Source organism: Glycomyces sp. NPDC047010, assembly GCF_040644205.1.
Classification (GTDB): domain Bacteria; phylum Actinomycetota; class Actinomycetes; order Mycobacteriales; family Micromonosporaceae; genus Glycomyces.
In genome coordinates this window covers 1-88600 of record NZ_JBEYVY010000016.1, presented here as the reverse complement: position 1 = coordinate 88600, position 88600 = coordinate 1, and the positions used below count along the sequence as shown (strand labels likewise).

70 protein-coding genes and 1 pseudogene are annotated in these 88600 nt (G+C 72.0%); 44 read left to right on the top strand and 27 right to left on the bottom strand.

All coding sequences use genetic code 11. The features are described from left to right. Positions 1–120: 120 nt before the first annotated feature. Entirely contained in the window at positions 121–270 is a 150-nt protein-coding gene (locus tag AB0A65_RS25190; protein ID WP_359955100.1) for a hypothetical protein, read from the bottom strand. 175 nt (positions 271–445) lie between these two features. On the opposite strand from AB0A65_RS25190, the gene AB0A65_RS25185 reads away from it, so the two are divergent. Both AB0A65_RS25185 and AB0A65_RS25180 read left to right on the top strand, forming a co-directional pair. After that, a complete protein-coding gene (locus AB0A65_RS25185) occupies positions 446–898 on the top strand; it encodes a carboxymuconolactone decarboxylase family protein (protein ID WP_359955098.1) in 453 nt (150 codons plus the stop codon). A 124-nt stretch (positions 899–1022) separates the two neighbouring features. Then, positions 1023–2468 carry a sugar porter family MFS transporter gene (locus AB0A65_RS25180; protein WP_359955095.1) on the top strand — a complete coding sequence of 482 codons (1446 nt, stop codon included), beginning with the start codon at positions 1023–1025 and terminating at the stop codon, positions 2466–2468. A 71-nt stretch (positions 2469–2539) separates the two neighbouring features. Here AB0A65_RS25180 and AB0A65_RS25175 read toward each other — a convergent pair whose 3' ends face one another. The 7 genes from AB0A65_RS25175 to AB0A65_RS25145 all read right to left on the bottom strand — a co-directional run bounded on the left by AB0A65_RS25175 (position 2540) and on the right by AB0A65_RS25145 (position 12497). Next, positions 2540–5086: an ABC transporter permease gene (locus tag AB0A65_RS25175; RefSeq protein WP_359955092.1), complete on the bottom strand. Its 2547-nt coding sequence runs from the start codon at positions 5084–5086 to the stop codon at positions 2540–2542. 4 nt (positions 5087–5090) lie between these two features. Then, positions 5091–5882, bottom strand: coding sequence for an ABC transporter ATP-binding protein (locus AB0A65_RS25170; protein WP_359955089.1), 792 nt, complete (start codon positions 5880–5882; stop codon positions 5091–5093). Between the two features lie 207 nt (positions 5883–6089). Next, complete coding sequence (locus tag AB0A65_RS25165; RefSeq protein ID WP_359955086.1) at positions 6090–8627, bottom strand: ABC transporter permease; 2538 nt, start codon at positions 8625–8627, stop codon at positions 6090–6092. Positions 8628–8629: 2 nt separating this feature from the next. Then, on the bottom strand, positions 8630–9340 hold the full coding sequence (locus tag AB0A65_RS25160; protein WP_359955116.1) for an ABC transporter ATP-binding protein: 711 nt from the start codon (positions 9338–9340) through the stop codon (positions 8630–8632). A gap of 351 nt (positions 9341–9691) precedes the next feature. Further along, entirely contained in the window at positions 9692–10369 is a 678-nt protein-coding gene (locus AB0A65_RS25155; RefSeq protein ID WP_359955083.1) for a response regulator transcription factor, read from the bottom strand. Continuing rightward, positions 10366–11601 carry a sensor histidine kinase gene (locus AB0A65_RS25150; RefSeq protein ID WP_359955080.1) on the bottom strand — a complete coding sequence of 412 codons (1236 nt, stop codon included), beginning with the start codon at positions 11599–11601 and terminating at the stop codon, positions 10366–10368. The genes AB0A65_RS25155 and AB0A65_RS25150 overlap by 4 nt, the downstream gene beginning before the upstream one ends. A gap of 65 nt (positions 11602–11666) precedes the next feature. Further along, positions 11667–12497 (bottom strand): RecB family exonuclease, encoded by an 831-nt coding sequence (locus AB0A65_RS25145; protein WP_359955077.1) that lies wholly within the window; start codon positions 12495–12497, stop codon positions 11667–11669. A 78-nt stretch (positions 12498–12575) separates the two neighbouring features. Between AB0A65_RS25145 and AB0A65_RS25140 the strand changes: the two genes are divergently transcribed. From AB0A65_RS25140 to AB0A65_RS25130, 3 genes are all read left to right on the top strand, one after another. Beyond that, on the top strand, positions 12576–13319 hold the full coding sequence (locus tag AB0A65_RS25140; RefSeq protein ID WP_359955074.1) for a class I SAM-dependent methyltransferase: 744 nt from the start codon (positions 12576–12578) through the stop codon (positions 13317–13319). 96 nt (positions 13320–13415) lie between these two features. Then, a complete protein-coding gene (locus tag AB0A65_RS25135; protein ID WP_359955071.1) occupies positions 13416–14519 on the top strand; it encodes a M50 family metallopeptidase in 1104 nt (367 codons plus the stop codon). A 38-nt stretch (positions 14520–14557) separates the two neighbouring features. Next, entirely contained in the window at positions 14558–15484 is a 927-nt protein-coding gene (locus AB0A65_RS25130) for a tRNA (adenine-N1)-methyltransferase (RefSeq protein ID WP_359955069.1), read from the top strand. Between the two features lie 98 nt (positions 15485–15582). Here the strand turns inward: AB0A65_RS25130 and AB0A65_RS25125 are convergent, their stop codons facing one another. Beyond that, positions 15583–15870: a ferredoxin gene (locus AB0A65_RS25125; RefSeq protein ID WP_359955066.1), complete on the bottom strand. Its 288-nt coding sequence runs from the start codon at positions 15868–15870 to the stop codon at positions 15583–15585. A 116-nt stretch (positions 15871–15986) separates the two neighbouring features. On the opposite strand from AB0A65_RS25125, the gene arc reads away from it, so the two are divergent. The 7 genes from arc (at position 15987) to AB0A65_RS25090 (ending at position 23361) form a co-directional block, all read left to right on the top strand. After that, positions 15987–17768: a proteasome ATPase gene (gene arc, locus AB0A65_RS25120; RefSeq protein ID WP_359955063.1), complete on the top strand. Its 1782-nt coding sequence runs from the start codon at positions 15987–15989 to the stop codon at positions 17766–17768. 201 nt (positions 17769–17969) lie between these two features. Beyond that, entirely contained in the window at positions 17970–19475 is a 1506-nt protein-coding gene (gene dop / locus AB0A65_RS25115; RefSeq protein WP_359955060.1) for a depupylase/deamidase Dop, read from the top strand. A 111-nt stretch (positions 19476–19586) separates the two neighbouring features. Continuing rightward, a complete protein-coding gene (locus AB0A65_RS25110; protein ID WP_091028433.1) occupies positions 19587–19802 on the top strand; it encodes a ubiquitin-like protein Pup in 216 nt (71 codons plus the stop codon). A gap of 159 nt (positions 19803–19961) precedes the next feature. Then, positions 19962–20756 carry a proteasome subunit beta gene (prcB, locus tag AB0A65_RS25105; RefSeq protein WP_359955056.1) on the top strand — a complete coding sequence of 265 codons (795 nt, stop codon included), beginning with the start codon at positions 19962–19964 and terminating at the stop codon, positions 20754–20756. Between the two features lie 15 nt (positions 20757–20771). Next, on the top strand, positions 20772–21575 hold the full coding sequence (prcA, locus tag AB0A65_RS25100; protein ID WP_359955053.1) for a proteasome subunit alpha: 804 nt from the start codon (positions 20772–20774) through the stop codon (positions 21573–21575). A gap of 172 nt (positions 21576–21747) precedes the next feature. Next, positions 21748–23106, top strand: a complete 1359-nt coding sequence (gene pafA / locus AB0A65_RS25095) for a Pup--protein ligase (RefSeq protein ID WP_359955050.1) — start codon at positions 21748–21750, stop codon at positions 23104–23106. A gap of 9 nt (positions 23107–23115) precedes the next feature. Continuing rightward, positions 23116–23361 (top strand): hypothetical protein, encoded by a 246-nt coding sequence (locus tag AB0A65_RS25090; RefSeq protein ID WP_359955119.1) that lies wholly within the window; start codon positions 23116–23118, stop codon positions 23359–23361. A gap of 79 nt (positions 23362–23440) precedes the next feature. On the opposite strand, the gene AB0A65_RS25085 is transcribed toward AB0A65_RS25090, so the two are convergent. Then, positions 23441–24532: a DUF3866 family protein gene (locus tag AB0A65_RS25085; RefSeq protein WP_359955047.1), complete on the bottom strand. Its 1092-nt coding sequence runs from the start codon at positions 24530–24532 to the stop codon at positions 23441–23443. Between the two features lie 121 nt (positions 24533–24653). Here AB0A65_RS25085 and AB0A65_RS25080 point away from each other — a divergent pair, with 121 nt between their 5' ends. The 5 genes from AB0A65_RS25080 to tatC all read left to right on the top strand — a co-directional run bounded on the left by AB0A65_RS25080 (position 24654) and on the right by tatC (position 28316). Continuing rightward, entirely contained in the window at positions 24654–25634 is a 981-nt protein-coding gene (locus tag AB0A65_RS25080) for a WYL domain-containing protein (RefSeq protein WP_359955044.1), read from the top strand. Continuing rightward, the gene (locus tag AB0A65_RS25075; RefSeq protein WP_359955041.1) at positions 25631–26569 is read left to right on the top strand and encodes a WYL domain-containing protein; all 939 of its coding nucleotides are present in this window, start codon (positions 25631–25633) and stop codon (positions 26567–26569) included. The genes AB0A65_RS25080 and AB0A65_RS25075 overlap by 4 nt, the downstream gene beginning before the upstream one ends. Before the next feature lie 30 nt (positions 26570–26599). Further along, entirely contained in the window at positions 26600–26809 is a 210-nt protein-coding gene (locus tag AB0A65_RS25070) for a hypothetical protein (protein ID WP_359955038.1), read from the top strand. A 228-nt stretch (positions 26810–27037) separates the two neighbouring features. Further along, complete coding sequence (gene tatA, locus AB0A65_RS25065; RefSeq protein ID WP_359955035.1) at positions 27038–27316, top strand: Sec-independent protein translocase subunit TatA; 279 nt, start codon at positions 27038–27040, stop codon at positions 27314–27316. A 22-nt stretch (positions 27317–27338) separates the two neighbouring features. After that, positions 27339–28316 (top strand): twin-arginine translocase subunit TatC, encoded by a 978-nt coding sequence (tatC, locus tag AB0A65_RS25060; protein WP_359955033.1) that lies wholly within the window; start codon positions 27339–27341, stop codon positions 28314–28316. Positions 28317–28399: 83 nt separating this feature from the next. Here the strand turns inward: tatC and AB0A65_RS25055 are convergent, their stop codons facing one another. Beyond that, positions 28400–29137, bottom strand: coding sequence for an HAD family hydrolase (locus tag AB0A65_RS25055; RefSeq protein ID WP_359955029.1), 738 nt, complete (start codon positions 29135–29137; stop codon positions 28400–28402). A gap of 100 nt (positions 29138–29237) precedes the next feature. On the opposite strand from AB0A65_RS25055, the gene AB0A65_RS25050 reads away from it, so the two are divergent. Both AB0A65_RS25050 and AB0A65_RS25045 read left to right on the top strand, forming a co-directional pair. Continuing rightward, on the top strand, positions 29238–31964 hold the full coding sequence (locus AB0A65_RS25050) for a DEAD/DEAH box helicase (RefSeq protein ID WP_359955027.1): 2727 nt from the start codon (positions 29238–29240) through the stop codon (positions 31962–31964). A 15-nt stretch (positions 31965–31979) separates the two neighbouring features. Next, positions 31980–32357, top strand: coding sequence for a VOC family protein (locus AB0A65_RS25045; protein ID WP_359955024.1), 378 nt, complete (start codon positions 31980–31982; stop codon positions 32355–32357). 147 nt (positions 32358–32504) lie between these two features. Here AB0A65_RS25045 and AB0A65_RS25040 read toward each other — a convergent pair whose 3' ends face one another. Beyond that, positions 32505–33410, bottom strand: a complete 906-nt coding sequence (locus AB0A65_RS25040; protein ID WP_359955021.1) for a 5'-3' exonuclease — start codon at positions 33408–33410, stop codon at positions 32505–32507. A gap of 154 nt (positions 33411–33564) precedes the next feature. Between AB0A65_RS25040 and AB0A65_RS25035 the strand changes: the two genes are divergently transcribed. From AB0A65_RS25035 to AB0A65_RS25005, 7 genes are all read left to right on the top strand, one after another. After that, a complete protein-coding gene (locus tag AB0A65_RS25035; protein WP_359955018.1) occupies positions 33565–34350 on the top strand; it encodes a transporter substrate-binding domain-containing protein in 786 nt (261 codons plus the stop codon). A gap of 41 nt (positions 34351–34391) precedes the next feature. Then, positions 34392–35174 (top strand): amino acid ABC transporter permease, encoded by a 783-nt coding sequence (locus AB0A65_RS25030; protein WP_359955114.1) that lies wholly within the window; start codon positions 34392–34394, stop codon positions 35172–35174. Further along, the gene (locus AB0A65_RS25025; RefSeq protein ID WP_359955015.1) at positions 35171–35917 is read left to right on the top strand and encodes an amino acid ABC transporter ATP-binding protein; all 747 of its coding nucleotides are present in this window, start codon (positions 35171–35173) and stop codon (positions 35915–35917) included. The genes AB0A65_RS25030 and AB0A65_RS25025 overlap by 4 nt, the downstream gene beginning before the upstream one ends. 13 nt (positions 35918–35930) lie before the next feature. Then, positions 35931–37490, top strand: coding sequence for an amidohydrolase family protein (locus tag AB0A65_RS25020; protein ID WP_359955012.1), 1560 nt, complete (start codon positions 35931–35933; stop codon positions 37488–37490). Positions 37491–38028: 538 nt separating this feature from the next. Continuing rightward, positions 38029–39687 (top strand): apolipoprotein N-acyltransferase, encoded by a 1659-nt coding sequence (gene lnt, locus AB0A65_RS25015; RefSeq protein ID WP_359955112.1) that lies wholly within the window; start codon positions 38029–38031, stop codon positions 39685–39687. Positions 39688–39699: 12 nt separating this feature from the next. After that, a complete protein-coding gene (locus AB0A65_RS25010) occupies positions 39700–40491 on the top strand; it encodes a polyprenol monophosphomannose synthase (protein ID WP_359955009.1) in 792 nt (263 codons plus the stop codon). Then, a complete protein-coding gene (locus tag AB0A65_RS25005) occupies positions 40488–41042 on the top strand; it encodes an FxsA family protein (protein ID WP_359955006.1) in 555 nt (184 codons plus the stop codon). Before AB0A65_RS25010 ends, AB0A65_RS25005 begins: the two co-directional genes overlap by 4 nt. Positions 41043–41053: 11 nt before the next feature. On the opposite strand, the gene AB0A65_RS25000 is transcribed toward AB0A65_RS25005, so the two are convergent. Beyond that, on the bottom strand, positions 41054–41395 hold the full coding sequence (locus AB0A65_RS25000; protein ID WP_091028371.1) for an RNA polymerase-binding protein RbpA: 342 nt from the start codon (positions 41393–41395) through the stop codon (positions 41054–41056). A 400-nt stretch (positions 41396–41795) separates the two neighbouring features. Here AB0A65_RS25000 and AB0A65_RS24995 point away from each other — a divergent pair, with 400 nt between their 5' ends. After that, the gene (locus tag AB0A65_RS24995; protein WP_359955003.1) at positions 41796–43163 is read left to right on the top strand and encodes an Hsp70 family protein; all 1368 of its coding nucleotides are present in this window, start codon (positions 41796–41798) and stop codon (positions 43161–43163) included. On the opposite strand, the gene AB0A65_RS24990 is transcribed toward AB0A65_RS24995, so the two are convergent. The 3 genes from AB0A65_RS24990 to AB0A65_RS24980 are packed head-to-tail and all read right to left on the bottom strand — an operon-like array spanning position 43129 to position 45320. After that, positions 43129–44307, bottom strand: a complete 1179-nt coding sequence (locus AB0A65_RS24990) for an aminotransferase class I/II-fold pyridoxal phosphate-dependent enzyme (RefSeq protein WP_359955000.1) — start codon at positions 44305–44307, stop codon at positions 43129–43131. The two genes, AB0A65_RS24995 and AB0A65_RS24990, sit on opposite strands and share 35 nt — an antisense overlap. Before the next feature lie 36 nt (positions 44308–44343). Further along, positions 44344–44916 (bottom strand): YdeI/OmpD-associated family protein, encoded by a 573-nt coding sequence (locus AB0A65_RS24985; protein WP_359955109.1) that lies wholly within the window; start codon positions 44914–44916, stop codon positions 44344–44346. Positions 44917–44924: 8 nt separating this feature from the next. Continuing rightward, on the bottom strand, positions 44925–45320 hold the full coding sequence (locus AB0A65_RS24980) for a VOC family protein (protein WP_359954997.1): 396 nt from the start codon (positions 45318–45320) through the stop codon (positions 44925–44927). A gap of 83 nt (positions 45321–45403) precedes the next feature. Between AB0A65_RS24980 and AB0A65_RS24975 the strand changes: the two genes are divergently transcribed. Continuing rightward, positions 45404–46348, top strand: coding sequence for a YafY family protein (locus AB0A65_RS24975; RefSeq protein ID WP_359954994.1), 945 nt, complete (start codon positions 45404–45406; stop codon positions 46346–46348). Positions 46349–46424: 76 nt separating this feature from the next. Here AB0A65_RS24975 and AB0A65_RS24970 read toward each other — a convergent pair whose 3' ends face one another. After that, positions 46425–46922 carry a MarR family transcriptional regulator gene (locus tag AB0A65_RS24970; RefSeq protein ID WP_359954991.1) on the bottom strand — a complete coding sequence of 166 codons (498 nt, stop codon included), beginning with the start codon at positions 46920–46922 and terminating at the stop codon, positions 46425–46427. A gap of 40 nt (positions 46923–46962) precedes the next feature. Between AB0A65_RS24970 and AB0A65_RS24965 the strand changes: the two genes are divergently transcribed. Next, entirely contained in the window at positions 46963–48210 is a 1248-nt protein-coding gene (locus AB0A65_RS24965) for an MFS transporter (RefSeq protein ID WP_359954988.1), read from the top strand. Between the two features lie 45 nt (positions 48211–48255). Next, the gene (locus tag AB0A65_RS24960) at positions 48256–50682 is read left to right on the top strand and encodes a S8 family serine peptidase (RefSeq protein WP_359954986.1); all 2427 of its coding nucleotides are present in this window, start codon (positions 48256–48258) and stop codon (positions 50680–50682) included. Here the strand turns inward: AB0A65_RS24960 and AB0A65_RS24955 are convergent. Further along, positions 50666–50998, bottom strand: a complete 333-nt coding sequence (locus AB0A65_RS24955) for a hypothetical protein (RefSeq protein WP_359954983.1) — start codon at positions 50996–50998, stop codon at positions 50666–50668. The genes AB0A65_RS24960 and AB0A65_RS24955 overlap by 17 nt on opposite strands. A 105-nt stretch (positions 50999–51103) precedes the next feature. Between AB0A65_RS24955 and AB0A65_RS24950 the strand changes: the two genes are divergently transcribed. Continuing rightward, positions 51104–51970: a serine hydrolase gene (locus tag AB0A65_RS24950; protein WP_359954980.1), complete on the top strand. Its 867-nt coding sequence runs from the start codon at positions 51104–51106 to the stop codon at positions 51968–51970. Here AB0A65_RS24950 and AB0A65_RS24945 read toward each other — a convergent pair. Continuing rightward, a complete protein-coding gene (locus tag AB0A65_RS24945; protein WP_359955106.1) occupies positions 51964–52263 on the bottom strand; it encodes a LysR family transcriptional regulator in 300 nt (99 codons plus the stop codon). The genes AB0A65_RS24950 and AB0A65_RS24945 overlap by 7 nt on opposite strands. Before the next feature lie 91 nt (positions 52264–52354). Between AB0A65_RS24945 and AB0A65_RS24940 the strand changes: the two genes are divergently transcribed. Further along, complete coding sequence (locus AB0A65_RS24940) at positions 52355–53299, top strand: MBL fold metallo-hydrolase (RefSeq protein ID WP_359954978.1); 945 nt, start codon at positions 52355–52357, stop codon at positions 53297–53299. Then, positions 53289–54122, top strand: a complete 834-nt coding sequence (locus tag AB0A65_RS24935; RefSeq protein WP_359954975.1) for an MBL fold metallo-hydrolase — start codon at positions 53289–53291, stop codon at positions 54120–54122. Before AB0A65_RS24940 ends, AB0A65_RS24935 begins: the two co-directional genes overlap by 11 nt. Here AB0A65_RS24935 and AB0A65_RS24930 read toward each other — a convergent pair. Further along, positions 54119–55312, bottom strand: coding sequence for a histidine kinase (locus tag AB0A65_RS24930; protein WP_359954972.1), 1194 nt, complete (start codon positions 55310–55312; stop codon positions 54119–54121). The two genes, AB0A65_RS24935 and AB0A65_RS24930, sit on opposite strands and share 4 nt — an antisense overlap. A gap of 472 nt (positions 55313–55784) precedes the next feature. Here AB0A65_RS24930 and AB0A65_RS24925 point away from each other — a divergent pair, with 472 nt between their 5' ends. Next, positions 55785–63410, top strand: a complete 7626-nt coding sequence (locus tag AB0A65_RS24925; protein WP_359954969.1) for a SpvB/TcaC N-terminal domain-containing protein — start codon at positions 55785–55787, stop codon at positions 63408–63410. A 33-nt stretch (positions 63411–63443) separates the two neighbouring features. Continuing rightward, positions 63444–73019 (top strand): neuraminidase-like domain-containing protein, encoded by a 9576-nt coding sequence (locus AB0A65_RS24920; protein ID WP_359954966.1) that lies wholly within the window; start codon positions 63444–63446, stop codon positions 73017–73019. A 282-nt stretch (positions 73020–73301) separates the two neighbouring features. Here AB0A65_RS24920 and AB0A65_RS24915 read toward each other — a convergent pair whose 3' ends face one another. Together AB0A65_RS24915 and AB0A65_RS24910 are read right to left on the bottom strand one after the other, a co-directional pair. Further along, entirely contained in the window at positions 73302–73580 is a 279-nt protein-coding gene (locus tag AB0A65_RS24915; protein ID WP_359955103.1) for a cellulose binding domain-containing protein, read from the bottom strand. An 84-nt stretch (positions 73581–73664) separates the two neighbouring features. Continuing rightward, a pseudogene (locus tag AB0A65_RS24910) lies at positions 73665–74618 on the bottom strand (non-reducing end alpha-L-arabinofuranosidase family hydrolase); the annotation flags it as partial. Positions 74619–74942: 324 nt separating this feature from the next. On the opposite strand from AB0A65_RS24910, the gene AB0A65_RS24905 reads away from it, so the two are divergent. Further along, positions 74943–75482 carry a DinB family protein gene (locus tag AB0A65_RS24905; protein ID WP_359954964.1) on the top strand — a complete coding sequence of 180 codons (540 nt, stop codon included), beginning with the start codon at positions 74943–74945 and terminating at the stop codon, positions 75480–75482. Positions 75483–75674: 192 nt separating this feature from the next. Continuing rightward, positions 75675–76892 carry a sulfotransferase gene (locus AB0A65_RS24900; protein ID WP_359954961.1) on the top strand — a complete coding sequence of 406 codons (1218 nt, stop codon included), beginning with the start codon at positions 75675–75677 and terminating at the stop codon, positions 76890–76892. A gap of 3 nt (positions 76893–76895) precedes the next feature. Here AB0A65_RS24900 and AB0A65_RS24895 read toward each other — a convergent pair whose 3' ends face one another. Beyond that, a complete protein-coding gene (locus AB0A65_RS24895) occupies positions 76896–77972 on the bottom strand; it encodes a winged helix DNA-binding domain-containing protein (RefSeq protein ID WP_359954958.1) in 1077 nt (358 codons plus the stop codon). A 124-nt stretch (positions 77973–78096) separates the two neighbouring features. Here AB0A65_RS24895 and AB0A65_RS24890 point away from each other — a divergent pair, with 124 nt between their 5' ends. Continuing rightward, entirely contained in the window at positions 78097–78528 is a 432-nt protein-coding gene (locus tag AB0A65_RS24890) for a DoxX family protein (protein ID WP_359954955.1), read from the top strand. A 114-nt stretch (positions 78529–78642) separates the two neighbouring features. Here the strand turns inward: AB0A65_RS24890 and AB0A65_RS24885 are convergent, their stop codons facing one another. Together AB0A65_RS24885 and AB0A65_RS24880 are read right to left on the bottom strand one after the other, a co-directional pair. Then, complete coding sequence (locus AB0A65_RS24885) at positions 78643–80013, bottom strand: HtaA domain-containing protein (protein ID WP_359954952.1); 1371 nt, start codon at positions 80011–80013, stop codon at positions 78643–78645. A gap of 3 nt (positions 80014–80016) precedes the next feature. Then, complete coding sequence (locus AB0A65_RS24880; protein ID WP_359954949.1) at positions 80017–81378, bottom strand: HtaA domain-containing protein; 1362 nt, start codon at positions 81376–81378, stop codon at positions 80017–80019. A gap of 139 nt (positions 81379–81517) precedes the next feature. Here AB0A65_RS24880 and AB0A65_RS24875 point away from each other — a divergent pair, with 139 nt between their 5' ends. The 5 genes from AB0A65_RS24875 (at position 81518) to leuE (ending at position 86299) form a co-directional block, all read left to right on the top strand. After that, a complete protein-coding gene (locus AB0A65_RS24875; protein ID WP_359954946.1) occupies positions 81518–82525 on the top strand; it encodes an ABC transporter substrate-binding protein in 1008 nt (335 codons plus the stop codon). Further along, positions 82522–83607, top strand: coding sequence for an iron ABC transporter permease (locus tag AB0A65_RS24870; protein WP_359954943.1), 1086 nt, complete (start codon positions 82522–82524; stop codon positions 83605–83607). The genes AB0A65_RS24875 and AB0A65_RS24870 overlap by 4 nt, the downstream gene beginning before the upstream one ends. Next, positions 83607–84419: a heme ABC transporter ATP-binding protein gene (locus tag AB0A65_RS24865; RefSeq protein WP_359954940.1), complete on the top strand. Its 813-nt coding sequence runs from the start codon at positions 83607–83609 to the stop codon at positions 84417–84419. Before AB0A65_RS24870 ends, AB0A65_RS24865 begins: the two co-directional genes overlap by 1 nt. 18 nt (positions 84420–84437) lie before the next feature. Further along, on the top strand, positions 84438–85496 hold the full coding sequence (locus AB0A65_RS24860) for an AI-2E family transporter (RefSeq protein ID WP_359954937.1): 1059 nt from the start codon (positions 84438–84440) through the stop codon (positions 85494–85496). Positions 85497–85648: 152 nt separating this feature from the next. After that, on the top strand, positions 85649–86299 hold the full coding sequence (gene leuE, locus AB0A65_RS24855) for a leucine efflux protein LeuE (protein WP_359954934.1): 651 nt from the start codon (positions 85649–85651) through the stop codon (positions 86297–86299). Here leuE and AB0A65_RS24850 read toward each other — a convergent pair. Continuing rightward, the gene (locus AB0A65_RS24850; RefSeq protein ID WP_359954932.1) at positions 86296–86955 is read right to left on the bottom strand and encodes a helix-turn-helix domain-containing protein; all 660 of its coding nucleotides are present in this window, start codon (positions 86953–86955) and stop codon (positions 86296–86298) included. The genes leuE and AB0A65_RS24850 overlap by 4 nt on opposite strands. 121 nt (positions 86956–87076) lie before the next feature. Here AB0A65_RS24850 and AB0A65_RS24845 point away from each other — a divergent pair, with 121 nt between their 5' ends. Next, positions 87077–87448, top strand: coding sequence for a DoxX family protein (locus AB0A65_RS24845; protein ID WP_359954930.1), 372 nt, complete (start codon positions 87077–87079; stop codon positions 87446–87448). On the opposite strand, the gene AB0A65_RS24840 is transcribed toward AB0A65_RS24845, so the two are convergent. Beyond that, a complete protein-coding gene (locus AB0A65_RS24840) occupies positions 87445–88587 on the bottom strand; it encodes an arabinogalactan endo-1,4-beta-galactosidase (protein WP_359954928.1) in 1143 nt (380 codons plus the stop codon). The two genes, AB0A65_RS24845 and AB0A65_RS24840, sit on opposite strands and share 4 nt — an antisense overlap. Positions 88588–88600 lie beyond the last annotated feature (13 nt).

Genomic DNA, 88600 nt, shown 5'->3' with positions numbered 1-88600 from the left:
GGTCGTTACGGCTTCCAGCGCCGATGGTACTGCACTCGAGAGGGTGTGGGAGAGCAGGACACCGCCAAACATGAAACACAGGGAAGGCCCCCACCGCAAGGTGGGGGCCTTTTCGCATGCCTACGAAGAAGTCGAGAGCGCGTCTCTGACCCTGGCTATCCCGACGCCGATCCCGAAGATCGCCCCGGTCACCAGGAATGTCAGTAGCGACACTGTCACGAGCGCGATCGCGATTCCGATAGCACCGACGACACTGAAGAATGTGCTCACGTTGGCCTCCTCCGTTGCAGGCTCTGGGTGTTTGCCCTTCAGGTATTGTCCCACATCGATAAATAGATCATGGTAGGCATCACAAGTTAGATAGGTCACAGTAGTGGACTCTGGTTCAATCTCGCGTCTTCCCGTAGCACCGCTACCGTCCTCGGCGTCGCGGCGGCTGGCCGCGGTGGGGCGGGATCCCATCAATCTGCACCGGGCCCTCGCCCATGCGCCGGCGCTGCTGGCGCCGGTACTGGACCTCATCCATGCACTGCGGTTCGACGCGGCGGTGTCACGGTCGCTGCGGGAGCTGATGATCTGCCGGATCGGACAGCTCGAAGGGTCGGAGTACGAGCTCGCGCACCATCTTCCGATGGCGAAGGAGTCCGGATTGGACGCGGAGCAGGTCGCCTCGATCGCCGAGTGGCAGCAGGCCGGCTGCTTCAGCGAGCCGCAGCGGGCGGTCCTCGGGTACGCGGAGCACCTGGGTGCCGGGGCCGAGCGGGACGACGAGGCGCTCGACAAGTGCTTCGGGCCCGTGGAGCAGACGGAGCTGACGGTCACCGGTGCCACGTACATCGCCCTGGCGCGGATGCTGCGGGCCCTTGACGTGCGGATCGATGAGCCGCTGCTGGGCTGATCGGGGTTGATCCACTCCCTCCGGGGTAGATCTCGGATTCCGGCAATTCGTGATCTTCAAGGCATTAGCGGCTTAGGATTCGGACACGTGTGGTATCGGTTCAAGTCGCCTACGGGAGTGAGTGATGACGACAGACAATGACGGTCTGCTGCGCGGCGATTCCGGGGCGGCGCCGACCGGGTCGGCGCTGTTCGTGTCGATCGCGGCCGCATTGGGCGGGTTCCTGTTCGGGTACGACACGGCCGTGATCAACGGGACCACCGGCGCCCTGGAGAAGCAGTGGGGGATCGGCTCGGTCGAGACCGGCATCGTGGTCTCCTCCGCGCTGCTGGGCTGCGCCGTCGGCGCCTGGTTCGCGGGGTCGCTCGCGAACCGGATCGGGCGGCCGAAGGTCATGATGATCGCGGCCGTCGTCTTCTTCATCACCTCGCTCGGCAGCGCCCTGGCGACCGGCCCGGTCGACCTGACCGTGTGGCGCGTCATCGGCGGCCTCGCGATCGGTGCGGCGAGCGTCATCGCCCCCGCGTACATCGCGGAGATCTCGCCCGCGCACCTACGCGGGCGGCTGGGTTCGTTGCAGCAGTTCGCGATCGTGCTCGGCATCTTCGGCGCCCTGATCGTCAACTACGGCATCCAGGCTTCGGCGGGCGGCGCGAGCGGCGAGGTGCCGTGGGGCGGCACCGCGTGGCGGTGGATGTTCGCCGCGGCCGCGATCCCGGCGTTCGTGTACTTCATGTTCTCGCTGAACATCCCCGAGTCGCCGCGCTACCTCGTGGCCAAGCAGCAGCTCGACAAGGCCCGCGTGATTCTGCTGAAGTACGTCGGCGGGAACGTCGACCACAAGATCATCGAGATCCAGGGGACGCTCGACAGCGACCACCCGCCGCGCATCTCCGACGTGCGCGGCCCGAGGTTCGGGCTCATGCCGATCGTGTGGGTCGGCATCTTCCTGTCGATGTTCCAGCAGTTCGTGGGCATCAACGTCATCTTCTACTACTCGACGTCGCTGTGGCAGTCCGTCGGGTTCAGCGAGAGCGACGCGTTCCTGACCTCGGTCATCAACTCGGTCGTGAACATCGCCGGTACGATCCTCGCGATCTACCTCGTCGACCGCATCGGCCGCAAGAAGCTGCTGCTCATGGGTTCCGCGCTCATGTTCGTCGCGCTCGGCACCATGGCCGTCATCTTCGCGTCGTCGCCCGTGGACGCCGACAACAACCCGGTCCTCAGCGACGCGGCCGGCGTCACCGCGCTCATCGCGGCGAACGTCTTCGTGTTCGGGTTCGCGTTCACCTGGGGCCCGGTCGTGTGGGTGCTGCTCGGGGAGATGTTCCCCAACCGCATCCGCGCCTCCGCGCTCGGCGTCGCGGCCGCCGCGCAGTGGATCTCCAACTGGCTCATCACGGTCACGTTCCCGGAGCTCGCGCAGACCGGCCTGTTCCTGGCGTACGGCCTGTACGCGCTGTTCGCGCTGATCTCCTTCGTCTTCGTGTGGAAGATGGTCCGCGAGACGAAGGGCATCGAGCTGGAGGACATGGAGGACCTGGAGCGCCACGGGCTCCCGACCTGACCGAAACGCACATGAAGCGGGGCGCCCGAAAGGGCGCCCCGCTTCTGTTTCCCCCGCTGCTGAGGGAGGTCCTACTCGTAGGAGATCGCGCCGAGGATGTCGACCTTGGAGGCCCGCACCGCCGGGGCGATGGCCGCGAGGAGTCCGACGAGGACGGCCGCGGCGAGGTATGCGGCGATGAGCGCGGTCGGGACCGCGAACGACTCGACGCCGGTGTCGGCGAGCGCCTGCTGGACGATCCAGCCGAGGAGCAGGCCCGTGCCGACGCCCAGGAGGGCGCCGAACAGGGCGATCGTGACGCTCTCGACGGTGACCATGCGGGTCGTCTGGCCGCGGGTCATGCCGATCGCGCGGAGCATCCCGAGCTCGCGGGTGCGTTCGAGGACCGACAGGACCAGGGTGTTGATGACACCGATGACCGCGACGATCATCGCCAGCGCCAGGAGCAGCTGGATCGCGATGATGGCGTAGTCGAAGAAGACCGTGACCTGCGCGAGGTACTCCTCGTGGTTCTGGACGCTGACCGCGGGCTGGTCGGCGAGGACGTCCTCCACACCGTCGGTGACCTGGTTGACGTCGGCGCCGTCGGCCACGTCGACCAGGGCCGTCGTGGGCTTCGGCGTGTAGAACTCGCCGACGTAGGCCGGGTCGACGTACCAGCCGTCGGTGTCCTCGTTGTCGGCGAGGATGCCCGTCACGGTGAACTCGCGGGCCTCGGTGCCGCGGCTGAACGTCATGGAGACGGTGTCGCCGATGCCGACGCCGAGCTGGTCCGCGGAGTACTGGTTGACGGCGGTCTCGCCCTCCTGGAGGTCCGCGAGCGAGCCTTCGAGCATCTCGCCGCCGAACAGGTCGAGGCCGCCTTCGAGGTCGGTGGTGGCGTTGACGTACTGCTCGGTGCCGTCGACCTGCGCGATGTCGTAGTACAGCTCGACCGCGGCGTCGACGCCCTCGACGGCGCGGATGTCGTCCATGACGGCCGGGTCGAAGGTCGCGGGCACCGACGAGGTGACGGGCCCGGTGATGAACAGCTCGGCCTTGATCGTGGTCTCGAACCGGTCGGCGAGGCTCTCCTTGACGCTGGTGAGGAGCGTCGCGGTGGCGGTCACGAGGGTCACGCCGATCATGAGCGCGGCCGCGGTGACGGCGGTGCGGCGCGGGTTGCGGGACGCGTTGAGGCGCCCGAGCCGTCCGGCGAAGGACCAGGACCAGACGGCGCCCAGGAGGGCGACGACGGGCTTGGACAGCCATGCGGTCAGGAGTGCGACGCCGATGAACACGACGCCGGCGCCGACGGCGGCGGCCACGAGGTTGGTCTTGTCGCCGTCGAAGGTCTCGTTGAGCCCGAGGACGATCCCGGCGATGCCGATGAGGGTGACCACGAGGCCGGTGACGGTGACGCCGGTGATCGGGCGGTCGGCCTTGGCCGCTTCGCGCATGGCCTCGACGGGCGGGGTCTTGGAGGCCCGCACGGCCGGGACGAGCGCGGAGAGGACGGTGGCGCCGAGGCCGACGGCGACGGCCGCGAGCGGGGCGGTCCAGGGGATCGCCACGGAGGTGGACGCGGTGTCGAGGAAGCCGTCGGCGACCACGGAGGTCAGGCCCGCGCCGGCGGCGACGCCGATGCCGGCGCCGACGACTGCGGCGGCGGCGCCGAGCAGGCCCGCTTCGGCGAGGACGGAGCGGATGATCTGGCCGCGGCCCGCGCCGATGGCGCGCATCATCGCGATCTCCTTGAGGCGGCCGGCGATCACGATGGAGAAGGTGTTCGCGATGAGGAACACCGACACGAACACGGCGATGAGGCCGAAGCCGAGGAGGAAGTAGCCGATGACGCTGGTGACTTCGGCGCTCTCGGCGTTCAGGTCGTCCACGTACGCCTGGCGGCTGATGGCCTCGGACTCGGCGCCGACGGCTGGTTCGAGGGCCTTGAGCAACTCGTCGGCGCCCACGCCGTCGGCGGCGGTGACGGCGACGGCCGTGTAGACGTCCTGGCCCTCGAAGACCAGGCGCTGGGCCTCGGTCGTGGTGAACGCGAGTTCCGTTGAGCCCGAGAGGGAGTCGCGGCCGCCGGAGTAGCCGTAGACGCCGACGATCTCGTACGCGGTCTCGTCGGTCGCCAGGGAGTACGCGGTGACGGTGTCGCCGAGGCCGAGCCCGGAGTCGGTGACGAACTGGGCGGACACGGCGGTCTCGCCGTCGGTCTCGGGGGCGCGGCCCTCGCGCATCTCGCGCTCGACGGACTCGTCGCCCCAGTTGACGGCCATGGTCGGCGCGAATCCGCCGACGATCTTGCCGTCGTCGCCGAGGGCGTTGACCATCCAGGTGACGGTGGTGCTGACCTCGGCGACGTCGCCGTTCGCCTCGATCGCGGCGAGGGTCTCGGCGGAGACGCCGTCGCGGACGAGCCGGTCGCCGCGGTTCTCGGGTTCGACGGGCTGCACGAGCACGTCGGCGCCGGTGTAGGCGTCGCCGCTGAGGTCGTCCACGGTGGCGCGGATCGACGCGGTGAGGACCAGCGCGGAGGCGATGAACGCGGCGCCGAGGACGACGGCGAGGCTGGTGAGGATCAGGCGGGCCTTGCGGGCCGCCATGCCCTTCAGGGTTGCGCGGAGCATGTGCTTAGCGGGCCTCTCCGGCGAGCGGGACGCGGTTCTCGAAGCCGCGCATGGTGTCGATGACGGCGTCGGCGGTGGGCTGGTGGAGGTCCTCGACGATCTGGCCGTCCGCGAGGAACACCACGCGGTCGGCGTGCGCGGCGGCGCTCGGGTCGTGGGTGACCATGACGATGGTCTGCCCGAAGTCGTCCACGGACCGGCGCAGGAACCGCAGGACCTCGCCGCTGGAGCGGGTGTCGAGGTTCCCGGTGGGCTCGTCGGCGAAGACCACCTCGGGGCGGGTCGCGAGGGCGCGGGCGCAGGCCACGCGCTGCTGCTGGCCGCCGGAGAGCTCGGTCGGCTTGTGCGACAGGCGGTCGGTGAGGTCGAGGGTCGTGATGATGCGGGCGATCCACTCCGGGTCGGCCTTCGCCCCGGCGATCGAGGCGGGCAGGAGGATGTTCTCCTCGGCCGTCAGGGTCGGGAGCAGGTTGAACTGCTGGAAGATGAAGCCGATCTTGTCGCGGCGGAGCCTGGTGAGCGCCTTGTCGTTCAGGCCCGTGATCGCGGTCTCGCCGATGTGGACGGTGCCGCGGTCGGTGGTGTCGAGGCCCGCGAGGCAGTGCATGAGCGTGGACTTGCCCGAGCCCGACGGGCCCATGATCGCGGTGAACGCACCGGAGGCGAACTGGACCGAGACGTCGCGCAGGGCCACGACCTGGGCCTCGCCGGAGCCGTAGGCGCGCCACAGGTTGCTCGCGGTGACGGCGGACCGGGTCCTGGTGAGCTGGGGGGCGGGGGGATTCGCGAGTGGCACGGGAGCGCCTTTCTGATCGGGTGACTGTCCTTTCCAGGCTATGGAGACCCGTGGAATCCCGCTTCGGCCCGCGGGCCGGAAACCGGCTCCTCCGCAGGTCGGAGCCGCGCCCGCGGCCTCCGTCTTTCGACCGAGGCGCCCCAGGGAAACGGGAGGGGCGGCGCCTTCCGGCGCCGCCCCTCTCCTGGTTTCCTTTGGGATGAAGTCTTACTCGTACGCGATGGCGTTGAGCACGTTCAGCTTCGCCGCGCGGGCGGCCGGGGCGATCGCGGCGAGCAGGCCCACCGCGACGGCCGCGACGAGGTACCCTACGATGAGGCCCCACGGGAGCGCGAAGCTCGTCAGGCCCTCCTCTTCGAGCGCCTGCTGGACCGTCCAGCCCAGGCCGATGCCGACGGCGATGCCCAGCACCGCGCCGAACAGGCAGATGATGACCGACTCGACGGTGATCATGCGCCGGGCCTGGCCGCGGGTCATGCCGATCGCGCGCAGGAGCCCCAGCTCCCTGGTGCGTTCGAGGACCGACAGGACCAGGGTGTTCACCACGCCGATGATCGCGATGATGATCGCCAGCGCGAGCAGGATCTGCACCGAGTTGAGCAGGACGTCGAGCTGCGAGGTCTGCTGCTCCACGAAGTCCGCGTTGTTGGTGACGCTCACTTCCGGCTCGTCGGCGAGGATGTCGTCCACCTCGTCCTGGACGGCGCCGACGTCGGCGCCGTCGGCGACCTGGATGTACGCCTGCATCGGCTTCGGCACGGTGAAGTGCTCGATCTGCGCGGGCGCGACCCACCAGCCGTCGGTGAGCAGGTCGTCCTCCAGGAGGGCGGTCACCTTGAGCTGCACGGCGGTGCCGTCGGCGAAGGTCACCGGGACGGTGTCGCCGAGGCTCAGGCCCCGGTCCTCGGCGGCGGACTCGTTGACGACGAGGCCGTCGTCGGGGAGGTCCGCAACGGAGCCCTCGGCGACGGTCCCGGAGAAGATCTCCAGGCTCGTGGCGAGGTCCTCGCTGGCGAGGAGGGCGGCCTGGTCGCCGTCGACCTGGGCGCCGAAGAACTCGCCGTAGACGTCGCCGACGGCGGAGACGTCCGGGAGCGCCTTGATCTCGGCGAGCGTCTCGGGTGCGAACGTGGGGATGTTGGCCCCCTGCTGGCCCATGACGATCAGGTCGGAGTCGAGGTTCTGCTCGGTCATCTCCGCGGTCGTCTCCTTGAAGCTGGAGACGATCGTGGCGATGCCGGTGACCAGCGCGACGGCGATCATGAGCGCCGAGGCGGTGATCGCGGTGCGCCGCGGGTTGCGCCCGGCGTTGAGCTTGCCGAGGCGGCCCGAGAACGACCACGACATGACCGCGCCGAGGAGCGCCACGAGCGGGCGCGACAGGATCGGCGTCAGCAGCGTGATGCCGACGAACGCGATGCCCACGCCGGTGAGGAACCCGGGGAGGCCGAGGTCGCCGAGGTTGTCGGTGAGCCCGAGCACGACCAGGACGCCGCCGACGAGGGTGACCGCGAGGCCCGCGATGGTGATGCCGCGCAGCGGCTTCGGCGGGTTGACCGCCTCGCGCATGGCGGCGACCGGCGGGACGCCGGAGGCTTTGACGGCGGGGATGATCGCGGACAGGACGGTGACGCCGATGCCGACCGCGAGCGACCACAGGGACGTCGCGGGGACCTGGAGCGCCACGGGCAGGCCGCCCATCGCGGAGGAGCTGACGAGCTGGGACAGGCCCCAGCCGAGCAGCACACCGAGGCCGAGGCCGGCGATGGAGGCGATGACGCCGATGACGGCGGCTTCGGCGAGGACCGAGCCGACGACCTGGTTGCGTGCGGCGCCGATGGCCCGCAGGAGCGCGAGTTCGCGCTGGCGCTGGGCGACGATGATCGTGAAGGTGTTGATGATGAGGAACACCGACACGAACACGGCGACGAGTCCGAAGCCGAGGAAGATGTAGCCCATGATGTCGGCGACGGCCGCGAAGCCCTCGGCGGCCTCGTCGGACGCCTCCTCGCCGGTCTGGACGCGGTAGTCGGCGCCGACCGCGTCGGCGATGTCGCCGGTGGAGGCGTCGCCGTCGACGTAGATCGTCATGTAGGCGTTCTCGCCCTGGGTGAGCAGCCGCTGGGCCTCGGTGGTGGTGAAGCCCATCTGGGTCTCGCCGGCGAGGGAGTCGCGGCCGCCGGGGAGGCCGAAGACGCCGACGATCTCGTAGTCGGCGCGGTCGGCGGAGTAGGAGTAGGCGGTGACGGTGTCGCCGACGGAGAGCCCGGCGTCGCTCACGAACTGGGCGGAGACGATGACCTCGTCGTCGGCTTGGGGGCCGCGGCCGTCGCGGATCTCGTTGTAGCCGTCGCCTTCGGCGCCCGCGTCGTTCCAGTTGAAGCCGATGGTGGGGGCGAAGGCGCCGACGAGCTTCCCGTTGTCGCCGATGGCGTTGACCTGGCCGGAGACGTCGCCGTCGGCCGAGTCGACGCCGTCGACGCCGCGGACGGTGTCGAGGACGGCGGCGGGGATGAGGGTCGCCGAAGGGGTGTTGCCCTGGGCGGCGGCGGGGTCCTCCGCGGAGGTGACGACCGCGTCGACGCCGGTGAAGGCGTCGGAGATGACCCCGGAGACGGACTTCTCCATGGTCGCGGTGAGGACCATCGCCGCGGCCACGAACATGGTGCCGAGGACGACGGCGAGGCTGGTGAGGACGAGGCGGGCCTTGCGGCTCGCCATGCCCTTGAGGGTGGCGCGGAGCATGGTCAGGCGGTCGCTTCCTGGGCGGCGGCGACGAGTTCCTCGAAGTGCTTCATCTTGTCGATGACCTTGTCGGCGGTCGGGTCGGCCATGTCCTCGACGATCTGGCCGTCCGCGAGGAACACCACGCGGTCGGCGTAGGCGGCGGCGCCGGGGTCGTGGGTGACCATGACGATCGTCTGACCGAAGTCGTCGACGCTGGTGCGGAGGAACCGCAGGACCTCGGCGCCCGAGCGGGTGTCGAGGTTCCCGGTGGGCTCGTCGGCGAACACGACGTCGGGCCGCGAGGCCAGCGCGCGGGCGCAGGCGACGCGCTGCTGCTGGCCGCCGGAGAGCTCGGTGGGCTTGTGCGACAGGCGGTCGGTCAGGTCGAGCGTGTGGATGATCTTCTTGATCCAGTCGGGGTCGGCCTTGGCGCCCGCGATGGCGGCGGGGAGCGTGATGTTCTCCTCGGCCGTGAGGGTCGGCAGCAGGTTGAACTGCTGGAAGATGAAGCCGATCTTGTCGCGGCGGAGCTTCGTGAGGGCCTTGTCGCTGAGGCCGGTGACGGGGGTGTCGCCGATGTGGACGGTGCCGCGGTCGGTGGTGTCGAGTCCGGCGAGGCAGTGCATGAGGGTGGACTTGCCGGACCCGGAGGGGCCCATAATGGCGGTGAAGGCGCCGGAGGCGAACTGGACCGAGACGTCGCGGAGGGCGACGACCTGGGCCTCGCCCATGCCGTACGCCTTCCAGACGCCTTCGGCCGATACGGCGGTGGTCTTGACGGGGGATGCGGTGGACACGACGCTCTCGCTTTCGGGTGAAGAAGTCGGGTTCCGAGGGATTCGGTGTGCTGGTTTCCTTCGCTCCGCGGGGCGGCGCCCCGGGAAGCCGTGGTGTTCGTGATGCGAACCGGTGACGTCGAAGCGCCGGTTTGTGACATCATACCTGATGTCAATCGGCATCGCGGTCCCCGTGATCACTTCCGACGATATGCGGTCCCCGGGCCGCCCGCATCCGCTTCGAGAACGGTCTTCGCCTACGTCCGCAGGCGGAGGGGGCGGCACCGGGGGAGGAGACGGGCCTGGTCAGTCGCCCGTGCCGGGCTTGACGAGGCCCGTCTCGTAGGCGAGGACGACGGCCTGGACGCGGTCGCGGACGCCGAGCTTGGTGAGCAGGTGGCCGACGTGCGTCTTGACGGTGGTCTCGCCGACGGTGAGGGAGTCGGCGATCTCGGCGTTGGTGAGGCCCTTCGCCAGGAGCATGAGGACCTCCTTCTCGCGGGCGGTGAGCGAGCCGAGGATCTTGGGGGAGCGGTCGTCGTCGGCGCCGCGGTGCTGCGCGAAGCGGCCCAGCAGCGTCGAGAGGATGTGCGGGGCGACGACGGCGCCGCCGCGGTGGACGGTGCGGATGGCCTCGACCAGGTCGGCGGCGGGCGCGTCCTTGGTGAGGAACCCGGCGGCCCCCGCCCGCAACGCGCCCACGACGTACTCGTCGAGGTCGAACGTGGTGAGCACCAGGACCCGCGTCGCCAGGTTCGCCTGCACGATGTCGGCGGTCGCCGCGACGCCGTCGCGGCGGGGCATGCGGATGTCCATGAGCACCACGTCCGGCACCAGCCTGCGGGTCAGCTCGAACGCCTCGACGCCGTCGCCGGCCTCCCCGACGATGTCGATGTCGGTCTCGGCTCCGAGCACCATCTTGAAGCCGGCGCGCAGCAGCTGCTGGTCGTCGGCCAGGAGGAGGCGGATCGGCCGGTCGCTCATGTGGTCACTCCCTGGAGGTGGGCGTTCTTGGGGAAGCGGGCCTCGACGAGGTACCCGCCGCCGGGCCGGGGCCCGACCTCAAGCGTGCCGCCGTACAGCGTGGCGCGCTCGCGCATCCCGATCAGGCCGTGGCCGCCCGAGAACCCGGCGGCGGCGGGCGCCCCGGTCCCGGAATCGCCCACGGAGATCCGGAACTCCTGGTCGCCGTAGTCGACGACGACGCCGGCCCTGGCCTGCGGCCCGGCGTGCTTGATCGTGTTCGTCAGGGCCTCCTGCGCGATCCGGTAGACCGCCAGGCTCACGCCCGTCGGCAGCGGGTACTCCTCGCCGCGGACGGTGTAGCGCACCGGCAGGCCGGCGTCCTTGGTCTGCGCCACCAGCGCCCGCAGCGAGTCCACTGTAGGCTGCGGTTCGAGGTCGGCGGGGTCGCTCTCGTCATGGCCGTTGCGCAGGACGGTGAGGATGTCGCGCATCTCGCGCAGCGCGGTGCGCGCGGTCTGGTTCACCGTGGTCAGGGCGTCCTCGGCCGCGTCGGGGTCGGTCCGCAGGACCCGCTTGGCGCCCTCCGACATCACGCCGATGACCGAGATGTGGTGCGCGACGACGTCGTGCAGCTCCCGGGCGATGCGCCGCTGCTCGTCCGCGACGGCCTGGGCCGCGAGGGCCTCCTGCCGCTCCTCGGCGAACCGGGCCCGGTCCGACAGCTCCTCGACCTTCTCGCGCCGGTTGCGCACGACCCACCCGATCCAGAACACCGTCGCGGCCATGACCAGGTTGACCATGACGAGGATCGTGGCGGTGACGTGGTCGATCTCGGCCCCCACGCCCGCGTAGATCACCGCCGCCACGGGGATCCAGATCGCGGCCGACGCGAGCAGCGCCGTCTTCGCGGGCCGCCACGCCGCCGCCGTGTACGTCAGCACGAAGAACCCGATGCCGCTGTCGGCGCCCATGACCTGCACGGGCTGCCAGAACACCGCGGCGAGCATGACCGCGATGCCGAGCACGACCCCGGCCCACAGGGCCCGGCGCCGCAGCGCGATGACCGTGAACGGCGCCAGGATGAGCAGCGACTGCGGCCATTCGAGCGTGAAGTCGGGGGAGAGCTGCGCCGTCGCGGCGAAGAACCCGGTGTAGCCCAGCCCGAGGACCACCGCCAGCAGGCAGTCGGCCATGAAGGGCCGCTCGTGGAGCCAGTAGCGGAAGCGGTGGAAGGCTGAGGCGGCGTGCACGCTCTATACCGTATCCGCCGGTCACTCCCGTTTCATCGAACGTGGGAATGATTCGCGGCTCCGCCTCAGGTAGGAGGCATCTCCAGTCCTGGAAGGACGGTGGTCAGCGGGTACGCCGGGGGCTCCCCGCCGAACTCCGGGCACAGCTTCTGGTGCGCGCACCAGCCGCACAGCTTCGACTTCTGCGGCCGGAACAGGCCCGTGGCGATCGCCTCCCGCATCGAGGCCCACAGGGCCTTCAGCGTGCGCTCGAACTGCTCCAGCTCCCGCTCGGTCGGCGAGTAGTCGAGCATCTGGCCGTCGCCGAGGTACATGAGCCGCAGCAGCGTCGGGACCTTCCCGCGGGTGCGCCACCACACCAGCGCGTAGAACTTCATCTGGAACAGCGCCTTGTCCGCGAACCGGTCCGGCGGGCGCTTCCCCGTCTTGTAGTCCACCAGGCGCACCAGCCCCGCCGGGTTCACGTCCGCCCGGTCGATGAACCCCTTCAGCTGCGTGCCGTCGTCCAGCGTCGTCGTCACCAGGCACTCCGTGCGGTGCGGCTGGAGGCGCTGCGGGTCCTCCATCGCGAAGTACGTCTCGACCAGGCCGCGCACCCCCCGCAGCCAGTCCGACTCGTCGCCGAGGTCGTCGAACAGCTCCGAGTACTCCTGGGACGCGTTCAGCCGCGTCCACTCCGGCTCGATGAGCGCCAGCGCCTCCTCCGGGGTGCGCCGGCCCGCCTCCAGCTCGTAGAGGCGCTCCAGCACCGCGTGGACGAGGGTGCCCTGCACCTGCGCCCGCGAGGACGGCTCGGGGAGGCGGTCCACCGCCCGGAACCGGTACAGCAGCGGGCACTGCTTGAAGTCCCCGGCGCGCGAAGGGGACAGCTGGGTCGGTCGGGTCGCAGACGACATCCCTTGAGCATAGGGCGGGGGACCGACACGCCTGCACGGCGCTGGACTTTTTAACATAACGAACGTACTGTTTAGGGCATGACGAACCAGCAGCAAGCGCGCTCCTTCGGCCAGGCCGCCGACCTCTACGACGCCGCCCGCCCCCAGTACCCGGCCGAGGCCCTCGCCTGGCTCGCCGGGGACGCCCCCGCCGACGTCCTCGACGTCGGCGCCGGGACCGGGCTCCTCACCCGCGGCCTCATCGCCCTCGGCCACCGCGTCACCGCCGTCGACCCCGACGAGCAGATGCTCGCCAAGCTCACCGCCGCCACCACCGGCCTTGTCGCCGCCCGCACCGGCGCCGCCGAAGCACTCCCGCTCCCCGACGCGAGCGCCGACGTCATCACCGCCGGACAGGCGTTCCACTGGTTCGACCGCCCCAAGGCCCTCCCCGAACTGCGCCGCGTCCTGCGCCCCGAAGGCGTCCTCGCCCCGATCTGGAACCTCCGCGACGAGTCCGTCGACTGGGTCGAGCGCCTCACCGAGATCGTCGGCTCCTCCAAGGGCGAGCAGATGGCCACCGGCGCCGCCGAGCCGGGCTACTTCGGCCCCGACTTCGGCGAGCCCGAGGTCCGCGTCTTCCGCCACGAGAAGCCCCTCGACCGCGACGCGCTCGTGCGCCTCGTCCAGTCCCGCTCCTACTACCTCACCGCCGACGACGCCCGCCGCCGCGAACTCGTCGCCGCCGTCGAGGACCTCGCCGCCACCCACCCCGACCTCGCCGGACGCGAGACCTTCGCGATGCCCTATCGGACCCACGCCTTCCGCGTCAGGCCCGCCTGACCGCACCGGAACCCCCCGGACCGCGCCCGGACCTCCGCGCCGGTGCACGGTCATGGCTCGCGAGCTCCGCCGAGGATGCGCGTAGCATTGCCGCCGATGTCGACCAACGTCCTGGCCTTCCGCCGCTCCGGTTTCACGCTCGTCCGCGTCAAGGGCATCCCCGTCACGCTCGGGTACACGTGGCTGATCCTCGCCGCGATGGTCGTCGCCGTATACGCGCCGATCGTCCAGCGCTCGGTCCCCGGCATCGGCGCGGGCGCCTCGCTCGCGGTCGCGGCCCTGTTCGCGCTGACCCTGCTCCTGTCGGTGTTCCTGCACGAGCTCGGGCACGCGCTGGTGAGCCTGCGCGCCGGGATCGGCGTGCGCCAGATCAACCTCGACGCCCTCGGCGGCTTCACCGAGATGGACCGCGAGGCCCCCAGGCCCGGGACGGCCGCCGCCATCGCGCTGGCGGGCCCGGCGGTCTCGCTGCTGCTCGGCCTCGCCGGGCTCGCGGGCGTGGCGGTCATCGACGTGGGGACGCTGGGCTGGCAGCTGAGCTTCCAGGTGTGCGTCGCGAACCTCCTCGTGGCCGCCTACAACCTGCTCCCGGGCCTGCCCCTGGACGGCGGCAAGGCGCTCCAGGCGGGCATCTGGGCCGCCACGGGCGACCGGTGGAGCGGCTACCGGGTCGCCGGGTGGGCCGGGCGCGTCGTCGCCGTCGGCACCGTCGGCGCGGGCCTGTGGCTGTTCTCCAACCGCATGTTCTCCTGGATCGGCCTGATCCTGCTGCTCATGGTCGCGTTCGAGCTGTGGCGCGGGGCGACCGGCGCGATCCGCGCCGCCCGCATGGGCCCGCGCGTCAAGGCCCTCGACGCGTCCCTGCTGGCCCGCCCGGTCGTCGTCGTGAGCGCCTCGGCGACCCTCGGCGAGGCCCTGGCCGCGGCGGGGGACAAGGAGGTCGTGGCCGTCGACGGGCGCCCGGTGGGCGTGCTCGACCGCGCCAGCGCCGAGGCCGTCCCGCCCGACCAGGTCGCCGCGATGCCCCTGGACGGGCTCCTGCGCTCGGCCCGGCAGATCCCCGGGCTCGGCGCCGAACTGCGGGGCCAGGCGCTCGTGGACGCGATCGGGAAGAGCGGCGCTGACCGGTTCTTCGTGGTCGATGAGGGGCGCCTGACAGGGCTGCTCTACACCGCCGACGTGGTGAAAGCCCTCCGTTAAGATGCTTCGGACCTGAACCGAAGGAGACACGAGGCAAAGTGGCATCTGACCTGCTGGCGCCGGGCGACCGCGTCCAACTGACCGACGCGAAGAACCGGAAGGCCACGATCACCCTCGCCGAGGGCGGCGCCTTCCACACCCACCGGGGCAGGCTGTTCCACGACGACCTCATCGGCAGGCCCGACGGCGTCACGGTCACCACCGAGGGCGGCACCGCCTACCTGGCGCTGCGCCCGCTGCTGCCGGACTACGGCCTGTCGATGCGCCGCGGCGCCCAGGTCATCTACCCCAAGGACATCGCGCAGATCCTCACGTTCGGCGACATCTACCCGGGCGCGCGCGTGGTCGAGGCCGGCGCGGGCTCCGGGGCGCTCACGAACTGGCTGCTGCGGGCCGTGGGCCCGACCGGGCGCGTGTTCTCGTGGGAGCTGCGCGAGGACTTCGCGAAGATCGCGCAGGAGAACGTCGCGGGCTACTACGGCGAGCTGCCCGAGCAGTGGACGCTGACGGTGGGGGACGTGGCCGAGGCCGACCTCGAACCGGTCGACCGGGTCGTGCTCGACATGCTCTCCCCGTGGGAGGTACTGGACACTGTAGAGCGAATCCTGCGGCCCGGCGGTGTCTTCATCGGATACGTCGCGACCACCACGCAGATGTCGGAACTGGTCGAGGCCCTGCGCGAGCGCAAGACCTTCACCGAGCCCGAGGCGTGGGAGTCGATGATCCGCGGCTGGCACCTGGAGGGCCTCGCGGTCCGCCCGGACCACCGCATGATCGCCCACACCGCGTTCCTCATCACCGCGCGCAAACTCGCGCCCGGGACGGTGGCCCCGGCGCGGAAGCTGAAGCCCTCGAAGGGCCAGCAGGCGCTGCGGGAGCGGAACGCGCGGATCGCCGCCGAAGCGGGGGAGAAGGCGGAGTCGAAGGCCGGCGCGGACGCCGCCGAAGAGGTCACGGAATCGTAACAATCTGCGATTTTCGAGAGTCGGATTCACGACTTCCCAAGTGCTGAAACAAGATAGCGCGGCCTCGCATTCGCGGGGCCGCGCTTCCGTCTTCGGTCCTAGTCGTCGGCGCCGGGCCCGGCGACCGGTTCCTTGCTCGCGCGGTCGCGGACGTAGATGCACTCGCCGGGGCAGTCGTGCGCGGCGTTCACAATGTCCAGTCGCAGGCGCTCGGGCACGTTGACTTGCGAACCCGCCGTAGTCAACAGCTCGCCCTGAGTGTCCTTCACGTACGCGAGACCATCGATGTCGAACTCGAACACGTCAGGGGCGTACTGCACGCAGAGCCCGTCCCCGGTGCACGCGTCCTGGTCGATCGAGACTTCGAGTTCACGTTCCACAGCCATGGCCCCCACATTAAATCGCATCGAGAATGTAGCGCAATGTCGGTGGCGAGCCTTACTATTGGCCTCCCCAGCCAGCTACGGTTGGAGTAGCAACACTCTCCTGGGAGGTGTGACCCGTGGCACGAAGCAACGATGACCGTCGACAGAACCTGGGCCAGGGCTCAGAGCGCGACGAACTGTCAGGACAGGTCGAAGAGCTCCAGGAAGAACTGGCCGCGGCGCGGCGCCGTCTCACCGAAACGCCCCGACACATGCACATCCTGGAGGAGCGGCTCGCCGCCGCCCAATCCCAGATCGACCGCCTGTCGGAGCAGAACGAGCGGCTCGTGTCGACCTTGAAAGAGGCCCGCGAGCAGATCGTCTCGCTGAAAGAGGAGATCGACCGGCTCGCCCAGCCGCCGTCGGGGTACGGCGTGTTCCTGGGCGCGCGCGAGGACGGCACCGTAGACGTCTTCACCTCCGGCCGCAAGTTCCGGGTGTCGCTCGCCCCCTCGATCGACCCCGAGGAGCTGGAGCGCGGCCAGGAGGTCCTCCTCAACGACGCCATGAACGTGGTCGAGGTCCTCGACTACGAGCGCATCGGCGAAGTGGTCACGCTCAAGGAGCTCATCGAGGTCCCCGGTGGCGGCCCGCCCGACCGGGCCCTGGTCACCAGCCACGCGGACGAGGAGCGGGTCGTGCTGCTCTCCGACGCGCTCATCAACGGGCCGCTGCGCGCCGGCGACTCCGTGATGATCGAGCCGCGCGCGGGCTACGCGTACGAGCGCATCCAGAAGAGCGAGGTCGAAGAACTCGTCCTCGAAGAGGTCCCCGACGTCGACTACTACGACATCGGCGGCCTCGACGGGCAGATCGAGATGATCCGCGACGCCGTGGAGCTCCCGTTCCTGCACGCCGACCTCTTCCGCGAGCACGAGCTGCGCCCGCCGAAGGGCATCCTGCTCTACGGCCCTCCCGGCTGCGGCAAGACGCTCATCGCCAAGGCCGTCGCCAACTCGCTGGCGAAGAAGGTCGCCGAGATGCGGGGAGAGGAAGCCTCCGGGCGCTCCTACTTCCTCAACATCAAGGGCCCCGAGCTGCTGAACAAGTACGTCGGCGAGACCGAGCGGCACATCCGCCTGGTCTTCCAGCGGGCCCGCGAGAAGGCCAGCGAGGGCATGCCGGTCATCGTGTTCTTCGACGAGATGGACTCGATCTTCCGCACCCGCGGCTCGGGCGTGTCCTCCGACGTGGAGAACACGATCGTCCCCCAGCTGCTCTCGGAGATCGACGGCGTCGAGGGCCTGGAGAACGTCATCGTCATCGGCGCCTCCAACCGCGAGGACATGATCGACCCGGCGATCCTGCGGCCCGGCCGCCTGGACGTCAAGATCAAGATCGAGCGGCCCGACGCCGAGTCCGCGAAGGACATCTTCTCGAAGTACATCACCACGTCCCTGCCGCTGCACGACGACGACCTGCGCGAGCACGACAAGGACCGCGACGCCACCGTCAACTCGATGATCCAGGCGGTCGTCGAGCGCATGTACTCCGAGGTCGACGAGAACCGCTTCCTCGAAGTGACCTACGCCGACGGCGACAAGGAGGTCCTGTACTTCAAGGACTTCAACTCCGGCGCCATGATCGAGAACATCGTGGCCCGCGCCAAGAAGATGGCCATCAAGGACTTCCTCACCAACCAGTCCAGGGGCATCCGCCTCACGCACCTCATCGACTCCACAGTCGACGAGTTCCGCGAGAACGAGGACCTGCCGAACACCACCAACCCGGACGACTGGGCCCGCATCTCCGGCAAGAAGGGCGAGCGGATCGTCTACATCCGCACGCTCGTCTCCGGCAAGGGCGCGGACTCCGGCCGCAGCATCGACACCGTGTCGAACACCGGTCAGTACCTCTAATAGCTGATCAGGAGGGATCGGTCGGCGGATTCGTCCGCCGGCCGATCCCTCCTGCGCTCGGCGTGTCGCACGCCCGCATCGGGGTAACCGGCGCCCATGAAGCCGCAGCCATTGAACAACGTGCGCATCGAGTCCGCGGAAATCCAGTCGACCGCACTCCGAGGGGGCGCGAACGGCCCCGGACGGACTAGGCTCGAAGGCATGACCGTTCGCCGCATCATGGGCACCGAGATCGAATACGGGATCTCCGTGCCGGGCCAGCCGGGGGCCAACCCGATGGTGACCTCCTCGCAGATCGTCAACGCCTACGCCGCCCGCCCCGAACTGTCCAAGGGCGGCCGCGCCAGGTGGGACTACGAGGAGGAGACCCCTCTGCGCGACGCCCGCGGCTTCACGTACACCGGGGCCCTCTACGACCCCGCCGAGAACCTCGCCGACGAGGACTCCGGGCTCGCCAACGTCATCCTCACCAACGGCGCCCGCCTCTACGTCGACCACGCGCACCCCGAGTACTCCACGCCCGAGGTCACCAACCCCCGCGAGATCGTGCTGTTCGACAAGGCCGGCGAGATGACCATGGCCGAGGCCGCCCTCCGGGCCGCCCACACGCCCGGCATCGGCCCGATCAACCTGTACAAGAACAACACCGACAACAAGGGCGCCTCCTACGGCGCGCACGAGAACTACCTCATGTCGCGCCAGACCCCCTTCGCCGACATCGTCGCCCACTTCACCCCGTTCCTGGTCACCCGCCAGATCTACGCGGGCGCCGGGCGCATCGGCATCGGCCAGGACGCCTCCGAGCACCGCTACCAGATCTCCCAGCGCGCCGACTTCTTCGAGGTCGAAGTGGGCCTGGAGACGACCCTGAAGCGCCCCATCATCAACACCCGCGACGAGCCGCATGCCGACGCCGAGCGGTACCGCCGCCTCCACGTCATCATCGGCGACGCCAACCTCGCCGAGCACTCCACGTTCCTCAAGGTCGGCACCGCCTCGATCGTTCTCGCCATGATCGAGTCCGGCGCCTTCGACGGCTCCCTCGGCATCGCCGAGCCCGTCGCCGAGCTCCGCGCGGTCTCCCACGACCCCACGCTCACCCACAAGATCGAGCTGCGCAACGGCAAGCGGCTCACCGCCATTGAACTCCAGATGTCCATCCTGGAGCAGGCCGAGGCGTACTGCGGCGCCGACGCCGACCCCGCCACCCGCGAGGTCCTCGACCTGTGGGCGTACGTCCTCGACGCGCTGGCCCGCGACCCCATGGAGCTGGCCGACATGCTCGACTGGCCCGCGAAGCTCTCCCTGCTCGACCGCTACCGCGAGCGCGAGAACCTCGACTGGGGCGCCGCGAAGCTCCACGCCATCGACCTCCAGTACCACGACGTGCGCCCCGAGAAGGGCCTCTACCACCGGCTGGTGGCCCGCGGCAAGATGAAGCGCCTGCTCACCGACACCGAGATCATCAACGCGATGACCGAGCCGCCGGCCGACACCCGCGCGTTCTTCCGCGGCAGGTGCCTCTCGCGGTACCCCTCCGAGGTCGTCGCCGCCTCGTGGGACTCCGTCATCTTCGACGTCGGCGCCGACTCGCTCGTGCGAGTGCCCATGATGGAGCCCGAGAAGGGCACCAAAGCCCATGTGGGAGAGCTGTTCGAGCGCTGCGAGGCCGCGAAGGACCTCCTCGACGTCATCACCGCCGACTAACCGACACCGCGCGGCCGCGGGAATATTACAGAGAGGTACAGCGTCGTATCTGGCGTGCTGTCGTACTCTCGCGGTACGGTTTATGCACCGTCGAGGTAGAAGGGAACAGCTATGGCAGCGAAGGACTCCGGCGGGCAGTCGCAGTCGCAGCGGTCACGGCAGGAAGCAGACGCCGAGACCACCGAGGCCGCTGTTGACCCCGAGATCGCCGAACGCCACGAAGCGATCACCGAAGAAGTCGACGACCTGCTCGACGAGATCGACGAGGTCCTGGAGACCAACTCCGAGGAGTTCGTGCGCTCGTTCGTGCAGAAGGGCGGCCAGTAGCCGCACCTGCGGGCGACAGGGCTCGGTGTGACGCACAGGCGCACCGGGACCCTGGCACCGTTCAGTCGGAATCTCGGCCGAGCGTCGAAAAGAATAGAGAATCAGGGAGGTCATGTCGTGACAGGTCAAGGATTCCCAGGCAAACTGCCCAACGCGTATATGACGGCTGGAACCTCCTCCTTCTCGGAGTTCCTCATGCAGACGGCGCCGGAGATGCTGCCGGGGCGCAGGCCCCTGCCCCCCGGCGACTTCGCCGAGATGAGCGCCCACGCCACCACGATCGTGGCGCTCAAGACCGCCGAAGGCGTCGTCATGGCGGGCGACCGGCGGGCCACGTCCGGCAACTACATCGCCAGCCGCGACATCGAGAAGGTCTTCCCCGCGGACGGCTACTCGCTCATCGGCATGGCCGGCACGGCCGGGCTCGGCATCGAGCTCATCAAGCTCTACCAGGTCGAACTCGAACACTACGAGAAGCTCGAAGGCGCACCGCTCACCTTGAACGGCAAGGCGAACCGCCTCGCCTCCATGCTGCGCGGCAACCTCGCCATGGCCATGCAGGGCCTCGCCGTCGTCCCCCTGTTCGCAGGGTTCGACAACGACGCGGCCTCCGTCGCCGAGGCCGGGAGGATCTACAGCTTCGACGTCATCGGCGGCGTCTACGCCGAACGCGACTACGACTCGATCGGCTCCGGCTCGATCTTCGCCAAGGGCTCGCTGAAGAAGCGCTACCGGCGCGGCCTCAGCACCGAGGACGCCGTCAAGGCCGCCGTCGAGGCGCTCTTCGACGCCGCGGACGACGACTCCGCCACCGGCGGACCCGACCCGATCCGCGACCTCTACCCCGTGGTCATGACCGCGACCGCCGAGGGCTCCAAGCGCATCGACGACGCCGTCGTCGCCGACCTCGCCCGCGCCGTCATCGCGGCCCGCACCGAGAACCCCTACGGATAAGGAGAGGAGCCTGCCATGGCCATGCAGTTCTACACCAGTCCCGAGCAGATCATGCGGGACCGGGCCGAGTTCGCCCGCAAGAACATCTCCCGCGGCCGCAACGTCGTGGTCCTCTCGTGCGCCGACGGGGTCCTCCTGGTCGCCGAGAACGTCTCCTCGGCGCTCCACAAGGTCTACGAGCTGTACGACCGCATCGGCTTCGCCGCCGTCGGCAAGTACAACGAGTTCGAGAACCTCCGCACCGCCGGGGTGAGGATGGCCGACCTGCGCGGCTACTCCTACGACCGGCGCGACGTCACCGCCGCCAGCCTCGCCAAGGCCTACGCGCAGACGCTCGGCGCGATCTTCTCGGAGCAGACCAAGCCCTTCGAGGTCGAGATCTGCGTCGCCGGCGTCGGGGCCGCACCCGAGGCCGACGAGCTCTACCGGCTCACCTTCGACGGCTCGATCAACGACGAGCCCGGCTACCTCGCCATGGGCGGCGCCGCCGAGCAGCTCGTCGAGGTCCTCTCCGAAGGCCACGACGCGGACGCCCCGCTCGCCGACGCGTTCGCGCTGGCCCTGCGGGCGCTCTCCTCGGACGGCGGCAACGGCACCCGCCGCGAGCTGACGACCGACGTCCTCGAAGTGGCCGTCCTCGAACGCGCCCGCCCCGGCCGCGCCTTCCGGCGCATCGAGGGCCTCGCCCTCGACGCGCTCATGCCGCGCGCCGAGGAGGAGCCGGACGAGGTCGACCCCGACGAGGTCATCGGGGACGACGAGCCCGAGGCCGACGCGGACACGCCCGACAAGGGCGCGAGGCCCGAGCCGAGCGAATAGCAACGGCCCGAGCCGCATTCACGGAAAACGAAACTCCCGCACGCAAGTGGACGGTCGCGGGGGCGGCAGCGCCCCCGCGACCCCGCCAACACCGTCAACACGCCCGTCGCGGAGCGAAACCGTTCGACCGCGAGGGGTGTTCTCCTCATAAGAATCGGGGTAGGGTTTCGACATGGACAGGCGCATTTTCGGACTGGAGACCGAATACGGGGTCACTTGCACCTTCAGGGGACAGCGCCGCCTGTCTCCGGACGAAGTGGCCCGATACCTCTTCAGGCGAGTGGTCTCCTGGGGCCGCTCCTCCAACGTGTTCCTCCGCAACGGCGCCCGCCTCTACCTCGACGTGGGCTCCCACCCCGAGTACGCCACCCCCGAGTGCGACTCCGTCGAGGACCTGGTCAAGCACGACCGGGCCGGCGAGCGGATTCTTGAGGGCCTGATGATCGACGCGGAGAAGCGCCTCCACGACGAGGGCATCGCCGGGGACATCTACCTGTTCAAGAACAACACCGACTCCGCCGGGAACTCCTACGGCTGCCACGAGAACTACCTCGTCAGCCGCCACGGCGAGTTCGGGCGCCTCGCCGAGGTCCTCATCCCGTTCCTCGTCACCCGCCAGCTCATCTGCGGCGCGGGCAAGGTCCTCCAGACCCCGCGCGGCGCGCGCTTCTGCCTGTCGCAGCGCGCCGAGCACATCTGGGAGGGCGTCTCCTCCGCGACGACCCGCTCCCGTCCGATCATCAACACCCGCGACGAGCCGCACGCCGACGCCGAGCGGTACCGCCGCCTCCACGTCATCGTCGGCGACTCCAACATCAACGAGATCACCACGCTGCTCAAGATCGGCTCCGCCGACCTGGTGCTGCGGATGATCGAGACCGGCGTGACGATGCGCGACCTCACCTTGGAGAACCCGATCCGGGCCATCCGCGAGATCAGCCACGACACGACCGGGAAGCGCCTGGTGCGCTTGGCGAGCGGCCGCGAGGCGTCCGCACTGGACATCCAGCGCGAGTACCTTGAGAAGGCCATGGACTTCGTCGACCAGCGCGGCGCGGACGCGACGACCAAGCGCGTCATCGAGCTGTGGGGCCGCGTCCTCCAGGCCGTCGAGGACGGCAACCTCGACACGATCTCGCGCGAGATCGACTGGGTCGCCAAGTACAAGCTCATCGAGCGGTACCGCGAGAAGCGCGGCCTGCCGCTGTCGAGCCCGCGCGTCGCCCAGCTCGACCTCGCGTACCACGACATCCGGCGCGGGCGCGGCCTGCACCACCTGATGGAGAAGCGCGGCGAGGCCGAGCGGATCACCCAGGACGTCGAGGTGTTCGAGGCCAAGGAGGTGCCGCCGCAGACCACGCGTGCACGCCTGCGCGGCGAGTTCATCCGCAAGGCGCAGGAGAAGCGCCGCGACTTCACCGTCGATTGGGTCCACCTGAAGCTCAACGACCAGGCGCAGCGCACCGTCCTGTGCAAGGACCCGTTCCGCTCGCGGGACGAGCGCGTGGACAAGCTCATCGCCAGCATGTGAGCATGGGGCATGTCCTCCGAGACCCCTGAGACCGACACGGCCGCCGAGCGGCGGCCCGACGAGCGCGAGCAGGCCGGCCGGTCCGGCCTGCTCTCCTCGCTCGACCCGATGGCCGCCTACGAGCGGCGCACCACCCGCATCCGCGAGGAGATCGCCCGCAACCGCCGCGGCGACTACACGGTCCCGACCTGGGTCCTGTCCCTCGCGCTGGCCGGCGTCGTCGGCATCTGGATCCTCGTGCTGTTCGTGCTTTAGCGGGCACGCCGCATCGCTGGCGGGCGCCAGCGCCCCCCGGCTTCGAAGATAGTCCGGGGTTCCTGAAGGGGAGCTGAAGTCAGTCGCGGCGCTTGGCGAGGTGGGCCGCGTGGCGGCCTGCGGCGGCTTCTGCGACGAAGTAGACGCGGTCCTTGTCGAGGCCGCGGCCCATCGTGGAGAGCTTGACCGGGAGGGACTCCATGGCCTCGACGAGGCCGGAGCAGTCGATCTCGATCTGGCGGTGGCGCTCGGGGAGCGCGGCGAGCTGGGCGCGGATCTTCGGTTCGAGGTCCGCGGGGAGCTCGTCGGGGACCGGGACGTCCGCCGATGCCAGGGCGACCCGCCCGTAGGCGGTCATCGAGTGGTGCGAGACGCCGCGGTGGCGCTCGCGGGCGTCGCCCTCGGAGATCCGCAGCGACGCGACCGGCCGCCCGCCGAGGACTGCCGCCGCGTTCACGGCCTCGCCCGCCGCGGTGCCGGAGAAGCCCCAGACCGTGCCCGTGCCGAGGTTCCCCGGGCCCTGGGCGACGATCGCGATGTCGGCGCCGCCGACCACGCGGGCCGCGATGAGCGCGTTGTGGATGTTCGTGGCCTCAAGGTCGCCGCCGAAGCACTGGCCCGCGGTCACGACCGTGCAGATCCGGTCCGAGAGCTGGTCGAGCTGGCGCGAGAACCACGCCGGGAGCGCCCCGCCGTCGGTCATCACATAGGCGACCTTCGCGCCGGGCGCGGTCGCGTGGATGCCCGCGAGGACCGGCGCCAGCGCCGAGTGCAGGTCCGCGACGACCACCGGCATGCCGCCGAGGTCGTCGCACGCCTCCACCGCAGCGCGGTGCGGCGAGTCGTCCTCGTCCACCGCCAGGCGCATCGCCTGCATGGGCGTGTAGCGGGCCTTGACGATGTGGCCGGGGACGTCCACGTCCGCGGGGAGCCGCTCGGGGACGGCGATGACCAGCGCGTACCCGCCGGTGCCGAGGCCCTTGGCGATGGCGTTGCAGTTGAGGAGGACCCGGTCGCCGACCTCGGGGACGCCGACGAGGCCGTCGTAGGCCAGGCCCCGGCACGAGAACGCGTCCTCGCCCTCGCGGGCCTCGACGTCGACCTCCAGCTCGGTGCAGCCGCGCCAGCCGCCGCGCACGCCGGTGACGGTCCCGTATCGCCATCTGATCACGCCCGGACACTATCAAGGAGGCACAGGCAAAGGAGGCGCGGAGCCCAAGGGCCCGTGCGCTGCGGCCCCGCAGGGCCGGGCGTGATGGCGGCCCGGAAGGGCGCTGGCATAGGCTGGGCGGGTGTCCAACGATCGCACTGAACGACTGGTGAACCTGGTGCTCTGCCTGCTGTCCTCGCGACGCTTCCAGACCGCCGGCAGGATCGCCCGGACCGTGCCCGGATACGAGCACGACTCCGAGGACAAGAAGGCGCACGAGGCGTTCCAGCGCAAGTTCGAGCGCGACAAGGCCGAGCTGCGCCGCATCGGCATCCCCCTCCAGTCCGGCAACGACTTCCTCGCCGACGGCGAGCCCGGCTACCGGATCGCGCGCTCGGACTTCGAGCTGCCGCAGATCGAGTTCACCGACGCCGAGGCCGCCGCCGTCGCGGCCGCCGCGCGCCTGTGGCAGCAGCCCGAGCTCCAGTCCGGGAGCGCCGAGGCCCTCCTGAAGCTCCGCGCCGCCGGGATCGACGTGGAGTCGCACGCCGCGACCGCCACCGTCAAGTCCCTGCCCGGCGCCGAGGCGGCGCTGTCGCCGTTCTTCGAGGCCATCGCCGTGCGCCGCGCCGTCGTCTTCGACTACCTCGGCTCGCGCGACGGGTCCGCGCAGCAGCGCCGCATCCAGCCCTGGGGCTGCGCGGCCTGGCGCGGGCGCTGGTACGTCGCCGGGCTCGACCTCGACCGGGACGCGCAGCGGTGCTTCCGGCTCTCGCGCATCAGCGGGAAGGTCCGGCTCACCGGACCCGAGGGCGCGTACGCGATCCCCGAAGATGTCGACGTGCTCGCGTTCGCCTCCGAGTCCGAGTCGCGGCTCATGCCGGTCCGCGCCACGGTCATGGTCCGGCCCAAGCGGGCGTGGGGCGTGCGCCGCCGCGCCGACCAGATCGGGCCGCGCACCGCCGAGGGCGACCAGGTGTGCTTCTCGTACACCGAGACCGCGCCGACCGCCGCGTGGCTGGCGTCGTTCGGCCCCGACGTGCTCGTGGTCGACCCGCCCGAACTGGTCAAGGAGACCGTCGCGTGCCTTCAGGCGCTCGCGGCAGAGGAAGGGGACGAATGATGGTGACCAACCGCCTGGCCCGGCTGCTCAACCTCGTCCCGTACCTGGTGTCGCGCCCCGAAGGGGTGCCGATGTCCGAGATCGCCGCGGACTTCGGCGTGGACGTCGAGCAGGTCCAGGCCGACCTGACGATGCTGTGGATGTGCGGCCTGCCCGGGTACGGCCCCGGCGACCTCATCGACATCGCGTTCGACGCCGACGCCGTCAGGGTCCTGTTCGCGGCCGGGATGGACCGGCCCGTGCGCCTCGCCGCCCACGAGGCCCTCGCGCTGTCCGTGGCTCTGCGGGTCCTGGCCGACACGCCCGGCGTGGGCGACCGCGCCGCCATCGCCTCCGCGCTCGACAAGCTCGCCGCCGCCGCGGGGGAGGCGCCGGCCGACGTCACCGTCCGCGACACCGTCACCGACCCGACCGCCGAGAAGTACGCCGCGCTCGTCGCCTCCGGGCACGCCGCGCGCATCACCTACTACTCCGCGCACCGCGACACCACCTCCGAGCGCGTCGTCGACCCGATCGAGATCGTCGTCGCCGAAGGCCACGCCTACCTGCGGGCCTGGTGCCGCACCGCGGGGGAGATCCGCCAGTTCCGCATCGACCGGATCGACGCGTGCACCGAGCTCGACGAGCCCTCGGAGCCGCTGCGCCTGACCAACCAGCCCGCGCCCACCGCGTTCCTCGCCTCCGAGCTGCCGCGCATCGAACTGCTGCTCGGGGCCGGTGCGAAGGGCGTCTCCGACTCCTACCCGTGCGAGGAGGTCGCCGGGGAGCCCGACGGGCGCCGCCGCGTCGTCATGCGCGTGCGCGACCTCGACTGGGCCCGCCGCTTCGTCCTCGGCCTCGGCGGCGAGGCGGAAGTGGTCGCCCCCGCCGAGCTGCGCGACGCGGTCCGCCAGACCGCGGCCTTCGCGCTGGCCCGCTACGCCCCGGCCGCCTGAGCCGGGCCCGCGTCGGCTTAGAATGTCCCGATGATCTGGGCGATATCGGTCGTGCTGGCACTCGCCGGACTCGTGCTCCTCGCCGTCGCGGCGTGGCGCCTCCTCGGCGGCCTCAACCGACTCAAATCCGGCCTCGACCGCGCTCAAGAACGCGCCGGCCAGGTACAGGACCTGCAAGAACGCTTGAACGAGACCATGGCGGAAGTGCAGCGCACGACCGCCGCGCTGCCCGAGAAATGACACGGCCCGGTCGCACTCGCCACATTCTGATAAAGATCAGCGATCCCGAAGGCCCCAGTGTTGACGGAAGTGTCAAACGTCGGTCATGCTTGTCCGGCTCGACGATGTCGTAGCCGCGCCTACCAACGGTGACCACGGGGTGAACCCGGTCTCAGGCTCCGTGGCGGCAGCCTCCACCGAGGCATACGATGGTAAACGTCACCGACATATATCCGGAGGGACCGAACAATGGGTGCACTGAAGCCCTGGCACATCATCATTCTCGTCGTTGTCATCCTGCTGGTGTTCGGCTCCCGGAAGCTCCCGGACATGGCCCGCGGTCTGGGTCGCTCCATGCGCATCCTCAAGTCCGAGACCGAGGCCATGAAGAAGGACGGGAACAACCCGGAAGAGGACGGCGACACCCGCGCCGAGCCCAAGCACACGCGTGAGCCGCTGGAGCCGCCGCAGCCGGTCAACGAGACCGTGATCGACGGCGAGTCGGTCGACCGCAAGCAGACGCGCTAGCCCGGGAACGGCCGTTACGAACATGACGGACGACCCGCCGCGGCGCAGAGGCAGACGCCAGACCAAGTTCCAGCGCGCCGCCGACGGCTCCATGACCCTCATGGAGCACCTGATGGACCTGCGGTCGCGCCTGATGATCGCGGTCCTGGTCATCCTGGTCGGCACTGCGCTGGGCCTGATCTTCTCGAAGCACGCCATCGAGTTCCTCGCCCAGCCGTACTGCAACACCTCGGGCGCGAACGTCGAGTCCGGCGAGGAAGTGCTCTGCAACTTCACGCTGAACTCGCCGGTCTCCCACATCGCCCTGTACCTCAAGGTGTCCCTGTACATGGGCCTGGTGGCGACCTCCCCGATCTGGCTCTACCAGCTCTGGGCGTTCATCGCCCCCGGACTGCACCGCAACGAGCGCCGGTACGCGTACACCTTCATCGGTGTCGCGGCGCCGCTGTTCCTCGGCGGCGCGCTCCTCGCCTACTTCGTGGTCAGCCACGGCATCCAGTTCATCATGGTGCTCCAAGAGGGCACCGGGTTCACGATCGCGCTGAACCTAGAGGAGTACATCAACTTCTACCTCACGGTGATGGTGGTCTTCGGGGTCGGCTTCGAGTTCCCGCTGATCCTGTTGATGCTCAACGTGATGGGCCTGGTGTCGGCGAAGCGGATGCGCGGTTGGTGGCGCATCGTGGTCGTGGTGAGCTTCATCTTCACCGCGATCTTCACGCCCACGCCAGACCCGTTCGGCATGACCGCGCTGGCGATCTGCATGCTCTTCCTCTACGGGATCGCCCTGTTCGTCGCGCACCTCAACGACAAGCGCAAGGGCATCACCGAGGACGAGGAGCTCGACGACGACGAGGCCGGCGACATCGGCTCCTCGGGCGGCGTCGACGATGCGACCTCGATCCACGCGGGCGGTCTGGACGACGAGGACTACCCGGCCGACAACGAGCGCCGCAACCGCTTCGGACGGCGCGTCGACGGCTACGACGACATCACCTGAGTCCGGTTGGGACGCAGGTAGAACGAGCGTAGAGAAGGGCCCCGGGGTTTCCCCCGGGGCCCTTCCGTCGTTCCTGAGGGCCCTTAGCAGCCCGCGCGCACGAGGCGCAGCACCGCGTCCAGGCCGACCGTGCGGCCCGCCTCCGCGTGCGGCAGCAGGTAGCAGCGCGCCCCGACCCGGGCCGCGCCCGCGTCGGCCATCGTGTCGCCGACCATGAGCACCCGGCCCGGCTCGACGTCCAGCGCATGGCACGCGGAGTAGAAGATCTTCTCGTCCGGCTTGCAGTAGCCGACCTCGTAGGACAGCACCCACGCGTCGATGAACCGGTCGATGCCGAGGCGCCGCAGGATCGGGCGCGCGTCGAAGCCGATGTTGGACACCAGCGCGATCGGGTAGCCCTGGGCCTTGAGCGACACCAGGGTCGCGAACGTGTCGGCGAACGCCACCCACCCCTCGGGGGAGGCGAGCCGGTCGTAGAGGGCCTCCGCGAGGCCGTCGAACACGCCGTGGGCCTGCGCGGCGAGCGCGGTGAACGCCTCGCGGTGGGCGTCCTCGTCGAGGTCGCGCTCCGACCACGCCTCGGCGAAGTGCGGCCGCACCCGCGGCTCCATGCCCGAACCGAGCCAGCCCTGCGCGCCGATGGCGTCGGCCAGCGCCGTCACCGCGAGCGGTGAGAGCTGCTTCCCGCAGGCGTCCGCGGCCAGCGCGACCGACCTGGTCAGGGGTTCGAGCTGCGCCAAGGTGCCGTGGAAGTCGAACAGGACCGCGTCGACCCCTCCGCGTCCCGCATCGTCGTCTCCTGGTGAGGAATCACGGTGCACATCCGGGACGATACCCGGCCGTGTAGGCGTCGTCACAGCCGGGTGGACAGGGCGCGTTACCGGGATGCTCTTGTCGGGGCGGCAGACTAGTGTTGAGGCCATGGTTAACGCCGACGTGCCTTACGCCGACGACCGCTCCCCGGCCGAACGCCACGCTGCTGCTCAAGCGCGTCGGCAGTGGCCCCAGCTGGCGGCATTCGCGGGGGACTACTCCTTTGCACTCGACGACTTCCAGGTCGAGGCGTGCCGCGTCCTCGAAGCGGGGCACGGCGTCCTCGTGTGTGCGCCCACCGGCGCCGGGAAGACCGTCGTGGGGGAGTTCGCGGTCCACCTCGCGCTCGCCGAGGGCGCGAAGTGCTTCTACACGACCCCGATCAAGGCGCTGTCGAACCAGAAGTTCAACGACCTGGTCGACGCGCACGGCGCCGAGAACGTCGGGCTGCTGACCGGCGACACGGTCGTCAACGGCGAGGCCCCGATCGTGGTCATGACGACCGAGGTCCTGCGGAACATGATCTACGCGGGCTCCTCGACGCTCCAGGGGCTGCGGTACGTGGTCATGGACGAGGTCCACTACCTCGCCGACCGGTTCCGCGGCGCCGTGTGGGAGGAGATCATCATCGAACTCCCGCAGGAGGTCCGGGTCGTCTCGCTGTCGGCGACGGTCTCCAATGCGGAGGAGTTCGGCGACTGGCTCAAGAGCGTCCGCGGCTCCACCGAGGTCGTGGTCTCCGAGACGCGGCCGGTCCCGCTGTGGCAGCACATGATGATCGGCGGCGCGCTGCTCGACCTGTTCGAGCCCGGCGCCGACTACGTCTCCAAGGAGCTGCTGAAGAAGGACGCGCGGATGCGCGAGCGCGGGGAGCGCACCGGCGGCGGGCGCCGCCGCGGACGGCCCCATGTGGACCGCGGCCGCGTCGTCTCCCGGCTCGACCAGGCCGCGCTGCTGCCCGCGATCTACTTCATCTTCTCGCGGGCGGGCTGCGACGCGGCCGTCGACGAGTGCGTGCGCGCGGGCCTGCGGCTCACCGACGGGGCCGAGCGCGACGAGATCGTCGACTACGCCACCGCGTCCGTCGCCCACATCGACCCCGCCGACCTCGATGCGGTCGGCTTCGACCGGTGGCTCGCGGGCCTCGCGGCCGGGATCGCCGCCCACCACGCCGGGCTGCTGCCGGTGTTCAAAGAGGTCGTCGAGAAGCTGTTCGAGCGCGGCCTGCTCAAGGCCGTGTTCGCCACCGAGACGCTCGCGCTGGGCATCAACATGCCCGCCAGGTCGGTGGTCCTGGAGCGGCTCATCAAGTACGACGGCTCCGACCACGTGATGCTCACGCCCGGCCAGTACACGCAGCTCACCGGGCGCGCCGGGCGCCGCGGCATCGACGTCGAGGGGCACGCGGTCACCGTGTGGGCCGAGGACGTGCGCCCCAAGGAGCTCGCGGGCCTTGCGTCCAAGCGCACCTATCCGCTGAACTCCTCGTTCGCGCCCTCCTACAACATGGCCGTGAACCTCATCGGCGCCGCCGGGGTCGAACGCGCGCAAGAGGTCCTCGCGTCCTCGTTCGCGCAGTTCCAATCGGACTCCGAGGCCGTCCACATCGCCGAGCAGGCACGCTCGCTGGGGCGCCGCGCCGCCGAGGCCGCGAAGGGCGCCGAGTGCCACAAGGGCGACTTCCTCGCGTACTACGAACTGACGCACGAGCTCTCGCAGGCCGAGCGCGCGAACCAGAAGCGCCGCAAGGGCGCCCTGCGCGACGAGGCCCGCACCCGCCTGGAGGAGCTGCGCGCCGGCGACGTCGTGTGGATCTCCCGCGGCAAGCGCGTCGGCTGGGCGGTGTTCCTGCGGCCCACCGGCGGCTCGCGCCACCACGACCCGCGGTGGGCGGTGCTCACCTCCGACGGGTGGGCCGGGACGCTGGAGACCTCCGCGTTCGACGGCGGCCTCGAAGTCGTCACGAAGCTCCGCGTCGACAAGCGCTTCGACCGCCGGGACCCCCGGTCCCGCAACGACCTCGCGGCGAGCCTGCGCGAGGCCACAAGGGACCGTTCGCGGCCGACGCGCCGCGGCGGGGCCGCCGAGACCCCCGAGATCGCGCGCCTGCGCGAGGAGGTCAAGGACCACCCATGCCGCACCTGCCCCGACGCCGGGCAGCACACCGTGCACGCGTCCCGCTGGTCGCGGCTCAAGCGCGAGGAAGAAGCGCTGCGGCACCGCTCCGAGCGGCGCGAGCACTCGCTGGCGCGGCAGTTCACGGCCGTGCGCGAGGTGCTCACCGAGTTCGGGTACCTCGAAGGCGAGACCGTCACCGATTCGGGGCGGCTGCTGCGCAACCTGTTCGTGGAGACCGACCTGCTCGTGGCGCAATGCCTGCGCGACGGGATCTGGGAGGGGCTCCAGCCCGCGGCGCTGGCCGCGATCGCCTCGACGGTGATCTACGAGTCGCGGTTCGAGGAGGACGAGTTCTTCGTGGCCGTGCCGGGGCAGATCACCGAGCACGTCGCGAAGACCGTGCGCCGCTGGGAGGCCATCCGCCGCACCGAGAACCAGCGCGGCCTGTCGCTGATCTCGCGGCCGCAGCTGGGCCTGGCGTGGCCGATCTACCGGTGGACCAGCGGTGAGGAGCTGTCGAAGGCGCTCGCCGCGGCCGACGGCCCGTGGCCGATGCCCGGCGGCGACTTCGTGCGCTGGGCCCGCCGCACCGCCGACCTGCTGCACCAGATGGGGACCGCGGCGCGGTTCATCGGCACGGAGTCCTCGAACAAGCTCGCCGACGCGGCCTTCGAAGCGGTGGACGAGATCCGCCGCGGCGTGGTCGCCGACGTATAGAAGGAAGGGCCCGGCATGCACCGCAGCCGCCTCTCGACGATCCTGTTCGACACCCCCGAGCCGGACGCGGCGGCCGCGTTCTGGGCCTCCGCGCTCGGGACCGAGGCCCGGTCCGTTGAGGGCGAGCCGCAGTTCACGAGCCTGCCGGGCGTGCTGCCCGGGCTCGTCACCGCGGTGCAGCGCCTGGACGAGGGCGAGGCGCGGGTGCATGTGGACATCGAGACCGACGACCTCGACGCGGAGACCGAGCGGCTCAAGGCGCTCGGCGCGGTCGAGCTGTCGCGCTGGCTCGACTGCCGGACGCTCCGCGTACCCGGCGGGCACGTGGTGTGCGTGATCCCGATGCACTCCGACCGCGCCGAGTTCGAGGCGGCGGCCACCGTCTGGGAGTGAGCGCGAGGGGTGCTCGCGTTCGGTGTCGCCCCCGCTTGCAATAGTGCCCGCGGGGGCCGACAGTTCTCGGCCGCTGCGGGGTTCGGCGGGCGATGCGAGTCGGGCTCGGGGTTGGGTGGACGCGAGAGTGATTCGGGTTGGCGTCGGTCAGGATTCGGTTTGGGTGATCGCTTCTTGGAAGCGGGTCAGGGCCGAGGTGACGTTCCATTCGGTTGCCAGGGCTTCGACGGCGACCGGGTTCTTGGGGGCGGTCGGGAGCGTCGCGTCGATGACCGGGACGTCGACGTCGGCGACCACTGAGGAGACCTTCACGGCGCGGTCGAGGTAGTCGGCGGATTCGGTGATGGACTTGCGCTGGCGGTCGGGGAGGTCCGAGGCGGAGTCCGCCGCCGCGGCGCGGATGCCGGAGATGCCGCCGTAGGTGTTGACGAGGGAGACGGCGGTCTTGGCGCCGATGCCCTTGACGCCCGGGAGGCCGTCCGAGGGGTCGCCGCGGAGGACCGCGAAGTCGACGTAGTGGCTGGGGGCGACGCCGAACTTGGTGGCGACCGCTTCGCCGTCGAAGAGCTCGGCCTTGGAGATGCCCTTGGCGAGGTAGACGACGTGGCGGTTGCGGTCGTCGTCCACGAGCTGGAAGAGGTCGCGGTCGCCGGTGACGACGAGGACCGGTTCGGCGGTGCGGGCGGCGAGGGTGGCGATGACGTCGTCGGCCTCGTAGTCCGGGTGGGTGGCGGTGGCGATGCCCAGGGCCGGGAGGAGGGCTTCGATCGCGGCGACCTGGTCGTCGAGGCCCTCGGGGGTGTCCTCGGCGCCGTCGGCGGTGGCGCGGTCGGCCTTGTAGCCCGGGAGCTGCTCAAGGCGCCAGTCGGGGCGCCAGTTGCCTTCGAGGCAGCAGACCATGCCGGTGGGGGAGAAGCGGCGGGTCAGGACCGCGAGGCCGTCGAAGAAGCCCCGCACCGCTCCCGAGCGGCGCCCGTCGGGGGCCTTGATCGAGGAGGGGAGTCCGTAGTAGGCGCGGTACCAGAGGGACGCGGCGTCGATGAGCATCAGCATCGGACCACTCTCTCATGGCGGGACGACACGTTGGGCCAACGCTGATTCGGCCGCCCGTACTGCGAAACCTGCCACATTGCGGACCAGGTGGCACGAGTATGGGTGCATCCGGCCGGAATGATCGGCGAATCCGCAAACGCATAGGAGCCTTCAGGTGAACACGCACACCCGCCGCGCCGCGGCAGCCCTGGCCCTGATCGGGACCGGGCTCGCCGCAGCCGCTTGCTCGTCCGGTTCGGACGACGACTCCACCCTCACCGTCTGCACGAACGTCCCCTTCGTCCCCTTCGAGTACCAGGAGGACGGCGAGTACGTCGGGTTCGACATGGACCTGATGAACATGCTCGCCGACCGCCTCGACCAGACCGTCGAGGTCGTGGAGATCAGCTTCGACTCGATCAGCTCCGGCGAGGCCCTCAACGCCGGGACCTGCGACATCGCCGCGGCCGGGCTCTCGATCACCGAGGAGCGGCAGGCCGCCATGGGCATGTCCCAGGCGTACTACCGGGCCGACCAGGCGCTCGTCGTCCCCGACGGGTCCGCCGTCGCGACCCTCGACGACCTCTCGGGCGTCCAGGTCGCCGTGCAGTCCGGGTCCACCGGCGAGGCGTACGCGAACGACAACGCCGAGCAGTACGGGTACGAGGTCGTGGCCTTCGAGTCCATGGGCGACATCGCCTCCGCGCTGTCCGCCGGGACCGTGGGCGCCTCCATCGCCGACCTCGCCACCTGGCAGCAGATGATCGAGACCGCGTCCGGGCTGACCCTGGTCCAGACCATCGAGACCGCCGAGCACTACGGGTTCGCCGTCCAGAAGGACGACACCGAGCTGCTCGACGAGGTGAACGCCATGCTCGACGCCGCCTTCGAGGACGGCACCTACGCCGAGCTGTACGAGAAGTGGATCGGCGAGCCCTACACCGGGGACCTCGACCAGTAGTGGACGCCGCCACCACCGACGCCGCGCCCGCCCGGAGCCGCATGACGGCCCGGCAGCGGCGCCGCCTCGCGCGCGGCGTCCAGTACGCCGTCATCGTCGCCGTCGTCGCGGTGATCGCCGCCGCCGCGGACTGGGGCCGCATCGCCGACTCGTTCTTCCAGCTCGACATCGCCGCGGACATGTTCCCCGACGTGTGGACCTCGTTCTGGAACACGATCCTGTACACGGTCCTCGCGTTCGCCTTCGGCATGGTCGTCGGCGTGCCCGTCGCGCTCATGCGCGTCTCCGAGTTCGCGCCCTACCGCTGGTTCGCCACCGTGTACGTCGAGGTCTTCCGCGGCCTGCCCGCGCTCCTCGTGCTGTTCCTCGTCGGCTTCGGCGTCCCCCAGGCGTTCCCGGGCATCCAGTACCCCGGCGGCGTCTACGGGCAGGTCGCCATCGGCCTGGGCCTCACCTCCTCGGCGTACATCGCCGAATCGGTGCGCGCCGGCATCCAGGCCGTCCCCAAGGGCCAGGTGGAGGCCGCCAGGTCCCTCGGGATGGGCCGCACCCGCACCATGGTCACCGTCGTGCTCCCGCAGGCGCTGCGGATCGTCGTGCCGCCCTTGACGAACGAGCTCGTGATGCTCACCAAGGACTCCTCGCTCGTGTTCGTCCTCGGCGTCACCACCGCCACCATGGAGCTCTCGAAGTTCGCCCGCAACGAGCTCACCGACACCGCGAACGCCACCCCGCTACTCGTCGGCGGCCTGCTCTACCTCCTGCTGACGATCCCGCTGGGCCTCCTGGCCCGGCGCCTTGAGAACCGGGAGGACCACCGGTGAACGCGCCCATCGTGAAGATCGAAGGACTGCGCAAGCGCTTCGGCGACAACGAGGTCCTGCGCGGCATCGACCTGGAGATCGCCGAAGGCGAGGTCGTGTGCCTCATCGGGCCCTCCGGGTCCGGCAAGTCCACACTGCTGCGCTGCGTCAACCTCCTGGAGGAGCCCACCGAGGGCACCATCGAGGCCGCCGGGCACGACATGACCGGCCCCGACGCCGACCTGGACCTCGCCCGCCGCGACATCGGCATGGTGTTCCAGCACTTCAACCTGTTCAGCCACATGACGATCCTCGACAACCTCGTCGTGCCCCAGCGGCGGGTCTGCAAGACCCCCAAGGCCGAGGCCGTCGAGACGGCGCGGCGGTTGCTCGCCGAGGTCGGCATCGAAGGCAAGGAGAAGGCCAAGCCCGGGCAGCTCTCCGGCGGGCAGCAGCAGCGCGTGGCCATCGCCCGCGCGCTGGCCGTCAAGCCCCGGCTCATGCTGTTCGACGAGCCGACCAGCGCCCTGGACCCCGAGATCGTCGGCGAGGTCCTCGCCGTCATGAAGGGGCTCGCGGCCGAGGGCATGACGATGCTCGTGGTCACCCACGAGATGGGCTTCGCGCGCGAGGTCGCCGACCGGGTCCTGTTCCTCGACGGCGGCGTCATCGTCGAGCAGGGGCCGCCCGCGGAGGTCCTCACCGACCCGAAGACCGAGCGGGCGCGCAGCTTCCTCCACCGCGTCCTCCACCCGGCCGACTGACATCATTGGAGGCATGAGCCTCCTCGACAGCACCGAGCGAACCTCGGAACGGACACTGTGGCGCGGCGGGCGGGTCCTGAGCCCGACCCACCCGGCCGCGACCGCACTGCTCACCGAAGGCGACCGGATCGCCTGGATCGGCGACGAGACGGACGCGCCCGCCGCCGACCGCGCGGTCGACCTCGAAGGGGGCCTGGCGGCCCCGGCGTTCGTGGACTCGCACGTCCACCTCACCGGCACCGGCGAGTCCCTCACGGGCCTGCACCTCGCCGGGGCCGGGTCCGCCGCCGCGGTCCTCGACCGCGTCGCCGCGTACGCCGCGGGCCTCCCCGAGGACGCGATCGTCCTCGCCCACGGCTGGGACGAGACCGCCTGGGACGACCCGGCCGCACCGGCCTCCGAGGCCCTCGGCAACGCTGCCGGGAGCCGCCTCGCGTACCTCTCGCGCACCTGCGGGCACATCGGCGTCGCCGGGCCCCGGCTCCTCGCCGAGCACCCGGAGTTCGCTGCCCTCGACGGCCACGACCCGTCCGGGCTCCTCAGCCGCGCCGCCCACCGCGCCGCGCGCGCCACCGTCCACGCCGCCGTCCCCGTCTCCCAGCGCCTCACCGCCGCCCGCGCCGGCCTCGCGCACGCCGCCGGGCTCGGCATCGCCGCCGTCGCCGAGATGGCGATCCCGAACGACGCGGACCCGCTCATCGAGGACGAGTTCCAGGGCCTCGTCGCGCTCGGCCGCGAGCCCGGCACCCCCGCGGTCTACGGCTGGTGGGGCGAGCTGCGCGCCTCCGAGAAGGCCCGCGACCTCGGCGCCCACGGCTCCGGCGGCGACCTCTCCGCGGACGGGTCGCTCGGGGCGCGCACCGCGTTCCTCCGGACCTCTTACGCCGATGCGGACACGCTCGGGGCGTCCTACCTCTCGGCCTCCGACGTCGCCGCCCACCTGCGCGACGCGCACCGCGTCGGGCTCTCGACGGCATTCCACGCGATCGGGGACGGCGCGATCGCGGCCGTCCTCGACGGCCTCGACCGGGTGGAGGCCGAGATCGGGCTCGACGCGATCCGGCACGCCCGCCACCGCATCGAGCACGCCGAACTCCTCGACGCCCAGCTCATCGCCCGGATGGTCCACCACGGCGTCCACGCGTCCGTGCAGCCCGCGTTCGACGCCGCCTGGGGCGGCCCGGACGGCATGTACGCGGCCCGGCTCGGGCGCGACCGGGCGATGGCCGCGAACCCGCTGTCGCGGCTCGCCGGGGTCGGCGTGCCGCTGGCGTTCGGATCGGACTCGCCGGTGACCGCACTGGACCCGTGGGGCGGCGTGAGGGCCGCCGTGCGCCACCGGAACCCGGTGTCCCGGCTCCCGATGGCCGCGGCGTTCGCGGCGGCCACCAGGGGCGGCTGGAGGGCCCTGGGGATCGACGACTCCGGGTCGCTCGTCCCGAACACCCGAGCGAACTTCACAGTGTGGGACCTCACCGGGACGGGCCTCCCCGACTTGAGTGATCCCGGTGCCCCCGACCCGGAGTGCCGCCTCACGGTCGCCGGAGGATCACTCGTGTACACGCGTGCCTGACCTGGCCCCGCGCTCGCGGCGGCGCTGACGCGAGAAAAATTGCTGGACCAAAATTCCGACCCGGTCGACGCCCTCGGCGCTGTTTGGCTTACGGTGGTCTGGTCCTCGGCGGAAGACCTGAAACGGTGGCCCGCCGAACGTCGGGGGCGACTCGACTTGCTTTGCTCCCACGCAGACTGGACAAGGTGACAGCGCGGCCGCACTGTCACCGGCGGCCAGGTCCAGATCGCGGGGGTCGGCGGAGGAAGGCGGGCCGGTCGCCGGTGGTGGACCCGCAACGGATGCAGGTGGTCCCTAGACAACAGCTCGTAGACGCTCATCCAGACGGGTGCGAGTTGGTCCGAAGATCACCAGTGAACGAGGCAGGGGACACCGGCCGTACAGGGACTGGGAGAAACCCGTGCGAGGGGCGTAGCCGGACACAGCTACGCCCCTTTGCCGTGTCCGCAGTACGCTAGAGCCCCACCGGGCCGCGAACTCTTCTCGCACCGGTCATCCAAGGCCAGCGCACGAGCGAGGAGCGCCCTTCTTGAGCACCGTGATCGACGACGACCGCGACGCCCCTCCCTCCGAGGACGCCCCCGCGCCTCCGGCCCGCAAGGCCCGCCGCGGCCTGCTCCTCGCGGACTCGCCGCTCGGACGCCGCCTGAGCCTCCCCGCCGCGCTCGTCCTCGCCGTCGCCTCCGGCCTCCTCGCCGTTCTCGCGTTCCCGCCCTACGGCGCCTGGCCGCTCGCGGCCGTGTCCGTCGCCGGGTTCGGCGCGGCCGTCCACCGCAGGCGCCTGCGCGGCGGCCTCGGCATCGGCTTCGTGTACGGCATGGCGTTCTTCATGCCCCTCCTGGCCTGGTCCTCGACGCAGGTCGGCCAGTGGCCCTGGCTGTTCCTCTCCGCGCTCGAAGCGCTCGGCACCGGCATCCTCGGCGCCGGGCTCGCCGTCTGCTCGCGCCTCGTCGACCGCCACCGCTGGATCTGGGCCCCGCTCACCGGCGTCGCCTGGGTCGCGCAGGAGGCTCTGCGCGACCGCCAGCCCTTCGGCGGCTTCCCGTGGGCCCGCCTCGCGTTCAGCCAGGCCGACGCCCCCACCTCCGCCGTCGCCTGGCTCGGCGGCGCCCCGCTCCTCAGCTTCGTCGTGGCCCTCACCGGCGGGTTCCTCCTGGCCGCGGGGTACGCGCTCGTGACGCGCCGCCTCGGCGGGCTCCGCAAGGCCGCCGCGTTCGTCGCCGCGGCGGCCGTCGCCACGATCGCGCCGCTCGCGCTCCCGATCGGGACCACCGCGCCCGCGGGGGACACCGTCAACGTCGCGGTCGTCCAGGGCAACGTGCCGCGCCTGGGCCTGGGCTTCAACGAGCAGCGCCGCGCCGTCCTCGACAACCACGTGCAGGCCACGCTCGACCTCGCCGACGCCGTCAACGAGGGCCGCGCCGAGCGCCCCGACCTCGTCGTGTGGCCCGAGAACGCCTCCGACATCGACCCGATCGAGAACCAGGACGCGTACGACGAGATCAGCTTCGCGGCTGCCGCCATCGGCGCGCCGATCGTCCTCGGCGGCATCGTCCACAACGACGACGGCACCGTCTCCAACATGAGCATCGTGTGGGACCCCGAGGACGGGCCCGTCCACATGTACTCCAAGCGGCACCCCGTGCCGTTCGCCGAGTACGTGCCCTACAAGGACTTCTTCTCCACCGTCGCCGGGTGGATCGACCCGCGCATGTCCGAGGGCCTCGACAGCGTCGCCGGGTTCGCCGCGGGCGAGAGCGACGGCGTGATCCCCGTGGCGGGCACCGACATCACCGGGCTCATCTGCTTCGAGATCGCCTTCGACGCCGAGACCCGCGACTCCGTCCTCAACGGAGCGCAGCTCATGGTCGTGCAGACCAACAACGCGACCTTCGACACGAAGGAGGCGCAGCAGCAGCTCGCGATGGTCCAGATCCGGTCGATCGAGCACGGGCGCGACGGCCTCATGGCCTCCACCGTGGGCGTCTCCGCGTTCACCGACCACACCGGAGCGGTCTCCCAGGCGACCGAGTTCAACACCGCCGCCGTCATCCAATCGGACCTAACGCTCTCGGACGCCTCGACGCCCGCCACCGCAGTGGGTATCCTGCCTGAAGCGGTCCTCACCGGAGCGGCACTGGTGGCACTGGCCTGCGCAATCGCCATGAACGTCCGGCACCGCCGCAGCCAGACCTAGAAAGCCGACGCCATGTCCCAGAACCCGGACCGGAACATCCCCGGCAGCGATGCCGGTCCGGCCGTCGTCGCGATCCCGACGTACAACGAGCGCGACAACATCGAGGCCACCGTCCAAGCCGCACTCGACGGCTGCCCCGGCATCGACGTGCTCGTCGTGGACGACACCTCGCCCGACGGCACCGGCGACCTCGCCGACGCCATCGCAGCGCGCGAGAGCCGCGTCCACGTCCTCCACCGGGCCGAGAAGCAGGGCCTCGGCGCCGCCTACCTCGCCGCGTTCGCGTGGGCCGCCGAGCGCGGCTACCGCGTCGTCGTCGAGATGGACGCCGACGGTTCCCACGACCCGGCCGACCTGCCGCGCCTCCTCGACGCCATCGACGCGGGCGCCGAACTCTCGATCGGCTCCCGGTACATCCCGGGCGGGTCGGTCCGCAACTGGGCGCTCCACCGGCTCGCGCTCTCGCGCTGCGCGGGGATCTACACGCGCGCGATGCTCGGGCTGCGCGTCCAGGACGTCACCGCCGGGTACCGCGCCTACCGCCTCGACGCGCTTCAGAAGCTCCAACTGGACACCGTCAACTCCGTGGGGTACTGCTTCCAGATCGACCTCACCTGGCGGGCCGTCAAGGCCGGTTTCACCATCAGCGAAATCCCGATCGTGTTCACCGAGCGCCGCGCCGGCGCCTCGAAGATGAACGGCGCCATCACGATCGAGGCCCTGTGGAACGTCACCGTGTGGGGGTTCGCCCACCGCGCACGGCAACTGCGGCGCGCCTTTTCGCGTGGCAGAATCGAGGAGTGACGCACCAGCAGCCGCCGCAGGCACAGAAACGGGCCCCGTTCGCCGTCAGGCTCGCGCTGGCGGTGTGGATCGTCGCCGAGGCCGCCGCCTTCTTCGGGCTCGCGTACCTCATCGGCTTCGGGTACACGCTGATGATCTTCATCGGCACGAGCTTCCTCGGGATCGCGCTGATCCAGTACGTCGGCGCGAAGTCCTTCCGGGCCGCCCGCGACTACCTCAACTCCGGCGGCGACCCGTCCCGGGAGCTCCCCAACGGGTACGCGCTGGCGGGCGCGTTCTGCCTGATCATCCCCGGGTTCGTGACCGACCTGATCGGGCTCCTGCTGCTGTTCCCGCCGACCCGGTTCGTGTTCCGGGGCCTGGGGCGCTGGATCGCGGCCCGCACGCCCGTGATGCGCTTCGGCGGCGACGTCATCGACGGTGAGGTGATCGACGAGCGCAGCGCAGACGACATGAGGACAGGCGAGCGCGACTACACGGACGCGCCGTTCCCCGACGACGAGCCCCGCAGGTACGACAACGGACCCCGGTCGATCGACCAGGGTCCGTGAGCCTCGCTTAGCTAGCGCTCGCCGCGGCGCGCGCGCATCTCCTGGAGGCGCTCGTCGAGGATCTCTTCGAGCTCCTCCATCGAACGGCGCTCCAGCAGCATGTCCCAGTGGGTGCGCGGCGGCTTGACCTTCTTCGTCTCCGGCTCCTCGCCGTCCACGAGCTTGGCCGTGGTCCCGTCGAGCCGGCACTCCCACGTGAGCGGGATCTCCGCTTCGACCGCGAACGGCACCTCGAAGCGGTGGCCCTGCGGGCAGACGTAGTCGCGGGTCTGGCGGGGGGCCAGCTCCGTGTTCCGGTCCGATTCGTAGCTGACGGCGCCGAGACGGGAGCCCCTCAGCATTCTGTCGCCCATGTTCCCCTGCACTTCCTTTGAGCACTTGCCCTGACCCTCGCAGCCGGGCCGGTCGGCCCCCGCTGCTGTGCGCGCCCCCTCGGATCACGCCGAATCGGGGGGCCATCGCTTCGTACAACGCCCGGACCTGGCCGGATCCTTCCCGGCACCGCCGTCCGGAGACGCGGCCGTTCCGGCGCGGACCCCCAAGTGTGGCCCGGCGCGGCCGCGGCCGCCACGGACGTCCCCTTGAAGTGTGACACAACACGGGCCCCGATCCGCGCGGGCGAGCACGTGAGATGCCGCTCGCACCCGGGGAGAATGCGGTGCGAACGGTGCGTGAGCGACTGGTGAACGCCGAACGGGTCGCATCCGTCGTGGACGCGCACAGTAAGGTGTGCACCAGACAAGGAGTTCTCACATGCACGTGCTTGGAATCGACTTCGGAACCTCGAACACCGTCGCCGTGCTGCGTTCGGCCGACGGACGCGTACGCCCCCTGCTGTTCGACGGCGCTCCGATCCTGCCCTCGTCGGTCTACTACAACTCCGACGGGCGCATGCTCGTCGGACGCGACGCCGAGCGCAACGCCCGCATGGACCCCGCGAGGTTCGAGCCCAACCCGAAGCGCCGCATCGACGACGGCTCGCTGTTCCTGGGCACCTCCGAGATCCCGGTGCCGCAGGTCTTCGCGTACGTGCTCCAGCAGGTGGCCCTGGAGGCCCAGCGCCAGGCCGGCCAGATGCCCGGCCAGGTCCGGCTCACCCACCCCGCCCGCTGGGGCGAGCGCCGCCGCTCGATCCTCATGGACGCCGCGCGCCTCGCCGGACTCCCCGCCCCCCAGCTCATCCCCGAGCCGGTCGCCGCGGCCTCCTACTTCACGTCGGTGCTCGGCACCGCCGTCCCGCCCGGGCGCTCGCTCGCGATCTACGACCTCGGCGGCGGCACGTTCGACGCCACGGTGGTGCGCCGCACCCAGACCGGCTTCGAGGTCCTCGCGGAGGAGGGCGTCGGCGACGTCGGCGGCCTCGACTTCGACCACGGCATCGTCGAGCACCTCGGCAAGACCTACGGCGCCTCCCACCAGGGCGACTGGAACCGGCTCCTCACCCCCGCCGACGACCGGGACCGCCGCTACCGCCGGATGCTCTACGAGGACGTGCGCGGCGCCAAGGAGACGCTCTCGCGGACCGCGAGCGCCGACATCCACCTGCCCGCCCTCGAAGTGGACGCGCACCTCACGCGCGCCGAGTTCGAGGACATCGCCCGCCCGCCGCTGGAGCGGACCGTGGACTGCCTCCAGCGGGCCATCAGCTCCGCGCGCATGAACCCCGCCGACCTCGTGGGGATCTTCCTCGTCGGCGGCTCCTCGCGCATCCCGATGATCTCCCAGCTCATCCACTCGAAGCTGGGCGTGCCGCCGCAGACGTTCGAGCAGCCCGAGACCGTCGTGGTCGAAGGCGCCGTGCGCGCCGCGTCCGGCCCCGCCCCGACCGAGCAGCAGCCGATCCGGCCGACCTCCGGCGGGCCCGTCTCGCCCGCCGGGCACATGTCGGCCCCGCGCCCGCCCATGCAGGCCCCGTCGATGCAGCCCCCGCAGGTCCAGCAGGCCCCGCAGCAGATGCTGCCGCCGCAGACGAACTACCAGCCCGCGCCGCAGGCGCAGCCGGTCTACCAGCAGCAGCCCGCGAAGCGCCCGCTGACGCAGGAGCCGGCCGTCCTCGTGACCGGCGCGGCCGTCGTCATCCTGTTCGTCATCTTCTTCGTGATCCTGTCGACGATCCTGTAGCCAGGCCCTTCCGCAGCCGCTCCAGGCCCTCCTCCAGGACGGGCCGGGGCTTGCAGAACGTGAAGCGGACCTCGGGCCTCGGCCCGGGGTCCGCGTAGAACACCTGGGTCGGGACCGCCACGACCCCGCACCGCTCGGGCAGCTCCAGGCAGAACGCCATGCCGTCCGCGTACCCGAGCGGCGCGGCGCTGGTCGTCACGAAGTAGGTCCCCTGCGGGCGGTGCACGGCGAACCCGAGGTCCGCGAGCCCGGCCGCGAGGAGGTCGCGGCGCTCCGCGTAGTCCGCGACGTACTCCTCGTAGAACTCCGGCGCCGAGGCGAGCGCCGCCGCGATCCCGTACTGGAACGGGGTGCCCGACGCGAACGTCAGGTACTGCTTGACGCCCTTGAGCCGCGCGACGAGGTCCGCGGGGCCCGTGGCCCACCCGATCTTCCAGCCCGTCACCGAGAACGTCTTCCCGGCCGACCCGATGCTCACCGTCCGCTCCCACATGCCCGGCAGCGACGCGAAGGGCACGTGCGCGAGCCCGTCGAACACCAGGTGCTCGTACACCTCGTCGGTGACCACGAGCAGGTCCCGCTCCGCGGCGACCCGCGCGACCGCCTCCAGCTCGGCGCGGTCGAGGACCGTGCCGGTCGGGTTGTGCGGCGAGTTCAGCAGCAGCACCCGCGTCCGGTCGGTCACGACCTCCTTGAGCCGCTCCAGGTCCGGACGGAAACCGGGGGCCTCCAGGCGCCACGGCACGATCGTGCCGCCCGCCAGCTCCACGGACGCCTTATAGGAGTCGTAGAACGGCTCCATCGCCACGACCTCGTCGCCGGGCCGCACGAACGCGAGCATCGCCGCCGCGATCGCCTCCGTGGCCCCCGCGGTCACCACGACCCCTTCGTCCACGTCCGGGTCCAGCCCGTACCAGTGCCGCTGGTGCGCCGCGATCGCCTCGCGCAGCTCCGGGACGCCCGCGAGCGGCGGGTACTGGTTGCGGCCCTCCCGCATCGCGGCCACCGCCGCCTCGATCACCCGGGCGGGACCCGACTCGTCGGGGAAGCCCTGCCCGAGGTTCACGGCGCCGTACCGCTGCGCCAGCGCGGACATGACGGTGAAGATCGTGGTCTGGGGTACGGCCGGGCCCGTGCGGTCCATGAGCGCCTCCTTAGCGGACCCGGCCATCATTCCCGTTCAGCCCCTCGCGTTCCGACCCGCCCCCAACGACCCCGCCCCCAACGACGCCGCGATGCGGGCCGCGACGCGCTCCCGCGACGCCGCCGTGCGGGCCTGGAGCAGCGGCAGCATGAGCGTGTACCGCTCGCTGCGGGGGAGCGCGGCGAACGCGGCCGCGGCCTGCGGGTCGAGCGCCGCGGTCAGCTCCGGCGGGACCCCGGCCGTGGACTGCGGCTCGTAGGCCGCCTCCCACCGGCCGTCGGCCTTCGCCTCCGCGACCCGCGCCAGGCCCGCCGGGCGCATCCGGCCCGCCGCGGTGAGCGCCTCGATCTTGGCGCGGTTCACCTGCGACCACGCGCTGGCGGGGCGCCGCGGGGAGTACCGCTGGAGGAACGAGTCGCCGTCGAGGGCCTTGCGCTGCCCGTCGATCCACCCGAAGCACAGGGCCGCGTCGAGGGCCTCCTCGATGCGGACGAGCGCGAGCGCCGTGCGGCGCTTGCCGATCCGCAGCCACGCCTCCGTCCCGGTCCCGTGGTGGGCCGCGAGCCACGCCTCCCAGGCGGCGCGGTCCGCGAACTCCAGGGGCGTCATCGGGGCGGTCACTGCGCGGTCCCGGCGAGGACGTCGAGGTAGTGCCGGTTGTACATGACGCCGAGGACGTTCCCGAACGGGTCGGTGAAGGACGCGGTCGTGAACCCCTCGCCCCGCTCCTTCCGCGCCTCGTACACCTCGGCGCCCATGGCGGTGAGCTTCGCGGTCGCCGCGTCGAGGTCGTCCACGTGCCAGTAGGCGATCGACCCGCCCGGCCGCAGCTCGTGGGGCGCCCAGGCGCCCGCGATGATCCCCAGCTCCTGGCTGTGGTCGCCGATGCGGAACTCGGCGTACCCGCCCGGGACCTCGAAGTACGCCTCGGTGCCGAGCAGCTCGGCGTACCACGCCTTCGCGGCGTCCAGGTCCTCGGCGAAATAGGTGATAGTGGCGAATCCCCGCAGCATCGGTACTCCTTCGTTGTCGTTGCACCCCACGTTATGGCCCATTGCGGAAGATCAGCTTCCGCAATGGGTGAGAGAATTCGGGGATGCTGGAGACCTCCGCGCGCCTGCTGCGCCTCCTCGCCCTCCTCCAGGCCCGCCGCGACCGGACCGGGCCCGAACTCGCCGAACGGCTCGGCGTGAGCACCCGGACCGTGCGCGCCGACGTCGACCGGCTGCGCCGGCTCGGGTACCGGGTCGACGCCACCACCGGGAGCGCGGGCGGGTACCGGCTCGAAGCGGGGAGCGCGATGCCGCCGCTGCTGCTGGACGACGAGGAGGCCGTGGCCGTCGCGGTGGGGCTGCGCGCGGCCGCGTCCGGGTCGGTCGCGGGGATCGAGGAGACCTCGCTGCGGGCCCTCGCCAAGCTGGAGCAGACGATGCCCTCGCGGCTGCGGCGGCGCATCGACGTGCTCCGCTCGGCCACGGTCTCGGCCGCGGCGGCGGGCCCGGCCGTGGACGCGGAGGTGCTGACCGCTATCGCCGAGGCCGCGCACCGGTGCGAGCAGCTGCGGTTCGACTACCTCGACCGGGCGGGGGAGGAGACGCGGCGCCGGGCCGAGCCGCACCGGCTCGTCTACACCGGGCGGCGCTGGTACCTGGTGGCCTGGGACGTCGACCGCTCCGACTGGCGCACCTTCCGCGCCGACCGCATCCGGCCGCGGACTCCCAACGGCCCCAGGTTCACCCCGCGCGAGCCCCCGGAGGGCGCGGTCGACCGCGTGCTCAAGGGGATCGGGCGGACCGCGTGGCGCCACCCGGCCCGCATCCGCCTGCACGTGCCCGCCGAGGCGGCGGCCGACCGACTGCCGCCCGGCAGCGGGCTGATCGAGCCCGCCGGGCCGCGCGAGTGCCTGTGGGAGACCGGCAGCGACTCGCTCCGCGACCTCGCGCTCTTCGCGACCTCACTCGACCTGCCGTTCACCGTGGAGGAACCGGCGGAGCTGCGCGAGGAGCTGCGGCGCCTCGCCGACCGGCTGCGGGCCGCATAGGACCGGACCCGGAGGCGGGCGCCTCGCCGGGTCCGCGACTCGGCGGGCACCGCGAGCGGCGGCTCCTCGCCGAGCGCTACTCGGCGGACGCGGCGAGCTTCGCGAGGAGACCCGCGAGGGTCTTGCGCTCTGCGGCACTGAGGGGCTCCAGGAGCCGCGCCTGGTTCGCGAGGTGGACGCCCATGAGGCGGTCCGTCAGGTCCCTCCCTTTGCGCGTCAACGAGATCTGGCGTCCGCGGGCGTCCTCGTCGGCCACCGACCGCTCCACGAGCCCCTTGGCTTCGAGCCGGTCGACGCGCTTGGTGATCGCGCCGGTCGTGACGAGCACGGTGCGCGAGAGGTCGCCCGCCGAGAGCGCGAACGGCTCGCCGGAGCGGCGCAGGGCCGCGAGGACGTCGAAGTCGCCGTTCCCGAGCCCCGCCTCCGCGAACGGGGGGCGCAGCTCGCGGTCGAACCCGTCGGCAAGGCGGAACAGGCGGCCCACCACGAGCATCGGGGAGGCGTCCAGGTCGGGGCGCTGGCGGTGCCACTGGCCGACCATGTCGGCGACGGCGTCGGTCTTCTCGTTCGGCATGGCTTGCATTCTACCTTCCGAGGAAGATAAACTGTCTTCCATGGAAGACAACTCCTCGACTGCGCGCCGCCGCTTCATCGCCGCGAGCTTCACCGACGCCCTCGGCCAAGGGGTCTACGTGCCCCTGACCATGCTGTTCGTCCACGCCCTCACCGGACTCACCCTCACCGCCATCGGCACCGGCCTCACCCTCGCCGGGCTCGGCGCGCTCGCCTCCATGCCCGTCGTCGGCACCCTCATCGACCGCTTCGGCGGCAAGCGCGTCTACACCGCCGCACTCGCCCTGCGCGCCATCGGCTTCGCGCTCTACCCCCTCGCCCACTCCTACCCCGCGTTCCTCGCCGTCGCGCTCGTCGTGGCCGTCGCCATGTGGGCCGCCCCGCCCAGCCAGCAGTCCCTCATCGGCGACATGGCCGAAGGCGCCGAACGCGACCGGCTCCTCGCCTGGGACCGCAGCCTCCGCAACGGCGGCATGGGCTTCGGCGCCCTCGCCGCCGCCGGGATGCTCGCCCTCGACGGCCACACGGGGTTCTACGCGGCCGCCGCAATCCTCGCCGCCGCTTGCGCCGCGGCCGCGATCACCGTCGCCACCATCCCCGCCCGGCGCCGCACCGACCCCGCGCCCCGCGAATCCCAAGGCGGCTACCGGGAAGTCCTCGCCGACCGGCCCTACCTCGCGCTCACCGCCGCGAACTTCCTCATCGGCTTCGGCTACACCGCGCAGGCCATCGCCCTGCCCGTGTTCCTCACCCGCGACGTGGGCCTGCCCGGCGCGCTCGCGGGCGGCGTGTTCGCCGTGAACACCGCGCTCGTCGCCGTCCTCGGCGTGCCCGTCGCCCGCGCCATGGCCCGGGCCCGCCGCGCCCGCGGCGCCGCGCTCGGCACCGCCGTCTTCGCGGCCTCCTTCGCGGCCTTCGCGTGCCTGCCCGCCCTCGGCGGCGGGATCGTCGCCGTGCTCATCGTCGCGATCGTCTACACCGCAGGCGAACTCATCCACTCCGCGCCCGCGCAGAGCCTCTCCGTGCAGGCCGCCCGCGACCACATCAGGGGCCGCTACCTCTCGGTCTACCAGCTGTCCTGGTCGCTGTGCCGCACCGTCGCGCCCGTGGTCCTCGGGCTCCTCCTCGACGCCGGGACGTGGCAGCTGTGGGCTGTGCTCGCCGCCGCCGTCCTCGCCGGAGGGCTCCTCCTGCTGCGCACCGAGCGCTCGCTCCCCGCGCACTTGAGTCCCGCTTTCAGCCGTTCGGCGGATACGCAGCGCACCCACGCCGTCACCGCTTCCGCGTAGCCTGAGGAGATGGCCAACCGGCGCTCCCCTCCGGAAGAAGGCACCATGTCGAAGCTCCTCGTCACCCTGCGCACCCCCGGCGACCGCGACGCGGTGCGCGACACCGGGGTCGAAGTCCTCGCCGAATACCCCGACACCCTCCTCGTGGCGACCACCGCGGGCCAGGCCCGCGCCCTCGCCGACCGCGGCGTCGAGACCGCGCCGCTCCCCGAGCAGCCCGTCCAGACCGCGGGCGCCTCCTTCGCGTTCGCCGCCGCGCTCACCGCGCAGGAGACCGCCGCGATCGAACCCGAGCCCGGACGCACCGCGTACTGGCTCGTCAAACTCATCGGCCCGCCCACCGCCGACTGGCTCGGCGAACTCACCGACGCGGGCGCCGAGATCCACGGCAGCCTCTCCGGGTTCACGCTCCTCGTCGGCGCGCTCCCTGAACGCGTGCAAGGCATCCGCGACCTCCCGCGGGTCGAGGAGGTCACCCCCTACCGACCCGCCATGAAGGTCTCCCCGAAGCTCCACCCGCGGCCCCGCCGCGAACTCGACGCCGCCTACCTCGCCGCCGTCGACCCCGACGCGTTCACCGACGACGCCCTCCAGATGGTCGAGGTCTCCGTCTTCCCCGGCGAGGACACCGACGCGCTCGTGCGCCGCATCCGCGAGTCCGGCGGCACCGCCCTCACCGTGCTGCCCTCCTCCGTCGTCGCGAGCCTGCCCCGCACCGTCATCGCCGACCTCGCCGACCTCCAAGGCGTGCAGGCGATCGTCCCCTACGCGTTCTCCCAGACCAGCAACGACCGCGCCACCGCCGTCATGGGCGTCCCCGCCGTCGCCGAGGCCATCGGGCTCACCGGCGCCGGGCAGATCGTCGCCGTCGCCGACTCCGGGCTCGACAACGGCGACCCCGAGACCCTCCACCCCGACGTGCGCGGCCGCGTCGCCGGGATCACCTCCTGGCCCGTGCGGACCGTCCTGGCGCCCTTCACGAACGACCCGCCCGCCCACGACGACGGCCCCGCCGACGTCGAGTCCGGCCACGGCACCCACGTCACCGGCTCCGTCCTCGGCAACGGCGAGGCCGCCCGCCTCGCGGGCGCCGGACCCGTCCCCGCCGGGACCGCCCCCGGCGCGCAGGTCTTCTTCCAGGCCATCAACCAGTCCATCCGGTGGAAGTCCCGCGCCGAACTCGCCGCCGCCGGACTCCAGCCCTTCACGTTCCCCTGGCCCCCGCCGCCCTCCGGCCTCTACGGCATCCCCGGGAACATCGCCGAGCTGTTCGCCGAGGCGTACGCCGCGGGCGCCCGCGTCCACACCAACTCCTGGGGCGCGCCCCTCGCCGGGGAGTACAGCCAGAACGCCCGCTCCGTGGACGCCTTCACCTGGGAGCACCCCGACATGCTCGTGCTCTTCGCCGCAGGGAACGACGGCGAGGACACCGACAGCGACGGCCAGATCGACCGCGACTCCATGGGCTCGCCCGGCACCGCCAAGAACTGCCTCACCGTGGGCGCCACCGAGAACGACCGCCCCGCCGGGTCCGACCCCGCGCCCGGCCTCGACCGCAACTGGAGCGACTGGTCCAGCTACCCCAAGCTCGGCGCCGCCGGGCACGTCTCCGACAACACCGAGGGCATGGCCGCGTTCTCCTCCCGCGGCCCCACCGACGACCTCCGCATCAAACCCGACGTCGTCGCCCCCGGCACCAACGTCCTCTCCCTCCTCTCCTCGGTCTACGACGGCGACGGCGAACCCCTCTGGGGCCGCCTGCCCGAAGGCCACCCGCTGCGCGACCGCTACTGCTGGAGCGGCGGCACCAGCATGGCCACCCCGCTCGTCGCCGGGGCCGCCGCGCTCGTGCGCCAGCGCCTCGCCGACGCCGGGCACGTCGAGGACGGCCGCCGCCCCTCCGGCGCCCTCCTCAAGGCCCTCCTCGTCAACGGCGCCGTCCCCATCGCGGGCCAGTACCCCGGCGAGGTCCCCGCCGGACCCAACCCCGTGTCCGGGTTCGGCCGCGTCGACGTGGGAGGCGCCGTCGGCGGACGAGTGGGCTTCGCCGACGCGCCCGCGCACGCCGTCGCCACCGGCGAGATCCGGACCTTCCGCGTCACCGCCGCCGACCCCGGCACGGCCCTGAAGGCGACCCTGGTGTGGACCGACGCGCCCTCGCTCGAAGGGCTCGGCGGCCTCGTCAACGAGCTGTACCTCCAGGTCGAGACCCCCTCGGGGGAGGTCCGCAACTGGGACGCCGGCCCGGTCACCCGCGTGACCAACAACGTCCAGCAGGTCACCGTCGCCGCCCCCGAGCCCGGGGTCTACACGGTCCGCGTCCGCGGCGTCTCCGTCACCAGCCGCGCGCCCGGCGCGGGCCCGACGGGGGACCTGCGGCAGGACTTCGCGCTGGCGGTCGCGAACGCCGCGCCGGAGGCGGGGGACGGCGGGGCGCTGTGGGCGATGGACCCGGCTACTGCGGCCGGGTGACGTCGCGGCGGGCCATCGGGGGCCGGAACAGGATCTCGACGTAGACGATCCGCTCGTGCAGCACGTCGAGCACGAGCATCCCCTCGTCGGGGTCGAGCAGCACGTTCCGGTGCCCGGGCCCGTACGGCTCGCCGGGCGGGTGCGGCGCGGTCCTGACGCTCTGGCAGTGGGACTCGCCGCACCCGCACTCGGCGACGATCCGCAGGTCGTGCGCGAGGATCGACAGGTTCCGCTCGCCCTCGTCGTCCAGGAGCCGCTCCAGCTCCGCGACGAGGTCGGGGTACACCTCGCGCAGCAGCGGTCCCTCGTCCTCCATGAGGCCGATTGTAGGACCGGACGCGAGCGGTTATCGCCCCCATTGTGCGTCGCCGGGGATGTCGCACCCGGCGGGTACCGTGGTCCGTCGAGTATGAGGGGGCGAATGGTGCAGGCGCTGATCGACGGGTTCTTCGCGCCGCTCGGCGCCACCGCGAAGGCCCACATCCGCGACCTCGGCGACGGCCGCGGCATCGGCGTGCGCGAAGACGAACCGGTGATCCTCGTGTCCGTCGTCAAACTGTTCATCGCGTGGGAGTTCCGCCGCCAGGTCGAGGAGGGCCTCGTCGACCCGGCCGCGCCGGTCCGCACCACCTCGGCCGACCGCCTCGGCGGCACCGGGACCGCCGGGTTCCGGTACGACTCGCAGATCAGCGCGTGGGACCTCGCCGCGCTCATGATGGAGGTCTCCGACAACTCCGCGGCCGACCTCGTCACCGCCCGCATCGGCGCCGCGAACCTGCGGAGCCTCCCGGCCCGCCTGGGGCTCAAGGGGACCCGCCTCATCGGCCCGCCGCGCACGATCCTGGAGGACGTGGCCCGCGACCTCGACGTCTCCGACCTCCAGGCCCTCGCGCACGTCCTCAGCGCCGGGGCCGTCACCACCGCGGAGCTGCGCGCCACGAGCGCCTGGGACCCCGCCCGCACCAACGTCTCCACCTGCGCCGACCTCACCGCGTTCATGCGGCATATCTGGAACGGGCCCGAGCCGATCGCCGCCGACCTGCGCACCTGGACGGGCCGCCAGCTCACCGGCGGGCGCCTCTCGCGCCTCGCCCCCAGCGAGGTCCAGGTCCACGGCCGCTCCGGGTCGCTGCCCGGCTGGCTCAACGAGGTCGCCGTGTGGGAGTGGCCCGACGGGCGCCGCCACGCCATCAGCGTCTCCGCGCAGCCCACCGGGCGGAACTTCCGCGAAGTGGAACTCGCCATGAGCCGCACCGCCCTCGCGCTCACCGAGGCGATGGGTCAGTAGAGCGCGCTCCACGGCCGCGGCGGGTCCGCCGGGTCGGTCGCCGCCGCGCGCGCGACCAGGGACCGCATCCGCTGGTGCTGGCGCAGCAGGGCCGGGGCCTCGCGCATGAGCACGTCCCCGGCGGCCGTCAGGGCCACCTGGCCGCCGCTGCGGTCGAACAGCTCCGCACCCAGCTCCTTCTCCAGCCGCCGGATGCGCTGGCTCAGCGGCGGCTGCTCCATGCCGAGGCGCTCGGCGGCCCGCCCGAAGTGACGTTCTTCACCGACCGCCAGGAAGCACTCCAGGTGCCGCATGATGTCCACGGAGCCACGATATCAACGCGCATATCAGGTCATACGCGCGTTGATATTGGACGGACGGGACGATCCGGGCTTGACTGTCGCGATGACCGAGAAACGAGACCGGACCCCGGCCCTCCAGCGCCGGAACCTCCTGAAAGGCACCGGCGTCGCCGCCGTGGCGGCAGCGGCCGCCGGGGGCGGCGTGGCCGCGGCCCAGACCGACACCGCGGGGGTGCGCCTGCGCTGGCTCGGCACGAACGCGTGGGAGTTCACCACCGAGGCCGCGACGGTGCTCATCGACCCGTGGGTGAGCCGCTTCCCGACCGGCGCCTACACCAGCGGCGGCGCCGACCCTGAGACCAAGATCGAGGTCCACGAGGACGTCATCGACGAGCACCTGCCGAAGGCCGACACGATCCTGGTGACCCACGGGCACTGGGACCACATCGCCGACGTCCCGTACCTCGCCGGGCGGACCGGCGCGACGGTCCTCGGCACCGAGACGCACCTGAACCTCATGCGCGCCATGGGCGCCCCGGACGACCAGCTGTCGCAGGTGGCGGGCGGCGAGCTGTACCAGTTCGAGGGCTACACCGTCGAGGTCTTCCGCTCCTCGCACTCCACCTCCGGGGAGCACAAGCGCATCCTGTTCGGCGGCACCCGCCCCGGTGAGGTCCCCAAGCGCCCCAAGAGGATCAAGGACCTCATCGAGGGCGGCAGCCTCACCTACCTGCTCGACTTCGGCGGCGTCTCGTTCTTCAACATGGGCTCGGCGAGCGTCCACCACCACGAGATCGAGGGCGTCCGCCCGACCGTGCTGTTCCTCCAGCCCGGCGGCGGCCACACCCCCGACTTCGTGGAGCGGGCCCTCGAATCGACCGGGTTCCCGCCGTACGTGGTCGCCTCCCACTGGGACGACTTCGACGAGCCGCTCACCGAGCCCGCAGTCAAGGGCGGCGACTGGGAGGCCCTGCGCGACCGCGTGGCCGCCGCGAGCCCCGACACCGAGTTCCTGCTCCTCGACCACCTGGAGAGCCATGACTTCTGAGGTCACCGTCCGCTGGCTGGGCACCAACGCCTGGGAGATCACGGGCGGCGGGACCACGGTCCTGATCGACCCGTACGTCTCGCGCACCTACACGGGCGCGACGGTGCCGGGGGAGTTCGACCCCGACACGCCGATCACCGTGGACGAGAGCGCCGTGGACGAGCACATCGGCACCGCCGACTCGATCCTCATCACCCACGCGCACTTCGACCACATCGCCGACGTCCCGTACGTCGCCGAGAAGACCGGCGCCACCGTCCTCGGCACCGAGACGCACCTGAACCTGCTGCGCGCCATGGGAACCCCGGACGAGCAGCTGTCGCAGGTCGGCGGCGGGGAGCTGTACCAGTTCGACGGGTACACCGTGGAGGTCTTCCGGTCCTCCCACGGCGTCTCCGGGAAGCACAAGACGCTGCTGTTCCCCGGCACCCGACCCGGGCCGGTCCCGGCGAAACCCGAGGCGATCAAGGACCTCGTGGAGGGCGGGAGCCTCGCGTACCTCGTGACGTTCGGGGAGACCTCGTTGTTCTTCAACGGCCTGCCGTCGTTCCACGAACGCGAGGTCGCCGGGGTGCGGCCCACGGTGCTGTTCATGCAGGGCCCCAACCCGGCCTACCCGGACTACGTGGAGCGGATGCTCGCGGCCACCGGGCGCCCGCCGTACATCGTGCCGACCCACTGGGACGACTACGAAGCGCCCCTGAAGGACCCGGCCGTGGACCTGTTCGGCGCGGCGGCCCTCGGCGAACTCGTCGCCGCCGCGAGCCCGGAGTCGGAGTGGGTCCTGCTCGACCACCTGGAGTCGCACACCTTCGGCGGTTAGCGGCGGCGGACCCTCCTGGGGACCCGCGGCGCCTGGCGCGGCCGGAGGGCCACGGGCTTCGGGAGGGTCCCCCTGATGGTCCACTCGCCGTTGTCGAGGGCGTGCTCCACGGAGCCGCCGGCCTCGTCGAACCGCTTGGCGAGCATGGAGAGTCCGTTCCCGTCCCCGGCGGCCTCGGCGGCGCCGTCGTTGACCACCGTGACGGTGACGTGGGCGTCGACCTCCAGGATCGACACGTTCGCGGCGGTCGGCTCGGCGTGGCGGATGAGGTTCGTGGTCGCCTCGCGCACGAGGAGGCCCAGCAGCCGCTCGGTGTCCTCGTCGAGGTCCGGCGACGCGTCCGGCACCGTCGCGTCCACGCCCGCGGACTTGAGAATTCTTGCGGCCGAGTCGATCTCGTCGGCCAGCGCGGTCTTGCGGTAGCCGCCGACGACGGCCCGCATGTCGCGCAGGGCCTCGCGCGCCAGCTCCTCGACCGCGCGGACCTCCGACGCGGCCAGCTCCGGGTCGGTCTCCTGGAACCGGCGCGCCACCTGGGCCTTGAGCATGATCGCCTGGAGGTGCCCGCCCTGGACGTCGTGCAGTTCGCCCGCGAACCGCAGCCGCTCCTCGGCGATGGCGAGGTCGGCGGCGAGGCCGCGGGCCTGCTCCAGCTCCTGCGCGACCCGGTAGTGCCACAGCTGGCACACGATGCCGATGGCGATCGAGGGCGCCAGGACCACCGTCGTCAGCAGCGACCCGAAGTCCATGAGGCCCAGGCCCATCGCGAAGCCCGAGACCGCGCCGGTGGCGGCCGTCCCGAGCAGGACCGCGAGCGAGCGGCGCCCGGGACGCGACCACAGCATCGCGCCCTCGGCGACGAGGAGCCCGGCCGGGGCGCCCCACGCGGGGCTGATCCCGCCCGATCCTGCCTCCGCCGCGGCGCCCGCGAGCAGCAGCGCGAGCGAGGCGGCCCAGAGGATGCGGCGGCGCAGCGGGCCCTGGCCGTGCCAGTGGAGCGCGAGCCCGGAGGTGCACAGGGCGACCGATCCGACGGCCGCGCCCGCGGCGAGCGGGTTCGCGTTCTCGCCGGCGCCGGCGATGAACAGCGCGGCCATGGCGAGGGCCAGCGGGCCGGAGCCGATCACGGTGAAGAGCGTGTAGGTGCGCAGGCGGCGCAGGTCGCGCGCGGGGGCCGGTTCGGGGGTCACCCCGAGATTCAACCACCCTGGGCCGCGGCCGCCTCCGGTGGACACCGCGGCACGGGGCGATCCGGTTCCCCCGGCCCTTCGCGGTATTCGTTCCGCCCGTTATTCCGCAATGCGAGCGAATGGTCCCGGCGGCCGGGCCGCGCGGTCCCGGACGGCGACCGCTTGCCGCATCATTCGCGGGGCCCCATCGCACGCGACGGCCCGATAGCATCTAATGAGCAGGCTGACTCGCCCTGAGCACCAGCGGAGCGGCTGCCGTCAAGAGTCCACATTATTCAGTCTCGGGACTCATTCGACCAATTCGCGACCGCTCCCGAAAAGCCGGTCATTGTACTATTCTCCCGCGTCGAAAACAGTCCCCGAATTGGTCCGTACGGTCAATTGTGCGGCCGACCACATCGCATTACGCTCCGTTATCAGGCACCCCCTCAAGTGCCTTTCAACGACCTTTCCCAGCAAAGGGGCCGCGATCGTGGACTCCTACCGCGGCGGAGCCGAGCACCCGATGCAGCGGCCGGGACCGCCCTCGCCGGACGACCGCGGCCCCGCCGCGCCCGCCCCCGTCGGGCCCGGCGCCCCCGAGCTGCCCGCCGTCGGCAACCCGCCCGCCCGCCTCGGCGAGACCTTCCGCACCGACCCCGTCACCGGCTCCGCGACCCTCACCGTCCCGCTGCCCCTGAGCCCCGGCCGCGGCGCCCCGACGCTCGCCGCCGCCTACGACTCCGCAAGCGGCCCAGGGCTGTTCGGCTACGGCTGGGACCTCCCGCTCCCGCGCATCGCCCGCCGCACCGACCGCGGCCTGCCCCGCTACCTCGACACCGGCGACGGCGTCGGGGAGTCCGACGTGTTCCTCGCCGCCGACGCCGAGGACCTCGTCCCCGACGCCGCCCCGCCCGTGCTGCGCACCGTCGCCGGGACCGAGTACCGCGTCCAGCGCTACCGGCCCCGCCTCGACGACGGCACCGGCCGCGTCGAACGCTGGACCAATACCGCCGACCGCGCGGACGTCAAGTGGCGCACCCTCTCCGGCGACAACGCCACCGCCTGGTTCGGCGAGGGCCCCGAGAGCCGCGTCAGCGACCCCGCCGACCCCGCGCGCATCTTCGCCTGGCTCGTCAGCTTCACCCACGACGACAAGGGCAACGCCGTCGCGTACGAGTACGCCGCGGAGGACGGCGCGGGCGTCGACACCGGCACCGCCGCCGAAGCGGCCCGCACCGACCGCACCGCCGCCCGCCACCTCAAGCGCGTCCGCTACGGCAACACCGCCCCCTACCGGCCCGTCCTCGCCCCCGGCCAGCCCGCGACGCCCCGCCCTGACTCGTGGATCTTCACGCTCGTCCTCGACTACGGCGACCACGACCCGGACCTGCCGCTCGCGGCCCCGGACCGGCCCTGGGCCGTGCGCCCGGACCCCTACTCCGACCGCCGCCCCGCCTTCGAGGTCCGCCACTACCGCAGGTGCCTGCGCGCCTTGATGTTCCACGACCTCCCCGAACTCGGCGCCGGCCCGACCCTCGTGCGGTCCGTGGCCTTCGGCCACGAGACCGACCCCGTCGGCGGCGACTCCCGCCTCACCTCCGTGACCACCAGCGGGCACCTCCGCGACGGCGACGACTACACCACCGCCGGCACCCCGCCCCTCGCGCTCCACTACGCCCCCGCGGAGATCGACCCCACCGTGCGCGACGTGCACGCCGAGCACCTCCCCGCCGGGCTCGACCTCACCGACCACACCTGGGTCGACCTCGACGGCGACGGCGTCGCCGGGGTCCTCACCGCCCTCAGCGGCGCCTGGTACCACCTGCGCAACACCAGCCCCCTCGGCGACGACGTCAGCTTCGGGCCCGCCCTGCCCGTGCCCGCCCGCCCCTCCGACGGCCCCGCCGCGCCCGCCACCGACCTCCTCGTGGACGTCGACGGCACCGGCGTCCCCGACCTCGTGCGCCTCGGCCCCGCCGGGACCGGCCGCGCCCGCCGCGGCGAGGACGGCGACTGGGAGGCCGTGGCGCCCTTCGCCTCCCAGCCAGGCGTGGACCTCCAGCGCGCCGACGTGCGCCTCGCCGACCTCACCGGCGACGGCCTCTCCGACCTCGTCGTCGCCGACGCCGCCGGGACCCGCTGGTGCGAGGGCCTCGGCGCCGACGGCTTCGCCGCCCCCCGCCCCCTCGACGGCCCCGATCAGCCCGGCCTCCTCGAATCCTCCGCGTCCGCCGCCGTCCAGTTCGCCGACATGACAGGCGACGGCCTCCCCGACCTCGTGCGCATCGCCAACGGCACCGTCACCTACCGCCCCAGCCTCGGACACGGCCGCTTCGGCCCCGAGACCGCCATGGACGACGCCCCCTGGTTCGACAGCCCGGACGCCTTCGACCCCCGCCGCGTGCTCCTCGCCGACCTCGACGGCAACCGCCGCGCCGACCTCGTCTACCTCGCCGCCGACGGCGTCCGCCTCTACGCCAACCGCGGCGGCGACTCCTGGGGCCCCGCCCGCGCCCTCACCGGCCTCCCCGCGAACGACAACCGCCGCCGCGTCTCCGTCGTGGACCTGCGCGGCACCGGCACCGCCTGCCTCGTCTGGTCCACGTCCCTGCCCTCCACCGCGCCCCTGCGCTACATCGACCTGCTCAGCGCCGGGCGCCCCCACCTCCTCACCGGGTACGACAACGGCGTCGGCGGCGAGGTCCGCGTCGAGTACCGCTCCTCCACGTCCTTCGCGCTGGCCGACGAGCAGGCCGGGCGGCCCTGGCCCGCGCGGCTCCCGTTCCCGGTCGCGTGCGCGCACCGCGTCACCCGCACCGACCGCGTGCGCGAGACCGTGTTCACCGCCGTCACCGGCTACCACGACGGCTACTTCGACCCCGCCGAACGCGAGTTCCGCGGCTTCGGCATGGTCGAGACCGTCGACACCGAGGCGTTCGAGCTCCTCCCCGAGGGCGCCAACACCGCCGACGCGGACCTGCACCAGGCGCCCGTGCTCACCCGCACCTGGTTCCACACCGGCGCCGCCGCGGCGACGGGGGACCGGCTCCTCCACGCCCGCCGCGACCAGTACTGGGACAACCCCGACCTCGCCGAGACCCCCGTCCCCGAGCCCGAGATCCCCACGGGCCTCACCGACGACGAGTACCGGCAGGCGTGCCGCGCGTTCAAGGGCACCGCCCTGCGTACCGAGGTCTTCGGCCTCGACGACGCCCCCGAGTCCGTCCACCCCTACGCCGTCAACGAGGCCGCGTACACCGTCGTCCTCCGCCAGCCGCAGGGGAACCGGCACCACGCCGTGTTCCAGCTCCTGCCCACCGAGGCCGTCACCCGCACCTACGACCGGGTCCCCGGCGACCCGCGCACCGCCCGCACCGTCGTCCTGGAGACCGACGACCTCGGCCTGCCCGTGCGCACCGCGACCCTCGCCCACGGCCGCACCGCCCCCGATCCCTCACTGCCGCAACCGGTGCGCGAGGCCCAGGCCCGCACCATCGGCGGCTACCTGGAGACCGAGTACACGCCCGACCTCGACGGCCCCGACCTCCACCGCCTCCGCCAGGTCTGCGAGACCCGCTCCTACGAGCTCGCCGGGCTCCCCGCCGGACACCACCCCGCCGCCGACCTCGACGCGTTCGCCGCCGCGGCCGACCGCGTCCCCTACGAGGCGGTGGACGAGGACGGCACCGTCCCCGCCCCCGGCGGCCCGGTCCTGCGCCTCACCGGCCGCACCCAGGTCCTCTTCCGCGCCGACGACCTCACCGGCCCGCTCCCCCTCGGCACCCACGACACCCTCGGCCTCACCTACCGCACCCGCCGCCTCGCGTTCACCGACGGCCTCGTCGCCGCCCACTACGACGGCACCGTGGACGCGACCGAACTCGCCGGCGCCGGGTACGAGCCCCTCGACGGCGGCTGGTGGGCCACCTCCGGGACCGCGGTCTACGCCCCCGACGCCGCCGACCACTTCTACCTCGCGTCCGGCGCCGCCGACCCCCTCGGCGCCGTCACCGAGATCGAGCACGACGCCCACGACCTCGCGATCACCCTGGTGCGCGACCCGATCGGCCACGAGGCCCGCACCGAGCACGACTACCGCGTCCTCGCCCCGCGCGCCGCCGTCGACCCCGCCGGGAACCGCGCCGAGGTCCGCTACGACGCCCTCGGCGCGCCCGTCGCCAGCGCCCTCGTCGGCCGCCCCGGCGAGCCCGGCATGGACACCCTCGACGACCCCTCCGCCACCATGGACTACGACCTGTTCGCCTGGGCCGACCGGCAGGAGCCCGTCTCGGTGCGCCGCCGCCACCGCGAGCGCCACGGCGACCCCGGCTCCGAATGGCGCGAGTTCCACGCCTACTTCGACGGCTCCGGCACGCCCGTCCTCGTCAAGGCCCGCGCCGCCGCCGGGAAGGCCAAGACCTGGGACCCCGCCACCGGCACCGTCTCCGAAGTGGACGCCGACCCGCGCTGGATCGGCTCCGGCCGCGCCGTGTTCAACAACAAGGGCCTCGCCGTCAAGCAGTACGAGCCGTACTTCTCGGCGACCCACGAGTTCGAGTCCGCGACCGCGCTCGTCCAGACCGGCGTCACCTCCGTCACGACTTTCGACCCGATCGGCCGCGCCGTCCGGGTCGACCACCCCGACGGCACGTTCGCGCGCACCGACTCCGGGCCGTGGGGGAGCACCGCCCACGGCCCGGGCGACACCGTCCTGGACTCCGCCTGGTACGCCGAGCGCGGCGCCCCCGACCCCGCGGGCCCCGAACCGGCCGACCCGGACGAGCGCGCCGCGTGGATCGCCGCGCAGCACGCGGGCACGCCCGGCCGCACCCACACGGACGCCCTGGGCCGCACGCTCCTCACCGTCTCCGACAACGGCGGCGGCGACCTGCGGAACCTCCGCGGCGACGGCGACGCCACGGGCGGGTTCACCCGCCAGTTCGACGCCCGCGACCGCCTCGTCACCTCCGGCGTCGCCGACCTCCTCGGCCGCGCCGTCACCGGCGAGTCCGCCGAGCGCGGCCGTCGCTGGCACCTCTCCGACGTGGGCGGGCGCCTGGTGCGGGCCTGGGACGAGCACGGCCGGTCCAGCCGCGTCGAGTTCGACGGCGCCCACCGGCCCGTCGCGTCCTTCGCGACCGAACCCGGCGAGGGCGAGACCGCGATCGGGCGCGTCGTCTACGGCGACGCGCACCCCCAAGCGGCCGAACGGAACCTGACCGGCCGCATCCACATGGTCTTCGACGCCGCCGGGGTCGTCGTGTTCGAGCGGTACGACCACAAGGGCGCGCCCCTCGACGTGGTGCGGCGCCTGTGCGCCGACCCCGCGACGGACCCCGACTGGGGGGCGCTCGTCGGCGTCGAGGACCCCGCCCTCGTCCTCGCCGCCGCCGGGCCCCTCCTGGAGCCCGACGAGACCACCACGGCCGCAACCTACGACGCCCTGGGCCGCCCGCTGTCGGTCACCATGGCCGACGGCACCGTCCTCACCCCCACCTACGACCCCGGCGGGCTCATCGCGGAACTGCGCGCCAGGATCGGCGGGACCGGCCCGCTCCGGACCTACCTCGCCGGGCAGGAGCACGACGCGCTCGGGCGGCGCCTGCTCGCCGAGTACGGCAACGGGCTCGCCACCGCGTACGCCTACGACCCGCTGAGCCGCAGGCTCGACGGGGTCCGCACGGCCCCCGTCGCCGGTGCGGCCGTGCAGGACCTGGCCTACACGTACGACGCGTCCGGGAACGTCGTGGAGTGCGCCGACGCCGCCCAGCAGTCCCTGTTCTTCGACGGCGCGTTCGTGCCCGCCCGGATGCGGTTCCGCCACGACGCGATCGGGCAGCTCGTCGAAGCCTCCGGCCGCGAGCACGCCGCGAACGGCCAGACCGGCCCCGCCGACCCCGTCGGCGCGCCCCTGCCCCACCCCAACGACACCGCGGCCGTGCGCAACTACCGCCAGGAGTACGCCTACGACGACCTCGGCAACCTCACGTCCATGCAGCACTTCGCGAACGGCGGCGGCGGATGGACCCGCCGCTACCGGTACGCCCACGACGCCGACCTCGCCGACCGGCGCAACCGCCTCGCCTCCACCTCCGCGCCCGGCGACGACCCCGACGGCCCCTACACGCACCAGTACACGCACGACGCGTACGGGAACCTCACCTCCGCACCGCACCTCGCCGTCCTCGACTGGGACCGCCGCGACCAGCTGCGCCGCGTCGACCTCGGCGGCGGCGGGACCGCCTGGTACGCGTACGACGGCAGCGGCGCGCGGCTACGCAAGGTCATCCAGCGCCAAGGCGGCCTGCGCACCGAGCGCCGCTACTTCGGCACCGTCGAGGTCTACCGGGAGTGGATGAACGGGGTGCTGCGCCTGGAGCGGCGCACGATCCACCTCGCCGACGAGACCGGACCGTTCGCTGTGGCGGAGGTCATCGTCCACGACCCGGGCGGCATCGGCGGTGCGTCCGTGGGTGAGGTGGTCGATCGCTACCAGTGCGGCGACCGCATCGGCTCGGCCACCGTGGAGACCGACGACGCGGGCGCCGTCGTCTCCTACGAGGAGTACCACCCGTTCGGCTCCACCGCCTACCGCGCCTCCCGCCCCGGCACCGACCTGTCGCTCAAGCGGTTCCGCTTCCACGGCAAGGAGAGGGACGAGGAGACCGGTCTCGACCACTCCGGCGCCCGCTACTACGCGCCGTGGCTCGGCCGGTGGACCAGCGCCGACCCGGCGGGCACCGCCGCGGGCCCGAACCTGTACCGCTACTGCGGGAACGACCCCGTCGGCCGCGTCGACCCGACCGGCACCCAGGACCACACCCCCGACGGCCACCCCATCGTCAGCTTCCCGTCCGCCGACACCACGGTGTGGAACGACCCGAACTCGACGCCCGCGCAGATCCTCCGCGAGGCCCAGAAGGACTACCCGCACCTCCGCGAGACGCCGCGCTTCGAAGAGGGACGGTGGCACTTCCCCGACCTCATCGTCGACGAGAACGGCGAAGTCGAGGTGCCGGGCGGCGGCGCCGGGGACGCCGCCACCGACGACCCGGCGCCCGCGACCGACGCGGGTGCGGGCGCCGACGCGGGCGCCGGGTCGGACGAGGGCACCGGAGGCGGCGACGGCGGCACCACCACGGGCGACGGCGGGGACGGCAGCGGCGACGCGGGCACCGGCGCCGGTGACGCCGGGACCGGCGCGGACGCGAACGACTCCCCGGGGGACACCGAAGGCGTCCCCGGGACCATCGGCACCTCCACGAGCCTCGTGCCCTCCGCGGCCGAGCGGTTCATCTGGCACTTCCGCTTCCCGCGCGAAGGCGTCGAGGGGTCCCGCCGCGGCCAGATCCTCGAATGGCTGTGCGGCGTCCCCTGGCGCGACAACACCGCCGGGCACGACGTCGTCACCGCCACCGAAGTGCGCCAGATCAAGTCGACCGGGCAGCTCTCCGACGTCGGCGACATCGCCCGCGCCGCCACCCGCGACGCCGCCGGGTCCATCGCGGGCGACCCCGCGCTCGCCGGACGCAACCCCCGGGCCGTCATCATCACCGAGACCGACGTCCCCGCGAGCATCACCAACGACATCACCACCGCGACCAACCCCGGCCGCGGCCGCCGCATCCCGCCCGGCGCCCAGACGCCCGAGCACATCCGCGGCTTCCCCGGACGCGCCGGGACCGCCGCGCGCGTCCTCACCGGCGTCGGCACCGCCCTGTCCGCGGCCGCCCTCGCCTACGACATCTACCAGGGCGACTACGCCATGGCCGTCGGCGACGCCCTCGGCACGGTCGGCGGCGGGCTGGAGCTGTACGCGCTGGCCGTCCCGGGGGCCACGGTCGCCGGCGTCAGCGCGATGACCGCCGGACTCGTCATCGGCGGCCTCGGCATCGCCGCCACCTCGGCCGTCAGCGGCTACCGCGCCTACCAGCGCGGTGACGTCCCCGGCGTCGTCGCCGGAGCCGTGGGCGTCGGCGCGGGCCTCGCCATCGCGGCGGGCGCCATCGGGATCGCCGCGGGCATCGCGGGCGCCCCCGTCCTCCTCGCCGTCGGCATCGTCGCGGCCATCGGCGTCGGCATCTTCCACCTCGGGCGCGCATTCGACTGGTGGTAAGGCCGCACCCCCTCTCCAAGAAAGGCGAAGGACATGAACCAGCCGAAGCGGCACTTCAGCCCCGAGGCGATCCGCAAGCTCACGCTGCCGGTCGAGACGGCCGCGGCTCCGCCCGGGGCGGACCCGGACCGCACCATGGCGATCCAGCTCCCCGGGTTCGTCGAGGAGCCCACCGGCGGCGACGTGGCCGCCCTCCAGGCGTCCCTGGCGCGGCTGCGGCACGCCATCGACGCCGACGAGGTCGCCGAGTCCCGCCTCGGCCCGTCCACGAGGGACGCCGTGCGGCGCCTCCAGGCCGCCGCCGGGCTCATCCGCACCGGCGTCGTCACCCCCGAGACCGCCGGGCAGATCAAACGCGAACTGGAGCACCGGTACTTCACCGACGCGCCCCACCGCGCCGCCAAGATCCAGGCGCTCCTCACCGCCCTCGGCCACCGCATCGACGAGACCGAGCTCGCCACCCGCAAAGTCGGGACCTCCACGGCCGCCGCGATCCAGCAGTTCCGCCAGCGCACCAAGTCCCGCGGCGTCTCCTGGTGGCTCGACGAGGCCCTGGTGGAGCGGCTGCGTGCCGAGGCCCTCGCGGCCCGGCTCGGCTCCCGCACCCAGTTCGGCAAGGCCCAGCGGACCCTCGTGCGCGCCTTGACGATCGCGAAGCTCGACGTCACCGTCGGCGCCGACGAGCTGACCGCCCGCCAGGCCGGGCCCGGCACGCAGGCCGCCCTGCGCGCGTTCCAGGCCAAGTACCGCCTCCCCGCCTCCGGCCGCTTCGACCTCGCCACCATGGACAAGCTTGACGCCGTCGCCGCCTCCAAGCCCGCGCCCGTGAAGACCCTCAAGGTCAAGTCCGCGCTGGGCCTGTCCCCGCTCAAGCGCGGCGCGAAGCTCAACATGCGCGGCGGCCACGTCGCCACCGCCCAGCAGGCCCTCGCCCACTTCGGGTACGCCGTGCCCATGAGCGAGCACGGCGAGGCCCGCTACGGCAAGGCCACCCGCCAGGCGGTCCTGGCGTTCCAGGCCGCCAAGCGCCTCCCGCAGACCGGCGCGCTCGACGGGCCCACCGTCAAGGCCCTCAACCGCGACATCCTCGCCGCGCTCCCCGACTCGGAGCAGCCCCTCGCGCACTACCGGCTCCGCGGCTCCGTGCGCGACGACCGGTGGCGGCCCGTCAAGGGCGCCAAGGTCCGCCTCGCGTTCCGGTCCCTCGCGGGCGAGGGCCAGACCCTCGCCACCCGCGTCACCGGCGAGACCGGCTTCTACGACCTGCCGTACGACCCGCCGCGCGACCCCAACACGAAGGAGGTCGCCAAGCCCCTCCACCTCGTCGTCACCTTCACCGGCCCCGACAACGCCCCGCTCGGGTCGCGGATCCTGTTCAACCCCACGCCCATCCAGTGGACCAACCAGACCGCGGGGGACCGGCCCTACCGCGGCCCGTCCCTGTACGAGACCCAGCGGGCCGCCCTCGACGCGGTCCTCGGGGGCCTCGGCGTCACCGACCTCGTGGAGGACGGCGACCGCAACGACGTCACCGTCGCCGCCCTCGAATCCGGGCTCACCCAGTACGAGGTCATGCGCCTCGTCCTCGCCGTGCGCGCCGCCAAGCACGTCGGCGCCCCCGCGCTCGGCGCCGCCCTCTACTTCGGATTCATCAGCCAGGGCCTGCCCGCGACGCTCCCCGAGGAGCTCCTCGCCGCCACCGACGAGTGGACCCGCATCGACGAGCTCACCGCCGCCACCGCCTCCGGCATCCTCCTCCTCGGCCCCGAGAAGCAGGCCGAGGCGTTCGCGCGCGCCGCCGACGACAACCTCATCCCCATCGCCATCGTCCGCGACGAGGAGGCCGTGCTCGCAGCGCTCAACGCCCGGTCCGTCACCGCCGCCCTCGACGCCCCCGCCGTCGGCGGCGACGCGTCCCTGCGCAGCCTCCTCGACTCCTCCAAACTCGCGCCCGCGCACTACGACGGCGTCGCCGCGATGCTCCTCGCCCACGGCGAGACCAGCGAGGCGTTCTGGACCGACCTCACCGGCGCCGCGGGAGAACTCGGCGGCGCGGACGTCGTCGCCGACGTCGCCGCGTCCGTCGAGACCGCCGCCATCGCCGACGGCTTCGCACCCGCCGCCGCGCTCCTCAAGGCCCGCATCGACGACCCCGCCCACCCCGACCTCACCACCACCCGCCAGCTCGCGCGCCTCTCCACCGCCGAATGGGACGCCGTCGTCGCCGACGCCGGGCACCCCTCCGGCGAGGACGCGGAGTCCTACGCCCGCAAGCTCGAAGCGACCGCCGCCGCCCACTACCCGACCACCGCGCTCATCGCCGAGCTCGGCCGCACCGACGGCCACGGCCTCACCCTGGTCCCGCAGGCCGCCGCGTTCATCGACGCCCACCCCGAGCTCGAACTCAGGGCCACCGGCCTCGACGCCTACGCACGGTCCGCGGAGATCGACCTCGACCCCGACCTGCGCGCCGAGATGCGCGTCCAGCAGCGCGCCGTGCGCCTCGCCCCCGACCACAAGACCGGCGCCGCGCTCCTCGCCGCGCACCTCCACTCAGCGGGCCAGATCGCCTCCCTCGACCGCGCCGAACTCGCCGCGAAGCTCAAGGGCCACGACGTGGACGACCTCGCCGTCGCGCACGTCCACTCCGCCGCCCAGATCGCCTACGCGCACGTCCTCGGCCAGGTCGCCGCGTTCCGCTCCGACCACGCCCCCGGCCAGGCCCACGCCCTCGGCCCCCAGCAGATCACCCTCGCCGACGCCACCGGCGTCCTCGGCGACGTCCCCGACCTCGCGCTCCTGTTCGGCGGCCTCGACTACTGCGACTGCGGGCACTGCGAGTCCGTGTACGGCCCCGCCGCCTACCTCGCCGACCTCCTCCGCTTCCTCTCCACCCGGCCCGCCAAGGCCACCGGGCCCGACACCGTCCTCACCGTCCTCCAGGCCCGCCGCCCCGACATCGACGACCTGCTCCTCAACTGCCCCAACACCGACACCGCCCTGCCCTACATCGACCTCGTCAACGAGCTCCTCGAACGCGCCGCCGCCCCCGGCGCCGCCCAGCCCCAGACCACCCGCACCGCCGCCGAACTGCGCGCCGTCCCCGAACACCTCCACGCCCCCGCCTACGAGGCCGTCAAGGCCGCCCCCTTCCCCGTCCGCGGCGCCTTCAACGCCTGGCAGGAGGAGGCCCGCGTCCTCCTCGCCCACCTCGGCGTCCCCCGCCACGAGCTCATGCGCCTCCTCGGCCCCGCCACCCCCGACGCGCTCGCCTCCGCCGCCGCCGAGTACTTCGGACTCTCCACCCTCGACGCCTCCCTCGTCACCGTCCCCGCCCCGAACCAGCCCGACCAGGACGACATCTGGGGCCTCGACACCGGCGACAACGCCGTCGGCGTCCTCCCGTTCCTGCGCCACGCCGGCCTCACCTACGCCGAACTCCTCGACCTCCTCGACACCACCTGGATCCACGCCGCCGGAACCGTCACCCTCGAACGCCCCGACGGCACCTGCGACCTCGAACTCCAGACCGTCTCCGGCCTCGGCCCCGCCCGCTACGACCGCGTCCACCGCTTCATCCGCCTGTGGCGCCACACCAAGTGGACCCCGGCCCAGCTCGACCGGCTCCTGCGCGCCCCCGGCATCGGCGGCGGCACCCTCGACGACGCCGCGCTGCGCCGCCTCGCCGCGTTCGCCGAACTCGCCAAGCGCCTGCGCCTCCCCTTCGAGGCCGCCATCACCCTCTACGCCCCGCTCAGCACCGAGCCCGGCCCCGACGACACCCGCTCCCCGTACGCCGACCTCTTCGCCAACCCCAACCTCCTCGACCCGCCCGACCCCGCGTTCGACCTGCCGCTCCCCGGCACCGAGCCCATGGCCGACCACCGGCCCGCCCTCGCCGCCGCCTGGCGCGTCGGCGAAGCCGACCTCGACCTGCTCCTCGCCCGCACCGGCCCGAACCTCACCGTCGCCGACCTCACGGTCCCGCTGCGCCACACCGTCATCGCCGAGGCCCTGCGCCTGCCCGTCGCCGAGTACCTCGCGCTCCTCGACCTCGCCGCCGCCGAGCTGCCCGACCCGTACGCGGGCCCGGACGCGACCCTCGCGCTGGCCGACCGCCACGCCGAGACCAAGGCCGCGGGCCTCACGGTGTCCGAACTGGACTGGCTGCTGAACGACCGGCCCGACGCGCCGTTCGGCCAGCGCGCCGAGGCGATCACCGAGCAGCTCGACGCGCTGCGCGAGAGCCTGCGCACCACGCCCGCCGAGGAGGTGAACGGCCAGATCGCCGCCACCGTCGCGGCGACGTTCTCCCTGCCCGACGGGCAGGCCGTGACCCTCCTCGACCTGCTGCGCCCCGGCCTGTGGGACGTGTTCGCGAACCCGTCCCTCATGGCCCAGGACGCGGACGGCGAGTACACGCACCCGCTCACCGAGGCCGAGTTCCCGGACCTGTTCCACACCTGGCGGCTCCTCCACAAGGCCGCGTACCTGGTGCGCCGCATGCGGATCGACGCCACGGACCTGCCGTGGCTGATGGACCGGGCCGCGGCCTCGGGGTGGCTGCACCCCGGCGCGGTCCCGGCCGGGCCCGCCGATCCGCCCGCGTCCCTCCTGGAGTGGCGGCGCCTCGCGGCGTGGCTGGTGCTGCGGCACCGGTACCCGCGGCCCGAGGAGTCGGGCTGGCCGGAGGTGTTCGACGCCGCCGCCGCGGGCGACCCGGTCGCGGACGTGCGCGCCTCCGTGGAGGCCCTGACCGGCTGGCACGCCGCCGACCTCGCCGAACTCGACGGCGACGACCCGGCGTTCTACGCCGACGTGGACACGCTCACCCGCGTCCGCGTCGCCGCCGAGGCCCTGCGCCGCCTGGCCGTCCCGGCCGTGGACGCCCTCCGCTGGGTCGACCGCGACGACGACACCGGCGGCGCGCAGCGCCTCGCCGCCGAGCACCTGCGCCAGACCATGAAGTCCAAGTACGACACGGGCGCGTGGCTCGCGCTCATGCCCGAGCTCCAGGACCCGCTGCGCGAGGCCCGCCGCGACGCCCTGACCGCGTACCTCATCGAGCACTCGCTGCGGACCACGGCGCCGACGATCACCGCGGAGGGCCGCGAGTGGGCGAACCCGCGGTACTGGAAGGACACCGCGGACCTCCAGCGCTGGTTCCTCCTCGACACGGAGATGACCTCCGTGCAGCTGACGTCCCGCCTGAAGCAGGCGATCAGCTCCGTGCAGCTGTTCGCGCAGCGGTGCCTGCTCAACCTGGAGCTGCCGCTGGTGCGGATCACGGCCGCGCAGACCGCGGACACCACGTCCCTGGACTCGTGGAGCCAGTGGGAGTGGATGAGCGGCTACCGGCTCTGGGAGGCGAACCGGAAGGTCTTCCTGTACCCGGAGAACTGGATCGAGGCGGAGCTGCGCGACGACAAGACCCCGTTCTTCAAGGAGCTGGAGGACCAGTTGTCGCAAGGGGAGCTGACCGACGCGAACGCCGAGGCCGCCTACCGCGACTACCTCCGCAAGCTCGTGGAGGTCGCGCACATGCAGACCCTGGGGATCTACCACCAGCAGACCGCCTCGGGGAACCGCCTCCACGTGGTCGCCCGCTCGGCCTCGCAGCCGAGCCACTGCTACTACCGCTCGCTCGACCTGGCCTACAACGAGTGGACCGGCTGGGAGCGCATCGACGTCGACATCGCCTCCGACCAGGTCATCCCGGTGGTCTACCGCGACCGGCTCCACCTGTTCTGGCTCCAGTTCGAGGAGAAGACCCAGCAGCCCAAGCGCCAGCCCCCGGCCCAGATCACCGACTCCCCGAACCCGACCGCCGACCCGGCCGGGACCCTGGAGATCGAGCTCGCCTGGTCCGAGCGGACCCCCGACGGGTGGACCTCGCGGCGCACCAGCGGCGAGAAGCTCATCCACCCGTGGCCGCGCCCGCGCTCGTCCTACACGCTGAAGCCGCGGCACCGCTCGAACCAGCTGTGGCTCGACGTGTACATCTCCTCCTCGATCGAGTTCAACAACGGCCGCTTCTACGACGAGTTCACCGACTCGCACGAGCGGCTCACCCGCCGCCAGTACTCGGCGCTCCACTGGCCCTGGCACTCCTCGTCGTACGTGTTCACCGGCGAGGTCCTGGACCTGAAGATGAAGCCCATGTACGGCAACTACACGCGGCGCTCCGACGGGACGCTGTTCACCGCGGACTCGCTGTGGCACGTGCAGACCAACTTCGGCGAGAAGGGCCGCGGCATCACGGCCCTGACCTCCGCGGAGCGGTCCCCGAAGCTCCGCAAGCCCGCCACGATGCGGTTCGCGAACGGGCGCCTGGCCGCACTCGGGTCCGCCGTGGACGTCATGGTCGGCTTCGAGGACACCCGCAAGCTCCTGTCCTCCGCGCGCCAGCCCGCGGAGCTGGTGCTCGCGCCGCACGGGCGCCAGTTCAACGACGACCCGGCGTCCCCGATGGTCTTCCAGGACCGCGAGCGCGCCTACTGGGTCAAGCGCACCCAGGTCGTCACCACGGTCCCCATGCAGTTCAACGGGGTCGCCGGACCCTTCTGGATCCACGTGCCGGTCGCGACGCTCGGCCACCGCTGGTACCCGTTCTGGCACCCGCACGCCTCGGACTTCCTCGCGTCCCTGGACACCAAGGGCGTCGAGGGGCTGGTGACGCGCCCGCAGCAGAGCATCGCGCCGAACGCGCAGACGCAGTTCGCGTACGGCCCGCAGCCGGGCAACGCGATCGACCCGACCGCCCAGGGCGGCGTGGACTTCACCCGCGGCGGCGCGTACTCGGCGTACAACTGGGAGCTGTTCTTCCACGCGCCCATGCTCATCGCCGCGAAGCTCACCGCCGAGCAGCGGTTCGAGGAGGCGATGCGCTGGTACCACCGGATCTTCGACCCCACGAGCACCGACGGTGACGAGGCGCCCCAGCGGTACTGGGTCACCAAGCCGTTCTTCGACAACACCAGCGAGGACTACCGGCAGCAGCGCATCGAGTCGATCCTCGGCGACATCGGGGACCACCTGGACGAGCTGCGCGCGTGGAAGAACCACCCGTTCTCGCCGCACACCGTGGCCCGCTACCGGCCGGTCGCCTACCAGAAGGCGATCGTCATGAAGTACCTCGACAACCTCATCGGCTGGGCCGACCAGCAGTTCCGGCGCGACACGCTCGAATCGATCAACCAGGCCGTGCTGCTGTACACGCTCGCCGCGGAGATCCTGGGCCGGCGCCCCGAGAGCGTCCCGCCGCCCGAGCGCGCCGACAAGTCCTACGCGCAGCTCACCGCCGAAGGCGCCCTCGACCCGTTCGGCAACCAGGACGTGGCCGCGGTCCTCGAAGGCTTCGCGCCCCCCTTGGACTTCGGCATCGGCCCGGATGAGGGCGGCGGCGACCCGCTGCCGCACCTGGAGGTCAAGTACTTCGGCATCCCCGTGAACGACAAGCTCCTCGGCTACTGGGACACCGTCGCCGACCGGCTGTTCAAGGTCCGCCACGGCCTCAACATCGAGGGCGTGTTCCGCCAGCTGCCGCTGTTCGAGCCGCCCCTGGACCCGGGGATGCTCGTCAAGGCCGCCGCCGCGGGCGCCGACCTCTCCAGCGTCCTGGGCCTGTTCACGGCCGTGGACACCCGCTACCGGTTCCGGGTGCTCGCCGCCCGCGCCGCCGAGCTCCTCGCGGAGCTGCGGGCCCTGGGGGACAAGCTCCTGCGCGTCCTGGAGACCCGCGACGCCGAGGAGCTGGCGCTCCTGCGCGCCACCCAGGAGGCCGCGCTCAACCGGGCGATCCAGGCGGTGCGCGACCTCCAGATGGACGAGGCCACCGCCGACAAGGCCGCGATCGAGGCCGGGCGGGCCGCGATCGACGCGCGGATCGCCTACCACGGCTCGGTGCCCCGCATGAACGGCGAGGAGATCGCCGCGGTCGTCATGCAGAGCCTCGGCCTGGCCGGGAACGCCGTGTCCGCCATCATGTCCGGCATCGCGGGCGGGGCGAACCTCATCCCCGACTTCAGCATCGGCATCGCCGGGTTCGGCGGCTCCCCGAACGTGAGCATGTCGATCGGCGGCTCCAACATCTCCGGGTTCCTGTCGAACACGGCCGCGATGATCGGCGGCTTCGCCGGGATGCTCATGGCCGGCGCCGGGATGGCCGAGACGCAGGGCCGCTACACCCGCGACTTCGACGAGCACCAGTTCAGCCGCGACGTCGCCACCGCCGACCTCGCCCAGCTGGAGGCGCAGCTCGCCACCGCCGCGATCCGCGAGCAGATCGCCACCGCGGAGGCGAACAACCAGCTCCAGGCCACCGCCGACTCGGAGGCCGTCGAGGAGTACCTGCGCTCCAAGTACACCGACAAGGAGCTGTACGACTGGATGCTCGGGAAGATCGCCACGGTCTACTTCCAGGCGTACCAGATCGCGTTCGACACCGCGATGCTCGCCCAGCAGTCCTACCAGTTCGAGCTGGCCGAACCGGACGCCTCGTTCATCCAGTTCGGGTACTGGGACTCCCTGCGCAAGGGCCTCCTCGCCCCCGAGCGGCTCACGAACGACCTGCGCCGCATGGAGTCCTCCTACATGGAGAAGCACCTGCGGGACCTCGAACTCACCAAGCACGTCTCGCTCGCGCAGGTCGACCCGCTCGCCCTGCTCGCGCTCAAGCTGACCGGCCAGGCCGCGGTCCAGCTGCCCGAGTGGCTGTTCGACCTCGACTACCCCGGCCACTACCGCCGCCGCCTGAAGTCCGTGGCGCTGTCCGTCCCGTGCGTCGTCGGCCCCTACACGTCGGTGAACTGCACGCTCGCGGTCACCAACAACGGCGTCCGCCTGGACGACTCGGTCGCGGGCGGGTACGGCGACCCGCTCGCCGGGGGCGACCCGCGGTTCTGGAAGAGCCCCGTGCCGACCACCGCGATCGCCACCAGCCACGCCGTCAACGACCGCGGCATGTTCGAGCTGCGCTTCGACGACGAGCGGTTCCTGCCCTTCGAGGGCGCCGGCGCCGTCAGCGAGTGGACGCTCTCGCTCCCCAAGGCCCACAACCAGTTCGACCTCGGGTCGATCACGGACGTGGTGCTCCACCTCGACTACACCGCCCGCGCGGGCGGGCCCGGCCTCGCCGCGCTGGCCGTCGCCAACATCGACGCCGTGCTGCCGACCTCCGGCGCGGCCCTGTTCGCCCTGGAGGAGCAGTTCGGCACCGCCTGGCACCGGATGCTCCACCCCGAGGACGGCGAGGACCAGGAGCTCGTCTTCACGCTCACCCCCGAGCACCTGCCGTACTGGGCCCGCGTGCGGGCCGCCACCGAACCCGTCAAGGTGAGCGCCGCCGACCTCGTGGTCGACACCGTCCACACCGACGCGTTCACCGTCAAGTGGCGCCTGCCCGGGCAGGGCTCCTCCAGCGAGGTCCCCGGCGCGAACGACCCCGGGTTCGGCGGCGCGCCGCACTCGGCCGTCGCCCCCGTGCCGGCCCCGCCGATGCTGGGGGAGTGGCGCATGGGGCTCAAGCGCGCGAGTGCCGTGCAATACGACTCGCTGCTCCCCGAAGACGTCCGCCGCGCTTACCTGTTGGTCCAATTCGACATCGGCTGAACAGCCGATTTACGTAAAGTACGGCCCGGACGCCTTGACCTGAAAGGCGTCCGGGCCTTATACTTTAGAGGTCTCGGTGATACTTAAAGTTAGTGTATGGTGTGGACAAATAGTCTGTGGAAAGAAAAAGCGTTAGCACAAGAAGGTCGTCGTTTCATTTTTAAGGCTTTCGTCGTTTCGGTTCGTTGCGGTGGGGCCTTTTTTCTTGCCCTGAAACAGCTTCCGGTGCCCGCTCCCCAGATCCGGGGGAGCGGGCACCGGCTCGTCAAGCGGCCCTGCCGATCACGTGGCCGTGCAGGTCACCTGCGGGGCCGCCGTCGCCCCGTTCGCTATGAACCCGAACGCCTCCCGCGACTGGCCCGCCGCGACCGCGCCGTTCCACGACACGTTGGCCGCCGTCACCGCCGACCCCGTCTGCGACCACGTCGCGTTCCACGCCGAGGTGATCGCCTGCGACCCCGGCCAGGTCCACGTCAGCTTCCACGAGCTGATCGCCGTCGAGCCGGCGGTCACCGTGACCTTCCCCTGCCAGCCGCCGGTCCAGCTCCCCACCGTCGACACCGCTGCGGTGCAGGCGCTCCCGGTCGGCGGCGGCGTCGTGGTCGGCGGGTCGGTCGTCTCCTCGCCGCCCCCGCAGCCGGGGGCGGTGTTCGTCTGCGTCAAGAGCCCGAGGCGCCACGGCAGGCTGTTGTAGTCGCCGCCCGCGCTCGGATCGACGCCCTGGTACACGTACCGCATGTTGCACGGGCTGATCTCCAGCTTCTGGTTCACGCCCGCGCGCAGCATCTCCCCGTGGGAGATGTCCTCGGTCCACGCCCCGCCCGGGAACGACACGTTCGACGCCGCCATGAACGGGTTCGCGTTCGAGTCCGCCAGCGCCGTCCACGGCCCGGCGATGCTCGTCGACGTCCACGACCGGAAGTACCGGCCCGCGCTCCCGAACGCCTCCACCAGGAGCAGGTACTGGTTCGAGCCCTGCACCTTGTACACGTTGCTGGCCTCCCACAGCGCGTACTTGTTGGAGTCCTGCATGGCGATCACCGGCTCGCTCATCCCGTTCGGGAAGTTCGCCACCGAGGTCTGCGACCGGTACAGGTGCCCGTTGTCGTCCGAGGAGAACAGGTGGCAGTTCGCGTCGTCGCAGGTGACCCACATGTCCACCCAGTAGCCGCTGCCGATGTTGTCCCTGATGATCTGCGGCATCCCCGAGTAGAAGTGCCGCGGCGCCGACCAGCCGGCCGGGTTCGCGATGTTCGCGTTGGTGGAGAACGCCGCGTTCCCGTCCTGGTACACCAGGTACCAGAGTCCTTGCGGCTCATAGAAGAACACCTGCGGCGCGGCCCGGTACCCGGTGCCGATCCCCGACTGGTCGAGGTAGTAGTGGGTCGCCGACGCCGCCTGCGACCAGTCCGTGAAGCTGAAGTACACCATGTTGTACCCGCCGGAGCTCGCGATGCTCGCGAACACGTGCCACTTCCCGCCCGAGTACACCACCGACGGGTCCTTCAGGCCCGCGATGGACGGGTGGGACGCGTCGGGCTTCGGGCCCGCCAGCACGCCGCTGGAGCTCCACGTGTAGCTCGTCGGCAGCGCCTCGGCCTGCACCGGGTCGGCCGAGTCGTCCGTCGACTGCGCGCTGGCGCTCAGCGCCGCGGCCGCCATCGTGGCGGCCAGGGCGGCCGCCATCAGCGCCGCCCGCACCGCCTTCAGTCTCGTTCTCACTGGGATTGCCATTGCCTCGCCTCTCTCACCGCGGCTCGGGCCGGAAGTTTCAAGGACTTCTCGGAGTTGCGCCCGGCCGCAGGGACAGGTTACCGGTAAACATTGAGGCATGTAAATAGCTTGAACTCGGATGACGCATTCCGGAACTTCCGGAAACCGATTGCGGCGCGATCCCGCGCGGTCGTCCGATACAGTCCGGGCATGACCTTCACCGACGAGCAGGGCCGACCCGAGCCCCCCACCGAGGGAGACGAGACCGAGACGCTCCTCGGCTTCCTCGAATTCCACCGCGCCACCTTCGAGTGGAAGACCCGCGGCCTCGACGCCGCGGCGCTCGGCACCGCGCTGGCGCCCTCCTCGATGACGCTGGGCGGCATGATGAAGCACCTCGCGCTCGTGGAGGTGAGCTGGTTCGCCGAGGACCTGCTCGGCCGGCCCATGGGCGAGCCGTGGGACTCCGTGGACTGGAAGGCCGACCGGGACTGGGACTGGCACTCGGCCGCCCAGGACACCCCCGAGGAGCTCCGGGCCCTGTGGGCGGCGAGCGTCGCCCGCGCCCGCGAGCTCACCGCCGAGGCCCTGGCGGACGGCGGCCTCGACCTCCCCGCCCGCGTCTCGTGGCCCGACGGCCGCACCCCGACCCTGCGCTGGCTCCTGGTCCACATGGTCGAGGAGTACGCGCGGCACAACGGCCACGCCGACCTGATCCGCGAATCCATCGACGGCGAGACCGGCGAATAGCGCCGCGGACCATCCGGCATCAATTGCACTAATCCGATGGAATGAATCGGAAATACAGTTCAGACCCGCGCAGTCCGCCTGCAAGTGACAAAGGCGACTCGCGGGTCTTCTCTGTGTGCGTCGATTGCGCTACGGTACGTGGGAATCCGCCCTTCCGGTGTCCAATGCCGACGGAGAGAGGACCCCTTCCGCATGCGCCGCACCACCGCCAAGATGCGCCTCGTCAACACCATCACCGCCCCCGCCGCCAAGGCCCGCCGCGACCCCGACCGCGTCTTCGACAAGGTCCTGCTGAGCGAGCGCTCCGACCTGGACGGGGCCGTCCTCACCGAGGAGGACGAGCGGTCCCTGGAGCACCTGCGGGCGTTCCTGCACCGCATCGCCGCCGTCGAGTCGCTCAGCGGCGTCGGGTGGCTCTCGGTCCACGACATGATCAGGACCCGCATCGGGAACCTGTTCCGCGTGCGCCGCCTCCAGGCCCGGCATCCGGAGGTCAGGCGCGAGCGGATCGAGGCGCCCGTGTTCGTGATCGGCCTGCCCCGCACGGCCACCACGCTCACCCACAAGGTCCTCGCGAACGCCCAGGGCGGGCGCGGGCCCTACATGTGGGAGATGGACAACATCGGGCTCGCCCGCCCCGTCGAGGAGGAGGAGCGGCTGCGCCGCCGCACCCAGCGCAAGCTCGACCAGATCCTCACCCTGAGCCCCTCGTGGGGCCGCATCCACCCGGTCCGCTCCGACTGGGTCGAGGAGATCTACTTCCTGCTCAACCAGAGCCGCCTGCACAACACCATGGCGCCCATGCCGGAGTACACCGACTTCCTCTCGACCTACGACGCCCGCCCCGACTACCGGTTCGTGCGCGACACGCTCCAGATCCTCCAGTACCGGCGGCCGACGCCGCGCTGGATGCTCAAGCACCCCGACTGCCTCGGGGAGACCAAGGCGATCCACGCGGTGTTCCCCGACGCGAAGTTCGTGTGGACGCACCGCGACCCGCACACCGTCATGGGCTCGATGTGCTCCATGGCCGAGTCCCTGGCGTACCTGCACAACCGGCCGGGCGCGGTGGACCCGCACGAGATCGGCCGCACCTGGCTGCGCATCCTCCCCGAGATGGTCGACCGGGCCCGCCGCGAGCGCATCAAGATGCCGCGCGAGACCACCGTGGACGTCGCGTACCACGCGATGATGGCCGACCCGCACCGCGCGGTCCCGGCCCTGTTCGAGCAGTTGGACCTGAAGTGGACCGACGCGGACGAGCGGAACCTGGAGGAGGCCCTGAACCGCCCGCGGGACCAGCGCGGCCACGAGTACTCGATGGTCCACTACGGGCTGCACCCGGCGATGATCGACGACGCGTTCGGCGACTACGGCCTGTTCGTGGACAACCTGACGGCGAAGCGCTGACCCTCAGTCCGCGTACTCCACGGCGGTGAGCGCGGCGCCGCGGAACGCCGCGAGGCGCTCGGCCTCGGCCCCGACCGCCTTGCGGTCCAGGCCCTTCCCCCACGGTTCGAGGAGCACCGTGAACTTCCTCCCGGACTTGCGGGGCCGCCACAGCCCCGCGATCCGGCCCCCCGCGAGGACGGCGCCGGGGCGGCCGAGCACCGGCCACAGGGCCTTCGCCTTGGCGGGGTCGTCCACGAGGAGCCTCCGGTCCCGCGACTGGAGCAGCAGGTCGTAGGGGCCGACGAGCTTGACGGTCTCCGCGTCGGCCTCGCGGAGGGCCGCCTCGTCCCCGGCGAGGATCCACCGCCGCTCCCCGGCCACGTCGATCTCGACGGCGTCCTCGGGCCAGTGGGCCTTGACCTCCTTGACGGGGGAGTCGAGGTACTCGGCGACCTCCTTCACCGTCGCGGGCCCGCACAGGTGCAGGTAGGCGCGGACCGGGTCGAGCCGCTCAGGGACCGAGTCCGGCACCTTGAACCCCTTGACGGGCTTGAGGACCGGCGGCGAGGTGTGCGCCTCCAGCTCCAGCCCGGCGCGGACCGCGGCGAGGCGGAACGGCATCTCGTACAGGTGCACCGCATCGCAGGACCGGCAGAACCGCTGGTACGGCTCCGGCAGCGCCTCGTGGAGCCGGGTCGACATCTCGCCCTTGACCATCGGGGCGGTGACGATCCGCTTCATCTCGGCCGCGACGGTGTCGAGCGCTTCGAGCACGGGGATGCCCGCGGCCTTGAGCGGCTTTGAGGCGTCGAAGATCCGCTTGGCCGCGTCGGCGTCCGACCACGGGGCGGTCGCGGCGGCGACGGCGCCCATGTCGGCGCGCCGGTACGCGTGCGGGGCGCCGCGCAGCGTCCACAGCCACACCAGGTCCGCCTCGTCGACCTCCGCTCCGCGCACCGCCAGCGCCCACATCGCCCCGTCCGGGCCGGTCTCCTGCACCCCGAGGTCGAGGACCGCCGTGTCGGCGAGCGTGCCGCGCCCGCGGTCGAGCTGCTGGACGTGCGTGCGGTACCTCAGCACCTGGCGGCTGTCGATCATGCCCCCACCGTATCCGCGCGGTCCGACGCCCGCGCCGGAAAACCTCCCCGGCGGCGATGAATCCGCGGGCGCACCCTCGTCTTCACATACGAGAGCCCGATACTCCCGGAAGGTACGAGACATTATGAGCGCCAACGACATTGCCACTGAGAAGACCGTCGACGCCGAGCGCCCCGCCAAGGGCCTGCACGTGACCCTGTGGGTCCTCCAGGCGCTCCTCGGCGTCTTCATGATCGCCGCCTCCGGCGCCCCGAAGCTGTTCGGCGCCGAGTCCGCGGCCGAGGGCTTCGACCTCATCGGCTGGGGCGACTGGTTCATGTACGCCATCGGCGCCCTGGAGGTCGCGGGCGGCGTCGGCCTGCTGATCCCGCGCGTCTCCGGCCTGGCCGCGACCGGCCTGAGCCTGCTCATGGTCGGCGCCGCGATCTTCAACGCCACGATCCTGGACTTCCCGGTCTACACCCCGATCATCCTGCTGGTCCTGTTCGCGTCCATCGCCTGGGTCCGCCGCTACCAGACCCGCCGCTTCCTCGCCCACGGCTTCAAAGCCGTCTGAATGCGACCCGAAAGGGCCGGTGGCTGTGCCACCGGCCCTTCGCCGTGCCTACGGATCGTGCGGGAGGGGCCGCCCGGTTGCAGGCGAGGCGGCCCCTCCTCTGGAGTGATGCTCTTACGCCTGGAGCGCGCGGCGGCGCGCCAGGACCATGACCGCGACGCCGCCCGCGAGGAGCGCGCCGGCCGCGGCGACGAACAGGACCAGCGGGGAGCCGGTCACCGGCAGCTTGGGCGAGCCCGCGCCGGCCGAGTCAGTCCCGGTGTCCTCGCCGCCGGTGCCACCGCCGCCGGGGGTGCCGGTCGGCTCGCAGGTGGTGTCGGGGGCGTCGGCGATCTGGACGGTGAAGCTCACCGGGTCGAGCGCGGTGCCCTCGGTGTAGAAGCCGCCGAAGAAGTCCACGCCGCCCGCGGCCACGGTCGCGGCCGCGCCGTCCACGGTCACGGCGCCGCCGGCGATGGCGAGCTCCCCGACCACGACGTCAGCGATCTGAGTCGCGCCGGAGAACACGGCCAGCCCGCCGTCGACGCTCTTGACGCTCAGGTCGGCCAGGTCCAGGTCGAGTTCGCCCTCGTGGCCGTAGAAGTTGACGCCGCCCGCGAAGGACGCGTCGAGGTGGCAGGTCTCGGCGGTGAAGGTGCCCGCGGCCTCGGGGAAGTGGTAGGTCCCGTCGGCGTTCTCGGTCGCGGGCTCGGCGACGGTGATCTCGCCGTTCGCGATCGGGCCGGTCACGTAGGACCGGAACGACTCCTTGACGCCCCAGTCCGCGTCGCCGCCGGTCACGTCGTAGACCGTGCCGCCGGGCTCCTCACTGCTCGGGGCCTCGGACGTGGGGTCCTCGGAGGACGGCTCCTCCTCCGTGGGCTCCTCGATCGGGTCCGTCATGTCGGTCTTGACGGCGATGGTGATCGGGTCGAGCGCGTCGCCGGCCTTGTAGAACCCGGCGAACGCCTCCGCACCGTCCGCCGTGAGGACCACGGGCGCGTCGGTGAGCGTGCTGAACCCGTTCACCCAGGTCCAGGAGCCGACGGTGAAGTCCGCGAAGTGGACGTCCTCGAAGACGTCGTCCCCGGAGGTCACGTCGGCGTAGATCGCGCCGGTGTAGGACTCGGTGTCGCTGACGGTCTCGACGTTCTCGATGAGGAGGTCGAGCTCGCCGTGGTGGCCGGTGAACCGGACGCCGCCGGGGGCGGTGGTCTCGGTGGTCTGGTTCGGCAGGTCGGAGACGCCGGTGACGGGCTTGAACGTGAACGTCCCGTCGTCGTTGACCGACGCGCCGTCCACGGCCTCGATCGCGCCGCCCGCGATGGGGCCGGTCACGTAGTTCCGGAAGGACTCCTTGACGCCCCAGACGACCGAGCCGTCCACGATGGGGTACTTGGCGGGCTCCTGGGCCTGGGCGGGGACCGCGGCGAGTCCGACGACGGCTCCGGCGCCCAGGGCGAGTGCGGCGAAGGCCGCGACGCGCTTGCGGGTGGGGGCTCTCATGGGCTATTTCTCCTTGTCTTCGTCCGGGCCCTCGGGCCCGTCCTGGATGGGGTCGGGGGTGTCCCCCGCGGGCGGGGCCGCGGGGGAGTCCTCTGTGGTCCGCTTGCGGCGCTGGACGACCGCGACGACCGCGGCTCCGGCGCCGAGCAGCACGGCGATGGCGACGGGGACGATCCACACGAGCGGGTTCATGCCGGTCTCCGTCGATGCGGTGTCGGCGTCCGCGGTCTCAGGGGAGCTGGTCGCGGGTTCGACGGGGTCGGACCCGAGGTCGGGGAGCGCGGGCAGCACCGCGTCTGCGGTGAGCGGCACGGCGATGAGCAGCGGGTCCATGGGGTCGCCCGCCTGGTAGAACCCGCCGAACACGGGCACGGCGGCCTCGGTCAGCACGGTGGGCACGTCCTCGGCGAGCAGCACGCCGTCGGCTTCAGCGAGTTCGGCCTCGAAGGACACGAGGTCCACGCGGGCCCCGTCCACTTCGGCCGACAGCACGCCCTTCCCGGCGGTCGCGGTGATCATCGGGTCGGTGAGCACGAGGTCCACGTCCGTGCCGGTGAAGGCCACGGTCCCTTGGAACGCCAGCGAGTAGTCGGCGGCCGTGGCGGTCCCGGCGCCCTCGGCGAAGCGGAAGACCGCGCCGCCGTCGGCCGCGCCGTCGGCGACGGTCCAGGCGCCCTCGGCGATGTCGCCGGACACGTACTCGCGCCAGGAGGTGCGGACGCCCCAGTCGACGACCGCGCCGGTCACGGCGTCCCCGGTCTCCTCAGCGCCGGCGCTCTCGGTGGGCGCCTCGGTCTCTTCGGGCTCGGCCGCGACGTCGGCGCTGAACGACACCGGGTCGAGCTCCTGCCCGGCCTCGTAGTACCCGGCGAACGCGTTGGCGCCGTTGGCCGTCAGGGTCGCGGCGGCGCCGCTCACCGAGACCGTGCCGCCGCTGGCCTGCAAGGACGCGCCGCTGAGGCTGGCCATGTCGGTGCGGGTGCCGTTGACGTACACGTAGAGCGTCCCGGAGGACCCGGAGTACTCCACGGACGGGTTCGCGAAGGTCAGGTCCAGTTCGCCGTCGTGGCCCCAGAAGTAGACCCAGCCCTGGTAGTCGACGACGGCGGTGCCGTCCTCGTAGGTGCCCGCGGCCGAGTGGAACCGGTAGGCGCCGTCAGATGTCGACGCGCCGTCGCCGGTCTGGATCTCGCCCTGGGCGATGGGCCCGGTGATGTAGGAGCGGAACGACTCCTTGACGCCCCAGTCGAGCCGCCCGCCGGAGAGGTCGTCGGCGTGCGCCGGTGCGGCCCACAGGAGCAGCGCCGCGGCCAATGCGCAGGCGGCGGTCAGCGCTCCCGTCAGGCGGCGGGTGGCGTGGGGCATGGGGGGACCTCCGTATTCACGTTCAACGAAGGCAAGGCTAACCTAAGTAGTACCGCCGAAGCAAAGGGGGTGCTAACTATTATTAGCGAAGCCTAACCTATGCTCGATCGGCCGCCTGAAGACAGAACTGGAGAACGCCGTGCGCCCAGACCCCCGCCGGACCTTCCGAGCGACCGCCGTCGGCGCCGCGATCCTCCTCGCCCTCTCCGCTTGCGGCACCGGCGAATCCGAGGCCGAGACCACCGTCGAGGCCGCCGTCGACCGCGTCGACCCGATCGCGGCGAGCGCCGAACCGGCACTCCCGGTCACCGTCACCGACGCGACCGGGGCGGCCGTCACCGTCGAGTCCGCCGACGCGATCGTGCCGCTCTCCGGGTCGCTCTCGGAGATCGTCTTCACGCTCGGCCTCGGCGACCGCGTCGTCGCCCGCGACATCACCGCGACCTTCGAGCAGGCCGCGGACCTCCCCGTCGTCAGCCACGGCCACGACATCTCCGCCGAAGGGGTCCTGTCGCTCCAGCCGGACCTGGTGCTCGCCGAGACCAGCTCCGGGCCGCAGACCGCGCTCGACCAGATCGCCGCCGCCGGGGTCCCGATCGTCGTCTTCGACCCCGCCGACGGCATCGACGCCGCCGCCGAGCGCATCACCGCCGTCGCCGGAGTCCTCGGCGTCGCCGACCTCGGCGCGCAGCTCGTGGAGCGCACCGAGGCGGGCATCGCCGCCGCGACCGAGGGACTCGACCTGTCGAACCCGCCGCGCGTGGCCTTCCTGTACCTGCGCGGCTCCGCGTCCGTCTACATGATCGGCGCGCGCGACTCCGGCGCCACCTCCCTCATCGAGGCCGCGGGCGGCATCGACGCGGGCGCCGAGGCCCTCGAAGGGGACTTCCTGGAGCTCACCCCCGAAGCCCTCGCGGCCGCCGCACCCGACGTGATCCTGGTGATGGACAAGGGACTCGACTCCGTCGGCGGCGTCGCCGGGCTCCTGGAGATCCCCGGCGTCGCCCAGACCCCCGCGGGAGAGGACGAGCGCATCGCGCACCTGCCCGACGGCATCATGCTCAACTACGGTCCCCGCACCGGCGACATCGTCGCCGACCTCGCCGCCCAGCTCCACGGCACTTCCAACGACGGCGACACCGAATGACCGCCACCGCAACGGAACCGGAACTCGACGCGCCCGCGGTCCCGGCCCGCCGCCGCTGGGCCGTCCCCGCCCTCCTCGGCCTCGGCCTCACCGCGGCCCTCGCGCTCGGCGTCCTCGTGTCCGCGTCCAGCGGCGCCTTCCCGATCCCCCTGGGCGACATCGTCTCCTCCATCGGCCACCGGCTCGGCCTCGGCGGCGCGCCCGTCGACGGCACGGGGGAGTCCGTGCTGTGGAACATCCGCTTCCCGCGCGTGGTCCTCGGCGTCCTCGTCGGCGCCAGCCTCGCGACCGCGGGCGCCCTCATGCAGGGCATGTTCGGCAACCCGCTCGCCGAGCCCGGCGTCATCGGCGTCTCCTCCGGCGCGGCCGTCGGCGCCGTGTGCGCCATCGCCTTCGGGTTCACGTTCGCCGGGAACTGGACGATCTCCCTGTGCGCCTTCGCCGCCGGACTCGTCACCGTCGCCGTCGTGTACTTCCTGTCCCGCTCCGGCGGGCGCACCGAGGTCGTCACGCTCGTGCTCACCGGCGTCGCCGTCAACGGTCTCGCCGGGGCCCTCATCGGCGTGTTCATCTTCTACGCCGACAACGACGAGATCACCGCGATCACCTTCTGGCAGATGGGCAGCCTCTCCCAGGCCACCTGGCCGAAGATCCTCGCCGTCCTCCCGCTCGCCGCGATCGGCCTCCTCCTCGCACCCACGTACGGCCGCCGCCTCGACCTCCTCGCCCTCGGCGAGCGCCCCGCCCGCCACCTCGGCGTGGACGTCGAACGGCTCCGCCTGCACCTCATCGTCATCGTCGCGCTCCTCACCGGCGCCGCCGTCGCCGTCTCCGGCGTCATCGGCTTCATCGGACTCGTCGTCCCGCACCTCGTGCGCATGGTGGCCGGGCCCGGCCACCGGGCCCTCCTGCCGCTGTCCACGATCGGCGGCGCCGCCGTCATCGTCTGGGCCGACCTCGCCGCCCGCACCCTCGCCGCCCCCGCCGAGATCCCCCTCGGCATCCTCACCGCCCTCGTCGGCAGCCCCTTCTTCTTCTGGCTGCTGCGACGCACCCGACGCCGCCAAGGAGGCTGGGCCTGATGCGCCTGCGCCAGCGCCGCACCACTGACATAGGCACCGTCCCCGACCGCCCCGCCGCCGCCGAGGACCTGCGAGTCAGCCTGGGCGGCAAGGAGATCCTCCGCGGCGTCGACCTCGACGTCAACGCCGGGGAAGTGCTCAGCCTCGTCGGCCCCAACGGCGCCGGGAAGTCCACGCTCCTCGCCGCCCTCTCCGGCGACCTCGCGCCCGCCACCGGCCGCGCCCTCCTGTGGGACCGCCCCGTCGGCGAGTGGAGCCCCCTCGACATCGCCCGCCGCCGCGCCGTCCTCCCGCAGGCCCACCAGGTCTCGTTCCCCTTCACCGTCCGCGAAGTCGTCGAGATGGGCCGCGCCCCCTGGGCCGGGACCGACCGCGCCGACCACGACGAGGAGCGCGTCGCCGACGCCCTCGACCGCACCGAGACCGCGCCGTTCGCCCAGCGGCCCTTCACGTCCCTGTCCGGCGGCGAGCAGGCCCGCGTCATGCTCGCCCGCGTCGTCGCCCAGGACGCCGGACTCGTCCTCCTCGACGAGCCCACCGCCGCCCTCGACCTGCGCCACCAGGAGCTCGTGGGCCGTCGCTGCCGCGAACTCGCCGCGGAGGGCCGCGCCGTCGTCATCGTCCTCCACGACCTCGACCTGGCCGCCGCCTACTCCGACCGCACCGCCCTCCTCTCCGAAGGGCGCATCGCCGCCTGCGGGAAGCCCGCCGACGTCTACACCGCCGACCGCCTCGGCGCGGTCTACCGCCAGCCGGTCACAGTGGATCACGACGCCGACACCGGTGCACCGAGAGTGACCCCGGTCCGCTGAATCTGCTAGACATCTCCCATGGCTGACAAACCCGGACTGCCGCTGCGCAGAAGTCTCTCCCAGAGCCCCCCGCTCACCGCGGGCGTCCTCCTCGGACTCGGCCTCGCCGTCGCGTACGCACTGGTCTGGTCGATCCAGGAGCTGAGCACGGTCATCACGGCCCTGGTCGTGGCGACGTTCCTCGCGGTCGGCCTCGAACGCATCATCTCCACCATGACCCGCCGCCGCATGCCGCGCTGGCTCGCCATGACGATCCTGTTCCTCGGGGTGTTCCTCGTCTTCTGCGGCGGCATCGCCGCGATCATCCCCGCGCTCGTGCGCGAGACCACGCAGTTCGTGGAGAACGTCCCCGGGTACTACGACGCCATCATGAGCAGCAAGCTCGCCGAGCGGTTCGGCGGCGAGGCGGGCCTGGCCGACCGCGCCCAGGACGTCCTCACCGCCTCCAACATCTCCAAGGCCCTCGGCGGCGTCGCGGGCGGCGCGGCCTCCGCGGCCAACGGCCTGGTCTGGACCGTCACCACGATCCTCCTCACGGTCTTCATCCTCGCGGCCTACACGCAGCTGCGCCAGGGCACCCTGCGCCTGGTCGCCGCCTCCAAGCGCGAGCAGACCGGCCGCATCCTCGACGGCATCCTCCAGCAGGTCGGCGCCTACCTCATCGGCGCGCTCGCCATCGGCCTCGTCGCGGGCATCTCGTCGTGGATCTTCATGGCCATCGTCGGCATCCCCTACGGCGCGCTCCTGGCGCTCCTGGTGGCCCTGCTCGACCTCATCCCGCAGATCGGCGCCACCATCGGCGCGGTCGTCGTCACGCTCGTGGCCCTCGCGGTCTCCCCGATGACGGCCGTCGCGTCCGCGATCTTCTTCATCGCCTACCAGCAGCTGGAGAACTGGGTCATCTACCCGACGGTGATGCGCAGCGCGGTGAAGGTGTCGAACCTCGCCGCGATCGTCGCGGTCCTCGTCGGCGGGACCCTCTTCGGCGTCATCGGCATCGTCCTGTCGGTCCCGATCTACGCCGCGATCCGCCTCATCGGCAAGGAGCTCGTGATCCCGCGCCTCGACAACTCGTGACGCGAAGGGGCCGGAGGCGCATACCCGCACGCGCCCCCGGCCCCGGTCGCCACAGCATAGGGCCCCGCTCCGACAGCGCGCTACGCTGGGACCGTTTCGCCGCGCGAGCGCGGCTCGCATCGATGCGCCCCCCGCGTTGAGAGGAAGCGCCCGTGTTCGGCACCGTCGACCTGTGGACCTACGTCGTCGCCTCGGTCCTCATCATCCTGCTGCCCGGACCCAACTCGCTGTACGTGCTGTCCGTGGCCTCCCGCCGCGGCCGCCGCGACGGGTTCAAGGCCGCGGCCGCGGTGTTCTGCGGCGACTCCGTCCTCATGGTCGCCACCGCCGCCGGGCTCGCCTCGGTCTTCGCCACCTCCGCGGTGGTCTACAACGCCGTCCGCTGGGCGGGCGTCGCCTACCTCGCCTACCTCGCGTTCGGGCTCATCCGCGGCGGGATCAAATCCTGGCGCGCGGCCCGCCGCGGCGACGCGGTCGAGGACGCACCCGCCCCCGCGTTCGCCGCCACCGAGCGGCCCTTCATGCGCGCGCTCGTGGCGAGCCTCCTCAACCCGAAGGCCATCCTGTTCTTCGTCTCGTTCTTCGTGCAGTTCGTCGACCCGAACTACGCCTACCCGGTCCTCAGCTACGGCGTCCTGTACGTCATCATCCAGGCGTTCTCGATGATGTACCTGACGGCGCTCATCCTCGCCGGGGACGGCCTCGCCCAGACGTTCCGGCGGCGCCGCCGCCTCGCCGCGGCAGGGAACGGCCTCGTCGGCGCCGTCATGATCGGCTTCGCCGCCAAGCTCGCCACGGGCTAGCAGCCGCCGCCCCGGCGCCCCCGCACCATCCCGCGCAGCAGCCGCTTCGGCGCGGGCGCCTCCGGCAGCGGCTCCTCCGCGTCCACCGCGAACGCCCGCAGCATCTGCCCCACCAGCCGCCGCGACGCCTCGCCCGCCGCGTCCGTGGCAGCAGCGAGCACCCCCGCGTTCGCCATGAGCAGGATCAGCAGGTCCTCCGGCGCGAAGTCCTCCCGCAGCCGCCCCTCGGCCTTGGCCCGCCCGATCAGGTCCGAGAACGCCGCGAACGCCTCCTGACGCGCCTTCTCCAGGTTCCTGGCGCCCGCGAAGTTCATCGTCAGCACCTCCGCGAACCCGCGGTTGTCCGCCTGGAGCCCGCACACGGTCGCCACGTACTCGCGGAACCCGTCCCACGCCGACCCGCGCTCCCCGGCCGCCACCGCCGCGGCCCGGTTGCGCTCCATGGCGTCCTCGAACACCGCCGCGATCAGCTCCGACCTGGTCGGGAACCGCCGGAACAGCGTCGCGATCCCCACCCCCGCGGCCCGCGCGATCGACGCCATCGACGCGCTCAGGCCCTCCCGCTCGTACACCCCCCGCGCCGCCTCGATGATGCGGTCGCGGTTCTGCTCCGCGTCGCAGCGGAGGCGGCGGGGGCGCTTGCGGTCGGCTTCCATCCCGCAATCCTAACCAAGTGGAATGCCCTATCCGCTTGTGTTGTTACACTCAGCGCCTACAACCGGAAAGACCGCTCCGCTTGGGAGCGGCCCCCGTCGATTCCTTTGGGAGAACGCCCACATGAACGTCCTGCTCTGGATCCTGCAAGGTCTGCTCGCGCTGGCCTTCCTCGCCGCCGGCGTGATGAAGACGACCCAGCCGAAGGAGAAGCTCGCCCCGAACATGCCGTGGGTGAACGACTTCTCGGCCGGCACCGTCAAGTTCGTCGGCATCGTCGAAGCCCTCGGCGCCCTCGGCCTGATCCTGCCCGCCGTCACCGGCATCGCGGTCGTGCTGACCCCGGTCGCCGCGACCGGGCTCGCCCTCATCATGGTCCTCGCCGCGGCCTACCACGTCCGCAAGGGCGAGTACGCCTCGCTCGTGACCAACGGCGTCCTGTTCCTGATCGCCGCCGTGATCGCCTGGGGCCGCTTCGGCCCCTGGCCCTTCTAGAGGCGCCCGAGGGTCTTCAGGCCCGGGAGCGGCTTCCCGTCGAAGTCGAACAGGGCCTGGTTCTCCCAGCCGTTGCCGCTGGACGGGTCGGCCGGGTCCCACCCGGCGCCTGCGACGCCCGTCCAGGTCGGCTCCCAGTAGACGACGCCCCTGCCGAGGCCGTCGGGCACGTTCCTGACGACCTCGGCGACCTGCTCCAGCCAGTACGACTGGTTCTCGGGGCTCGACGGGTACCCGGCCACCGGCTCGGCGTCCGTGATGATGTTCGCGAACCCGTCGGAGTCCTCGGTGGTGAACGGGTACGCGGTCTCGACCACGTAGATCGGCTTCCCGTACCGGCCCGCGAGGTCGTTCAGGTTCGCCTCCAGGCCCGAGAGCGGCCCGTGCCAGTACGGGTAGTACGAGGCGCCGATCGCGTCGAACGGCACGCCGTTCGCCACGGCGTTGTCGAAGAACCACGTGAACGCGCCGTTGTTCCCGCCTTCGGCCAGGTGCAGCACGGCCTTCGCGTGCGGCGCGGTGTCGTGGACGGCGTCGCACCCGGCGGCCAGGAGCTCCGCCATCTGCTCCAGCTGGTCCCAGCGGCCGTCGGGCCACAGCAGCCCGCCATTGGTCTCGTTGCCGACCTGCACGAGCGCGGGCTTCACCCCGGCCCGCTTGAGCGCGCCGAGCACGTCGGCGGTGTGCTCGTACACGGCGGTCTTCAGGTCCGCGAACGCCAGGTCCGCCCAGGCGGCGGGCTTGTTCTGCTTGCCCGGGTCGGCCCAGGCGTCGGAGTAGTGGAAGTCCACCATGAGGTCCATCCCGGCGCGCTTGGCGCGCTTGCCGAGCTCGACCACGTGGTCCTTGTCGTTGTACCCGTCGGCCGGGTCGACCCAGACCTTCGCGCGCAGCGTGTTCACGCCGCTGTCGGCGAGGATCTTCACGGCGTCGCCGGTGCGGCCGTTGGCCTTGCGGTACACGGCGCCGTAGTCCTCGTTCTTGATCAGGCCGGAGACGTCGGCGCCGCGCACGAACTTGCCGGCGCTCGGCTTGCCGCGGTCGTCGCCGACGGCCTCGGCCAGGGCCGGGACGGCCGCGGCGGCGGCGATGCCGAAGACGCCGGCGCCTGCGGCGGTGAGGGCGGTTCTGCGTTTCATCTCAAGGGGTCGC

Coding starts and splice junctions, on each gene's coding strand:
- AB0A65_RS24985 (WP_359955109.1), bottom strand. CDS start 44,916: ATGACGCCCCTGGAGTTCGCGGACCGCGCCGCCTGGGAGGCGTGGCTC.
- AB0A65_RS25070 (WP_359955038.1), top strand. CDS start 26,600: ATGATCTGGGCGATATCGGTCGTGCTGGCACTCGCCGGACTCGTGCTC.
- AB0A65_RS25050 (WP_359955027.1), top strand. CDS start 29,238: ATGGTTAACGCCGACGTGCCTTACGCCGACGACCGCTCCCCGGCCGAA.
- AB0A65_RS25140 (WP_359955074.1), top strand. CDS start 12,576: ATGACGAACCAGCAGCAAGCGCGCTCCTTCGGCCAGGCCGCCGACCTC.
- AB0A65_RS24840 (WP_359954928.1), bottom strand. CDS start 88,587: ATGAAACGCAGAACCGCCCTCACCGCCGCAGGCGCCGGCGTCTTCGGC.
- AB0A65_RS24885 (WP_359954952.1), bottom strand. CDS start 80,013: ATGAGAGCCCCCACCCGCAAGCGCGTCGCGGCCTTCGCCGCACTCGCC.
- AB0A65_RS25160 (WP_359955116.1), bottom strand. CDS start 9,340: ATGGGCGAGGCCCAGGTCGTCGCCCTCCGCGACGTCTCGGTCCAGTTC.
- AB0A65_RS24890 (WP_359954955.1), top strand. CDS start 78,097: ATGAGCGCCAACGACATTGCCACTGAGAAGACCGTCGACGCCGAGCGC.
- AB0A65_RS24895 (WP_359954958.1), bottom strand. CDS start 77,972: ATGATCGACAGCCGCCAGGTGCTGAGGTACCGCACGCACGTCCAGCAG.
- AB0A65_RS24960 (WP_359954986.1), top strand. CDS start 48,256: ATGTCGAAGCTCCTCGTCACCCTGCGCACCCCCGGCGACCGCGACGCG.
- AB0A65_RS25155 (WP_359955083.1), bottom strand. CDS start 10,369: ATGAGCGACCGGCCGATCCGCCTCCTCCTGGCCGACGACCAGCAGCTG.
- AB0A65_RS24945 (WP_359955106.1), bottom strand. CDS start 52,263: ATGCGGCACCTGGAGTGCTTCCTGGCGGTCGGTGAAGAACGTCACTTC.
- AB0A65_RS24865 (WP_359954940.1), top strand. CDS start 83,607: ATGCGCCTGCGCCAGCGCCGCACCACTGACATAGGCACCGTCCCCGAC.
- tatC (WP_359955033.1), top strand. CDS start 27,339: ATGACGGACGACCCGCCGCGGCGCAGAGGCAGACGCCAGACCAAGTTC.
- AB0A65_RS25040 (WP_359955021.1), bottom strand. CDS start 33,410: ATGCTGATGCTCATCGACGCCGCGTCCCTCTGGTACCGCGCCTACTAC.
- AB0A65_RS24870 (WP_359954943.1), top strand. CDS start 82,522: ATGACCGCCACCGCAACGGAACCGGAACTCGACGCGCCCGCGGTCCCG.
- AB0A65_RS24920 (WP_359954966.1), top strand. CDS start 63,444: ATGAACCAGCCGAAGCGGCACTTCAGCCCCGAGGCGATCCGCAAGCTC.
- prcB (WP_359955056.1), top strand. CDS start 19,962: ATGACGGCTGGAACCTCCTCCTTCTCGGAGTTCCTCATGCAGACGGCG.
- AB0A65_RS25180 (WP_359955095.1), top strand. CDS start 1,023: ATGACGACAGACAATGACGGTCTGCTGCGCGGCGATTCCGGGGCGGCG.
- AB0A65_RS25000 (WP_091028371.1), bottom strand. CDS start 41,395: ATGGGCGACAGAATGCTGAGGGGCTCCCGTCTCGGCGCCGTCAGCTAC.
- AB0A65_RS25045 (WP_359955024.1), top strand. CDS start 31,980: ATGCACCGCAGCCGCCTCTCGACGATCCTGTTCGACACCCCCGAGCCG.
- AB0A65_RS25175 (WP_359955092.1), bottom strand. CDS start 5,086: ATGCTCCGCGCAACCCTGAAGGGCATGGCGGCCCGCAAGGCCCGCCTG.
- AB0A65_RS24940 (WP_359954978.1), top strand. CDS start 52,355: ATGACCGAGAAACGAGACCGGACCCCGGCCCTCCAGCGCCGGAACCTC.
- AB0A65_RS24850 (WP_359954932.1), bottom strand. CDS start 86,955: ATGGAAGCCGACCGCAAGCGCCCCCGCCGCCTCCGCTGCGACGCGGAG.
- AB0A65_RS25145 (WP_359955077.1), bottom strand. CDS start 12,497: ATGTCGTCTGCGACCCGACCGACCCAGCTGTCCCCTTCGCGCGCCGGG.
- AB0A65_RS24990 (WP_359955000.1), bottom strand. CDS start 44,307: ATGGACCGCACGGGCCCGGCCGTACCCCAGACCACGATCTTCACCGTC.
- AB0A65_RS25030 (WP_359955114.1), top strand. CDS start 34,392: ATGACGGCCCGGCAGCGGCGCCGCCTCGCGCGCGGCGTCCAGTACGCC.
- AB0A65_RS24950 (WP_359954980.1), top strand. CDS start 51,104: ATGGTGCAGGCGCTGATCGACGGGTTCTTCGCGCCGCTCGGCGCCACC.
- AB0A65_RS25020 (WP_359955012.1), top strand. CDS start 35,931: ATGAGCCTCCTCGACAGCACCGAGCGAACCTCGGAACGGACACTGTGG.
- dop (WP_359955060.1), top strand. CDS start 17,970: ATGACCGTTCGCCGCATCATGGGCACCGAGATCGAATACGGGATCTCC.
- AB0A65_RS24980 (WP_359954997.1), bottom strand. CDS start 45,320: ATGCTGCGGGGATTCGCCACTATCACCTATTTCGCCGAGGACCTGGAC.
- AB0A65_RS24935 (WP_359954975.1), top strand. CDS start 53,289: ATGACTTCTGAGGTCACCGTCCGCTGGCTGGGCACCAACGCCTGGGAG.
- AB0A65_RS25135 (WP_359955071.1), top strand. CDS start 13,416: ATGTCGACCAACGTCCTGGCCTTCCGCCGCTCCGGTTTCACGCTCGTC.
- tatA (WP_359955035.1), top strand. CDS start 27,038: ATGGGTGCACTGAAGCCCTGGCACATCATCATTCTCGTCGTTGTCATC.
- AB0A65_RS24975 (WP_359954994.1), top strand. CDS start 45,404: ATGCTGGAGACCTCCGCGCGCCTGCTGCGCCTCCTCGCCCTCCTCCAG.
- pafA (WP_359955050.1), top strand. CDS start 21,748: ATGGACAGGCGCATTTTCGGACTGGAGACCGAATACGGGGTCACTTGC.
- AB0A65_RS24900 (WP_359954961.1), top strand. CDS start 75,675: ATGCGCCGCACCACCGCCAAGATGCGCCTCGTCAACACCATCACCGCC.
- AB0A65_RS24965 (WP_359954988.1), top strand. CDS start 46,963: ATGGAAGACAACTCCTCGACTGCGCGCCGCCGCTTCATCGCCGCGAGC.
- AB0A65_RS24955 (WP_359954983.1), bottom strand. CDS start 50,998: ATGGAGGACGAGGGACCGCTGCTGCGCGAGGTGTACCCCGACCTCGTC.
- AB0A65_RS24880 (WP_359954949.1), bottom strand. CDS start 81,378: ATGCCCCACGCCACCCGCCGCCTGACGGGAGCGCTGACCGCCGCCTGC.
- AB0A65_RS24860 (WP_359954937.1), top strand. CDS start 84,438: ATGGCTGACAAACCCGGACTGCCGCTGCGCAGAAGTCTCTCCCAGAGC.
- prcA (WP_359955053.1), top strand. CDS start 20,772: ATGGCCATGCAGTTCTACACCAGTCCCGAGCAGATCATGCGGGACCGG.
- AB0A65_RS24845 (WP_359954930.1), top strand. CDS start 87,077: ATGAACGTCCTGCTCTGGATCCTGCAAGGTCTGCTCGCGCTGGCCTTC.
- AB0A65_RS25165 (WP_359955086.1), bottom strand. CDS start 8,627: ATGCTCCGCGCCACCCTCAAGGGCATGGCGAGCCGCAAGGCCCGCCTC.
- AB0A65_RS25075 (WP_359955041.1), top strand. CDS start 25,631: ATGATGGTGACCAACCGCCTGGCCCGGCTGCTCAACCTCGTCCCGTAC.
- AB0A65_RS25110 (WP_091028433.1), top strand. CDS start 19,587: ATGGCAGCGAAGGACTCCGGCGGGCAGTCGCAGTCGCAGCGGTCACGG.
- AB0A65_RS25010 (WP_359955009.1), top strand. CDS start 39,700: ATGTCCCAGAACCCGGACCGGAACATCCCCGGCAGCGATGCCGGTCCG.
- AB0A65_RS25125 (WP_359955066.1), bottom strand. CDS start 15,870: ATGGCTGTGGAACGTGAACTCGAAGTCTCGATCGACCAGGACGCGTGC.
- AB0A65_RS24995 (WP_359955003.1), top strand. CDS start 41,796: ATGCACGTGCTTGGAATCGACTTCGGAACCTCGAACACCGTCGCCGTG.
- AB0A65_RS24970 (WP_359954991.1), bottom strand. CDS start 46,922: ATGCCGAACGAGAAGACCGACGCCGTCGCCGACATGGTCGGCCAGTGG.
- AB0A65_RS25090 (WP_359955119.1), top strand. CDS start 23,116: ATGTCCTCCGAGACCCCTGAGACCGACACGGCCGCCGAGCGGCGGCCC.
- AB0A65_RS24905 (WP_359954964.1), top strand. CDS start 74,943: ATGACCTTCACCGACGAGCAGGGCCGACCCGAGCCCCCCACCGAGGGA.